At 72.7% G+C, this 96,902-nt stretch carries 81 protein-coding genes and 1 riboswitch; of the genes, 30 read left to right on the top strand and 51 right to left on the bottom strand.

What is annotated here, in order from left to right:
• The 7 genes from trpD to AB0D45_RS14225 all read right to left on the bottom strand — a co-directional run.
• On the bottom strand, window positions 1-1,057 hold a 1,057-nt coding region (gene trpD, locus AB0D45_RS14255; RefSeq protein ID WP_362458351.1), incomplete at its 3' end, for an anthranilate phosphoribosyltransferase.
• 36 nt (window positions 1,058-1,093) lie between these two features.
• Window positions 1,094-1,294 carry a hypothetical protein gene (locus AB0D45_RS14250; protein WP_361599515.1) on the bottom strand — a complete coding sequence of 67 codons (201 nt, stop codon included), beginning with the start codon at window positions 1,292-1,294 and terminating at the stop codon, window positions 1,094-1,096.
• A gap of 266 nt (window positions 1,295-1,560) precedes the next feature.
• Window positions 1,561-2,889 (bottom strand): class II 3-deoxy-7-phosphoheptulonate synthase, encoded by a 1,329-nt coding sequence (locus tag AB0D45_RS14245; protein ID WP_362458348.1) that lies wholly within the window; start codon window positions 2,887-2,889, stop codon window positions 1,561-1,563.
• A 15-nt stretch (window positions 2,890-2,904) separates the two neighbouring features.
• Entirely contained in the window at window positions 2,905-3,501 is a 597-nt protein-coding gene (locus AB0D45_RS14240) for an aminodeoxychorismate/anthranilate synthase component II (protein ID WP_362458345.1), read from the bottom strand.
• On the bottom strand, window positions 3,498-5,036 hold the full coding sequence (locus AB0D45_RS14235) for an anthranilate synthase component I family protein (protein WP_362458342.1): 1,539 nt from the start codon (window positions 5,034-5,036) through the stop codon (window positions 3,498-3,500). Before AB0D45_RS14235 ends, AB0D45_RS14240 begins: the two co-directional genes overlap by 4 nt.
• 92 nt (window positions 5,037-5,128) lie before the next feature.
• Complete coding sequence (sbnB, locus tag AB0D45_RS14230; protein WP_362458339.1) at window positions 5,129-6,163, bottom strand: 2,3-diaminopropionate biosynthesis protein SbnB; 1,035 nt, start codon at window positions 6,161-6,163, stop codon at window positions 5,129-5,131.
• Window positions 6,164-6,229: 66 nt separating this feature from the next.
• Window positions 6,230-9,208 (bottom strand): BTAD domain-containing putative transcriptional regulator, encoded by a 2,979-nt coding sequence (locus AB0D45_RS14225; RefSeq protein ID WP_362458336.1) that lies wholly within the window; start codon window positions 9,206-9,208, stop codon window positions 6,230-6,232.
• 814 nt (window positions 9,209-10,022) lie between these two features.
• Here AB0D45_RS14225 and AB0D45_RS14220 point away from each other — a divergent pair.
• The 6 genes from AB0D45_RS14220 (at window position 10,023) to AB0D45_RS14195 (ending at window position 16,131) form a co-directional block, all read left to right on the top strand.
• Window positions 10,023-10,478 carry a helix-turn-helix transcriptional regulator gene (locus tag AB0D45_RS14220; RefSeq protein WP_362458333.1) on the top strand — a complete coding sequence of 152 codons (456 nt, stop codon included), beginning with the start codon at window positions 10,023-10,025 and terminating at the stop codon, window positions 10,476-10,478.
• A gap of 269 nt (window positions 10,479-10,747) precedes the next feature.
• Entirely contained in the window at window positions 10,748-11,275 is a 528-nt protein-coding gene (locus AB0D45_RS14215; RefSeq protein WP_361599536.1) for a regulator component, read from the top strand.
• Window positions 11,272-12,462, top strand: a complete 1,191-nt coding sequence (locus tag AB0D45_RS14210) for an MAB_1171c family putative transporter (RefSeq protein WP_362458330.1) — start codon at window positions 11,272-11,274, stop codon at window positions 12,460-12,462. The genes AB0D45_RS14215 and AB0D45_RS14210 overlap by 4 nt, the downstream gene beginning before the upstream one ends.
• A complete protein-coding gene (locus AB0D45_RS14205) occupies window positions 12,459-13,628 on the top strand; it encodes a cytochrome P450 (RefSeq protein WP_362458327.1) in 1,170 nt (389 codons plus the stop codon). Before AB0D45_RS14210 ends, AB0D45_RS14205 begins: the two co-directional genes overlap by 4 nt.
• Before the next feature lie 314 nt (window positions 13,629-13,942).
• Window positions 13,943-15,805 carry a DUF2075 domain-containing protein gene (locus AB0D45_RS14200; protein ID WP_362458324.1) on the top strand — a complete coding sequence of 621 codons (1,863 nt, stop codon included), beginning with the start codon at window positions 13,943-13,945 and terminating at the stop codon, window positions 15,803-15,805.
• Between the two features lie 197 nt (window positions 15,806-16,002).
• Window positions 16,003-16,131 carry a DUF6408 family protein gene (locus AB0D45_RS14195; protein WP_361599548.1) on the top strand — a complete coding sequence of 43 codons (129 nt, stop codon included), beginning with the start codon at window positions 16,003-16,005 and terminating at the stop codon, window positions 16,129-16,131.
• A 54-nt stretch (window positions 16,132-16,185) separates the two neighbouring features.
• Here the strand turns inward: AB0D45_RS14195 and AB0D45_RS14190 are convergent, their stop codons facing one another.
• Window positions 16,186-18,330 (bottom strand): DUF2075 domain-containing protein, encoded by a 2,145-nt coding sequence (locus tag AB0D45_RS14190; RefSeq protein ID WP_362458321.1) that lies wholly within the window; start codon window positions 18,328-18,330, stop codon window positions 16,186-16,188.
• A gap of 425 nt (window positions 18,331-18,755) precedes the next feature.
• Here AB0D45_RS14190 and AB0D45_RS14185 point away from each other — a divergent pair, with 425 nt between their 5' ends.
• The gene (locus tag AB0D45_RS14185; RefSeq protein ID WP_362458318.1) at window positions 18,756-19,013 is read left to right on the top strand and encodes a hypothetical protein; all 258 of its coding nucleotides are present in this window, start codon (window positions 18,756-18,758) and stop codon (window positions 19,011-19,013) included.
• Between the two features lie 290 nt (window positions 19,014-19,303).
• Here the strand turns inward: AB0D45_RS14185 and AB0D45_RS14180 are convergent, their stop codons facing one another.
• Window positions 19,304-19,654: a MerR family transcriptional regulator gene (locus AB0D45_RS14180; protein ID WP_362458315.1), complete on the bottom strand. Its 351-nt coding sequence runs from the start codon at window positions 19,652-19,654 to the stop codon at window positions 19,304-19,306.
• Between the two features lie 860 nt (window positions 19,655-20,514).
• Between AB0D45_RS14180 and AB0D45_RS14175 the strand changes: the two genes are divergently transcribed.
• Complete coding sequence (locus AB0D45_RS14175) at window positions 20,515-20,646, top strand: hypothetical protein (protein WP_362458312.1); 132 nt, start codon at window positions 20,515-20,517, stop codon at window positions 20,644-20,646.
• 165 nt (window positions 20,647-20,811) lie between these two features.
• On the opposite strand, the gene AB0D45_RS14170 is transcribed toward AB0D45_RS14175, so the two are convergent.
• From AB0D45_RS14170 to AB0D45_RS14155, 4 genes are all read right to left on the bottom strand, one after another.
• Window positions 20,812-21,372, bottom strand: a complete 561-nt coding sequence (locus tag AB0D45_RS14170; protein ID WP_361599563.1) for a hypothetical protein — start codon at window positions 21,370-21,372, stop codon at window positions 20,812-20,814.
• Between the two features lie 773 nt (window positions 21,373-22,145).
• Complete coding sequence (locus AB0D45_RS14165) at window positions 22,146-22,349, bottom strand: cold-shock protein (protein ID WP_134068503.1); 204 nt, start codon at window positions 22,347-22,349, stop codon at window positions 22,146-22,148.
• Window positions 22,350-22,680: 331 nt separating this feature from the next.
• Complete coding sequence (locus tag AB0D45_RS14160; RefSeq protein WP_362458360.1) at window positions 22,681-23,895, bottom strand: PP2C family protein-serine/threonine phosphatase; 1,215 nt, start codon at window positions 23,893-23,895, stop codon at window positions 22,681-22,683.
• Between the two features lie 355 nt (window positions 23,896-24,250).
• The gene (locus tag AB0D45_RS14155; RefSeq protein ID WP_362458307.1) at window positions 24,251-25,390 is read right to left on the bottom strand and encodes a helix-turn-helix domain-containing protein; all 1,140 of its coding nucleotides are present in this window, start codon (window positions 25,388-25,390) and stop codon (window positions 24,251-24,253) included.
• Window positions 25,391-25,476: 86 nt separating this feature from the next.
• Between AB0D45_RS14155 and AB0D45_RS14150 the strand changes: the two genes are divergently transcribed.
• Complete coding sequence (locus AB0D45_RS14150; protein WP_362458304.1) at window positions 25,477-26,532, top strand: ferredoxin reductase; 1,056 nt, start codon at window positions 25,477-25,479, stop codon at window positions 26,530-26,532.
• Window positions 26,533-26,539: 7 nt separating this feature from the next.
• Complete coding sequence (locus tag AB0D45_RS14145; RefSeq protein WP_362458301.1) at window positions 26,540-27,658, top strand: acyl-CoA desaturase; 1,119 nt, start codon at window positions 26,540-26,542, stop codon at window positions 27,656-27,658.
• Window positions 27,659-27,698: 40 nt separating this feature from the next.
• On the opposite strand, the gene AB0D45_RS14140 is transcribed toward AB0D45_RS14145, so the two are convergent.
• Together AB0D45_RS14140 and AB0D45_RS14135 are read right to left on the bottom strand one after the other, a co-directional pair.
• A complete protein-coding gene (locus tag AB0D45_RS14140; protein WP_362458298.1) occupies window positions 27,699-29,030 on the bottom strand; it encodes a TRAM domain-containing protein in 1,332 nt (443 codons plus the stop codon).
• Between the two features lie 93 nt (window positions 29,031-29,123).
• On the bottom strand, window positions 29,124-31,178 hold the full coding sequence (locus tag AB0D45_RS14135; protein WP_361599581.1) for an APC family permease: 2,055 nt from the start codon (window positions 31,176-31,178) through the stop codon (window positions 29,124-29,126).
• A 210-nt stretch (window positions 31,179-31,388) separates the two neighbouring features.
• Here AB0D45_RS14135 and AB0D45_RS14130 point away from each other — a divergent pair, with 210 nt between their 5' ends.
• The gene (locus AB0D45_RS14130) at window positions 31,389-32,057 is read left to right on the top strand and encodes a TrkA family potassium uptake protein (RefSeq protein ID WP_361599584.1); all 669 of its coding nucleotides are present in this window, start codon (window positions 31,389-31,391) and stop codon (window positions 32,055-32,057) included.
• On the top strand, window positions 32,054-32,716 hold the full coding sequence (locus AB0D45_RS14125) for a TrkA family potassium uptake protein (protein ID WP_007267059.1): 663 nt from the start codon (window positions 32,054-32,056) through the stop codon (window positions 32,714-32,716). Before AB0D45_RS14130 ends, AB0D45_RS14125 begins: the two co-directional genes overlap by 4 nt.
• A gap of 102 nt (window positions 32,717-32,818) precedes the next feature.
• Here AB0D45_RS14125 and AB0D45_RS14120 read toward each other — a convergent pair whose 3' ends face one another.
• The 7 genes from AB0D45_RS14120 to AB0D45_RS14090 form a co-directional block, all read right to left on the bottom strand.
• Complete coding sequence (locus AB0D45_RS14120; protein ID WP_362458293.1) at window positions 32,819-33,535, bottom strand: DUF3159 domain-containing protein; 717 nt, start codon at window positions 33,533-33,535, stop codon at window positions 32,819-32,821.
• A 3-nt stretch (window positions 33,536-33,538) separates the two neighbouring features.
• Entirely contained in the window at window positions 33,539-33,958 is a 420-nt protein-coding gene (locus tag AB0D45_RS14115) for an OB-fold nucleic acid binding domain-containing protein (RefSeq protein ID WP_078950496.1), read from the bottom strand.
• Window positions 33,959-34,000: 42 nt separating this feature from the next.
• On the bottom strand, window positions 34,001-34,687 hold the full coding sequence (locus AB0D45_RS14110) for a response regulator (RefSeq protein WP_362458290.1): 687 nt from the start codon (window positions 34,685-34,687) through the stop codon (window positions 34,001-34,003).
• Window positions 34,684-37,293 carry a sensor histidine kinase KdpD gene (locus AB0D45_RS14105; RefSeq protein ID WP_362458287.1) on the bottom strand — a complete coding sequence of 870 codons (2,610 nt, stop codon included), beginning with the start codon at window positions 37,291-37,293 and terminating at the stop codon, window positions 34,684-34,686. Before AB0D45_RS14105 ends, AB0D45_RS14110 begins: the two co-directional genes overlap by 4 nt.
• 163 nt (window positions 37,294-37,456) lie before the next feature.
• Window positions 37,457-38,236, bottom strand: a complete 780-nt coding sequence (locus AB0D45_RS14100; protein ID WP_361599596.1) for a DUF3710 domain-containing protein — start codon at window positions 38,234-38,236, stop codon at window positions 37,457-37,459.
• A 1-nt stretch (window position 38,237) separates the two neighbouring features.
• Window positions 38,238-38,786: a dUTP diphosphatase gene (gene dut / locus AB0D45_RS14095; RefSeq protein WP_361599599.1), complete on the bottom strand. Its 549-nt coding sequence runs from the start codon at window positions 38,784-38,786 to the stop codon at window positions 38,238-38,240.
• On the bottom strand, window positions 38,786-39,370 hold the full coding sequence (locus AB0D45_RS14090; protein ID WP_361599602.1) for a PaaI family thioesterase: 585 nt from the start codon (window positions 39,368-39,370) through the stop codon (window positions 38,786-38,788). The genes dut and AB0D45_RS14090 overlap by 1 nt, the downstream gene beginning before the upstream one ends.
• Window positions 39,371-39,428: 58 nt before the next feature.
• Here AB0D45_RS14090 and AB0D45_RS14085 point away from each other — a divergent pair, with 58 nt between their 5' ends.
• Window positions 39,429-39,899 carry a DUF3093 domain-containing protein gene (locus tag AB0D45_RS14085; RefSeq protein ID WP_361599605.1) on the top strand — a complete coding sequence of 157 codons (471 nt, stop codon included), beginning with the start codon at window positions 39,429-39,431 and terminating at the stop codon, window positions 39,897-39,899.
• Between the two features lie 33 nt (window positions 39,900-39,932).
• On the opposite strand, the gene AB0D45_RS14080 is transcribed toward AB0D45_RS14085, so the two are convergent.
• From AB0D45_RS14080 to AB0D45_RS14065, 4 genes are all read right to left on the bottom strand, one after another.
• On the bottom strand, window positions 39,933-40,868 hold the full coding sequence (locus AB0D45_RS14080; RefSeq protein WP_362458282.1) for a hypothetical protein: 936 nt from the start codon (window positions 40,866-40,868) through the stop codon (window positions 39,933-39,935).
• Window positions 40,869-40,876: 8 nt separating this feature from the next.
• Window positions 40,877-41,173 (bottom strand): DUF4193 domain-containing protein, encoded by a 297-nt coding sequence (locus AB0D45_RS14075; protein ID WP_361599611.1) that lies wholly within the window; start codon window positions 41,171-41,173, stop codon window positions 40,877-40,879.
• A 383-nt stretch (window positions 41,174-41,556) separates the two neighbouring features.
• Window positions 41,557-42,801, bottom strand: a complete 1,245-nt coding sequence (locus AB0D45_RS14070; RefSeq protein ID WP_361599614.1) for a HAMP domain-containing sensor histidine kinase — start codon at window positions 42,799-42,801, stop codon at window positions 41,557-41,559.
• Between the two features lie 4 nt (window positions 42,802-42,805).
• On the bottom strand, window positions 42,806-43,459 hold the full coding sequence (locus tag AB0D45_RS14065; protein ID WP_361599617.1) for a response regulator transcription factor: 654 nt from the start codon (window positions 43,457-43,459) through the stop codon (window positions 42,806-42,808).
• 264 nt (window positions 43,460-43,723) lie between these two features.
• On the opposite strand from AB0D45_RS14065, the gene AB0D45_RS14060 reads away from it, so the two are divergent.
• Window positions 43,724-43,891 carry a hypothetical protein gene (locus AB0D45_RS14060; RefSeq protein ID WP_361599620.1) on the top strand — a complete coding sequence of 56 codons (168 nt, stop codon included), beginning with the start codon at window positions 43,724-43,726 and terminating at the stop codon, window positions 43,889-43,891.
• An 83-nt stretch (window positions 43,892-43,974) separates the two neighbouring features.
• Here the strand turns inward: AB0D45_RS14060 and AB0D45_RS14055 are convergent, their stop codons facing one another.
• Both AB0D45_RS14055 and AB0D45_RS14050 read right to left on the bottom strand, forming a co-directional pair.
• A complete protein-coding gene (locus AB0D45_RS14055) occupies window positions 43,975-44,775 on the bottom strand; it encodes an inositol monophosphatase family protein (RefSeq protein ID WP_362458357.1) in 801 nt (266 codons plus the stop codon).
• A 12-nt stretch (window positions 44,776-44,787) separates the two neighbouring features.
• Window positions 44,788-45,954: a ferrochelatase gene (locus tag AB0D45_RS14050; RefSeq protein WP_362458277.1), complete on the bottom strand. Its 1,167-nt coding sequence runs from the start codon at window positions 45,952-45,954 to the stop codon at window positions 44,788-44,790.
• A 167-nt stretch (window positions 45,955-46,121) separates the two neighbouring features.
• Here AB0D45_RS14050 and AB0D45_RS14045 point away from each other — a divergent pair, with 167 nt between their 5' ends.
• The 3 genes from AB0D45_RS14045 (at window position 46,122) to sepH (ending at window position 50,250) form a co-directional block, all read left to right on the top strand.
• The gene (locus AB0D45_RS14045; RefSeq protein ID WP_361609979.1) at window positions 46,122-47,381 is read left to right on the top strand and encodes an MFS transporter; all 1,260 of its coding nucleotides are present in this window, start codon (window positions 46,122-46,124) and stop codon (window positions 47,379-47,381) included.
• Complete coding sequence (locus AB0D45_RS14040) at window positions 47,329-48,660, top strand: D-arabinono-1,4-lactone oxidase (RefSeq protein ID WP_361609978.1); 1,332 nt, start codon at window positions 47,329-47,331, stop codon at window positions 48,658-48,660. Before AB0D45_RS14045 ends, AB0D45_RS14040 begins: the two co-directional genes overlap by 53 nt.
• A gap of 558 nt (window positions 48,661-49,218) precedes the next feature.
• Entirely contained in the window at window positions 49,219-50,250 is a 1,032-nt protein-coding gene (gene sepH, locus AB0D45_RS14035) for a septation protein SepH (RefSeq protein ID WP_362458274.1), read from the top strand.
• A 48-nt stretch (window positions 50,251-50,298) separates the two neighbouring features.
• Here the strand turns inward: sepH and AB0D45_RS14030 are convergent, their stop codons facing one another.
• Entirely contained in the window at window positions 50,299-51,132 is an 834-nt protein-coding gene (locus tag AB0D45_RS14030) for a sulfurtransferase (protein WP_362458271.1), read from the bottom strand.
• Window positions 51,133-51,321: 189 nt separating this feature from the next.
• Here AB0D45_RS14030 and AB0D45_RS14025 point away from each other — a divergent pair, with 189 nt between their 5' ends.
• On the top strand, window positions 51,322-52,110 hold the full coding sequence (locus tag AB0D45_RS14025) for a VOC family protein (protein WP_362458268.1): 789 nt from the start codon (window positions 51,322-51,324) through the stop codon (window positions 52,108-52,110).
• A gap of 6 nt (window positions 52,111-52,116) precedes the next feature.
• Here AB0D45_RS14025 and AB0D45_RS14020 read toward each other — a convergent pair whose 3' ends face one another.
• Both AB0D45_RS14020 and AB0D45_RS14015 read right to left on the bottom strand, forming a co-directional pair.
• Window positions 52,117-52,902, bottom strand: coding sequence for an SGNH/GDSL hydrolase family protein (locus AB0D45_RS14020; RefSeq protein WP_362458265.1), 786 nt, complete (start codon window positions 52,900-52,902; stop codon window positions 52,117-52,119).
• Window positions 52,889-53,461, bottom strand: a complete 573-nt coding sequence (locus AB0D45_RS14015; protein WP_362458262.1) for a PadR family transcriptional regulator — start codon at window positions 53,459-53,461, stop codon at window positions 52,889-52,891. Before AB0D45_RS14015 ends, AB0D45_RS14020 begins: the two co-directional genes overlap by 14 nt.
• Before the next feature lie 96 nt (window positions 53,462-53,557).
• On the opposite strand from AB0D45_RS14015, the gene AB0D45_RS14010 reads away from it, so the two are divergent.
• Together AB0D45_RS14010 and AB0D45_RS14005 are read left to right on the top strand one after the other, a co-directional pair.
• A complete protein-coding gene (locus tag AB0D45_RS14010) occupies window positions 53,558-53,980 on the top strand; it encodes a nuclear transport factor 2 family protein (RefSeq protein WP_362458259.1) in 423 nt (140 codons plus the stop codon).
• Between the two features lie 119 nt (window positions 53,981-54,099).
• Entirely contained in the window at window positions 54,100-54,846 is a 747-nt protein-coding gene (locus tag AB0D45_RS14005; protein ID WP_362458354.1) for a VOC family protein, read from the top strand.
• 23 nt (window positions 54,847-54,869) lie between these two features.
• On the opposite strand, the gene AB0D45_RS14000 is transcribed toward AB0D45_RS14005, so the two are convergent.
• From AB0D45_RS14000 to AB0D45_RS13985, 4 genes are read right to left on the bottom strand one after another with little or no spacing between them, the layout of a single operon-like run.
• Window positions 54,870-55,520 (bottom strand): thymidine kinase, encoded by a 651-nt coding sequence (locus AB0D45_RS14000; RefSeq protein WP_330298993.1) that lies wholly within the window; start codon window positions 55,518-55,520, stop codon window positions 54,870-54,872.
• Between the two features lie 59 nt (window positions 55,521-55,579).
• Window positions 55,580-56,785 carry a nucleotide pyrophosphatase/phosphodiesterase family protein gene (locus tag AB0D45_RS13995; RefSeq protein WP_361598851.1) on the bottom strand — a complete coding sequence of 402 codons (1,206 nt, stop codon included), beginning with the start codon at window positions 56,783-56,785 and terminating at the stop codon, window positions 55,580-55,582.
• The gene (locus AB0D45_RS13990; RefSeq protein ID WP_361598848.1) at window positions 56,785-57,390 is read right to left on the bottom strand and encodes a DUF5998 family protein; all 606 of its coding nucleotides are present in this window, start codon (window positions 57,388-57,390) and stop codon (window positions 56,785-56,787) included. Before AB0D45_RS13990 ends, AB0D45_RS13995 begins: the two co-directional genes overlap by 1 nt.
• A gap of 38 nt (window positions 57,391-57,428) precedes the next feature.
• On the bottom strand, window positions 57,429-60,254 hold the full coding sequence (locus AB0D45_RS13985) for a GNAT family N-acetyltransferase (RefSeq protein WP_362458254.1): 2,826 nt from the start codon (window positions 60,252-60,254) through the stop codon (window positions 57,429-57,431).
• 209 nt (window positions 60,255-60,463) lie between these two features.
• Between AB0D45_RS13985 and AB0D45_RS13980 the strand changes: the two genes are divergently transcribed.
• Window positions 60,464-60,745 (top strand): HPr family phosphocarrier protein, encoded by a 282-nt coding sequence (locus AB0D45_RS13980; RefSeq protein WP_362052369.1) that lies wholly within the window; start codon window positions 60,464-60,466, stop codon window positions 60,743-60,745.
• Between the two features lie 249 nt (window positions 60,746-60,994).
• On the opposite strand, the gene AB0D45_RS13975 is transcribed toward AB0D45_RS13980, so the two are convergent.
• The 4 genes from AB0D45_RS13975 to AB0D45_RS13960 all read right to left on the bottom strand — a co-directional run bounded on the left by AB0D45_RS13975 (window position 60,995) and on the right by AB0D45_RS13960 (window position 65,829).
• Window positions 60,995-61,660 (bottom strand): GntR family transcriptional regulator, encoded by a 666-nt coding sequence (locus tag AB0D45_RS13975; protein ID WP_362458251.1) that lies wholly within the window; start codon window positions 61,658-61,660, stop codon window positions 60,995-60,997.
• A 165-nt stretch (window positions 61,661-61,825) separates the two neighbouring features.
• Window positions 61,826-62,629 (bottom strand): M23 family metallopeptidase, encoded by an 804-nt coding sequence (locus AB0D45_RS13970; protein ID WP_361598836.1) that lies wholly within the window; start codon window positions 62,627-62,629, stop codon window positions 61,826-61,828.
• Window positions 62,630-62,641: 12 nt separating this feature from the next.
• Window positions 62,642-62,801: riboswitch (cyclic di-AMP (ydaO/yuaA leader) on the bottom strand.
• Window positions 62,802-63,088: 287 nt separating this feature from the next.
• On the bottom strand, window positions 63,089-64,456 hold the full coding sequence (locus AB0D45_RS13965) for a pitrilysin family protein (RefSeq protein ID WP_361598866.1): 1,368 nt from the start codon (window positions 64,454-64,456) through the stop codon (window positions 63,089-63,091).
• Between the two features lie 20 nt (window positions 64,457-64,476).
• Window positions 64,477-65,829 carry a pitrilysin family protein gene (locus AB0D45_RS13960; protein WP_361598833.1) on the bottom strand — a complete coding sequence of 451 codons (1,353 nt, stop codon included), beginning with the start codon at window positions 65,827-65,829 and terminating at the stop codon, window positions 64,477-64,479.
• Window positions 65,830-66,057: 228 nt separating this feature from the next.
• On the opposite strand from AB0D45_RS13960, the gene AB0D45_RS13955 reads away from it, so the two are divergent.
• Entirely contained in the window at window positions 66,058-68,514 is a 2,457-nt protein-coding gene (locus tag AB0D45_RS13955) for a DNA topoisomerase IV subunit A (protein ID WP_362458248.1), read from the top strand.
• Window positions 68,515-68,629: 115 nt separating this feature from the next.
• A complete protein-coding gene (locus AB0D45_RS13950; protein WP_362458245.1) occupies window positions 68,630-70,723 on the top strand; it encodes a restriction endonuclease in 2,094 nt (697 codons plus the stop codon).
• On the opposite strand, the gene AB0D45_RS13945 is transcribed toward AB0D45_RS13950, so the two are convergent.
• Together AB0D45_RS13945 and AB0D45_RS13940 are read right to left on the bottom strand one after the other, a co-directional pair.
• On the bottom strand, window positions 70,720-71,805 hold the full coding sequence (locus tag AB0D45_RS13945) for a GTP-binding protein (protein WP_362458242.1): 1,086 nt from the start codon (window positions 71,803-71,805) through the stop codon (window positions 70,720-70,722). The genes AB0D45_RS13950 and AB0D45_RS13945 overlap by 4 nt on opposite strands.
• A 14-nt stretch (window positions 71,806-71,819) precedes the next feature.
• Window positions 71,820-72,971, bottom strand: coding sequence for a citrate synthase/methylcitrate synthase (locus AB0D45_RS13940; protein WP_362458239.1), 1,152 nt, complete (start codon window positions 72,969-72,971; stop codon window positions 71,820-71,822).
• A 70-nt stretch (window positions 72,972-73,041) separates the two neighbouring features.
• Between AB0D45_RS13940 and AB0D45_RS13935 the strand changes: the two genes are divergently transcribed.
• The gene (locus AB0D45_RS13935; protein WP_362458236.1) at window positions 73,042-74,349 is read left to right on the top strand and encodes a citrate synthase; all 1,308 of its coding nucleotides are present in this window, start codon (window positions 73,042-73,044) and stop codon (window positions 74,347-74,349) included.
• Window positions 74,350-74,357: 8 nt separating this feature from the next.
• Here the strand turns inward: AB0D45_RS13935 and AB0D45_RS13930 are convergent, their stop codons facing one another.
• On the bottom strand, window positions 74,358-77,858 hold the full coding sequence (locus tag AB0D45_RS13930) for a BTAD domain-containing putative transcriptional regulator (RefSeq protein WP_362458234.1): 3,501 nt from the start codon (window positions 77,856-77,858) through the stop codon (window positions 74,358-74,360).
• A gap of 121 nt (window positions 77,859-77,979) precedes the next feature.
• Between AB0D45_RS13930 and AB0D45_RS13925 the strand changes: the two genes are divergently transcribed.
• The 5 genes from AB0D45_RS13925 (at window position 77,980) to AB0D45_RS13905 (ending at window position 82,042) form a co-directional block, all read left to right on the top strand.
• Entirely contained in the window at window positions 77,980-78,654 is a 675-nt protein-coding gene (locus AB0D45_RS13925; RefSeq protein WP_362458231.1) for a hemerythrin domain-containing protein, read from the top strand.
• Between the two features lie 35 nt (window positions 78,655-78,689).
• Window positions 78,690-79,121 carry a DUF4267 domain-containing protein gene (locus AB0D45_RS13920; RefSeq protein WP_362458228.1) on the top strand — a complete coding sequence of 144 codons (432 nt, stop codon included), beginning with the start codon at window positions 78,690-78,692 and terminating at the stop codon, window positions 79,119-79,121.
• A 14-nt stretch (window positions 79,122-79,135) separates the two neighbouring features.
• A complete protein-coding gene (locus AB0D45_RS13915) occupies window positions 79,136-79,645 on the top strand; it encodes a cupin domain-containing protein (RefSeq protein ID WP_362458225.1) in 510 nt (169 codons plus the stop codon).
• Window positions 79,646-79,730: 85 nt separating this feature from the next.
• The gene (locus AB0D45_RS13910) at window positions 79,731-81,347 is read left to right on the top strand and encodes an ATP-binding protein (RefSeq protein WP_362458222.1); all 1,617 of its coding nucleotides are present in this window, start codon (window positions 79,731-79,733) and stop codon (window positions 81,345-81,347) included.
• Window positions 81,344-82,042: a response regulator gene (locus tag AB0D45_RS13905; RefSeq protein WP_362458219.1), complete on the top strand. Its 699-nt coding sequence runs from the start codon at window positions 81,344-81,346 to the stop codon at window positions 82,040-82,042. Before AB0D45_RS13910 ends, AB0D45_RS13905 begins: the two co-directional genes overlap by 4 nt.
• Window positions 82,043-82,064: 22 nt before the next feature.
• Here the strand turns inward: AB0D45_RS13905 and AB0D45_RS13900 are convergent, their stop codons facing one another.
• The 3 genes from AB0D45_RS13900 to AB0D45_RS13890 form a co-directional block, all read right to left on the bottom strand.
• The gene (locus AB0D45_RS13900; protein ID WP_362458216.1) at window positions 82,065-83,657 is read right to left on the bottom strand and encodes a cation acetate symporter; all 1,593 of its coding nucleotides are present in this window, start codon (window positions 83,655-83,657) and stop codon (window positions 82,065-82,067) included.
• Window positions 83,654-84,226, bottom strand: coding sequence for a DUF485 domain-containing protein (locus AB0D45_RS13895; RefSeq protein WP_362458213.1), 573 nt, complete (start codon window positions 84,224-84,226; stop codon window positions 83,654-83,656). Before AB0D45_RS13895 ends, AB0D45_RS13900 begins: the two co-directional genes overlap by 4 nt.
• 209 nt (window positions 84,227-84,435) lie before the next feature.
• Window positions 84,436-86,556: a DNA topoisomerase IV subunit B gene (locus AB0D45_RS13890; protein WP_361598802.1), complete on the bottom strand. Its 2,121-nt coding sequence runs from the start codon at window positions 86,554-86,556 to the stop codon at window positions 84,436-84,438.
• A gap of 446 nt (window positions 86,557-87,002) precedes the next feature.
• Here AB0D45_RS13890 and AB0D45_RS13885 point away from each other — a divergent pair, with 446 nt between their 5' ends.
• Entirely contained in the window at window positions 87,003-87,236 is a 234-nt protein-coding gene (locus AB0D45_RS13885; RefSeq protein ID WP_361598799.1) for a hypothetical protein, read from the top strand.
• A 200-nt stretch (window positions 87,237-87,436) separates the two neighbouring features.
• Here the strand turns inward: AB0D45_RS13885 and AB0D45_RS13880 are convergent, their stop codons facing one another.
• From AB0D45_RS13880 to AB0D45_RS13855, 6 genes are all read right to left on the bottom strand, one after another.
• Window positions 87,437-88,291, bottom strand: coding sequence for a serine protease (locus AB0D45_RS13880; RefSeq protein WP_361598796.1), 855 nt, complete (start codon window positions 88,289-88,291; stop codon window positions 87,437-87,439).
• Between the two features lie 193 nt (window positions 88,292-88,484).
• A complete protein-coding gene (locus AB0D45_RS13875) occupies window positions 88,485-90,056 on the bottom strand; it encodes an RNA polymerase sigma factor (protein WP_361598793.1) in 1,572 nt (523 codons plus the stop codon).
• Between the two features lie 379 nt (window positions 90,057-90,435).
• Window positions 90,436-91,377, bottom strand: coding sequence for an FCD domain-containing protein (locus AB0D45_RS13870; RefSeq protein WP_362458208.1), 942 nt, complete (start codon window positions 91,375-91,377; stop codon window positions 90,436-90,438).
• A gap of 147 nt (window positions 91,378-91,524) precedes the next feature.
• Entirely contained in the window at window positions 91,525-93,543 is a 2,019-nt protein-coding gene (locus tag AB0D45_RS13865; protein WP_362458205.1) for an ABC transporter ATP-binding protein, read from the bottom strand.
• A gap of 164 nt (window positions 93,544-93,707) precedes the next feature.
• Window positions 93,708-94,454 carry an NUDIX domain-containing protein gene (locus AB0D45_RS13860; protein WP_361598784.1) on the bottom strand — a complete coding sequence of 249 codons (747 nt, stop codon included), beginning with the start codon at window positions 94,452-94,454 and terminating at the stop codon, window positions 93,708-93,710.
• Window positions 94,455-94,571: 117 nt separating this feature from the next.
• Entirely contained in the window at window positions 94,572-96,773 is a 2,202-nt protein-coding gene (locus AB0D45_RS13855) for a glycogen debranching N-terminal domain-containing protein (protein ID WP_362458202.1), read from the bottom strand.
• Window positions 96,774-96,902 lie beyond the last annotated feature (129 nt).

The raw sequence follows: 96,902 nt of genomic DNA, 5'->3' as shown, positions 1-96,902 counted from the left end.
GGCATGGAGTCCCTCTTCCCGTCGGCCGGCATCTACTCGCCGCTGGGGCAGACGTACGAGCCGCCGCGGCGGCGACGCCCTCGCGCAGCCGATCGGTGACCGGACGGCCCCCGGACGGTTGCGCCGCGGCCAGCGCGGCGCCCGCCGAGAGCAGCACCGCGTCGCGTACCGGGCCCCGCTCCCCGCCGGCGAACAGCCGCCGCGCCACCCCCGCGTTGTGCTCGGCGTCCCCGCCGCGCAGCGCGTCCACCGGAGCGGGCGCGATGCCCAGGTCGCGGGGGTCGAAGGATTCCTCCCGGACCCTTCCCCCCTCGACGCTGAGCACGGTCGAGGTGGTGGTGACGCTGAGCTCGTCGAGGCCGTCGTCACCGCGGAACACCAGGGCGCTGCCGCCACGGCGGGCCAGTACGCCCGCGATGAGCGGCAGCAGCCGCGCGTCGGCCACTCCGACCGCCTGGGCGGTGGGGCGGGCCGGGTTGGTCAGCGGTCCGAGCGCGTTGAAGACGGTGGGGACCGCGAGCTGCTTGCGGACGGCGGCGGCGTGCCGCATGGACGGGTGGAAGTCGGGGGCGAAGCAGAAGGTGATCCCCGCTTCGTCCACGAGGGCGGCCACCCGCGCCGGTTCGAGGCGCAGCCGCACGCCCAGGGCCTCCAGCACGTCCGCGGATCCGGAGGCCGAACTGGAGGCCCGGTTGCCGTGCTTGACGATCCGGGCGCCGGCGCCGGCGGCGACGATCGCGGACATGGTCGAGATGTTGACGGTACGGGCCCCGTCGCCGCCGGTGCCGACCACGTCGACGGTGGCACCGGGGACGTCGAGGGGCACCGCGTGATGGAGCATGGCCCGTACCAGGCCCTCCAGTTCGCCGACCGTCTCGCCCTTGCCGCGCAGGGCGACGAGGAAGCCGGCGAGCTGTGCGTCGGCGGCCTCGCCGCTCATCACCCGGTCCATGGCCCAGGCGGTGTCGGCGGGGGCCAGGTCACGGCCGGCGAGCAGGGTCTCCAGCAGGGCGGGCCAGCTGTGCGGCTCACGGCCGGGTTCGGGTCGGGCGGTCACGTGGGTCTCCCTCGGTGGGTCGTGGGGTGGGGCGGCTCAGCCCCACTCACGCTCGTCCGTCGAGGAGGACGGGGTGGGGGTCGGGGCCGCCGGGCTCTGCTGGGTGGTGCCGTCCGCGGTGATGCCGCTCCTGCCGGTCGCCGCGTCATCCGCTATCTGCGCACCGCCCGCGATCGCCACCGCGGCGGTGATCGCGATGGTGATGCGCTTGACCTGAGTGCGCCACGTCTGCTGCATCTCTGTTCTTCTCCCCGTTGAGTACCGCTTGAGCTTCGCTTTGTTCCGGTGAGAAGAACACTAGGAAGGAGCGGCTTCGAGCTGATATCGCTCGGTCTTCGGGGGCTGCACGATTTCGATAATGACGATATACCCGCAGGTCAGGAGGGGTCCACAAGCCGATGAAAAAAGCTTGGGACCCCTCTGGACCACCGCTCGCGGGCTGCTTGAGGGATCATCGGGGGGGGCCATCGCGGACCGCCCGCGATAACGCCGACAACCGGAATTCAGCGTTCCCGGTACATCTCGGCCACCAGGAATGCGAGATCCAGCGACTGGGTGCGGTTGAGCCGGGGGTCGCACGTGGACTCGTAGCGTTCGCTCAGTCCGTCCAGACTCACCTCCTCACCACCGCCCACGCATTCCGTGACGTCTCCCCCGGTGAATTCCAGGTGCACGCCCCCGGGATGTGTCCCGAGTTCACGGTGGACCTCGAAGAAGCCCTTCACTTCGTCGACGATGTCGTCGAAGCGGCGGGTCTTGAGGCCCGAGGGCGCCTCGAAGGTGTTGCCGTGCATGGGGTCGCTCACCCAGGCCACCGGAGCGCCCTCCGCGGCCGTCTTCTCCACCAGTACGGGCAGCCGCTCGCGGACCTGCCCGGCGCCCATCCGGACGACGAAGGTGAGCCGGCCGGGCTCGCGTTCGGGGTCGAGCCGGTCGATGAGCCGCAGCACGGTGTCCGCGTCGGTGCCGGGGCCGAGTTTGACCGCGACCGGGTTGGCGATCCGCGAGAAGAACTCCACGTGGGCGCCGTCCAGGTCGCGGGTGCGCTCCCCGATCCAGACCATGTGCCCGCTGGTCGCGTAGCGCCGGCCGGTCGCCGGGTCCTCGCGGACCAGCGGCTCCTCGTACTCCAGGAGCAGGCCCTCGTGGCTGACGTAGAACTCCACGGCGTGCTGGATGCGCTCGTCGGCGCCGCAGGCCCGCATGAAGTTGAGGGCCTGGTCGATCTGGGTGGCGAGCGCCGCGTAGCGCTCGCCGACGGGCGAGCGGGCCACGAAGTCCTGGTTCCAGGCGTGCGCCTGGCGCAGGTCCGCGTAGCCGCCGGTGGTGAAGGCCCGTACGAGGTTCAGCGTGCCGGAGGCGGCCTGGTGCATCCGCAGCAGCCGGTCCGGGTCGGGGGTGCGCTCGGCCGCCTCGAAGGGGAAGCCGTTGACGGCGTCGCCCCGGTAGGCGGGCAGGGTGACCCCGCCGCGGGTCTCGGTGGGCTTGGAGCGGGGTTTGGCGTACTGGCCCGCCATCCGGCCGATCTTGACGACCGGCACGGAGGCGGCGTACTGGAGGACGAGCGCCATCTGGAGGAGGGTCTGCACCTTGCGGCGCACCGAGTCCTCGCGGACGTCCGCGAAGGTCTCGGCGCAGTCCCCGCCCTGGAGCAGGAAGGCCTCGCCCCGGGCGACGGCGCCGAGCCGGTGCTTGAGCTGCTCGCACTCGGCGGCGACGACGAGCGGGAAGGTGTCGCGCAGTCGTGCCCGTACCTCCTCCAGGGCGGCGGGGTCGGGCCATTCGGGCTGTTGTGCCGCGGGCAGGGCCCGCCAGGAATCCACGTGCTCCACGAGTTGCTCCTTGTGTCACCCGGTGAGGGTGTTCGCGGGCTGGGTACGTGCGCTGGTGAGGAAGTTGTCCAGGAGCCGCATCCCGCCCACCGTGGTGATCGACTCGGGGTGGAACTGCACCCCTTCGACGGCCAGGGTGCGGTGGCGCAGGCCCATCACGTAGCCGTCGTCGACGGCGTGCGCGGTGGCGAGCAGCTCCTGCGGCAGGGGCCGGGAGACGATGAGCGAGTGGTAGCGGGTGGCGGTCATGGTCGCGCCGAGCCCGGCGAAGACGCCCGCGCCGTCGTGGGCGACCTCGCTGGTCTTGCCGTGCTTGAGCCGGTCGGCCACCTCGACGGTGCCTCCGTAGGCCAGGCCGATGGCCTGGTGGCCCAGGCAGATGCCCAGCAGCGGCACCCGTCCGGCGAAGCGGTGCACCAGCTCGACGTGGCCCGACGCGGCGGGGCGGCCGGGGCCGGGGCCCAGCACGACCGCGTCGGGGCGGCGCGCGGCGAGGGCGTCGGGGCTCTCGGTGCGGGAGCGGACGACCTCGGTGTCGGCGCCGAGGGTGCGCAGGTACTGGTCGATGATGTGGGTGAAGCTGTCGTAGGCGTCGACGAGCAGGACCTTCACGGGAGCAGCTCCTCACCGGTGAGCGCCCAGTAGGCCGCCCCCATCTTGTGCAGGGTCTCGCGCCACTCGGCGGCGGGCGAGGAGTCGGCGACGATGCCGGCGCAGCTCTGGGTGGAGTAGGCCTCGCCGTCGTGGGTGACCGTGCGGATGCACAGGGCGAGGCGGGACCAGCCGCGTACGTCGACCAGTCCGACGGCGCCCGCGTACATGTTCCGGGGATCGCACTCCAGTTCGGAGATGATCTCCATGGCGCGGATCTTGGGCGCGCCGGTGACCGTACCGGCGGGGAAGGTCGCGGCCAGCGAGGACCAGGTGTCCTCGCCGGGGGCGAGGCTGCCCTCGACGGTGGAGACCAGGTGGAAGACGTGGCTGAAGGCCTCGACCGCCATCAGCTGCGGGGCGTCGAGGGTGGTGGGCAGGCAGACCCGGCCGATGTCGTTGCGGCACAGGTCGACCAGCATCACGTGCTCCGCCCGTTCCTTCTCGCTCGCGAGAAGGGCCTCGACCCGGGGGCCGTCCACGGCGGGGTCGCCGCTGCGGGGGGTGGTGCCGGCGATGGGGCGCATGACGATCCGGTCGCCGTCGGTGCGGAAGAGCACCTCGGGGCTGGCGCCGATCAGGGTGGACCCGTCGCGGGGGACGAGGTACATGTACGGGGACGGGTTGCGTCCGCGCAGCCGCCGGTAGACGTCGAGCGGGGTCAGCTCGGTGTCGACCTCGATGCGGTGGCCGATCTGGATCTGGTAGATGTCGCCGACGCCGATGTGGCGCAGGCAGCGCTCGACGTTCGCACGGAACGCGCTCTCGTCGGTGCTGTCGCGCACGGCGCGCGGGGCGGGCGCCTCGGGGATGCTGCCGGCCGGCTCGGTCATCCCGGAGGTCAGGCGCTCGACGATGCCGGCCAGGTCGGTACGGGCGGCGGGGCCGCCGTCGGGGCCGAAGGCCTCGCTGCGGGCGGCCAGCCGGACGGCCGTGCCGGCGTCCAGGTCGTACCAGACGGTGTCCTGGAACAGGGTCAGGACCAGGTCGGGGTCCCCCTCGGCGGTCTGCTCCCGGACGGGCAGCTCCTCCATGTACCAGGCGGCGCCGTAGCCGATGGTGGCGAGGAAGCCGAAGGCGTACTCGGGGCGGGTGCTGTCGACGTCGAAGCGGGCCTGCACGGCCCGCAGGACGTCCCAGACCTGCCCGGGCCGTTCGAAGGTCCGGTCGCCGCCGGGTCCGACGGCGAGCCCCAGTCCGTCGGCGACCCGGGACAGCTCGGCCAGTACGGGGGCCACGCCGACGGCGGAGATCCGTCCGGCGCGTATCCGCAGCTCGGCGAGGCGGCCGAAGCCGACGACGGCGGAGTTCCCGTCGAACTCGGGGCTCTCCAGGGACTCCAGGAGGAACACGTCCTCCCCGAACCGCGCCCGCAGGGCCTCGTACAGCTCGATCGGGGGGTGCGGGTCGAGGGCGGTCTCCTCGATCCGGACGGGGAGGGGGCGCCGGCCGCGGCCGGCCGGCGCCCGAGTGGCGGTGTCGAGCAGTGTGGTCACTGAATCACTTTCCTCGGATGGCTCGGGGCCGTTCGGGGCGGCCGTGGCACGCCCGGCGGACGGCGCGTGGGGGGTGCGCGTGGGGGCCGGTGTCAGCCGTGGCGGCTCATTTCGTGGAAGAAGTCCTCGACGACCGTCAGAGCGCCCTGCGCCTGGAGGGTGTCGTAGATGTGCCGGCCGACCGCGAGGTCGAGCACGCCCAGCCCGAAGGGGGAGAAGAAGACCGGCTTGTCCCCGGGCACCGCCAGCGTGCCGGCGAGCACGTCGTAGAGGGTGCCGTCCAGGAACTCTCGGCTGCCGGTGAGCTGTTCGGCCAGGTGGGGGGAGGTGTCGGCCTTCAGGCAGTGCTCGATGTCGTCCACTACGTTGAAGCCGGAGAGGAGCACCTCGGGCGACAGGTCGCGCAGCGAGACGTGCAGGACCAGCGGGTTGTGGCCGAACCAGTCGGGCTCGGTGACGTGCGGGGTGCCGGCGACGGTCGCGAAGACGACCAGGTCGCTGCTGCGGATCAGCTTCTCGGCGCTGTCGTGGACGGTGACCGGGCCCTGCTCCCCGGAGCGGGTGAGGTAGTCGGCGAAGCCCCCGGCGTACTCGGCGGACAGGTCGTGCACGCCGATCTCGTCGAACTCCCAGCCGGTGCCCGCCAGGTACTGGTGGATGAAGCGGGCGATCAGGCCGGCCCCGAAGAAGCCGATCCTTCGGGGCCGGCGGCCCGCCGGGCTGAGCCGGTCGGCCGCCAGCGCGGCGGAGGCGGCGGTGCGGGCCGCGCTGATGATCGAGGATTCCAGGCAGGCGATCGGGTATCCGGTCTGCGGGTCGTTGAGGATCAGCACGGCGGAGGCACGCGGAATTCCGGCCGCCACGTTCTCCGGGAAGCTGGAAATCCACTTCACTCCGTCGACGGGCGCCGCTCCCCCGATCGAGGCCGGCAGCGCGATGATCCGCGAAGTGGGCCGGTCGGGAAAACGCAGGAAATACGACGGCGGATTCACCGTCCCGCCCTCTCCGTGCACCCGATAAGCGGATTCGATCAATCCGACCACTTCGGGCGCACGGCCGTCCAGGACTTCGTGCACCTGGGCGCCGGGGATCACGGCGAAAGAGGGCGCGCCGGTCGTACGTGACATCGCAGGCTCCACAGCTCGGCAGTTTTCTCGTCTGCGATGACGCTAGGGAGCCGCTTTATCGCCGGGTTATTGACCGGTTACGCCCTCCTGCGACGTCTCCCGCAGCCGTTCCAGCGCGGCGGCCGCCTTCCCCTCCCAGGGCGGGGAGCCGATGCGCTGGAAGATGGCGAGCGATTCGGCGAGGTGCGCCCGGCCCGCGTCGCCGTCACCCCGCTCGCCGTACGCCCGGCCCAGCGCGAGCCTGATCTGGCCCTCGATCATCGGGCTCCGGGTCCGCCGGGCCACGTCCAGGGCCTCCAGGAAGGTCCGCTCGGCCGCCTCCTCGGCGCCGGTCTGGAGCCGGGTCTCGGCGAGCCCCAGGAGCGAGTGGGCGAGGCCGAGCAGGTCGGACCTGGCCCTCACGATCTCCACGACCCGGGCGAACTCACCCTCGGCCGCCTCCAGCTGCCCCAGCGCGAGGTGCGCGCTGGCGAGGCGGTGCGTGGCCAGCGCGAGGCCGTGCTGGTCGCCCTTGATGGACTCGCAGACGCGGACAGCGTCCTGGCTGAGCTCCACGGCGACCTCCGGCTGCCCTTGGTCGAGGGCGAACTGGGCCATGTTCTGCAGGGCGTACGCCTCGGACGAACGGTCGCCCGCCGCCCGGAACACGGGCAGCGCCTCCCGCAGCCGTTCCATCCCCCGCTCGCGTTCTCCCCGGATCCGGTCGATGAACGCGAGGTCGCTCAGCACCAGTGCCCGCCCGAGCAGGTCCCCGGCCTCGGTGTAGAGCGCGAGGGCGGCCTCCTGCCGCATGGTCGCATCGGGCAGCCTGCGCAGCCTCAGTTCCACCAGGCCGAGCTTGCGCTCCATGGCCGCCCGGCCCCGCAGGTTCCCCGCGTTGCGCGCCGCCTCCAGCGCGTACTCACTGCAACGGCGCCAGTCCTCGAGGTAGTTGCGCGACTCGAAGAGCACCTCCATGGACACGACCAGATGCCAGGCCAAGTCGTCCAGGCCGAGCTCGGCCGCCTGCTCCACGACCGCGACCAGCGAGAGCCGCTCCGCCTCGAACCACTCCAGCGGAGCCATGAGCAGCTCTTCCAGCAGAACGGAGTCGATTTCCCGCCGCGCCGCACCGCCGTCCGCGATGCCGCCGCCACCGCCACCGCCACCGCCGCTCTCGCGCCGGAAGGCCTCCTCCGCGATGGTCAGACAGGTCCGGAACACCCGCTCGCACGCCGCCAGCCGGTCCTCCTCGCTCTCCTCCGCCCGGGCCAGCTCCTCCGCGTACAGCCGCATCAGGTTCTGGAAGCGGTACCGCAGCTGCCCGGTGGCGTCGACGCCGACGACCTCCAGGAACTGCGCGTCCACCAGGTGCTCTATCAGCCGCTCCGCGTCCATGACGTCCCCGTCCAGCAGCGCGGCACCCACCCACGTGGTGAAGTCGGGTACGGCGAGCAGCCCGAGGAGCCGGTAGAGCCGGGCCGCGTCCTTGTACAGGTAGCGGTAGCTCAGCTCGAAGCTGGCCCGGACCTGGGACTCGCCCTGGCTGAGCTCGTCCAGCCGGCGCCGCCCGTCGCTGAGCCGGGTCACCAGGTGCCGCACCGTCCAGTGCGGCTTGGACGCCAGCCGGGCGGCCGCGATGCGCAGCGCCAGGGGCAGCCGGTCGCACAGCTCGACCAGGCGGGCCGAGTCCCCGGGGGCGGCCTGTATCCGGACGTCGCCGACGATCCGGCCGAGCAGCTCGACGGCGTCGTCCTCGGGCAGCACGCCCAGGTGCACCCGGGCCCGCTGCGGCCAGGTCACCAGCTGCTCCAGCTGCTCCCGGCTGGTGACGAGCACGGTGCAGCCGCCGCTGCCCGGCAGCAGCGGCCGGATCTGCGCGAAGGTGCGTACGTTGTCCAGCACGATCAGCACCCGGCGCTCCGCGAGCACGCTGCGGTACAGCGCGATCCGGTCCTCCAGGCCGTTGGGCACGTCGTCGCTGTCCACGCCCAGGGAGCGCAGGAAGCGGCTGAGTATGTCGCCGGCCGTGGTCGGGGCGTGGTGCTCGTCGTAGCCGCGCAGGTCCGCGAAGAGCCGCCCGTCCGGGTACTGTTCGGTGACCCGGTGCGCCCAGCGGACCGCGAGGCCGGTCTTGCCGACGCCGGCGACGCCGGTGATCAGCCCGACGGTGGGTGAGGGGCTGTCCTCGCCCTGGCCCGCCACGAGGCTGTCCAGCGCGTCGAGTTCGGCGCTGCGGCCCGCGAACCCCGGTACGTCGGGCGGCAGTTCCGAGGGCATCACGCGCACCCGGGCGTCCAGGGCCTCCGCCGCCGCGTCGGCCGGGCCGGCCGCCGGCTCGAACGCCAGCGACGGGTCGTCCCGCAGGATCGCGTCGTGCAGCTCCTGGAGTTCGGGGCCCGGGTCCATGCCGAGCTCGTCGATGAACTGCCGGCGCGCCTCGCGGAAGCTCTCCATCGCCTCGGCCCGCCGCCCGGAGCGGTACTGGGCGAGGATGAGGTGGTAGCGGGTGCGCTCGCGCAGCGGGTGTTCCCTGACGGCGGCCGCCAGTTCGGGCAGCAGCAGCTGGTGGCGGCCCAGTTCCAGCTGCACGCCCGTCATCGCCTCGTAGACGTTGATGCGGACCTCTTCCCAGCGGGCCGCCTCGTCCTCGACGAACTGCCCGGTGACCCCGGCGAGGGCGGGGCCGCGCCAGAGGGCGAGCGCCTCGGCGTAGCAGCGGGCCGCGTCGGCCGGGCGGTGGGTGCGGACCGCCTCCTCCCCCTGGGCGACGAGGCCGGTGAAGGTGACGGTGTCGAGCACGTGCCCGTCGGGGCGCAGCAGGTAGCCGGGGTGCGCGGTGGCGATGACCTCCTCGGTCACGCCTTCGTTCTTGAGGGCCTTGCGCAGGGCCGCGATGACGATGGCGACCTGGGTGCGGGCGGTGGCTGGCGGGCGACCGTTCCAGACCACGTCCACGAGGGTGTCAACCGGAACGATCCGCCCCGGGCTCAGGAGCAGAAGGGCCAGAATCGTACGTTGCCGGGCACCTCCGACTTGTACCGTCCGCTCCCCCGCGGTCACCATGAGTGGTCCGAGAATTCCGAATCTGAGTGGCTCGCCCAATGTGTCTCCCCCCGTCACCGCCGGGCCCGGCAGCGTGATCACCCTACCTGTCTGCCGCTGACAGAAAAGAGGCGTGACGCAAGCTGTGCGGCTGGTGGGGCACCATGTCCGAAAGCTGATTGATCATCTCGCGATTGGCTGGAATGCATCGGAAAAGAGGCTCGGCGTGACCGAATGCGCGTGGGGCGACATCCAGCCACTCACCAGGAACAGGAAGGTCCCGTTCACGCCTCCCCGACGCCACCCGAACGCCACCCCGCGGACCCCTGCCGGCGCGCCCGCTCGTTGACGGTGCCGCTCACTGCCGCATCGGCACGACCGCGGGGAAGGGCTTCGGGTGTTCGGCCTCCTTGCCGCGCGCATCCGGCATGGGGTCCGGGGGACCCGGACGGGCACCACGCGGCAGGTCACGCGCGGTCGTACGGAGGGGCTGTGGGTGGCGGGGGCGGGAGCGACTCCCGCGTCCCCGCCGGGGTGGGGCGCACGGCGGAGTCGGACCGCCGCCTGGCGCGGACCGCGTCCGGGAGAACCCGTCCGGCAACGGCCGCGGCGCTCCGGGCCGTTCAGCCGAGCCCACCCCCGTGAAGCTCGACCCCGACCCGGCCGGCGCCGCCGCCACTCCCCCGTCGATACTCTAGTGGCGAAGAAGCATTGGTAACGTACACCAGAGTGACTGTCCGGCGTCAACCAAAGTGTTGCCGGTGCCGGCCCGAGGGGGCTTCGAGAAACACTGTGGTGGGCAAAGACTCGGCATCACGCCAAGGAGGTCGTGTACGTGGAGGATGACCAGTCACCCACCTTCGCCCAACTCCTGGACCACCTGTTCCGCGAGGTGCACCCCCCTTCCCGGGGGCCCTACACCTACGCGGAGGTCGCCGAGGGAATCCGCAGGGCCGCGACCGGAGAGGGCCGCGGGGTGACGGCGAGCGCCATCCAGCAACTGCGCACCGGCGCCAAGCGGAACCCGACGCGGCACACCATCAAGGCCCTGGCCGACTTCTTCGGCGTGCCGGCGGGCTACTTCGTCGACAGCGCGGCGGCCGAACGCACCAAGGCGGAGATCGGCCTCCTCGCCGCCATGCGCGACCAGGACGTCCGCAAGGTGGCCCTGCGCGCCAACGGCCTGAGCGTCGACAGCCTGAAGATGCTGTCCACCGTGATCGAACAGGCCCGCAAACTCGAAGGGCTCACCACCGACGACCCCGCGCAGGACCTCAACCTGGACGACTGAACCGCGCCCCGGGCGGCTGATGTTGCACGCTGTGGCGCGCGACCCCGCGGCCCCCGCCCGGCCCCGCACCCCCTGTGCTCGCATCGACAGGGGGCATCCGGCGTTTCCGGGGACAAGCCCGGCACCCGGGCCGCACGGCCCCGCCTCGGCACGACACCCCGCCCTCGGAACGACGTCGCGGACATGTCAGCATGGGGGCGCGCGTGCCGGGCTGCCAGGGAGGGTGGCCCCGGCCGGCCACCCCCGACCGGCGTCACCAGAGTGAGGACATGGACCTCGAGCAGCTTCGCGCCACCTGTGAGGCGCGCGTCGAGGCGCTTCGGCTCCCGCACCGGTTCAGCACCCGCGACCTCCGCGACGCCGTCGCCGAACAACGCGGACGCCCCATCGTCCTGCGCCCCCTGAGCACCCTCGGGGCCCTGGACGCCCCGTGCGGCATCCGCCTGGAAACCCCGGACGCCGATCTGCTGTTCTACGAGGAGGGGACCTCGGCCCTCCACCAGAACCACATCCTCGCCCACGAGATCAGCCACATCATCTGCGACCACCCCGGCAGCCTGGAGCTGGACCAGGACACCCTGCGCGCGATCGGGTTCGACCCGACCCTCGTCCAGCGCATGTCCGGCCGGACCAGCTACACCAGCGAGGACGAACGCGAGGCCGAGGTGATGGCCAGCGTGATCCGGCAACTCATGTACCGGGGACGCGAAGGCCCGTCGAGCCGGCCCGCCAGCGGCGCCGAGAGCTGGGACGCTCTGTTCGCCAAGCCACACAGGAAGATGCGCCACCGGAAATGATCAACATCCTCTTCACGGGCACGGCCGTCGTGCTGCTGTGCTTCGCCGCCTACTGGGTGCGGGGACGCGGCGGGCACCGTCCCACGGGCACCTGGGCGATGGCGGCGCTGCTGACCTCCTTCGCCCTCGCCTTCGCCTCGTACGCCCCCGCGGTCGAGGGCGCGGTCGAATCGGTGGTCCCCCACGTCGCCCGCCTCTTCAGCAACACCTTCACCCTGACGGCGGCCACCTCGGTCCTCGCCTTCCTCTTCCAGCTCAATCTGGACCGCGAACGGGCCCACCGGCAGATCCGGCTGCGCGTCATCGCCCTCGCGGTCGCCGTCGCCGGCATGGCCTCCTTCTTCGTCGCCGAGCAACTGACCGGCCGCAACCCGGTGTTGTACGCGTGCTACGTACTCATCTACATCTCCTACCTGGGGTACACGGCCAAGGACTTCCTGCTCCAGACCTGGGCCCAGTCCAAGCGCTCGACCCGGCGCAGCCAGCGCTGGGGCCTGCGCACGACCTCGGTCGGCTGTGGCTTCGCCCTCGTCTACGCCGCGTACAAGCTCTTCACCCTGGTCTCCATCGGCCTCGGCCTGGGACTCGTGCCGGACCACGCCCGGTGCGCGAGCCCGCTGTCCCCCTTCCGCTGCGCGTTCAGCGTGACCGCGCCCGCCGTCGCCGTCCTCCTCATCACCGTCGGGCTCACCCTCCCCGCCCTGCTGTGGCCGCTCAGCCAGCTGCGCCGGCGCCGCTGGGAACGGAACTCGTTCACCGCGCTCGAACCCCTGTGGCGCGAGGTCACCTCGGCGGTACCCGAGGTCGTGCTCGACCCGGGCAACACCGCGGCCGACGCCCATGACCTCGACTTCCACCTCCACCGCCGGGTCATCGAGATCAACGACTGCGTCCTGGCCCTGCGCCGGTACCGTCAGACGTCGGTACGGGACGCCGCCGCGGCCCAGGCCGCCCGCCGGGGCACGGCCGGCACCCCCGAGGGCGACGCCGAGGTGGAGGCGGCGGTCATCGCCGCGGCCGTCCACGCGAAGCGCGCCGGCCTCCCCCTCGACGGCGACGAGGCCCCGCCCGCCGCCGGCACCCGCTCCCGCAAGGGCGACCTCCCGGCGGAGACCGCGTGGCTGCTCCTCGTGGCGCAGGCGTACGCGCGCCGGCCGGCGTCCGAGCACGCGGGCGCGGCCTCGTGACCGCCCCGCGGCAGGACCCGCTGCGCGACCCGCGCTTCTTCGCCGACCCCTACCCCACCTACGACCGGCTCCGCGAGGGCTGCCCGGTCCAGCGGATCCCCACCGGCTCCGGCGGACACCACGCGTACCTGATCACCGGCCACCGCGAGGCCCGCGAGGCGTTCACCGACCCCCGCCTGTCCAAGGACACGGCCCGGTTCTTCGCCGACCGGCCCTCCCACCGCGACCTGCACCCGGCGATCTCCCGCAACATGCTGGCGAGCGACCCGCCCGCCCACACCCGCCACCGGCGGGTGGCGACCCGGCTGTTCACGACCGGCCGCGTCAGGGAACTACGCCCCTTCATCACCCGGATCGTGGACGACCTCACGGCCACGTGGCAGCCCGGCACGGACATCGACCTGGTGGCGGACCTGGCGATCCCCCTGCCGGTCACCGTCGTCTGCGAACTGCTCGGCGTACCGGCAGCCGATCGCGCCCCCCTCGCCGCCTGGTCCCACGACCTCTTCGACGCGACCGACACCGCTCGCATCGACGCCGCGTCGCACCGGATCGGCGACCACCTCACGGACATGATCGACGGCTCCCCCGACCACTGGTTCGTCCGTGACTGCGCGGCGGGCGGCCTGGACCGGGAGGAGACGGTCTCCCTGGCCGCCCTCCTCCTGGTCGCCGGGCACGAGACCACCACCCACTTCATCGGCAACGCCGTCCTGGCCCTGCTCCGCCACCCCGAGGCCTTCGACCGCCTGGTGCGGGACCCGGACCTGATCCCCGGCGCCCTCGACGAACTGCTCCGCTTCGACTCCCCGATCAGCGTGGCCACCTTCCGCCACAGCACGCAGGACCTGCGCGTCGGCGACACCGACATCCCGGCCGGCTACCCGGTCCTGATCTCCCCCGGAGCCGCGAACCGCGACCCGTCCAGGTTCCCCGACCCGAACGACCTGGACCTCGACCGCGACGCCTCCGCCCACCTCTCCTTCGGCCACGGCATCCACCGCTGCCCGGGCGCCCCCCTGGCCCGGGCCGAGGCGGAGATCACCCTCCGCACCCTGCTCACCCGCTTCCCGCACACCCGCCTGACGATCCCCCCGCACTCCCTCCCCTGGCGCCCCACCCGCCTCACCCACGGCCTCACCACCCTCCCCCTCACCCTGGCCTGACCCACCACCGAATCCCACACCCGCGCTCCGGCCCGGAGCGGATCTAGGAGACGTGCGGGCGGACCCGGAGGTACACGAACGCGCTGCGGCGGCCCTGCACGGGAACCCCCTAGGACAGGGCCGCCGGAGTGCCGTGAGCAACCCTGAGGCCTCGGTCCGGATCACGATGTACGGCCTGGCTGCTTGATCACGCACTGTCATAAGATGGCAAGGACAATCTCAGCGGCCCGCCGGGCTTCCGCTCCGCCTCACGTGGAACCGAAGGACATGCCCCCACCCGCACGAGCTACTCCGTGCTGCCTGGGGGCGATTTCTTGCTGTTCCGTGAGTCCGCGGCGTCCTTGGCCAACCGCACCCGCCTCGAAGGCCGGCTGGCAGAACTCCTCAGCGAGAACTTCCTGCACCGGCACGGCCACAAGCCGCATGCTGCGGAGGTTCGCTCTTGGGAGCGGAGCATCCCCGCGCTCACCCACGCCCTGGTCGAAGCGGGTCTCGGTGAGGTCGAGATGCTGCTGGAGTACGGGCTGCCGCTGACGAGCAAGCGCGCGGACGTGATATTGGCCGGCGTCCACCCGGTGTCCGGCGAGCCGTCGTACGTCATCGTGGAACTCAAGCAGTGGAGCGAGGCCCATCCGGTGGATGACGATCCACTGCGGTGCAGCGTGCCCTCCTACCGCGAGCCCGTACTGAACCCCATCGAGCAAGTTCGCGGTTACTGCGACTACCTCGTCTCATTCAACGGGGCTCTCGAACAGAACCCCGACTCCGTCACCGGAGTGGCCTTCCTGCACAACGCGACCGAGTTCGGGGTCGCCGGGCTGCGCGAGGTCGAGGAGGACCGCCGCGGCCGCATGTTCACCGGCGATCAGCGTGGCGCGTTCCTCGACTACCTGCGTTCGAGGCTGGCAGCAAAGCCTGGCGCTGCCGCCGCCGACGACCTCCTGCAGGCCAGGATCCGGCCGTCCAGGCAGCTGATGGCCGTGGCCGCCGACGAGGTCCGCGACCGGGAGCAGTTCGTACTGCTGGACGAGCAGCGGCTCGCCTACGAGACGGTGATGGCGGCGGTCCGCAAGGCCCGCCGCTCCAACCGCAAGCAGGTGGTCGTCGTGACCGGGGGGCCCGGATCCGGCAAGAGCGTGATCGCCCTGTCCGTGCTCGGCGACCTGTACCGGCGCGGCGTGCCCGCCCTCCACGCCACCGGATCGCAGTCGTTCACGAAGACCATGCGCAAGGTAGCGGGCGCCCGCAAGCCCGAGGTCCAGCGCCTGTTCCGCTACTTCAACAGCTTCATGGACGCCGAGCCCAACGACATGGACGTACTCGTCTGCGACGAGGCCCACCGGCTCCGCAAGACCTCCGCCAACCGCTACACCAAGGCCGCCCTGCGAACCGGACGTCCGCAGGTGGTGGAACTGATCGACGCGGCCCGTGTGCCGGTGTTCCTCCTCGACCAGCACCAGGTGGTGCGTCCCGGCGAAATGGGCACCGTCGAACAGATCAGGCAGGCCGCGGCCGACCACGAAGTGGACTTCACCTTGGTGGAGCTGGACAGCCAGTTCAGGTGCGGAGGAAGCGACGCCTACTTGCTTTGGGTGACCAGTCTCCTGGGCTTGGAGGGCGAGGGACCGATCAGGTGGGAGCCGGACGGCAAGGTGCAGTTGCTGACGGTGGACAGCCCGCAGGAATTGGAGGCCTTCCTCGATGACAAGCGTGCCCAGGGGTACGGCGCCCGGCTCTCCGCCGGATACTGCTGGAAGTGGACCACTAAGATCACTCCGGCGATGACGACGCTGCCCGCGGACGTGGTCATCGGCGACTGGTCGAAGCCGTGGAACCTGTACGGGGACCGATCCCTGCTGGGCGCACCGCCGGCTCCGCTGTGGGCCACTGATCCCGCGGGCTTCGGCCAGGTCGGCTGTGTCTACACCGCCCAGGGCTTCGAGTACGACTGGTCCGGGGTGATCATGGGCCCGGACCTGGTATGGCGGAAGAACCGCTGGGTCGCCGACCGTACCGCCTCGAAGGACCCTTCCTTCACGAAGGCGACTCCTGACGACGAGGTCGACCGTCTCATCCGCAACACGTACAAGGTGCTCCTGACCCGCGGCATGATCGGAACAATCGTCTACTCGACGGACCCGGAGACCCGCGAGAAGCTCCGCTCGCTGATTTCCTGAGCCGACGGACCCGTCGACGGCTAGGATGATCTGGCTGCGCACCTTCCCGGAGGGTACGAGGCTGCGGTTCATACGCGAGGCCGAACAGGCTGTGAATGACGGATGGTTGTGCCCGTCGTCTGGTGACGGACGACGTGAGCGTGGCTGCCCGGTAGGGTGCCCCCTGCCATTCCGAACTCACGCCCTGGAGTGGCCGTATGACCCCCGTCGAGTACAAGCCTGCGCGTCGTGAACGGATTCGCGGAATCCTGATCGACATCGCTGTCGGAATCGTCTCCAGTCTTCTGGTGACGGCGCTGACCGCAGTGGCAGACCTGCTCTTCTGAGCAGGTACGTGGCGGGCCCGGAGAGCCCGCCACTCCACCGTCCCACGCCCGGTGTCAGAAGAGTCGGAGGTCGGGGCCCGACGACTTCCGCCGCTTGCGGTTGCGTCTCCCGTTTCCCCGTGGCAGGTGCACCGTGCGAGCCTCCTTCGGAAGGTTCAGCCAGGTGGGTCGAAGCCCGTGGATCTCAACCTGACCCACCAGCTTCTTCAGATAGGTGCGGGTCTCCTCGTCCGTGGAGTAGAGCACCGTGGCACGGCTCGCGCGGGTCAACAGGACGTGGTACGCCTGCCGGACCAGCCGCGCGAAGTCGTCGTCGTCCACACTGGACGGGCTGACCTTCGGATCGAGCGAACCAGGCAGATCCACGCGCTTGACGTCCGAATCGGGGGCTTCCTTGCGTTCCTTGCCCCGCTGGAACACCCACTCGTCGCCACGGCGCACCATGTCATCACCCATGATCACCCCGCACCAGTCCCATTCCAGGCCCTGCGCCGTGTAGACACAGCCGATCTGCCCCAGGCCGTTGGGGTGGACGGACCAGATGTCCGACGGCGGGACCCCGTCCGCGCAGTAGCTCTCGCTCTTCGCGTTCCAGGGCCTGTGCCAATCTCCGATGCGGACATCGGCTTCCAGGCGCTTCTCCTCGCCCACGGGTTCCGTCCAGGGCCAGCAGTACCCCGCGACCATGCGGGCGGACGCGCCGGCCGCGGCCTCCGTCCGGATGATCCGCTCGAGCTCCTCCGGGGTCTCCGCCACCTCGACGTGCATCAGCCCGTCCGCCCTCCAGGTCTGCGGCTCGTCTTCCGACCGCCAAGGCCTCGCCTCCTCGTCCGTCACACCCAGGAGGGCACGCACCCAGCGGATGTACGAGCCGCTGCCTCCACAGCGGAACTGCTCGCGCAGGCCGTACTCGAGGACGTCGGCGCCGCGGCGCTCAGCCGCATCTTTGATCAACTCGACGGTGCCCACCTCCCTCGGCCGCACGGACTGGCCTTCGTCCAGGAAGAACACCGTCAGGCGTGACGCGTCGAGAAGCTCGTCCACCTGCGGCCCCTTCCCCCACTTCGCCCGCTCCTCCTGTGTCCAGAACCGGTTCGTCGAACGATCGCGCAGGCGATGCGCCTCGTCGCAGATCAGAACGTCCACCGGAGGAACCGAGGTGTCCACGAAGTTGCTGAAGTAGGTGAAGGTCTCCCTGAACTGCTTGTCCCCGTAGCCGACATGCTCCTGAATGGCCGCATTGAAAGCCCTGCTTCCACTGGCGTACTTCACGGTCCGCCCCTGCGCCTCGAGCTGGGCCTTGATCTGCAGACCGATTGCACTCTTGCCGGTACCAGCGCCACCTGTGACCAGGAAGATCACGCGCCTCTCGTCCGGAATCAACACGGGGTGCTCCGGGTCGGGAAGAACCTTGGAGGCCGCTTCGAGGATCTGTTCCGCAACCACCTTCTGGCGCCCGCGGAGGACGAAGACGGTGTCGTCGCCCCGGGACCAGTTCATGGCGTCGAGCAGCGGTGTATTGCGCAGGCCCATGGTCCGCAACATGGTCGCGGCCTCGGAAGCACCGCCCTCGGCGGCGAAGCTCCCCCTGAGGTCGTCGAGGAACTGGGCACGTCGGTCGGCCGTGTACACACGCGCGTAGGCGCCCGTGGGCGCATCGACACCGATCAGCGGACGTACGGAGTCGTCCGTGGCGTTGTGGAGGTAGGCGAACCCCCCGCACTCGAATTCCTCGTTCTCGAAGGGCCCCTTATCGCTCGTAAACGCCTCGTAGTACTCGCGCAACTGCAGCGCGGGATGTTTCTTGGCCCCCAGGCCTGGCACGTGCACCAGTTCAGCGGTGGCGCGCTCGATCCTGGTCACCGTGGACCAGCGCTTGAGTTCGACGAGCTGAACGGACGGCCGGTTCTCCTGCGGATGACGGCCGACCAGCACGACGTCGATGAGTCGGGGTTCCGACCGGTTGGACTCATCGACGGTGGCCGCGCACTCAACGACCATCTCCACGTTTCCGCGGTCGGCAGCGACCAGATCGTTCGCAAGGCTGATCAAGCTCTCCGCCCATGCGGAGCGCTCGGTGACCGAGGCGTCCGAGCCTCGGAAATGCTTCCAGCGGGCAGCAAGGTGCGGCACCATGTGGCGACGGGCATGCAAGGTGAGCAGATCCCGCGCCGAGAGCTTCAGCAGGAGCAAGGACACGAGGTGGTTCCCCCAGGGCACGAGTAACTCGTGCGGGTGGGGGCATGTCCTCGCGGGAAGCCCGTCGGGCCGCAATCGGTCCGGTGATCTTAGAGAAGACTGCGGCTACCTGGAAACGCCGCCACGGGGTGCGGCCGGAACCGTGTTCACAGTGGCCGGATCACACCTGACCGCACCCCGGAAGCTCCCTGCCCGGTTCGTCTCGGCTGCCCCGGATGTCACTGAAGATCCGTCGAGGATCATCACCGCGAACGCCGGACACGCAGACCACGCCCACCGGTCGCCGCGTTCCGCACGACACCGCTGCACCTGGAAAGCAAGAAGGCCAAAGAGTCTGGCCGACTGCTCGGCCAACAGCAAGCGCGTCTGGGCCGCCGAGGTCGTCTGTGTGACGGCCGAGGACGTGGGCGTACGTCTCCCCGCGTATGACGAGAACGACATGTACACGATTACCGAGCTGGTCGCTGCTGAACACGGGCAGCCTGGACCCGCCGCGCTGGAACGCAGCCTCCGGGCCGGAGCATGACAGTGCTGTCAGTCACCCGCATCACCACCCCGGCGACACCCGTGCAGAGGCACTGATCGAAGGGGTCGTCAGCGCGGTCCGCGGCGGTCAGGACCAGCGCGTCCGGGAACTGATCACCGCACTCGCCACCGCCGCGGCCGACCCGGCAGACCTGTAGACCCCGCCCACACCCGGACGACGTTCGGTCGACCGCGCTCCGCGGACGGTACGGAGTGTGCGCGGGCATCCCTACCCGGCACTCCCGGTGCCTGTCGACAGGCGGGCGGGCAGGGTGGCGAAGGTCAGGCCGGGGTGATGTTCTCCGCCTGGGTGCCCTTCTGCCCTTGCGTGCCGTCGAACGTAAATGCCACGCGCCCACAACGGCCAGTCACCAGAGGAAACGAGGACACGCCACACCTTGGACCGGGTGTTGCGGTCCTGCCGCGGGCCGGCAGGGTGCGCTGCAGCTCAGGCCGCGGTCGCCGGGTTCGCTGGCTGGGCGGCGCGGCGGTGTTCGGCGTTGAGGCGCTGGGCTTCCTCGAGCTGATCTTCAAGGATGATGATCCGGCAGGCGGCCTCGATGGGGGTGCCCTGGTCGACGAGTTCGCGGGCGCGGGCGGCGATGCGCAGCTGGTAGCGGGAGTAGCGGCGGTGTCCGCCGGGTGAGCGGAGGGGAGTGATCAGGCGGTGCTCGCCGATTGCGCGCAGGAAGCCTTGGGTGGTGCCGAGCAGCTCGGCGGCCCGGCCCATCGTGTAGGCGGGGAAGTCGTCGTCGTCCAAGTGACCACCGGGCGGGCCGGCGGGGCTGGCTGCTGTCATCTCACCTCTCTGTTGCACGCGTGGAGGGGCCCGGGAGCATGTGGCTCCCGGGCCCCGAAGGAACTGCTACACCATCTGCCGGCCCTGATACTGCGCCGGCCTTCTGTTTCCGCCGACCCGACCTGAGCTCTGTCGGGATTGCGGGGATCGCGGATGCGTGACCGGAGACCACCTCACTATCGATGTCCTGCGGTACCCGGACTCGCGTGGCGTCCGGGCGATCCTGATGGCGTCTGGTTCCTCCGTTCTTCCCTCTGGATCAATCACTTACCAACCGGAACTGCGAACTGCCTTTACTGCTTGGTGTTGCGTACTGCTGGTGACCTGTCACAGCGCCACTTCCGGCAGCCAGCCCCGTCGCCCATCCTGCATCTGCTCTGGCTTAGAACCCCACTGCCGAACTTCCCGGTGCGCGCGCCCGCAGCCGACGCCTTCACCGAGGTACCGCTTCACAACTTCACTGCTGGTACTGCCAACTGCACTACTGCTCACGGCGGCCCCTGATCACTGCGGGCCACCCGGTCCGGTCGTCAGTCCCGTCGCCGTCCTGCAACCGCTCTGGCTTCGAAACTCCACCACCGCACCGTCCTGCGCACTGCACCTACGGGTACTGCTGCCCGGCAGTTCGTCTCTGCCGGGCCCTGCGGTCTCTCTGCGTTACGAGAGAAACCATAGCCACCTCGCTGCCGAATGTCTACTCCGGCCACCACAGATTTTCACGTGTGCGATGAGGAGGTAATCGGCCTCGAACGCCGGCGGTACATAGGAGCGCTTCGGGTTGAGCGCCTCAGCGACGGACACAGGAACGGACAGGGCCGGCGTCGCGAGGCTCAGAGAGGCCAGGGTGACCTGATGGGGCGATGAGCATCGCCGCTCCGATCATCCTGACGGACGGCACGGGCCTCGCCGTGTCGGTCGGCCCACCCACGGCCTCCCTCGGCGACGCGCGGGCCCGTACGCGGGATTTCCTCGACCGCCTGGTGCAGCCGTAGTCCGATCCCCCATCCCCGGCCCGGCGGCATCCCCACCGCACCCTCTACTCGGCGAGACAGGCGCGTCACCCACGAGGTCGTCCCCCAGCCGGCGCTTCTGGGCCCCGCAGGGACGGCACCGACCGTGCGGGGAGGCGCGCATGCGTTCGGTCAAGCCGATGCCGATCAGATACTCGTCCACGCGTCGAGAAAGGCCTTTCGCCGGGCCGGATCCGCTGATTTGTGGTCCGCGTGCAGGACCCGCCAGGCGGTGAGTTCGAGGTCCCGGAGCCATAGCTCGCCGATGACCTGCGTTTTGAGGTCGGGGAGGTGGTCGGACTCGGAGAGCGCCTGGCCGATGACCTCCCCCGCTGCGATGCGCTGGGGCGAGGTCATCTCGTCGACAGCCGAGAGGATCTGTCCGGCCAGACCGGTGCCTTCGCCCGCCAGCGAACTCAGGACGTAGTCCTTGATGTTGGCAGGCAGCAGGTAGAGGGACCCCGAAGACCTCCACAGGTCCGACCAGAAGTGCTCCCCCGCCTCGGTGGGAGCGGGGAGTGCGGCCAGGAGTCCGAGGAGATGCGCGGTGGCCGCGTACCCGTCGGAGTGAGCCGATGCGACGACGGCGATGTCCGCGACGCGCTCCACGTCGATTCGGCCGGCCTCGAGGCGGGGGTCCAGTCCCAGCCGCTGTTCCAGCTGATGGGAAAGGGGGGCGGACGCGTGGGAACTGAACTCGGGAAGCATCGGCGGTCCTTGAGCGTAGGAGAGCGGAGAGGCCGGCTCATTCGGAAGCTCTGATCGTTCCCAGGGCCCGCCGAATTACACGAGTTCCACGGCCCCGCTTGGCGGAAGACAACGGCACCAACGGTTGGCGGACGCGAGAACTCCCCTGCGGTTGCCGAGGTGGTCGAACGGGCGGCCGCCCTGGCGGAGCCGATCAAGCCGAAGCTTCGAGGCTGGCTTCACGCCGGGATGGTCCCCGCATCGCCGGCTGCGGGCATCGCCCTCATCCGCCTGGCGAAGACACCGCAAGCCACCCTCGGCTGCAGCGTGTACGCCGTCACCACCCGGCAGGGTCGCGCCCTGGATCGGGAACGGGACCTTCATCCCCAGAAGCCGGCACGGGCGGGAGCCGCGGTCCATGGGGGGCCTTCCTCGATGCGGCACGCTCCGTGGAATTCCCATGACGGCATTCGAGAGAACGGGCCGAAGAAAGACGGGGCAGAACCACGCCGCGAGAAGAGCGGACACGGCTTGCGGAGATAGTGCCGCGCAGGCGTCAAGAAGGCCGGGTGAGCGGCGGACGACTTACAGGCGACAGTGGGGCCGGGCGGGCGCTGCGTGAGAACGTATAGACCGGGCCGGCCAGTGGAGTGGGTCGGCGCGAGGCGCGCTGCCCACCGGATCTCACGCTGAAACTTCGCGATGCGACGTGGAGTGTGAGGGTGTGAGGGGGGGAAAACGAGCTGGGGCCCGCACTCCAAAGTGCGGGCCCCAGCTACGTATACGCGTCAGCGTCAGGCGGGAACGATGTTCTCGGCCTGCGGGCCCTTCTGGCCCTGCGTGACGTCGAAGTTCACCTTCTGGCCTTCCTGAAGCTCGCGGAAGCCGGAGGAGGCGATGTTCGAGTAGTGAGCGAAGACGTCAGCGCCGCCACCCTCCTGCTCGATGAAGCCAAAACCCTTTTCCGCGTTGAACCACTTCACGGTGCCAGATGCCATATTGATCTCCCTTGGGGCAGTGCCCGGAATCACACTGTGCGGTTCCGGAGTCGCCGCGTTGATTGCCCCGACCGGAAAATCGGCGGAAATACAAAGCGTTTCCAGCGGGCGAGGCCAGCAGGGGAAGCGCTTGAATTTTTGCGAACCAAGACTGCAACTGGGAACGACAGTAGCACGTCGGAGCGGCCGCCGCAGGTAAGGTCATTTACTCAGCCCCCGGCGATAAAAACCCTTCGCCTTATGCGCGGCAAATTCTCACCCAACGGTCACAGATTTTGCGCACGGAACGCATGCCGCGCGGTGGGGCGGGCCACCGTCCGGGACCGGTCCCTCAGGTTGCCGGGAGCGATGCGTCGGCGAGGTTGGCGCCGGTCGCGGCGTCCCGTTCGGTCGGGGCGGTGCCGTGCCAGTCCAGGCACATGACGGTCGCGTCGTCCTCCAGATGCCCGTTTCCGGCATCGACGATCGCCCCGATGAGGGTGCGCGCGGCTTCCCGGGGATGCAGGTCGCGGGTGCGGACGATGAGCTGGGACAGGTCCACGGCGTCGGCGTTGCGTTCCAGTATGCCGTCCGTCAACATCACCAGGCGGTCGCCGGGCCGCAGGTCCAGTGACTGCACCCGATAGTCACGCGGGCTGAGGATGCCGAACGGCAAATCGACTTCCGGAACGATCCGGGTCACTTCGCCGTCGCGCATCCGCAGCGGCCAGGGGTGTCCGGCGTTGATGAACTCGGTGGCGCCGTCGAGCAGGCTGATCCGCAGCAGCTGACCGGTCACGTAGCCCTCGCGGCCGTGCTCGCGCATGGCCAGGTCGGCCTGTCGGGCCTGCTCCCGCAAGCCCTCGCCGGCCCGCCGGGCCCGGCGCAGGGCTCCCACCACCAGGGTGGCGAGCAAGGAGGCGGCGACGTCATGCCCCATGGCGTCGGTGACGGACAGCTGGACGGTGTCCCGGTCGACCACGTAGTCGAAGGTATCCCCTCCCACGTGGTCGGCCGGCTCCAGCGCCCCGGCCACCGCGAACTGCGCGGCCTCGCACGCCAGCGACGCAGGGAGCAGCCGGTGCTGGATCTCGGCGGCCAGGTTGAGCGGGCGCGTACGCCGGCCCCATTGGTAGACGTCGGTGAAGGAGCGGTTCGCGATGACGATGTAGGCCAGCGCGTGCGCCGTCTCACCGATCTGCCGCATCACGTCCTCGTCCGGCGGCGCGGGCAGGAACAGTTCCAGGAGTCCGATGGCGTCCCCGCGGTTGGTCACCGGAGCGACCACCCGTACCGGCGTCGCCGGGCCTTCGTCCTGCGTGCTCGGGCGCTGGCTGCGGATCACGTCGTCGTACAGCGTGCCCCGCAGCGTGATGCGCCGGGCGCGCTCACCCGTCTCGACGCTGCCCGCGGCGCCCAGCCGTACGACCGAGCTCCCCGTGAAGTCGGTGATCAGGAAGGACACCGACACCGCCCCGAGATGGTCCTTGAGCATGCGCGCGACCACATCAAGGGATTCCACGGGCGGCGCGGCCTCCGCCGCCTCCAGCATCCCCGCGAGCGTCATCCCCTCACGGACGGGATCACCCTCCACGCGGAAACCAGAATCAGGCGCACCGCTCCCGTCCGGCTCTCCTGCGATCACAGACCCTCCATCCGAAGCGATAGCGCGCTCACCAGTCAGCCGCCCTTGCGACACACGGCGCCCGTCCCGGCGAGCGTAGTGGGGTGACCAGGCGGTGCTCACCGATCGCGCGCAGGAAGCTTCGGGTGGTGCCGAGCAGCGCGGCGGCCCGGATCCTGCTACACCGTCTGCCGGCCCTGATGCTGCGCCGGCCTTCTGTTTCCGCCGACCCGACCTGAGCTCTTCGGGAGTGCGGGGATCGCGGACGCGTGACCGGAGTGGGCGGTCGAAGAACGCGTCAGCTGGCCCGAAGGCCGACCGCGAGCGTCAGTTCAAGGACCCGGCGCGGGGACCCGAGGTCCGGAAACAGCTCCCGCAGTTGCGACATCCGGTAGCGGACGGTCTGGGGGTGGACGAACAACGACGCCGCCATCTCGTTCCGCTTGCCCTGGTGCAGCAGCCACGCCCACAACGTCTCCTCGAGCCGTCGCGCGGTCGCGACGGGCAGGCTCCGCAACGGTGCGAGGGCTCGGGTACGCAGATCTGCGAACGCGTCCGCGTCGGCGCTCAGTACCAGCTCGGGCAGGTGTTCCTCGGTGTCGCGGATATCAGGCGAGAGGGCGCGCGCGCGTACGGCTCGTGCGTACGAGGCGGACGCACGCATCCATGGCCGGGCCGGGCCGACCACGGTGGTGTGGTCGGGCAGCTGCCTCAGGAGATGTGCTCGGTCGGCATCGGGGACGAGCAGCACGCCGGAGGCGTCCGGCAGGTCGTCGAGGACGAGGGTGCCCGGGTCGAGCGTGCGGTAGGCCGGCCGGGCCTGGGCGGCGGGCAGCAGGACCGCGGTCAGCGAAACCGGAGGCTGCCATCCGGCGCGTCCGGCAGCGGCGAGGAGCACGTCCGGGCTCGCGCCGGAGAGGAGGTCGCGGGCCAGTTGTTCCAGGTGGCGCTCGTGGGCCCGGCCCCGCGCGGCGAGTTCGTCGGCGTGGCCCGCGGCGCTCGCGGCGGAGAGCTCGTCGATGTAGGCGAAGGTCAGCTCGGCGAACTTGGCGACCTGGGCGGCGGGCAGGCCTGCGGGTACGGCACGTGCGGCCAGGCCTCTCCAGGCCACGCGGGCGCCGACGCGGTAGGCGCTGAGCAGGGCGTCCATCGAACGGCCGTCGCGGACCTCGCCGCGGCCCAGCTCGTAGGCCGCGTCGCCGGCGTCGCCGCCCGTGGCGTTCCCGCTCGCGAGGTCGAGGTAGAGGCCCAGGGCGGTGCGGACGGCTCGGCGGATGGTGGCACCCATGCGGCCCGAAAGGGCGTTGGCGTAGGGCGGGACCTCGTCGATGATCGCCTGGACGATCTCGTCGGCGGTGGTCTTCAGCGCGGCCCGAAGCGCGTTGACCGTCGTCTCATCCAGGACCAGTTCGCCGGCCCTCCGGACTGCATGCCCCACTTTTTGTTCCTTGCGAACAATTCAGCCGATCATTTTCACGTCTTGCGGACAGGACTTTACCCCCTGAAGCACATCAAGCTGGGGTCATGACGAGTGCAGCCCTCGGCAGTAGGGCGTGGAAACTGCTGGAGATGGTCACGACGCCGCTGCTGCCGTCGGACTACCTCGACCTGGTCAGCCCGCTGCGTGCGGGCGCTGACCTGCGGGGGCGCATCGAGGCCGTGCACCCCGAGACGGCCGACGCCGCCACCCTCGTGATCAGGCCGGGACGGGGCTGGCGCGGTCACACGGCCGGCCAGTACGTGCGGATCGGGGTCGATGTCGACGGGGTGCGCCTGTGGCGTGCCTACTCGCTCACCTCGCCGACGAACCGCCAGGACGGCCGCATCACGATCACCGTGAAGGCGATCCCGGACGGCAAGGTCAGCAATCACCTGGTCCGCAGCGCGAAACCGGGCACGCTGATCCAGCTCGACCAGGCGGCCGGTGACTTCGTACTGCCCCAGGCCAGGCCCGCCAAGGTGCTCTTCCTGACGGCCGGCAGCGGCATCACGCCGGTGATGGGCATGCTGCGCGACACCGAGTTCGACGACGTCGTCATGGTCCACTCCGCGCCACGGCCGCACGACGTGATCTTCCGCGAGGATCTGCACGACCTGGTCGCGGAGAAGAGGCTGCGGCTCACCGAGCTGCACACCGACACGGACGGCACGCTCGACGTCGCACGTCTCGGCGAACTCGTGCCCGACTGGGCCGAGCGCGAGACCTGGGCTTGCGGGCCCGCGGGCCTGCTCGACGCCGCCGAAGATCACTGGAGCGAGCACGGCGTCCAGGAGCGCCTGCACACCGAACGCTTCCGCCCCGGCATCGTCGTCGCCGGCGACGGTGGCCGGGTCACGTTCAGCACCACCGGCAAGACCGTCGACGCGGACGGCGCCACGCCGCTGCTGGACGTCGGCGAGGAGGCCGGTGTACTCATGCCGTCCGGGTGCCGCATGGGCATCTGCTTCGGCTGCGTCACACCGCTCAAGGCGGGCGCCGTCCGCGACCTGCGCACCGGTGAGATCACCGAAGCCGAGCCGGGCGTCCTCATCCAGACCTGCGTGTCCGCCGCGGCGGGCCCCTGCGACATCGAACGATAGGAGCACATTGACCGCCATCGACCCCACCGCCCACCTGACCGCGGAGCAGATCGAGGAACTCGGCCGCGAACTGGACGCGATCCGCGAGGAGGTGATCGCCGGCCGGGGCGAGAAGGACGCCGCCTACATCCGCAAGGTCATCGCGGCGCAGCGCAAGCTCGAGCTGGCCAGCAGGGGCGTGCTGTTGTTCTCGTTCTTCCCGCCCGCGTGGCTGATCGGCACCGCCGGTCTGTCCGTGGCGAAGATCATGGACAACATGGAGATCGGCCACAACATCCTGCACGGCCAGTGGGACTGGATGCGGGACCCGAAGATCCACTCCACCACCTGGGACTGGGACCACGTCTCGCCGGCCGAGCAGTGGAAGCACTCGCACAATGAGCTGCACCACACGTACACCAACGTGATCGGCAAGGACAACGACCTCGGCTACGGCATCATGCGCGTCGACGAGGACCAGAAGTGGCACCCGTTCCACCTCGGCCAGCCGCTGTGGAACTTCATCAACGCCTGCTTCTTCGAGTACGGCATCGCCGCCTACGACCTGGAACTCGGCAAGAACCTGCCCAAGCACCGCCGCAAGAACCCGGAGTTCCGCGCGCGGGCCAGGGCCGTGGGCCGCAAGATCCGCAAACAGGTGCTCAAGGACTACGTGATCCACCCGCTGCTGTCGGGCCCGTCGTTCCTCACCACGCTCGCCGCCACGTTCACCGCGAATCTGGTCCGCAACATCTGGACCCACTCGGTGATCATGTGCGGGCACTTCCCCGAGGGCGTGCAGGTCTTCGAGCGCCGGTCGATCAATGGCGAGACGCGCGGCCAGTGGTACCTGCGCCAGATGATGGGCTCGGCGAACATCAGCGGCAGCAAGGCCATGCACTTCATGACCGGCAACCTGTCGCACCAGATCGAGCACCACCTGTTCCCCGACCTGCCGAGCAACCGGTATGCCGAGGTCGCGGTGAAGGTGCGCGCGTTGTTCGAGAAGTACGAGCTGGAGTACGTCACCGGGCCGCTGCCCAAGCAGGTCTTCTCCGCGTGGCACAAGGTCTTCCGGCTCTCGCTGCCGAACAGGAAATCCACGGCCAAGGCGCCGGACCGCGACCAGGAACTCGTCGCAGCCTGATTCCCGCTACCGGTTCGGATCCGTCGCCCGCCCCGGCGGGTCAGAGGCCCTTTGCCACCGGCTCCAGGATCGCCACGCACTCCACGTGGTGCGTCATCGGGAAGAGGTCGAAGACGCGGAGCGTGCGGACCTTGTAGCCGTTCTCCGCGAAGTACGCCAGGTCGCGTGCCAGGGCCGCCGGGTCGCAGGCCACGTAGGCGATGCGGCGGGCCGAGAGGCTCGCGATGTGGCGGACCGTCTGCTTGCCGGCGCCCGCGCGGGGCGGGTCCAGGACGACCAGGTCGCACTCCGTGATGCCGGTGCGCGGGAGGGCGCTGTCGACCTTGCCCTGCTCGATGCGGACCCGCGGGAAGTCCGCCAGGTTGTGGCGGGCGTCCTCCACCGCGCGCTTGCCCGACTCGATGCCGAGGACGGCCCCCGTCTCCCCCAGGCGCTCCGCCAGCGCGCCCGCGAAGATGCCGACGCCGCAGTACAGGTCGAGGGCCATCTCGCCCTTGCGCGGCATCAGGCCCTGCATGACGGCCTTGATCAGCGTGTCGGCGGCCTGCGGGTGGACCTGCCAGAAGCCGCCCATGCCGACCCGGTACGTACGGCCGTCCGCCCGCTCGCGGACGAAGGGGCGGCCGTGGACGCGGTGGACGCCGCCGTCCTTCTCCTCGACCCGGAGCACCGACACCGGCTTGTCCAGCTCCACCAGGGGCAGGCGGCCGCCGGGGCGGGGGGTCAGGACGACCTGGCGGTCGCCGGAGCCGGAGGCGGCGATCGCCTCGACCGTCGCCATCTGGGGCCAGTCCTGCTTCTCGATGCCGAGCTCCGAGACGCCCTCGGCGGCGATCATGCAGTGGTCGATCGGCTCGATGTCGTGCGAGCGGTGCTTGCGCAGGCCCGCGCGGCCGGTCTCGTCGATGGCGTACTGGACGCGGGTGCGCCACTGGGGGACCTGGCCCGCCGGCAGCTTGTCGCCCTCGGCCGGCATGACGGTGCCGTCCCAGCCGGCCTCCTCCGGGGTGAGACCGGCGAGCCGCTTCAGCTGCTCGGCGACGACCTCGCCCTTGAGCCGGCGCTGGGCGCCCGGCTTGGCGTGCTGCCAGTCGCAGCCGCCGCACTTGCCGGGGCCGGCGTACGGGCAGGGGGCCTCGACGCGGTCCTTGGAGGCCGTCAGGACCGTGACCGCGTCTGCGCGCAGGAAGCGGGAGTCCGTCTCGCCCTCGGTCACGCGGGCGACGACCTTCTCGCCGGGCAGGGTGTGGCGGACGAACAGGACGCGCCCCTCGGCGGTGCGGGCGATGCAGTGGCCGCCGTGCGCGACGGGACCGACCTCGACCTCGTACTCCTCCCCGACCAGTGACTGCTTCTCGTTCTGCTCGGTCATGGTGAGGGGGCTCCAAGGATCAAGGAAAGGAAAACGGCCGGAGGACCGACCCACCAGTTTACGTGGATCTCCTCCGGCCGTTCACCACCAGGACTACTTGCCCGCCGGGTCCTTCGGACGCTGCCGCGGCGTGTCCACGGGTCCGCGGCGCACGGCGCCCGGAGCGTTCCACTCCTGGCGCTTCTTCGCCCGCCGCTTGGCGAGCTCCGAGGACTCCAGCTGGTAGGGCACCGAGGTGACCATCACGCCGGGCGTGAACAGCAGCCGGCCCTTGAGGCGCAGCGCGCTCTGGTTGTGCAGCAGGTGCTCGTACCAGCGTCCGACGACGTATTCGGGGATGTAGACGCTGACCGCGTCGCGCGGGTTCTCGCTGCGCAGCCCCTTCACGTACTCGACCACCGGCCGGGTGATCTCGCGGTACGGCGAGTCGAGGATCTTCAGCGGGACGTTGATCCCGCGCCGCTCCCACTCGGCCCGCAGCGCCTTGGTCTCGGCCGGGTCGACGCTGATGCTGAGCGCTTCCAGGGTGTCCGAGCGGGTCAGCTTGGCGAAGGCCAGGGCGCGCAGCGTCGGCTTGTGGACCTTGGAGACCAGGACGATGGAGTGGACCCGGGAGGGCCGCACGCTGTCGTCGCTGGGGCCTTCGTCGGCGGCGATCTCGGCGGCGACCCGGTCGTAGTGCTTCCGGATCGCGGTCATCGTGCCGTAGAAGATCAGCATGCCCAGCAGGGCGACCCAGGCGCCGTGCGTGAACTTGGTGGCCAGTACGACGACCAGCACCATGCCGGTGAAGAAGGCGCCGAAGGTGTTGATGGCCCGCGAGCGGATCATCCGGCGCCGGGCGGCCTGGTCGCGCTCGGCCTTCAGGTGGCGGTTCCAGTGCCGGACCATGCCGATCTGGCTGAGCGTGAAGGAGACGAACACGCCGACGATGTAGAGCTGGATCAGCTTGGTGGAGTCGGCGTCGTAGATCCACACCAGCAGTATGGCGGCGCCCGCGAGGAGCACGATGCCGTTGGAGAAGGCGAGCCGGTCGCCGCGGGTGTGCAGCTGGCGCGGCAGGTAGCGGTCCTGGGCGAGGATCGAGCCGAGCAGCGGGAAGCCGTTGTAGGCGGTGTTCGCGGCCAGGAACAGGACGAGGGCGGTGGCGGTCGCGAGGATGATGAACAGGAAGCTGCCGTTGCCGAAGACGGCCTCGGCGACCTGGGAGATCACGGGGTGCTGGACGAATCCCTCGCCGACCGGGACGCCGTCGTTCAGCAGGTTGGTGGCGGGGGCCTCGGCCATCTTCACGTCGGTGGCCATGGCCAGCCCGATGATCCCGCAGAACATGGTGACCGCCAGGCCGCCCATGAGGGCCAGCGTGGTGGCGGCGTTCTTGCTCTTGGGCTTGCGGAAGGCCGGTACGCCGTTGCTGATCGCCTCGACACCGGTCAGGGCGGCACAGCCGGAGGAGAACGCCCTCAGCAGCAGGAAGACCAGCGCGAAGCCGGCCAGCCCCTGGTGCTCGGCCTTGATCTCCAGGCCGGCGGTCGGCGCCTCCATCGAGTCGCCCATCACGAGGCCGCGCCAGGCGCCCCAGGCGATCATCACGAACACGGCGCCGACGAACACGTACGTCGGGATGGCGAAGAGCTTCCCGGATTCCTTCACACCGCGCAGATTCATCAGCGTGAGCAGCAGAATCATGACGATCGCCGAGAGCACCTTGTGCTCGATGACGAAATCGACGGCGGAGCCGAGATTCTCGACGCCGGAGGAAATGGAGACGGCGACGGTGAGGACGTAGTCGACGAGCAGGGCGCTCGCGACGGTCAGGCCGGCCTGGGGTCCGAGGTTGGTGTTGGCCACCTCGTAGTCGCCGCCGCCGCTCGGGTAGGCGTGGACGTTCTGCCGGTAGGAGGCGACCACGGTGAACATCAGCACGACGACCGCGACCGCGATCCAGGGGCTGAAGTGGTACGCCGACACACCCGCGATGGACAGGACCAGCAGCACCTCGCCGGGCGCATATGCCACCGAGGAGAGGGGGTCGGATGCGAACACGGGAAGGGCGATCCGCTTGGGGAGGAGCGTTTCCCCGAGGCGGTCGCTGCGCAGCGCCCGGCCGATCAGGATCCGTTTGGGCACGTCGGTCAGTTTGGACACGCAGAGGATCGTAAGCGTTCGAAATGTGCCTGACGAACCCCCCACCCCCGATCCGCACCAATGCGCCGCCAATGAAGCACCGGCTGGACCCCAAAGGGCCACACTGGTGACCGCCCGTGTGTAGCTTGGGCCATGGTCTGAGACCCTGATTAGCCAGAGCATGCAATGAGGCTGGAAACCAGCGAGCCGCTGTCAGCCGGAAGGACGGCCGTGCACATCGTCATTATGGGCTGCGGAAGGGTGGGCTCCGCCCTCGCGCAGACCCTGGAACAGCAGGGGCATACGGTCGCCGTGGTCGACCAGGACCCCACCGCATTCCGCCGGCTCGGGGCCTCCTTCGGCGGCCGCCGCGTCACCGGTGTCGGCTTCGACCAGGACACGCTCCGCGAGGCGGGGATCGAGGAGGCGGGGGCCTTCGCCGCCGTCAGCAGTGGTGACAATTCCAACATCATCGCCGCCCGCGTGGCCCGCGAGATGTTCGGCGTGGAGAACGTCGCCGCCCGCATCTACGACCCCAAGCGCGCCGAGGTGTACCAGCGCCTCGGGATCCCCACCGTCGCGACCGTGCGGTGGACCGCCGACCAGATGCTGCGCCGGCTGCTCCCCTCGGGCTCGGAGCCGCTGTGGCGCGACCCGAGCGGCGGGGTGCAGCTCGCGGAGGTGCACACCTCCCCGGCCTGGATCGGGCACAAGGTCAGCACGCTGCAGGAGGAGACCGGCGTCCGCGTCGCGTTCCTCACCCGCCTGGGCGAGGCGACGCTGCCGACTTCGCAGACCGTCCTCCAGGAGGGCGACCTCGTCCACGTGATGATGCGCACGGACGAGATCGACAAGGTCGAGGCGGCCTTCGCCGAGGGCCCCGAGGAGGCACACGCATGAGGGTCGCGATCGCCGGAGCCGGGGCCGTGGGCCGCTCCATCGCGGGTGAGCTGCTGGAGAACGGCCACGAGGTGCTGCTCGTGGACAAGGCGCCGACCGCCATCTCGGTGGAGCGGGTGCCGCAGGCGGAGTGGCTGCTGGCCGACGCCTGCGAGATCACCTCGCTCGACGAGGCGGCACTGCAGCGCTGCAACGTGGTCATCGCCGCGACGGGCGACGACAAGGTCAACCTGGTCGTCTCGCTGCTCGCGAAGACCGAGTACGGGGTGCCCCGGGTGGTGGCCCGGGTGAACAACCCGAAGAACGAGTGGCTCTTCAACGAGTCCTGGGGCGTCGACGTCGCGGTGTCCACGCCGCGCCTGATGTCGGCGCTGGTCGAGGAGGCCGTCAGCGTCGGCGACCTGGTGCGGCTGCTGCGCTTCAGCCACGGCGACGCCAACCTGGTCGAGCTGACCCTGTCGGCCGACTCCTCGGTCGCCGGCACCCAGATCAGCGAGATCTCCTGGCCGGAGGACACCTCCCTGGTCACGATCATCCGGGGCAACCGCGTGCTCACCCCGCACGGCGAGGAGACGCTGGAGCCGGGCGACGAGCTCCTCTTCGTGGCCGCCCAGGCCCGCGAGGAGCAGCTGGAGGACCTCCTCCAGGCCCGCCACTAGGCCGCGGGCACGCGCTCAAGGGCGGACGTGAAGGGGCGGGGTGGCCTGGTGGTCACCCCGCCCCTTCACGTCACGGACGCCGGCGCGGCCCGGTCCCGCCGCTCAGGCCTTCTTCTCCCGGGCGGCCAGCTCCTCGGCCTCGTACTCGGCGATCACGTCGATCGGCGGCGGCGCCTTCGCCAGGAAGACCCAGGTGAAGTACACGGCCAGCACCATCGGCGGCAGCTTCAGCGCGATCAGCACCCAGCCCAGCTGCGTCTCGTCACCCCACCAGTACAGCGGGAAGAGGATCGCGTACTTCGCCAGGAAGACGAGCCCCCAGGCCAGGCTCGCCTTGGTGTACGCCTTCTTGCGCCCCGGGTTGCGGGTGCGCCAGGACAGGTTCTCCTTGAACACCGGCCCCAGGATCACCCCCAGCAGCGGGAACCCCACCAGCGCCGAGACCGTGAAGGCCACGCCCAGGCCGACCCCGTAGATCATGCCGGGCAGGTAGAAGCCCTTGGCGCTGCCCGTGAAGAGGGCGAAGGCCACGCCCACGCCGACGCCGAAGACCCCGCTGAAGGCGTGCTTCACGGTGTCCTTGCGCAGCAGCCGCACGATCACCAGCAGGACCGCGACCACGCCCGCCGCGACGGCGGACATCTTCACGTCCTTGTTGATGGTGTAGATCATGACGAAGAGCAGGCCGGGGAGCATCGTCTCCAAGGTGCCCCGGATGCCGCCGAAGGCGTCGAAGAGCGCCGCCTGCGTGACCGCCTTCTGGTCGTCGGCGGGTGCGGCGCCGGGGTCCGGCGTGGTCGGTTTGTCGAGTGACGTCACCGGTCAGTGCTCCTGTCCGAGCGGTCGGAGTTCGTACTTCGGGTTGAAGAGCACCCGGCGCCCGTGGCTCATCGAGATGCGGCCCGAAGCGATCATGCGCCGCCCGGGCTCGATTCCCACGATCGAGCGACGCCCGAGCCAGACCACGTCCAGCGGGGCCGAGCCGTCGAACAGCTCGGCCTCCAGGGCGGGCACCCCGGCCCGCGGCCGCAGGGTGACGGTGCGGAGGGTTCCGGTCACCTTCACGATCTGGCGGTCGTGGCAGTCGCAGATCCGCGTGCACCCCGCGGCTTCTGCGTCCTCCTGCAGTTCCGCCGAATGCAGCTCCTCCTGGGAGGTGGACAGCCGCTCTATCATCCGGCGGAACCGGCCCGCCGGCCTGGCCGGTTTCGCGGGCTTCTCGGGACGCGGTTCAGCACTCATACAGGAAGCCTACCGGCGCCCCGGCCGCCTCTCGAAGCCCCGCTACCGCTCGAAGCGGTACCCCATGCCCGGTTCGGTGATGAAGTGCCGGGGGTGCGAGGGGTCCGCCTCCAGCTTGCGGCGCAGCTGGGCCATGTAGACGCGCAGGTAGTTGGTCTCCTTGCCGTAGGCGGGCCCCCAGACCTCCCGCAGCAGCTGCTTCTGGCTGACCAGCCTGCCGCCGCCCCGCACCAGCACCTCCAGCAGGTGCCACTCGGTGGGGGTGAGGCGTACGTCGCGCCCCTCGCGCACCGCCTTCTTGGCGGCGAGGTCCACCGTGAAGCCCTCGGTCTCCACGAGCACCTCGTCCCCGCCCGTCCCGGTGGCGGGCTCCGCCCGGCGGACCGCGGCGCGCAGCCGGGCCAGGAGCTCGTCCATGCCGAAGGGCTTGGTGACGTAGTCGTCGGCGCCGGCGTCGAGCGCCTCGACCTTCTCGTCGGAGCTGTGGCGGGCCGAGAGCACCAGGATCGGCACCCGCGTCCAGCCGCGGAGCCCCCTGATCACCTCGACGCCGTCCATGTCGGGCAGGCCGAGGTCGAGGACGACCACGTCGGGGTGGCGGGCGGCCGCGAGCTCCAGGGCGCCCGCCCCGTCGCCGGCCGCGTCGACCTCGTACGCGCGCGCCCTGAGGTTGATCACGAGGGCTCGGACGATCTGCGGCTCGTCGTCCACCACGAGCACCCGGGTCATCGGGGACCTGCTTCCTGTCGTGCGGGGAGCTCCCCGGCTTCCGTCGGTCCCCGCTCCGGGTTCCGCGTTCCCTCCGCGCCGCCGGGCTCCTCCTGCGGGCGGCCGCGGGTCGCCGCGCGCAGGCAGAGCACCATCGTCAGCCCGCCCCCGGGCGTGTCCTCGGCGGCGAGGGTGGCGTCCATGGACTCGGCGAAGCCCCGGGCCACCGCCAGCCCCAAGCCGACGCCGGCGCCGCGCGGGGCGTCGCCGTGCCGCTGGAACGGGGCGAATATCCGCTCCTTGGCCTCGTCGGGGACCCCGGGGCCGCGGTCGACGACGCGCACCTCGACCCGGTCGCCGAGGACGCTGGCGGCGACCAGGACCCGCTGCCCGGGAGGGCTGTACTTGACGGCGTTCTCCACCACGTTGGCCACGGCCCGCTCCAGCAGCCCCGGGTCCGCCGCCACCATCGGCAGGGTTTCCGGCACGTCCAGCAGCACGCTGTCCTCCGGTACGCCGCCCAGCGCCACCGGGACCACCTCGTCGAGGTCGACCTCCCGGATCAGGGGCGTCACGCTGCCGGTGCGGAGCCGGGACATGTCCAGCAGGTTGCCGACCAGGTGGTCGAGCCGGTCGGCGCCCTCCTCGATGCCGGCCAGGAGCTCGGCCCGGTCCTCCTCGGACCAGTCCACGTCGTCGGAGCGCAGGGAGCTGACAGAGGCCTTGATGGAGGCCAGGGGCGTACGCAGGTCATGGCTGACGGCAGCCAGCAGGGCGGTCCGGATCCGGTTGCCCTCGGCCAGCCGGCGGGCCTCCTCCGCCTCCCCCACGAGCCGCTGCCGGTCCAGCACCACGGCGGCCTGGGCGGCGAAGGCGCCGAGCACCCGGCGGTCCTCGGCGGGCAGCACCCGCCCGGACAGGGCCAGGGCCATGTGGTCGCCGATCGGCATGTCCACGTCGGCGTCCTCGGGCCGCGCCGCCGGGCGGGGCCCGACGCTGCCGGCCCGGGTCCACGGCTCCGCCCCGCCCGCCCGCTCCAGCAGGGCCACCGACTCCATCGCGAAGGTCTCGCGCACCCGCTCCAGCAGCGCGTCCAGGGCCGCCTCCCCGCGCAGCACGCTCCCGGCCAGGAAGGAGAGGACCTCGGACTCGGCCCGCAGCCGGGCGGCCTGGTGCGTGCGCCGGGCCGCCAGGTCCACCACCGAGGCCACCGCGACGGCGACGCCGAAGAACACGGCGATGGCCATGATGTTCCGGGGGTCGGAGACGGTGAGGCGGTGCAGCGGCGGGGCGAAGAAGTAGTTCAGCAGCAGCGACCCGGAGGCCGCCGAGGCCAGCGCCGGCCACAGCCCGCCCAGCAGCGCGGCGGCGACCGTCAGCGCCAGGAAGAGCAGCATGTCGTTGGCGAGGCCGGGATCGGTGTCGATGTGCGTCAGCAGCGCGCACAGCAGCACGGGCAGGACCACCCCGGCCACCCAGCCGGCCGCGATCCTGGTCCGGCCGAGCCGGGCCGCCGAGCGGACCCCGGGCAGCCCCCGCCCCCGGGCGACCTCCTCGTGGGTGACGATGTGCACGTCGAGGTCGGGGCCCGAGTCGCGGGCGACGGTGGCGCCCACCCCGGGCCCCAGGACGTACTGCCAGGCCTTGCGGCGGCTGGAGCCCAGGACGATCTGGGTCGCGTTGACCCCGCGGGCGAAGGCGAGGAGCGCCTCGGGGACGCGGTCGCCGATCACATGGTGAAACGTTCCGCCAAGATCCTCGACCAGGGTCCGCTGCACCGCGAGCTCCTTGGGGGTGGCCGAGGTCAGCCCGTCGCTGCGGGCGATGTACACGGCGAGGACCTCGCTGCCGGAGCCCTTGGCGGCCATCCGGGCGGCCCGGCGGATCAGGGTGCGGCCCTCGGGCCCGCCGGTCAGGCCCACGACGATCCGTTCGCGGGCCTGCCAGGTCGAGCGGATGCCGTGCTCGCCCCGGTACTGCTGGAGGTGCTCGTCGGCCCGGTCGGCGACCCACAGGAGCGCCAGCTCCCGCAGCGCGGTCAGGTTGCCGGGCCGGAAGTAGTGGGACAGGGCCGCGTCGACCTTGTCCGGCCGGTAGACGTTGCCGTGCGCCATGCGCCGGCGCAGCGCCTGCGGGGACATGTCGACCAGCTCGATCTGGTCGGCCCGCCGCACCACCTCGTCCGGCACGGTCTCGCGCGGGCGCACCCCGGTGATCGTCTCCACCACGTCCCCGAGGGACTCCAGGTGCTGGATGTTGACGGTGGACACCACGTCGATCCCGGCCCGCAGCAGCTCCTCGACGTCCTGCCAGCGCTTGGCGTTGCGCGAGCCGGGGGCGTTGGTGTGCGCGAGCTCGTCGACCAGGGCCACGGCCGGGCGCCGGGCGAGCACGCCGTCCACGTCCATCTCGGAGAAGGCGGCGCCCCGGTCGGACAGAGGCCGCCCGGGTACCCGTTCCAGGCCGTGCAGCACCGCCTCGGTACGCGGCCGCCCGTGGTGCTCGACGAAGCCGACGACGCAGTCGGTGCCCCGCTCCACCCGGCGGTGGCCCTCCGCGAGCATGGCGTACGTCTTGCCCACCCCGGGGGCCGCGCCGAGATAGATCCTTAGCCTGCCGCGTCCCATGCGCTCATTCTCGGGGACGTTCCCGCCGTTCCCGTGCGGAAAGGGCGCCTGACGGACATCCCTGACGCATCCCTGACGCGGTCCTCCGCCCGCCGGGCGCGCCGAAGCCGGCGCGCCCCGCCCGCGAACGGAACGGGGCCCACCGGCGAGCCGCCCTGCGGCGTCAGCGGACCTCGGTGATCTCCGGGCCCCGCTCGAGCTGTCCCATGCCGCCGGAGAAGCGCGAGCCCTCCTGGTCCTCGGCCGTCTGCACGCCGTCCGGCACCATCTGCGCGTCGTTCGGCAGCTTCAGGACGATCGGGTCGCGCGGGGCCATGGGGCCGTCGCCGCGGACGACGACGGTGTCCCGGAAGATCTGCTCCAGCACACCGGCCGCCTCGGGGCGCACCGCGCCCTGGCCGGAGATGACGCCGCGCAGGAACCAGCGCGGGCCGTCGACGCCGACGAAGCGCACCAGCTGGGCGCCGGTCTGTCCGTCGGGCAGCGGTACGGGGACCTGCGCGCGCAGCTCCCAGCCCAGCGCACCGTCGACCTCGTCGATGATGCCGCCCTGCTGGGTGATGCCCGAGGCGATCTCGTCGCGGACCTCGCCCCAGATGCCCTCCTTCTTGGGGGCGGCGAAGGCCTGCAGCTGCACGGCGCTGTCGCCGAGGACCACGGTGGCCGCCACGATCGCGTCACCGGCGACCTCGACGCGCAGTTCCATGCCCTCGACACCGGGTACGAGGATGCCGCCCAGGTCGACCCGGCCGTCAGCCGGGTTGCCGAGCACCTCGGAGACGTCCCACGGGCCGTCGGGCCGCGGGGCGGGGGGCAGGTTCAGCCGGCGCGGTGCGGCGGTTTCCTCGCCGCCGTCCCGCTCGTCGGCAGCCACGCCGTTCGCGACCTGCTCGGCCGCGCCGCCGTCGTTGGCGGAGTCGTTCTTCTTGCGACGTCCGAACACGTCACTGTCCTTCCCGGTCGGATACGACCGAAGCGTAGCCATTCCCACCCTGCTGCTGACCAGCCCCGGATCCGGCCACGGCCGCATGACCGCCGGTGGAGCCGAACCCCCCGTCGGCCCGGGCCGAGCCGGGAAGTTCCGCGACCTCGTGGAAGCGCACCTTCTCGACCCGCTGGACAACCAGCTGGGCAATGCGGTCGAAGCGCTCGAACCGGACGCTCTCGCGCGGGTCGAGATTGACCACGATCACCTTGATCTCCCCACGGTACCCGGCATCCACCGTCCCCGGGGCATTCACGAGCGCGAGCCCGCAGCGGGCGGCCAGGCCCGAGCGCGGGTGCACGAACGCCGCGTACCCGTCGGGCAGGGCGATGGAGACTCCGGTGGGCAGCACGGCCCGCTCCCCCGGCTCCAGCTCGGCGGCCACGGTGGTCACCAGGTCGCACCCGGCGTCGCCGGGGTGGCCGTAGGCGGGGATGGGCACGTCGGGGTCGACGCGGCGGATCAGCACGTCGACGTCATGACGGGCGGCTTGGCTGTTCTGGGACATCAGGGGTTCACCTCGAAGGCGCGTGCGCGCCTGACCTGGTCCGGGTCGGACATCGCCGCCCGGATCTCCTCGGGCCGACCGTTGTCGATGAAGTGGTCGACCTTCACCTCGATGAAGAGCGCGTCGGCGCGGACGGCGACGGGGCCGTCCGGGCCGCCTATCCGGCCCACCGCCGTGGAGTAGATCTTCCGGCCCGCGACGGCCGTGACCTCCGCCTCCAGGTACAGGACGGTGTCCACGGGGACGGGCCGCACGAAGTCGGTCTCCAGCCGGCCGGTCACCGCTATGACGCGCAGCAGCCAGTTCAGGGAACCGAGCGTCTCGTCGAGCGCGGTGGCCAGCACGCCGCCGTGGGCGAGGCCGGGTGCTCCCTGGTGGGCGGGCTTGACGGTGAACTCCGCGGTGATGCGTACGCCCTCGCCCGCGCGGGCCTCCAGGTGGAGGCCGTGCGGCTGGCCGCCGCCGCAGCCGAAACAGTGCTCGTAGTGCGCGCCGAGCAGCTCCCCGGGCGCCGGGGCGTCGGGGTGCCGGACCGGTGCCGTGGCATCGGCCGGGGGCGTCAACGCTGTGTTTCGTCCACTCACAGCCGCTGACCTTACCCGCGCGGCTACCCGCCGGTCGCCTCGTGGGAGGCTTGGTTCCATGCAGCTCTCCCCCGCGCACCACGACGAACGCCTCTCCGCCCCCCGCTCCTGGTGGGGCATCGCCGCACTGACCGGTCTGGCGTGCGCGCTGATGCTGCTGCCGCTCGGCACGCTGCCGATGCTGGCGGGGCTGGTCGGCGGCGCCGCGCTGGCGGGGCTGCTGGTGAGCTCGTACGGTTCCGCGCGCGTGCGCGTGGTGGGCGGCGCGCTGGCGGCGGGCGACGCCCGGATCCCGGTGGCGGCGCTGGGCGAGCCGGAGGTGCTGGAGGCGGAGGAGGCGCGGGCGTGGCGCACCTACAAGGCCGACCCCCGGGCCTTCATGCTGATGCGCAGCTACGTGCCCACGGCGGTGCGGGTCGAGGTCACCGACCCGGCGGACCCGACCCCTTACGTGTACGTGTCCACGCGCGAGCCCCAGGCCCTGGCGGCGGCCGTCCGGGCGGCGAAGAGCGCCCGCGCCGACGTCTGAGGCCGGCTCCGGCGCAGGCCTCGACGGCACCCTTCAGCGCCGGGCGTCCGGATCGCCGCCTTCGAGGGCGGCCCTGGTGGCCTCGGGAAGGGCCTCGGAGGGGTGCTCCAGGGGCGGCAGGGCGGGCAGGGCGTCCCACGGCACGGCACGGCTCCGCAGGTCCCCACGGACCTTCTCGGCGAGTTTCCTGGTGTCGCGGCGGTTCAGGACCGCTCCGACGGCGGCGCCCACCATGAACGGCATCAGGTTCGGCAGGTTGCGGACCATCCGCTTCATGATCTGCTGGCGCAGTTCGCGCTTCATCTGGCCGCCGAGGGCCGCGTTGAGCGTGGTCGGCTTGGTCAGGTCGATCCCGCGCTCCTCGGTCCAGGAGGACAGGTAGGCGATGCTGCGGTCCTTCAGGCCGCCCGGCGGGCGCTGCCCGTAGACCTCGTGCAGCTCGGCGATCAGCTTCAGCTCGATCGCGGCGACCGCGGTGATCTCCGCGGCCAGCTCGGCCGGCATCGCGGGAGGGACCGGCAGCATGGCCGCGGCGCCGATGCCCGCCCCCACGGTCGAGGTGCCGTTGGACGCCCCGGCGATCAGCTTGTCGGCCAGCTGGTCGGGACCGAGGCCCGGGAACTGCGCGCGCAGGGTCGCGAGGTCCCGTACCGGAACGCGCGGGGCGTTCTCGATGACCCGGTCGGTGATGTACAGGGCGGCGGCTCGCGCACTCTCGCCGCCCTTGCGCACACCGTTCTTGACGGCTTGCATCCGACGCGTCCCGGGCCTGCCCCGGGACTCCTCGTCCACCCCTGTGGCCGACGGCACCGCCGCTGCGGTGTCGGACGGCACGACGGCCTTTCCGGTGGCCTGGCCGCCGGCGGTCCCGGGGCCCGTTGCCGGGCCCGTTGCCGCCGCCCGGTCCGGTGCCGCCGGATCGCCGGATTTCCGGAAACGTCGCTTGCGGAAGGGCGTCGAGCCGGTCACGACCGACCTCAGTCGCAGTCGCGGCAGATCGGCTGGCCGTTCTTCTCGCGCGCCAGCTGGCTGCGGTGGTGCACCAGGAAGCAGCTCATGCAGGTGAACTCGTCGGCCTGCTTGGGCAGCACCCGGACGGCCAGCTCCTCGTTGGAGAGGTCGGCGCCCGGGAGCTCGAGGCTCTCGGCGCCGTCGAAGTCCTCGATGTCAACGCTGGAGGACGACTTCTCGCTGCGCCGAGCCTTGAGCTCTTCGATGCTGTCGTTGTCGACGTCGTCGTCGGTCTTGCGTGGGGTGTCGTAGTCCGTTGCCATTTTTTCGCTCTCCCCCTCTGGGATTTAGCGGTGTCTCAGCGCACGTAACGCGCGAGAGGCCGGACTTGTGCCCGACCTGAGGCGGAGATTTTGCCTCACATCAAGGTCTGTTACTCAATCGACACCCAGCCGTCGCCCGGGAGAGCTCGTGGCCGGGATGTCGAGCGGGACCGTACACGGTCCGGGGGTCGTCTTGCACAAACGCCACCCCGTGTATTTCCCGCCATACAGGGGGCCGGAAACCCGGACTTCCCGGGCTTTCCGGCCGTCTTGGGGTCACAGAACGCACATGAGCCGACACCCGCCACTGTGATCGATCACACAGGCGGTGTCCACGAACGCCGTCCGGGCGTTCCGCTCACGGCGAACGGAACCCGGGCGGCTCAAAGGGGCAGCGTGACACGCATCACGAGGCCACCGCCCTCCCGGGGCGTCGCGAGGATGCGGCCGCCGTGTGCGCGCGCCACAGAGCGCGCGATCGACAGGCCGAGCCCCACACCCTTGTCACTGCCCGTTCGCTCGGTACGCAGCCGTCTGAAGGGCTCGAAGAGGCTGTCCACCTCGTACGCGGGAACCACGGGACCCGTGTTCGATACGACGAGCACCGCCTGGCCGTGCTGCGCCTCGGTCGTGACCTCCACCCAGCCGCCCTCCGGCACGTTGTACCGGACGGCGTTCTGCACCAGGTTGAGGGCGATCCGCTCCAGCAGGACGCCGTTGCCCTGGACCACGGCCGGGGCGCGCTCGCCGCGGATCTCCACGCCCTTGGCGACGGCCTCGCCGCGGGCCTGGTCGATGGCGCGCGAGGCGACCTCCGCGAGGTCCACCGGTTTGCGTTCCACGATCTGGTTCTCGCTGCGGGCGAGCAGCAGCAGGCCCTCGACCAGCTGCTCGCTGCGCTCGTTGGTGGCCAGCAGCGTCCTGCCCAGCTGCTGGAGCTCCACCGGCGCTCCGGGGTCCGAGAGGTGGACCTCCAGCAGCGTCCGGTTGATGGCCAGCGGGGTCCGCAGCTCGTGCGAGGCGTTGGCCACGAAGCGCTGCTGTGCCGTGAAGGCCCGCTCCAGGCGGTCGAGCATCTCGTCGAAGGTGTCCGCGAGCTCCTTGAGCTCGTCGTCCGGGCCGTCCAGCTCGATCCGCCGGGTCAGGTCGGAACCCACCACCCGGCGGGCGGTCCGGGTGATCTTGCCCAGCGGCGAGAGCACCCGGCCGGCCATCGCGTAACCGAAGGCGAAGGCGATGACGCTGAGGCCCAGGAGGGCCATCAGGGACCGGCTGAGCAGGTCGTCCAGGGCGTGCTTGCGCTGGTCGAGGATGCACTGCGCGATCGCGGCGTTGAACTGGTCGATCGACTGGTCGATGCCGACCCCGGAGCAGGTGGTGCTGGAGACCTCGACCTTCTGCCCGCCGACGATCTTGAACGGGAGCGCGTTGCCCTCCCTCAGGGCCTGCGCGGCCAGCAGGTAGATGATCGACAGCAGCAGGATCCCGGCGATCAGGAACATGCCGCCGTACAGCAGCGTGAGCCTTATCCGGATGGTCGGTCTCAGCCAAGGGAAGGGACCCTCGGGGTGGCCGGGGTCCCAGGTCGGTTTCGGTGGCGCCGCGGGTGGCGCCGGAGTAGAGGCCACCGGGTCAGATCCGGTAGCCGGAGCCGGGCACGGTGACGATCACCGGGGGCTCCCCGAGTTTGCGGCGCAGCGTCATGACGGTCACCCGGACGACGTTGGTGAACGGGTCGGTGTTCTCGTCCCAGGCCTTCTCCAGCAGCTGCTCGGCGGACACCACGGTCCCCTCGCTGCGCATGAGCACCTCCAGCACCGCGAACTCCTTGGGCGCCAGCTGCACCTCGCGGCCCTCGCGGAAGACCTCGCGCCGGTTCGGGTCCAGCTTGATGCCGGCCCGCTCCAGTACGGGCGGCAGCGCGACGGTGGTGCGCCGGCCGAGGGCGCGCACGCGGGCGATCAGCTCGGTGAAGGCGAAGGGCTTGGGAAGGTAGTCGTCGGCCCCCAGCTCCAGGCCCTCGACGCGGTCGCTGACGTCCCCGGACGCCGTGAGCATGAGCACGCGCGTGGGCATGCCGAGCTCGATGATCTTCCGGCAGACGTCGTCGCCGTGCACCAGCGGAAGGTCCCGGTCGAGCACGACCACGTCGTAGTCGTTCACCCCGACGCGCTCCAGGGCCGCGGCACCGTCGTACACGACGTCCACGGCCATGGCCTCCCGGCGCAGGCCGGTGGCCACCGCATCGGCGAGCAGCTGCTCGTCCTCGACGACGAGTACGCGCACGTCGTTTCCTTCCTTCGAGCCCGGCTGGGCAGGCACACGTGTATTGCGCCTCCATCCTGCCGGTTTCGGCCGTAAACCGGCTGTAAGGCGCCCCTGGACCCCGTTCGGAAGGGGATCCGGCGCCGGAACTGAGGATTCCCTCGCCTTACGAGGTTTCTGCGCCCAGGGTGCCGGGGAGGACGACTGCACACCCCAACCACCCCGACGCGGCGGACTGCTTCGCGCTCTCCCGCCGCCGACCCACGCAGAGGGGGCGCACCCACCATGGACGCATTCACCGCGGGTCTCCTGCAGCGCATCAAGGCCACGCAGTCGGACCTGAGCAAGGCCCGTGAGACGGGCGACGACTACCTCGCGGATGTGGAACAGGCCGAACTGGAGGACCTCCAGCGGCTCGCCGCGGAACACGGCGTGCCGGTCACGGCCGCCTGACCCGACGCACCACCGGGCTCCCAGCGCACCCACCGGACCCCGGCCGCCCGATGGCGGCCGGGGTCCGGTGCCGTGCCGTGCCGTCAGTCGTGCCAGGCCCCGGCTTCCTCCAGCAGCGGCTGGAGCGAGGCGAAGACCGCCGGGGAGGCCGCCAGCACCAGCTCGCCGGAGGCCGGCCGGCCGGGCCGGCCGCCGGTGAGGGCCCCCGCCTCGCGGGCGATCAGGTCGCCCGCGGCGAGGTCCCAGGGGTTGAGCCCGCGCTCCCAGTACCCGTCGAGGCGCCCGGCCGCAACGTCGCACAGGTCGAGCGCCGCCGAGCCGGCGCGCCGGACGTCCCGGACCAGCGGGATGATCCGCGCGGCCACCTCGGCCTGGTGGGCCCGCCGCGTCTGGACGTACGCGAACCCGGTGGCGACCAGCGCCTGGTCCAGCGGCGCGGCCGCCCGGCAGGCCAGCCGGGCGGGGCCCGACCAGGCACCGCCGCCCAGCACCGCGTGGTACGTCTCCCCGCGCATCGGCGCCGCCACGACGCCCACCACCGTCTCGCCCCCGAACTCGGCCGCGATGGACACACCCCAGCCGGGCAGCCCGTAGAGGTAGTTGACGGTGCCGTCGAGCGGGTCGATCACCCAGCGCACCCCGCTCGTGCCGGGGCTGTCCGCGCCCTCCTCGCCCAGCAGCCCGTCCGCGGGCCGCCGTTCGGCGAGGATGTCGGTGATCAGCTTCTCGGCGGCGATGTCCATCTCGGTCACCACGTCGATCGGGCTGCTCTTCGTCGCGGCCACCGCCAGGTCCGCCGGCCTGCCGTCGCGCAGCAGTGCCCCGGCCCGCCGGGCGGCCTCCAGGGCGACGTCCAGCAGTTCGGCCTTCAGCTCTTCGGAGATCATGCCGTCCCCCTACGCGTACGGGCTGTCGGCGCCGGCGGCGGCCGGCCGGGGAGCGCGGGCCGGGCAGCAGCCCACCGCGCACAGGTCGTGGCTCTGGCCCAGGCTGCCCACCCAGCACTCTTGGGCCCGCTCGCCGCGTTCGCGCGCGGCGCGTTCCAGCACCAGCTCCCGTACCGCAGCGGCGAAGCGGGGGTCGGCGCCGACCGTCACGGAGCGTTGGGCGGGCAGGCCGAGTTCGGCCGCCTTGGCCGTGGCCTCGGTGTCGAGGTCGTACAGGACCTCCATGTGGTCGGAGACGAAGCCGATCGGCACCATGACGACGGCGGGCGCCCCGTCGGCGTGCAGGGCCTCGAGGTGGTCGCAGATGTCGGGCTCCAGCCACGGGACGTGCGGGGCGCCGCTGCGGGACTGGTAGACCAGCTTCCAGGGGTGCGCGCGGCCGGTCTCCACGGCCACGGCGTCCGCGATCACCCGGGCCACGTCCAGGTGCTGCCTGACGTACGCGCCGCCCTCGCCGCCCTCGGTGTGTTCCTCGACCGGGCCGGAGGCGTCGGCGGCGGCCGTCGGGATGGAGTGGGTGGTGAAGGCCAGGTGGGCGCCGTCGCGGACGTCGGCGGGCAGCGCCGCGAGGGAGGCCACCACCCCGTCGATCATGGGCTCCACGAAGCCGGGGTGGTTGAAGTAGTGCCGCAGCTTGTCCACGCGCGGCAGCTCCAGGCCCTCCTCGGCCAGGGCGGCCAGCGCGTCGGCGAGGTTCTCGCGGTACTGGCGGCAGCCCGAGTACGAGGCGTAGGCGCTGGTGGCGAGGACGGCGATGCGGCGGCGCCCGTCGCGGACCATCTCCCGCAGGACGTCGGTCAGGTACGGGGCCCAGTTGCGGTTGCCCCAGTAGACGGGCAGGTCCAGCCCGTGCTCGGCGAAGTCCTTGCGCAGGGCGTCCAGCAGCTCGCGGTTCTGCGCGTTGATCGGGCTGACCCCGCCGAAGCCGAAGTAGTGCTGCCCGACCTCCTTGAGCCGCTCGCGCGGGATGCCGCGCCCGCGCGTGACGTTCTCCAGGAACGGCACGACGTCGTCGGGTCCCTCGGGGCCGCCGAAGGAGAGCAGCAGCAGGGCGTCGTAGGGGGCGGCGGGGCCTTCGGCCGCGGGCTCGGCGGTGGAACGGAGCTGGTCTGACATGCCCCGAATCCTGCCACCCGGGGTCCGCCGGGGAGAACCGGCCGGTCCGCATCCCGGACGCGTCGCAGGTAAGGTGACCCTAAGTTCACGCGTTGATTCCTCCCCATGCGGGCGCCTTGTCGGCCGTCATAACCTGTATGGGCCGATGACGTCCCTACGGAGCGACCTTGCCCAGTCCCTACCGCGCGATCTTCGCGGCCCCCGGCACCAAGGGGTTCAGCGCAGCCGGCCTCATAGGCCGGCTGCCGATATCCATGGTGGGCGTCGGCATCCTCACGATGATCTCGGAGATGACCGGCCGCTACGCCATGGCCAGCGCCCTCACCGGCACCCTGGCCCTCGCCGTCGCGTTCATGGGCCCGCTGGTGTCCCGCCTCGTGGACCAGTACGGGCAGCGGCGGGTGCTGCGCCCCGCGACCCTGGTCTCGGTCGCCTCGGTCACCGCCCTCGTGCTGGCCGCCGCGAACGGCCTCCCCGACTGGACGCTCTTCGTGTTCGCCGCCGTCGCGGGGTGCGTGCCGAGCGTCGGCTCGATGGTCCGCGCCCGCTGGACGGAGCTGTACCGCGCCTCCCCGCGCGAGCTGCACACCGCGTACTCCTTCGAGTCCGTGGTCGACGAGGTCTGCTTCATCTTCGGCCCGATCCTCGCCATCGGCCTGTCCACCACCTGGTTCCCCGAGGCCGGGCCGGTGATCGCGGCGGGCTGCCTGCTCGTCGGCGTCTGGCTGCTCACCGCCCAGCGCTCCACCGAGCCCGCCCCGCACCCGCGCAGCCCCGACGCCGACCGCGCGTCCGCCCTGCGCTCCCCCGGCCTCCAGGTGCTGACGGCCACCTTCGTGGCGACCGGCGCGATCTTCGGGTCCATCGACGTGTCCACGCTGGCCTTCGCCGAGGAGCAGGGCAGCAAGTCGTCCGCCAGCTTCATCCTGGCGATCTGGGCGGCGGGGTCCTGTATCGCCGGAATCGTCTTCGGGGTGCTGCACCTCAAGGGCAAGGCCGAACGCCGTTGGGTACTGGGCATCTGTGCGATGGCCGTGAGTATGATCCCCCTCCTACTGGCCGGGAACCTTCCGTTTCTGGCCGTGGCGCTCTTCGTCTCGGGCCTCGCCATCGCTCCCACGATGATCACCACGATGGCCCTGATCGAAGCGCACGTGCCACGCGCGAAGCTCACCGAGGGCATGACCTGGATCAGCACCGGCCTGGCGGTCGGGGTCGCGGCCGGCTCCTCGGTGACCGGTCTGGTCATCGACGCGGCCGGAGCCCAGCGCGGGTTCGTGGTCTCGATCTCCTCGGGAGTGGCCGCGGCGGCGGTGGCGTTCGCGGGTTACCGCCGGCTGACGAGGCCGGCGCAAGGGGAGGAGCCAGCCAGCGATGGCGACGTCGGGGACAGCAGCAGCGAAGAACGGACAGGCCGCGTGGCGTAACTGGGCGGGCAACGTCCGCGCCACGCCCGCGCGCGTGGTGACTCCGGCCTCGGTCGGGGAACTCCAGGAGGCGGTGCGCCGGGCCGCCGAGGAGGGGCTGCGGGTGAAGGCGGTCGGCACCGGGCACTCCTTCACGGCGGCGGCCGCGACCGACGGGGTGCTCGTACGGCCGCAGGCGCTCAGCGGCGTCCTGTCGGTCGACCGGGCGGCCGGCACCGTCACCGTGGCGGCCGGCACCGCCCTCAAGGACCTGAACCGGGACCTGGCCCGGCAGGGCCTGTCGCTCACGAACATGGGCGACATCATGGAGCAGACGGTCTCCGGCGCCACGAGCACGGGCACCCACGGGACCGGCCGCGACTCGGCCTCCATCGCCGCCCAGATCCGCGCGCTGGAGCTGGTCACGGCGGACGGCAGGCTGATGACCTGTTCGGAGAAGGAGAACCCCGAGGTCTTCGCCGCGGCCCGGCTGGGCATCGGGGCCCTCGGCATCCTCACCTCGATCACCTTCGCGGTGGAGCCGCTCTTCCTGCTGACCGCCCGTGAGGAGCCGATGGGCTTCGAGCGGGTCACCGCCGAGTTCGACCAGCACGTCGCGGAGAACGAGCACTTCGAGTTCTACTGGTTCCCGCACACCGGCAACTGCAACACCAAGCGCAACAACCGCAGCCAGGGCCCCGCCGCCCCGCCCGGCGCGGTCAGTGCCTGGATCGAGGACGAGCTGCTCTCCAACGGCCTCTTCCAGGCCGTCAACTCCCTCGGCCGCGCCGTCCCCGCGGCCATCCCCTCGATCGCCCGCGTCGCCAGCCGCGCCCTGTCGGCCCGTACCTACACGGACATCCCGTACAAGGTCTTCACCAGCCCCCGCCGGGTCCGGTTCGTGGAGATGGAGTACGCCCTTCCGCGCGAGCGCGCGGTCGAGGCGCTGCGGGAGCTCAAGACCATGGTCGACCGCTCCGGCCTGCGGATCAGTTTCCCGGTGGAGGTGCGCACGGCCCCGGCGGACGACATCACCCTGTCCACGGCCTCGGGGCGGGAGACGGCCTACATCGCGGTGCACATGTACCGGGGCACCCCGTACCAGGCCTACTTCACGGCCGCCGAGCGCATCTTCACCGCCCACGGCGGACGGCCCCACTGGGGCAAGGTGCACACCCGGGACGCGGAGTACCTGGCGGCGGCCTACCCGCGCTTCGGCGAGTTCACCGCACTGCGGGACCGGCTGGACCCCGACCGGCTGTTCGGCAACGACTACCTGAGGCGGGTCCTCGGGGACTGACCCCCGCTCAGGAGGCTCCGGCGGCCGCCCCCGTGCGCCGCCGGCGCCCGTGCCGGGCCCGCCGCCACTCACCGGCACCCGCGCGAACGGACCATTCCGTTTCTGTGGATCCCGTGGAGCCGGACACCCCGAATCCGGCGCGTACGCAGGTGGACCCGGATGCGGACCCGATTCCGGGCAGGCCAACTCCCGCCGCCCGGGACAACTTCGGCGGCGCGGCGGTCCACCCGGGTGGCCCGAATGGAGTACTGTGGCGAGCCCTGGGACCGTCCTTCCTTGCGGATGTCCGGACCCCGGGAGAGGGGGCCGGCTGATGGAGAAGCGGCACTCAAGACCGGTGATGCCGCGGTATCGCACGGGCTCCTGCTGCGCACAGTAACCACGTGGTCACTGTGCGTGCCCAACAGGTAACCGTGCCATAACGTCGATCAAGGGCGCACGCCCGACACGCCGGTTTAACTCGGCAAGGTTGTGGCAGGCTGCACCCGGGCAGGCCACACTCGACTAGCGGAAGCAGCGACGCACGTGACGTCGGCAGGCACCACCCGGGAGGTCCCCATGCCCGAACTCCGTGTCGTGGCCGTCTCGAACGACGGAACACGACTGGTGCTCAAGGCTGCGGACAGCACGGAGTACACGCTTCCGATCGACGAGCGGCTGCGCGCTGCCGTGCGCAACGACCGCGCGCGCCTGAACCAGATCGAGATCGAGGTGGAGAGCCACCTCCGCCCCCGCGACATCCAGGCCCGCATACGGGCCGGTGCCTCCGCGGAGGAGGTCGCCCAGCTCGCCGGCATCCCGGTCGACCGGGTCCGCCGCTTCGAGGGTCCGGTGCTGGCCGAGCGCGCCTTCATGGCCGAGCGGGCCCGCAAGACCCCCGTACGCCGCCCCGGCGAGAACACCGGACCGCAGCTCGGCGAGGCCGTCCAGGAACGCCTCTCGCTGCGCGGGGCCGACAAGGACTCCGTGCTGTGGGACTCCTGGCGCCGCGACGACGGCACCTGGGAGGTCCTGCTGGTCTACCGGGTGGCGGGCGAGCCGCACTCGGCGAGCTGGACGTACGACCCGCCGCGCCGGCTGGTCGTCGCCGTGGACGACGAGGCCCGCTCCCTGATCGGCGAGGCCGACGACCTGCCGTCGACGCCGGAGCCGAGCTTCCCCTTCGTGCCGAGGATCGCCCGGCTCCCCCGGGACCGGCCGCTGGACCGCGCACTCGACCGGCAGCTGGAGCGGCCCGAGAACCGGCCCGCCCCGCCGCCCCCGCCGGAGCCCGAGGAGGAACGGGACTCGCTGACCAGCCTGCTGGAGGCGGTGCCCAGCTTCCGGGGCGACCTGGTGGTGCCCGACCGTACGGAGCCGCCCGCCGAGGAGGCCGAGGCCGAGGAGCCCCCTGCCGCGGCGGCATCGGCCGGCGCCGGCGCGGCGTACGCGGACGTGCTCATGCCGCGCACCGTGGCGGGCCACCGCGAGCGGCTGACCGGCACCACCGACCGGCAGGCCGAGGCCGACGGGGTCCGGCCGGGACGCCGGGCGGCCGTGCCCAGCTGGGACGAGATCGTCTTCGGCACCCGGCGCAAGAAGCAGGAGTAGCCCGCGCGGTGGCGCCCCCTCGGGAGGCGCCACCGGCCGGCGGGAGCGTCAGGGGTTGGGGCCGGTGGCGACGGGCCGCTCCGGGTCCGAGGACCACTGCGACCAGCTGCCCGCGTACAGGGCGGCCGGGATGCCCGCCACCTCCAGCGCGAGGACCTCGTGCGCCCCGGAGACCCCGGAACCGCAGTACACGCCCACCGCGGTGTCGCCCGCCGCGCCCAGGGCCGCGAACCGGGCGCGCAGTTCCCCGGCGGACAGGAACCGCCCGTCCGGGCCGACGTTCTCCGTGGTCGGCGCCGACACCGCGCCGGGGATGTGTCCGCCGACCCGGTCGATCGGCTCGACCTCGCCGCGGTAGCGCTCGCCCGCCCGTGCGTCCAGCAGCAGGCCCGTGCGGGCCAGCGCGGCCGCGTCGTCGGCCTCCAGCAGCCCGAACGACCCCGGGTTTGGCTTGAAATCGCCCTCGACCGGTGCCGGTGCGTCGGCGGTCAGCGCACCGCCCGCCGCCGTCCACGCGGCGAGCCCCCCGTCCAGGACCCGCACCGCAGGGTGCCCCGTCCAGCGCAGCAGCCACCAGGCGCGGGCGGCCGCCCAGCCCAGACCCCCGTCGTACACGACCACCGGCTCGTCCGCCCGCACCCCGGCCCGGCGCATCGCGGCGCCGAAGACCTCCGGGTCCGGGAGCGGATGGCGGCCGCCGTCCCCCGGCGGACCTGCCAGTTCACGGTCGAGGTCGACGTAGACGGCACCGGGGATGTGGCCCGCGTCGTAGGCGGGGCGCTGGTCGGGGCCGCCCAGCTGCCAGCGGACGTCCAGGAGCACCGGCGGCCGGGGAGCGGCCAGCTCGTTCATCAGTTCGGAGGCCGAGAGGATCGCAGTCATGGGCCCATCTTCCTCCCCGCGCTCGAACCCGTGTGACAAGCCGGACACCGACGGGCCGCAGTGATTCGGTCATCTCTGTACCGGGCGCCGTCCACGCGGCCGGTCGGGGGGCGGCGGGCGGTGCGGAGTGGAAGCATCTGCGGGGGAACTCCGCGGGGGACAGGGACACGACGGCAGGAGACGGCTGACATGACGGAGGCATCTGGGGCTTCGCGGCGCACACCCGGCACACCGTGCTGGGTGAGCCTGATGGTGCACGGCCTCGGGAGCACGGAGGACTTCTACGCCGACCTCTTCGGCTGGGAGTACGAGCCCGGCCCCACCCAGCTCGGGCCGTGCGTCCGGGCGTTCCTCGACGGGGAGGAGGTCGCGGGGATCGGCGAGATGCCCCCGGACCGCCACCTTCCGGTGGCGTGGACCCCGTACTTCGCGACCGACGACGCCGACTGCACCGCCGAGTCGATCCGGGCCTGCGGCGGCACGGTCGCGGTGGGCCCGCTCGACGCGGGGGCCGCGGGGCGGATGGCGATCTGTTCCGACCCGCTGGGTGCGATCTTCGGGATCTGGCAGACCGACGGACACCTCGCGCCCCGGCGGGCGGGGGCGGCGGGCACCCCGGTGTGGAACGAGCTGCTCACCCAGGACACCTCGACGGTGGGCAAGTTCTACGAGCACGTTTTCGGCCACGAGGCCGAACGGCACCCGGACGCCTCCGCCGACTTCGACTACCTGACCCTGCGCCTGGCGGGCCGTCCGGTCGCCGCCGTCCACGGGGTCGGCCGGTCGCTCCCGCACGACCGGGGGCCGCACTGGATGACGTACTTCGAGGTGGCGGACCCGGACGCGGCGGCCGCCCGGGTGACCGAGCTGGGCGGCCGAATCGTCACCCCGCCCCGGGAGCGGATCACGGGCCGGCTGGCCGTGGTCGCGGACCCGGAGGGGGCGGTCTTCGCCCTGCTGCGGACGGCGTCCGCTTAGGGCCGCCTAGGCCGTCCAGGCCTGGACGGGGAGCAGGTGCGGGCGTTTCGCGCTGCGGCCGTCGCCGGAGGAGGCACCGCGCAGGCGGCGGCCGAGCCAGGGGCCGAGGAACCCGGCCGCCCAGGCCAGCTCGGCGGCGACGGTCCGGGCGCCGCCGCGGGGCCGGCGGGGCGGCAGCGGGTCCTTCCAGGTCCCGTCGCTGCCGGGCAGCTCCAGGGCCTCGGCCAGGGCCGCGGCGATCCGGGCGTGGCCGAGGGAGCTGGCGTGGAGCCGGTCGGCGGCCCACATGCGCGGGTCGGTGGCGACGGCCTCCCGGCCGGTCTCGGCGACCACGACCCCGTACCGGGCCGCGGCGGCGCGGACGCGGTCGTTGAGGTCATGCACGCGGGGGCTCAGCGGCCGGGCCAAGGGGACGATCCGCGCCACGTCGGGGAAGGTCACGGTGGCCACCCGGGCGCCCGTGGCCGTGAGCGCGGCGAACATCTCCTCCAGCTCCCCGGCCACCGCGGCGGCGTCGAAGCGCGGCCGGAGCAGGTCGTTGACCCCGGCGGTGACGGTGGCGACGTCCGGCCGCAGCGCCAGGGCCGGTCCGAGCTGTCCGGCGCGGACCTGTCCGGCGAGCCGGCCCCGGACCGCGAGGTTGGCGTACGTCAGCCCGGGGGAGGCCGCCGCCAGGTGCCCGGCGAGCCGGTCGGCGAAGCCGCGCAGGCCCACCGTGTCGTCCCCGTCCCCCAGCCCCTCGGTCTGGCTGTCGCCCAGGGCGACGTAGCGCAGGTACTCACTGTTCCGCACCGGTGCTCCCCTTCCTCTTCCTCAGCACGTCCGCGGTCCGCCGGCACCAGTCGCGGTGGCCCTCTTCGAAGGCGATGCCGCGCAGGCAGGTCAGGTAGCCGCCGATCCGTTCGCCCCGGAGCAGGTACTCGTCCTCGTCCAGATCGCCGCGCATGTTCCGCAGCAGCTTGCGGAGGAGTTCGAGCTTGGCCTCGGCGGCGGCCGCCCGCTCCTCGAGCTGCGCGATGACCGGCGCGGTGCCGATGCGGTCGGCGCTCTGGACCTTCACGAGGAGGTCGTCACGGATGGAGGAGGCCTTGGCCGGGGCCGCGGCGAACCGCTCCAGCTCGGCCCGGCCGGTGTCGGTGACCCGGAACAGCCGCTTGTTGGGCCGGGATTCCTGCACCACCTCCCGGCCTGCGACCAGCCCGTCCGCCTCGAGCTTCGCCAGTTCGGCGTAGAGCTGCTGGGGCAGGGCGTGCCAGAAGTTCGCGACGCCGATGTCGAACGACTTCGCCAGCTGGTAGCCGCTGTACTCGCCGTCGAGCAGCGCCGCCAGTACCGCGTGCCGCAAGGCCATGGCCGTTCCCTCTTCCCTTTCGGTGCCCGCCCCGGCACCATACTCAAAAAACTGACTACTCGCATTCTTGAGTAGTCACCGATCAGAGGAGGGGCCATGGAGACCGCCGAACGCTTCCGCGCCGCCGTGGAGAAGCGCGACCTCGACGCGCTCGACGAGCTGTTCGCACCCGGCATCCGGCTGTACAGCCCGGTGAAGTTCGTCCCGTTCGAGGGCAAGGCCGCCGTGCTCGGCCTCTTCGGCGTCCTGATGCGCACCTTCGAGGACCTGCGCTACCTGGGGCGGCTGGAGGGCGCGGCCGAGACGACCGCCGACGGCGAGGAGGCCCCGTCGGTGATCCTGCCCTTCCGGGCCGTGGTGGCAGGCAAGCAGATCCACGGCATCGACCTGCTCCAGTTCGACGACGCGGGCCGGGTGAAGGAGTTCACGGTGATGGTCCGCCCCCAGTCCGCCGTCCACGCCCTGGGCCAGGCGGTCCTGGCCGGCCTGGTCGCCGACGGCCTCGCCCCGGAGGCCTGACGGCACCGGGAGGTGCCCGCGAGTAGGGTGGAAGGGCTCCGGGGGTGCACCGGCGGATGGGGTTGACCGTGTCCACATCGAGTCACGAGACGTTCGGCGCACCCTGCTGGGTCAGCCTCATGGCCCGCGACCTCGGCGCGGCCAAGGAGTTCTACAGCGCGGTCCTCGGATGGGAATTCGGGCCCGCGCACCTCGGCGAGGCCTTCGCCGTCGGCTTCGCCTCCGGGGTGCCGGTGGCCGGGCTCGGCGCCCTGCCGCCCGCGCTCTCCATCCCCGTCGCCTGGACCCCGTATTTCGCCGTGGACGACGCCGACGCCACGGCGGCACGGATCCTGGAGCGCAGCGGCACCGTCGCCGTCGGCCCCCTGTCCTTCGGCACGGGGCGGGCCGCGCTCGCCGCCGACCGCGACGGGGCGGTCTTCGGGATCTGGCAGGGCGAGGCCATCCCCGACTGGGGTATGGGCGGCGAGGCCGCGCCGGCCTGGCTCGAACTGCACACCCGCAACGCCTTCGACGCCGTCATCTTCTACGGCCAGGTGCTGGAGTGGGCCGGCGGCCACGCCGGCTGCTGCGAGGTGGCCTACGTGGAGGAGAACGACCGCATCCTGCTCCGCCGCGCCGGCCGGACGGTGGCCCGCCTGCACGGAGGGACGCTCGCGGAGGCCCCCGACCCGCACCTGAGACCGCGCTGGCGCATCCACTTCCGGGTGCCCGGCCTCGAAGCCGCGGTGGAGGCGGCCACCGCGCTGGGCGGCAGCCTCGTGGCCACCCCGGGCTCCGGCTCGTTCCCGCACGAGCGCACCCTGCGCGACCCCGACGGGGCGGTGTTCAGCATCGTCGGCCCGGCCGCGCCCGGCCGGTTCTGACGCCCGCCCGCGTGCCGGGGCCGTCAGGCGTGGTTGACGGGGAGGACGTCCGGCGAGAGGGCGCCGGCGTGGGCCGCGGCCGAGGTCATCCGCTTGCGGTGGTGGCGGCGGCAGAGGACCTCGTAGCCGATCTCCTCCGCCGGGCGGTTGACGTCGCCGACCACCACCTGGGCGCCCTCGACCACCATCTCCCCGCCGACGGTACGGGCGTTGTGCGTGGCGCGGGCCCCGCACCAGCACAGGGCCTCCACCTGGAGCTGCTCCAGGCGGTCCGCCAGCTCGATCAGGCGCTGCGAGCCCGGGAAGAGCTTCGTGCGGAAGTCCGTCGTGATGCCGAAGGCGAAGACGTCCAGACCGAGGTCGTCGACGATGCGGGCCAGCTGGTCGATCTGCTCGGGGGCCAGGAACTGCGCCTCGTCCACGATCACGTAGTCCGCCTTGCCACCCTTCGAGAGCTGCGCGACCAGGTACGCGTACAGGTCCATGCCCTCCGGCGCCTCGACCGCCTCCGTCACCAGCCCCAGGCGGGAGGAGAGCTTGCCCTCGCCCGCCCGGTCGTCACGGGTGAAGATGACGCCCTGGAGTCCCCGCGCGTCGCGGTTGTGGGCGATCTGGAGCGCCAGGGTGCTCTTTCCGCAGTCCATCGTTCCGGAGAAGAACACCAGCTCGGGCATGGGAAGTACGGACCTTTCAGGTCAGGGGCGGGGCAGGGGGACCGGGGCGCCGGGGGCCGTCAGGTGCGGATCTCGAGCAGCGGGACCAGCTGCTCGGCCGCGGTCATGGAGCCGTGCATGCCGGTCAGCGCCGACTCGTTGGGCTCGTTGCGGGAGGCGGTGATCGCGACGTCGGCCTGGGCGGCGGCGACCACGTCGCCGATCCGCCCGAGGACGCGCTCGTCGCACTCCCCCGGCGGACCGAACCAGCCCAGTTCCAGGGCCTCTTCGCGGCTCGCCACCCAGAAGCGGTCGCCCAGCACCTCGCGCCACACGGTCAGTACGTCGGCCTCGGCGCCCGGCACCGCGTAGACGTGCCGGGCGCGACCCTCGCCGCCCAGCAGGGCGACGCCCGCGCCGAGCTCCCAGTCCTCGTCGAAGTCGATCCGGGAGTCCTCGTCGAAGGGGACGTCGACCATGCCGTGGTCGGCGGTGACGTACAGGGCGGTCCGCGGCGGCAGCTGCTCCGCGAGGCGCTGCACGAGGCGGTCGACGTACATGAGCTGGCCGCGCCAGGCGTCGGAGTCCACGCCGTGCCGGTGGCCGGCGCCGTCGAGTTCGCTGTAGTACGTGTACACGAGCGAGCGCTCACCGCCCGCGAGCTGGATGGCGGCGAGGTCCATCCGCTCCTCGCCGGTCATCCGGCCGTGGAAGGTACCGCCGCTGAGGGCGATCTTCGTGAGCGGGGTGGTCTGGAAGTTCGGCGCGGACACCTGCGCGGTGTGCACTCCGGCCGCGTCCGCGAGCTGGAAGACGGTCGGGTACGGCTGCCAGGGCTTGGGCGGGGTCCACGGGTGCCAGCGGAGCTGGTTCATCAGCTCGCCGGAGGCCGGGTTGCGGACGGCGTAGCCGGGCAGGCCGTGCCGGGCGGGCGGCAGGCCGGTGCCGACGGAGGCCAGGGAGGTGGCGGTGGTCGCGGGGAAACCGGACGTGATCGGCAGACCGGTGCCGCCGCGCGAGCCCGCGAGGAGGGACGTCAGGAACGGCGCCTCCTGCGGGTGGGCCCTGATCTGCTCCCAGCCCATGCCGTCGACCAGGAACACGCAGTTCCGGTCGGCCGGGCTCAGCTCGGCGATCCCGGCGGTGAGGCCGGGTACGCCCTGGCCGGCCGCGAGGGTCGGCAGCAGGTCGGCGAGGGAGCCGGTGCCGTACTGCGGGACCGGGGCGCCGGCGAGGTCGAGCAGTTCCGGTTCGTCCTGCCAGTTCGGCGGCGCGGAGTACGACATCAGCGGGCGGGACCGGAGGTGGCCGCCGTCGCCTCGCTGAGCGCCTGCGCGAAGAGCAGCGCCTGGCGCACCGTCTCGGGGCCGTCGCCGGCCTCGCTGACGCGCAGGCTGAGGTCGTCGGCGGTGGAGTTGCCGGTGTAGCCGTGGTCGGCGTCGCAGTTCTGGTCGCCGCAGGCGGCGGGCTCCAGGTCGATGCGCGAGACCGCGCCCCAGCCGATGGTCAGGACGACCTCGCGGGGCAGCTGGCCGGGGGTGTACGACTCGGGGTTGGCGACGACCCTGCTGAGCACCACGGAGGAGATGCTGGCGAGCTTGACCGACTCGGTGGAGGTGGTCGCGTACGGGGACGGCGATCCGGCGTCGGCGGCCTGCTCGTCGGTGTGGCTGACGATGAACCGGTTGCCGGTCAGGACCAGCACGGTGACGTGCCGGCGCACCTCGTTGGAGTCGAAGGTGGTCTCCTGGTGGACCAGGTACGACGAGATCGGCTCGCCGCCCACCGCGGCCTCCACCGCCTCGGCCACGAGGGCCGGGTAGTAGCCGCTGCGCTCGATGGCCGTGCGCAGTCCCTGGGTCGTCGTACCGGATTTCGCCATGGGGTCCATCCTAAGGCCCGTGCGGGGTACCCCTACCTGTCCTGCGCTCAGTAGCTCGGCAGGGTGCGCGGGCCGAGGTCGGTCCGTACGGGCGGGTGTGCCACGCGGACGGTGGCGCTGAGCACGGACAGGCCCTCGGTGGCGACGACGACCGGCTCCAGCGAGACCCCGGTGACCTCGGGGTGGTCGTCCACCAGCCGGGACAGCCGCAGCAGCAGCTCCTCGAGGGCGGGGGTGTCGACGGGGTCGCTGCCGCGCCAGCCGAAGAGCAGGGGCGCGGTGCGGATGGAGCGGATCAGTGCGGCCGCGTCCCGGTCGGTGGCGGGGACCAGGCCGTGGGCGGTGTCGCCGAGCAGCTCGGAGGCGACTCCGGCGAGCCCGAAGGACAGCACGGCTCCGGCGGCGGCGTCGACGGTGGCGCGGACGACGGTGTCGACCCCGCGCGGGGCCATCGCCTGCACCACGGGCTGGAGCTCGGCCGGCTTGCCGAGGGCGTCGGTGAGCTCCTCGTACGAGCGTCTCAGCTCGGCCTCGGTGGTGAGGTCGAGGCGTACGCCGCCCAGGTCGGCGCGGTGGCGCAGGTGCGGGGCGGTGGTCTTGAGGGCGACCGGGTACCCGAGGACCCGGGCCGCGCGGACCGCGGCGTCGGGGCTGGGGGCGGGCAGGGTGGGCAGCACCCGGATCCCGTAGCGGGCGAGCAGGTCGCGGGCGGCGTCCTCGTCCAGGGTCAGGACGGCGCCGGCGTCGACGCCCGCCAGCAGGGTGGCGAGCCGGGCGGCGGCGCCCGCCTCGTCGATGTCCTCGTACTCGGGGACGTGGCCGGTCTCGGCGTTGTCCCGGCGCCAGCGCGCGTACCGCACGGCCTCGGCGACGGCCTTGACGGCCCGCTCGGCGGCCGGGTAGGCGGGGATCCGTCCGGGGCCCTCCACGCCGGGCCCGCCGTCGGCGCCGTGTCCGCCGGGCCCGCCATCGGCGCCGGCCGGGGGGCCGGCGGGCGGGAGCGGCTCGGCGGCGGGCGCCGCCGGTGACGCGCCCCGGGCGGCGGAGAGGGCCTCGACCAGCTCGCCCAGTTCCACGTGCACCACCGCCACCGGCTTGCCCGGGACCTCGGCCACGGCCTGGCGCAGGGCCTGCGCGAGGTCGTCGGCCAGCTCGCGGTCGCTCACGGACGGGATGGCGGTGACGACGACGGCGTCGCAGTCGCCGGAGGCGAGCGCGGCGCACAGGGCGGCCCGGAAGTCGGCCGGGCCGGCGGCGGTCGTCAGGTCCAGCGGGGGCAGCGGGCGCAGCCCCTCGGTCAGGCAGGCGTCGTAGGTGAGCACGCCGAGGGACTCGGAGTTGCCGAGGATCGCGACCCGGGGGCCGGCCGGCAGCGGCTGCCCGGCCAGCAGCAGGCCGACGTCGACCAGCTCGGTGACGGTGTCGACCCGGATGACGCCGGCCTGGCGCAGCAGCTCGGAGACGGTGGCCTCGGGGAGCCGGGTGCCGGGGACGACGTGCCCGGCGGGGGTGTGGCGGCCGCCGCGGGCGACGACCACGGGCTTGGCGGCGGCGGTGCGGCGGGCGAGGCGGGTGAACTTGCGGGGGTTGCCGAGGGTTTCCAGGTACATCAGGGCGACGTCGGTGGCCTCGTCCTCGTACCAGTACTGGAGGATGTCGTTGCCGGAGACGTCGGCCCGGTTCCCTGCGGAGACGAAGGACGACAGCCCCTCGCCGCGCCGCAGCAGCGCCGACAGCAGGGCGATGCCGATCGCCCCGGACTGGGTGAACAGGCCGATCCGGCCGCGGGCGGAGGCGGGCGCCGGGGCGAGCGAGGCGTTCAGCCCCACCTCGGGGGCGGTGTTGATCACCCCGAAGGCGTTGGGGCCGATGAGGCGCATCCCGTACGAGCGGACCTGGCGCACGAGTTCGCGCTGCCGGGCGAGTCCGGCCGGGCCGCTCTCGCCGTATCCCGCGGAGAGGACCACGAGGCCCTGCACCCCGTGCTCGCCGCAGGCGGCGACGGCGTCGGGGACCCGGCCGGCGGGGACGGCGATGACGGCGAGGTCGACCGGGGCGCCGATGTCGGCGAGGCCGCGGTAGGCCCGTACGCCCTCCAGGAGGTCGCCCTCCATGCCGGGGGCGCGGGCTTCGTTGACGGCGTAGAGGTGCCCGCGGAAGCCGCCGTCGCGCAGGTTGCGCAGGGCGGTGGCGCCCACGCCGGCCCCCGAGCGGCTGGCGCCGATCACGGCGACGGAGCCGGGGGCGAGGAGGCGCTGCACGGAGCGGGCCTCGGCCCGCTGTTCGCGGGCGCGCTGGACGGCGAGGGACTCGGCGGTGGGTTCCAGGTCGAGGGTGAGGTGGACGGAGCCGTCCTCGAAGCTGCGCTTCTGCTGGTAGCCCACGTCGGTGAACACCTTGATCATCTTGGTGTTGGCGGGCAGCACTTCGGCCGCGAACCGGCGGATGCCGCGCTCCCGGGCCACCGCGCCGATGTGTTCCAGGAGGGCGGAGGCGACCCCGCGGCCCTGGTGGGCGTCCTGGACGAGGAAGGCGACCTCGGCCTCGTCGGCGGGGGCGGAGGCGGGCCGCCCGTCCGGGCCGATGCGGTCGAAGCGGACGGTGCCGATGAACTCGCCGCCGATGGTGGCGGCGAGGCCGACCCGGTCCACGTAGTCGTGGTGCGTGAAGCGGCGGACGTCGCGGTCCGAGAGGCGGGGGTAGGGGGCGAAGAAGCGGTAGTACTTCGACTCGTCCGAGACCTGCTCGTAGAAGCTGACCAGCCTGCCCGCGTCCTCGGTGGTGATGGGGCGGATGCGGGCGGTGCCGCCGTCGCGCAGCACGACGTCCGCTTCCCAGTGGGCCGGGTACGAGGGGTCCGACGCGGTGGTCATGGGGTCACCTTAAGGGGCGATCCGGCCGGGTGGACGGGTGCGGCGGGCGGCCCCTCCGACCTACGCGCGGCGAATGCGGCGGGCTGGGGCAAACCAGTGCAAGCTGGGGAGGGCCGAACGGCGGTGGATGCGGGCCGAAGGCCGGTGCGAGCATTCCGGACGGCGTGAGAGACTGGTCTAGACAACCGTTGAACCTGAAGGGCATCACCATGGCAGAGCGCCGCGTCAACGTCGGCTGGGCCGAGGGCCTGCACGCTCGTCCCGCCTCGATCTTCGTCCGCGCGACGACCGCTTCCGGCGTCCCGGTGACCATCGCGAAGGCGGGCGGCGACCCCGTCAACGCCGCTTCGATGCTGGCTGTCCTGGGTCTGGGCGCCCAGGGCGGCGAGGAGATCGTCCTGGCTTCCGACGCCGAGGGCGCCGAGGTCGCGCTCGACCGCCTCGCGAAGCTGGTCGCCGAGGGTCTCGAGGAACTCCCCGAGACCGTCTGACCCTTCGGGTCCGGTAGGCCCTCGCCGCCCCGCGCGGTACGACGGAAGCCGCAGCCCCCGCCACCACGGGGACTGCGGCTTCCGCGTTTTCCGGCCGCACGGCGGCTGGAATTCCAGGGCCTTTCCCGCCCTTCCGGGTCGTTCCGGAATTGCGCGCGGCAAATTCGGGCCACGGCGGCGGTCAAGAGGGCAGGGAATTCGCCTGCGGCCCGAACCGGGCGGATATCGCTCCGTTGTATACGGAGTGTGTTAATGCAGAGCGCTCGCCGTGTTTACGGCAGGTTGCGGATTCCTCACCCTCGGGCGGTGCGCCTGCGCCGCCCGCTGCGCGTGCAGCGCGGTCAGGGCCCGGGCCCGCTCCGCGTCGCCGCGCGCGACGGCGTCCACGATCGCCCCGTGCTCGGCCCAGCACTCCACGGGCTGCACCGGCGTCCCGACCGCGAACATCCAGGCGATCTTGTGACGCGTCTGCGTCAGCAGGGCGATCAGCCCCGGGCTGCCCGAGGCCTGGGCCAGGGTCTCGTGGAACCAGCCGCCCAGGGCCCGCAAATCCTCCCCCTGCCCCCGCCTGGCCCCTTCCCGGCCCAGCCTGACCAGTCCGCGCAGCACCTTCAGGTGGCCGTCCGTGCGGCGCCGGGCGGCGCGCGAGGCGGCGAGCGGCTCCAGCAGCACGCGCAGCTCCAGGAGGTCGGCGGCCTCCTGCTCGGTCGGCTCGGCGACGCAGGCGCCCGCGTGCCGGCGGGTGGTGACGAAGCCCTCGGACTCCAGGGTGCGCAGCGCCTCGCGGACCGGGACGCGGGAGACCCCGTAGCGGCGGGCGAGCACCTCCTCGGTCAGCCGGCTGCCCGGCCCGAAGAATCCGGAGACGATATCGTCGCGGATCGCTGTGCACACCGCGTGCGCCGGAATACGCAAGGCCGGACCTCCGCTGGTTTCGTTTTTCGGTTTATCGTGGCCGTGCTGCGACTCTATTGCACCACACGGCAATTCCCGAAGAGGGCCTGCAATCCGGACGGCGGCACGACGAAGAAGGCCCCGGCTCGGTGAGCCGGGGCCTTCTTCGGTGGAGCGTGCTGCGGGTCAGATCCCGACGCCGTGGTTGCGCAGGTACGTCAGCGGGTTGATGTCCGTGCCGTACGTGGCGCCGGTGCGGGCCTCGAAGTGCAGGTGCGGGCCGCTGGAGTTGCCCGTGGAGCCCGACAGGCCGATCTGCTGGCCGGGGGTGACCGTCTCGCCGGCGGAGACGCTCAGCGAGAGCAGGTGGCCGTACTGGGTGTAGGTGCCGTCGTTGTGGCGGATCACGACGTTGTTGCCGTAGGCGCCGCCCCAGCCGGCCTCGACGACGGTGCCCGCGCCCACCGCGTGGACGATGCTGCCCTCGTCGGCGTGGAAGTCGATGCCCGTGTGGCTGCCGGAGGACCACATGCCGCCGCCCGCGCCGTACTGGGTGCTGACGTAGGAGCCGTCGACGGGGGCCACGAAGGTGTTGAGGCGCTTGCGGGCCTCCTCGCGGGCGGCCTTCTCGGCGGCCTCGCGCTCGGCCTTCTCCTTGGCCTCGGCGGCGCGCTTGGCCTCGGCGGCACGCGTCTTCGCCTCGGCCTCGGCCTGCGCCTGGGCGGCGACGGCCTCGGCGGCGCGCTGCTGGGACTCGGCCTGGACCTCGATGTCGTCCTGCAGGCCGTCGGCGACGACGACCGCGTTCTGGCCGGTGTCCTCCATGGACGGGGCGTTGTGGTGGTCCGCCGCGAAGGCCGGAGCGGCCAGGGTGCCGACCACGCCCGTGGTGGCGAGGGCGGCGATGCCGGCGTAGCCGGCGGTCTTGCGGCTCAGACGGCTGGAACCACGGTGCTTACCAGAACCGGCGGCACGACTGCCAAACGCCATGAAGGGGGTGATCCTTTCCTTCCCTCTCGCCTACCGGGTTAGCTGACGGGTTCGGAGCAGGAAGGTCTCCTACGGGCCTCCTCTTGCGAGGGGGTCCGATTCACCCCAGGGACTCATGTGGGTCCCCGGCTCCCCAGGCTCGCGCCTGACGGGGACTCGGCGATCGCTGTCCGGTGCCGCGGGGGTGCGGCGGGTTCAACTGACGAACAGCACGGCCGACGCTAGGCGGATCATCAGTCAATCGCCAAACACACGCGCGCTTTTGTTGCGTACGCCACACCGCATACGAGCAACGACGCCACTAAACGGACAAAGGGGGCTCCGGTGGATGTTCCACCGGAGCCCCCAGGAAACGGACCCGTCGCCGCTCCGTCTCGGGTCCCCCGCCGTGCAGTTGGGGACGGTCGCGCCGCCCGGCCGGGGACGGTCACACCGCCCGGCCGGGGACGGTCGCGCCGCTCAGTTGGAGACGACGGTGACCTCACCGATCCCGAGGGCCAGGACGGGCTCCTCGATCTGCGCCGCGTCGCCCACCAGGATCGTGACCAGGCGGTCCACCGGGAAGGCGTTCACGACCGCCGAAGTGGCCTCGGCGGTACCGGTTTCGGCCAGCCGCGCGTACAGCCGCGCCTGGTAGTCGTCCGGCAGCTCCTGCTCCACCTGGTCGGCGAGCGTCCCGGCGACCGAGGCGGCCGTCTCGAACTTCAGCGGAGCCACACCCACCAGGTTCTGCACCGCCACGTCCCGCTCGGCGTCGGTCAGTCCGCCCTCCGCGAGCGTCCGCAGCACCTGCCACAGGTCCTGCAGCGCCGGACCGGTGTTGGGGGTGTCCACCGAACCGCTGATGGCGAGCATCGAGGCGCCCTTGCCATCGGCGGTCGAGCGCAGCACCTGCCCGAAGGCCCGCACGCCGTAGGTGTAGCCCTTCTCCTCGCGCAGCACCTTGTCCAGGCGGGAGGTGAGGGTGCCGCCGAGGCAGTACGTGCCGAGCACCTGCGGGGCCCAGACGATGTCGTGCCGGTCCGGCCCGATCCGGCCGATGAGCAGCTGCGTCTGGACGGCGCCCGGCCGGTCCACGATGACCACGCGGCCCGTGTCGTCGGCCGTCACCGGCTGCACGGGGCGGGGTGCGGCGGTGTTGCCGGTCCAGGTGCCCAGGGTGTCCGCCAGCAGGGCGTCCAGGTCGGTGCCGGTCAGGTCGCCGACGACCACCACGGTGGCGGTGGAGGGGCGTACGTGGGCCTCGTAGAAGGCGCGTACGGCGGCGGAGTCGATCCGCGCGACCGTCTCCTCGGTGCCCTGGCGCGGGCGGGACATCCGCAGCGACGCCGGGAACAGCTCCTTGGAGAGCTCCTTGGCGGCGCGGCGCTGGGGGTTGGCCAGCTCGTGCGGGATCTCGTCGAGCCGGTTGCGCACCAGGCGGTCGACCTCGCTGTCGGCGAAGGCGGGGGCGCTCAGCGCCTCGGCGAGCAGTCCGAGCGCCTTGGGCAGGCGGGAGGCCGGGACCTCCAGGGAGACCCGCAGGCCCGGGTGGTCCGCGTGGGCGTCCAGCGTGGCGCCGCAGCGCTCCAGCTCCGCGGCGAACTCCTCGGCGGAGTGCTTGTCGGTGCCCTCCGACAGGGCGCGGGCCATGATCGTGGCGACCCCGTCGAGGCCCTCGGGCTCGGCGTCCAGCGGTGCCGCGAGGTTGACCTCGACCGCCACCACCTGCTGGCCGGGGCGGTGGCAGCGCAGCAGGGTCAGGCCGTTGGGGAGCGTGGAGCGCTCGGGGGCCGGGAAGGCCCACGGCTTCGCCTCGCCGGCCTGCGGCCGCGGGTGGAAGGTCATCGTGACGGCTGCGGTGTCGCTCACTGCTCCGCCCCCTCGTTCTCGTCGTGCTGCTCGGTCTCGTGGGCCTCGGCGCCGGCCAGCGGCTCGTAGACCAGTACCGCGCGGTTGTCGGGGCGCAGCCGGGCCGCGGCCACGGCCTGCACCTCCTCGGCGGTGACGTCCAGCACCCGCTGGACGGCGGTCAGCGCGAGCTGCGGGTCGCCGAACAGGACCGCGAAGCGGCACAGTTCGTCGGCGCGGCCGGCCACCGTGCTCAGCCGGTCCAGCCATTCGCGCTCCAGCTGTGCCTGGGCGCGCTCCATCTCCTCCGCCGTCGGGCCCTCGGCGGCGAACCGGGCGAGCTCCTCGTCGACGGCCGCCTCGATGGCGGGCACCTCGACGCCGCTGGAGGTCTTGACGTCCAGCCAGCCCAGCGAGGGCGCGCCGGCCAGGCGCAGCATGCCGAAACCGGCCGCCACGGCCGTCTGGTCGCGGCGTACCAGGCGGTTGTGCAGCCGGGAGGACTCGCCGCCGCCCAGCACGGTCAGTGCCACGTCGGCGGCGTCGCACTCGCGGGTGCCGTCGTGCGGCAGCCGGTAGGCGGCCATCAGCGCGCGGGCCGGGACCTCCTCGACGATCTCCTCGCGCAGCTGCCCGCCCATGGTGTCGGGGAGCGTGCCGTCGCGGGGCGGCTGCTTGCCGTCGTGCGCCGGGATGGTGCCGAAGTACTTCTCGATCCAGGCGAGGGTCCGCTCGGGGTCGATGTCGCCCACGACCGACAGCACGGCGTTGTTGGGCGCGTAGTACGTACGGAAGAAGTGGCGCGCGTCCTCCAGGGAGGCGGCGTCCAGGTCGGCCATCGAGCCGATCGGGGTGTGGTGGTACGGGTGGCCCTCGGGGTAGGCGAGGGCGGTCAGCCGCTCGAAGGCGGTGCCGTACGGGACGTTGTCGTACCGCTGGCGGCGCTCGTTCTTGACCACGTCGCGCTGGTTCTCCATGGACTCGTCGTCCAGGGCGGCCAGCAGCGAGCCCATGCGGTCCGCCTCCAGCCACAGGGCGAGTTCCAGCTGGTGCGCCGGCATCGTCTCGAAGTAGTTGGTGCGCTCGAAGCTGGTGGTGCCGTTCAGCGAGCCGCCGGCACCCTGGACGAGCTCGAAGTGGCCGTTGCCCGGTACGCTCGCCGAACCCTGGAACATCAGGTGCTCGAAGAGGTGAGCCAGACCGGTCCGCCCCTTGACTTCGTGGCGGGAGCCGACGTCGTACCAGAGGCAGACGGCGGCGACCGGAGTGAGGTGGTCCTCGGACAGCACCACGCGCAGGCCGTTGGCCAGCCGGTGCTCGGTCGCTGTCAGGCCGCCGGAGCCGGCCTGAGCTGTGGCCGTGTGACCCATGGGCATGTGGTCCCTTCGATCGCGATGCAGAGATTTCTGTCAGACCTGCCACTGTATGCAAGCGCGCCGACGGCCGGATAAGTTCCCGGGTCACTCCCCCGCACTCCGTACGGGGGGACCCCCGGGGTCGGAGTCGGCGTTGTCGGTGCCTCGGGCCACAATGGTCCGCGTCAACCACGCCAGATCCACCCAGCACACCCCGAACCTTGGTTAAGGAGCCGCGCAGCGATGGCCCGCCGCAGCACGAAGACCCCGCCGCCGGAGGATTTCGAGGAGAAGATCCTCGACATCGACGTCGTCGACGAAATGCAGGGCTCCTTCCTCGAGTACGCGTACTCGGTGATCTACTCCCGCGCCCTGCCCGACGCCCGCGACGGGATGAAGCCGGTGCACCGGCGCATCGTCTACCAGATGAACGAGATGGGCCTGCGGCCCGACCGGGGGTACGTCAAGTGCGCCCGCGTCGTCGGCGAGGTGATGGGCAAGCTGCACCCGCACGGCGACGCGTCGATCTACGACGCCCTCGTGCGCATGGCCCAGCCCTTCTCGATGCGGCTGCCGCTGGTCGACGGCCACGGCAACTTCGGCTCGCTCGGCAACGACGACCCGCCGGCCGCGATGCGCTACACCGAGTGCCGGATGGCCGACGCCACCTCGCTGATGACGGAGTCGATCGACGAGGACACCGTCGACTTCACCGCCAACTACGACGGCCAGGAGCGCGAGCCCGTCGCCCTGCCGGCGGCCTATCCGAACCTCCTGGTCAACGGCGCCTCCGGGATCGCCGTCGGCATGGCCACCAACATGGCCCCGCACAACCTGGGCGAGGTCATCGCGGCCGCCCGCCACCTGATCCGGTACCCGGAGGCGGACCTGGAGGCGCTGATGCGCTTCGTGCCGGGCCCCGACCTGCCGACCGGCGGGCGGATCGTGGGGCTGTCCGGCATCAAGGACGCCTACGAGAACGGCCGCGGCACCTTCAAGATCCGCGCGACGGTCTCCGTGGAGGACGTCACCGCGCGCCGCAAGGGCCTGGTCGTCACCGAACTGCCCTTCACGGTGGGCCCCGAGAAGGTCATCGCGAAGATCAAGGACCTGGTCGGCTCGAAGAAGCTCCAGGGCATCGCGGACGTCAAGGACCTCACCGACCGCTCGCACGGCCTGCGCCTGGTGATCGAGATCAAGAATGGCTTCCACCCGGAGGCCGTGCTGGAGCAGCTGTACAAGCTGACGCCGATGGAGGAGTCCTTCGGCATCAACAACGTCGCGCTGGTCGACGGGCAGCCGCTGACCCTGGGCCTCAAGGAGCTGCTGGAGGTCTACCTCGACCACCGCTTCGAGGTCGTGCGCCGGCGCAGCGAGTTCCGCCGGACCAAGCGCCGCGACCGGCTGCACCTGGTCGAGGGGCTGCTGGTGGCCCTGCTCGACATCGACGAGGTCATCCGGATCATCCGCGACAGCGACAACTCCGCGCAGGCCAAGGAGCGCCTGATGGAGCACTTCTCGCTGAGCGAGGTCCAGACCCAGTACATCCTGGACACCCCGCTGCGCCGGCTCACCCGCTTCGACCGGATCGAGCTGGAGAGCGAGCGCGACCGGCTGACCGGCGAGATCGACGAGCTGACCGGGATCCTGGACTCCGACGCGGCGCTGCGCAAGCTGGTCTCGGCGGAACTGGCCGCGGTGGCGAAGAAGTTCGGCACCGAGCGGCGCACCGTGCTGCTGGAGTCGGCGGGCACCTCGGTGGCGGCGGTCCCGCTGGAGGTCGCGGACGACCCGTGCCGGGTGCTCCTGTCCTCCACCGGCCTGCTGGCCCGCACGGCCAACGCCGATCCGCTGCCCCTGGAGGAAGGCGGGGCCCGCACGAAGCACGACGTGATCGTCTCGCAGGTCGCGGCGACCGCCCGGGCCGACGTCGGCGCGGTCACCTCGTACGGGCGCCTGCTGCGCCTCCCGGTGATCGACCTGCCGCGGCTGCCGGACACGCACGCCGCGCCGAACCTGGCCGGCGGCGCCCCGGTCGCGGAGTTCCTCTCCGGGCTGGAGGCCGACGAGACGGTGGTCTGCCTCCTCTCCCTCGACGAGTCCTCGCAGGGCCTGGCCCTGGGTACCGAGCAGGGCGTGGTCAAGCGGGTCGTGCCGGACTATCCGGCGAACAAGGACGAGCTGGAGGTCATCACCCTCAAGGAGGGCGACCGGGTCGTCGGCGCGGTCGAGCTGCGCACGGGCGAGGAGGACCTGGTCTTCATCACCGACGACGCCCAGCTGCTGCGCTACCCGGCGAGCCAGGTGCGCCCCCAGGGCCGCCCGGCGGGCGGTATGGCCGGCATCAAGCTCGCCGGGAACGCCAAGGTGATCCACTTCTCGGCGGTGGACCCGGCCCGGGACGCGCTGGTGTTCACCGTGGCGGGCTCGCACGGGACGCTGGACGACTCGATGCGCTCGGGCAAGCTGACCCCCTTCGACCAGTACCCGCGCAAGGGACGGGCCACCGGCGGCGTGCGCTGCCAGCGGTTCCTGAAGGGCGAGGACGTCCTGACGCTGGCCTGGGCGGGCAACGCCCCGGTCCGCGCCGCCGCCAAGAACGGCTCCCCGGCCGCCCTGCCGGCCCCGGACCCGCGCCGCGACGGCTCGGGGACCGCGCTGCCGGCCGTCGTGGAGACGCTGGCGGGGGCCGCGCTGTAGCGGTGTGATCCGCGGAGGCGGGCGGAGCGGGCGGACAGCGGCGTTGCCGGGTCGCCCGCCCCGTCCGCCGACTACTGTTTTCCCCGTACACGCGGGTGGGGGGAGTGCAGGGCTGATGAGTCGTCGGACCGGCGGGTTGATCGGGGTCTGGGCCGAGGCCCAGCGACAGCAGCAGCAGACGCAGCTGATCCAGACGCGCGAGGCGGAGCGCCGGCAGCGGGCGTACGCACGCGACGCGGCCCGGGACCGGCGCGAACAGCAGGCCGCCTACCGGCAGCACCGCGAGGCGGAGGCGCGCCGCCGGACCGAGCAGCTCGACGCGCAGGTGGCGGCCCTGCAGGGGCTGCTGGCCGCGGGGTGCCGGGCGCCCGCCTTCCGGATGGCCGCCCTGGTACGGGACGAGCGGCTCCAGCCCTTCGACCCCGGCGGCCTCGCCCACCCCGTGCCCATGCCCCAGCTCGCGCAGTTCCACCAGCAGGACGGCGGCTGGGCCCTGGGCTCGCGCGGCCGGGCGGAACGGGAGGCCCACGACCGGTACACCCGGGCCTGGCAGGCCGCGCACGCCGCCGAGCAGGAACGGCTGCGGCAGCTGGCGGCGTACCGGCAGCAGTACGACCAGTGGGCGGCGGAGCAGCTCGCGGGGATCCGCCGGCACAACAGCGGTCTGACCGAGCTGGCGGGCGCGCTGCGCGCGGGCGATCCCGAGGCGGTCGTGGAGTACTTCTCGGCTGCCCTGTACGCCTCCTCCGCCTGGCCGGGGGAGCTGCCCCGCCAGGTGTCGGCGGCGTACGACCCGGCGGCGCGCCAGCTCGTACTGGACTGGGAGCTGCCCCGGTTCGAGGTGGTGCCGCAGACGAAGTCCGTGCGCTACATGCCGAGTACGGACCAGGACCGGGAGACGGCGCGGCCGGCCACGCAACGCCGGGCGCTGTACCGGGACCTGCTCGCGCAGTGCCTGCTGCTGGTGCTGCGCGAGCTGTACGCGGCGGACGAGTTCGGCGCCCTGGACTCCGTGGTCGTCAACGGGTTCGTGGACGACCACGATCCGGTGACGGGCCGGGAGGCGCAGCTCGTCCTGGCCACCGTTCAGGCGGCGCGCACCGCCTTCGCCGGGCTGCGGCTGGAGCAGGTGAGCGCGGTGGACTGCCTGGTCGAGGGGCTGCGCGGGCAGTTGTCGGCGCGCCCCGACCAGCTGACGGCCGTCCGGGCCGGCCGCCGGCCGGGCGAGGTCGGCGGGGACGTCGTCAGCCACGGCGGTCACGACGGGGGCGAGGAGGACGAGCCGGACCTCTTCCAGATGGACCCGATCGCCTTCGAGAACCTGGTCGCCGAGCTCTTCCGGGCGATGGGCATGGAGGCGGTCACCACGCAGCGGTCCGGCGACGGCGGCGTGGACGTCGAGGCACTGGACCCGGCGCCGATCCGGGGCGGGCGGATCGTGGTGCAGGTCAAGCGCTACCGCAACACCGTGCCGCCGACGGCGGTACGGGACCTGTACGGCACGGTCCAGGACAAGGGGGCGAACAAGGGGGTGCTGGTCACCACCGCCTCCTTCGGGCCGGGGTCCTACACCTTTGCCAACGGCAAGCCGCTGGAGCTGGTTCCCGGCGCTGACCTGGTCGGGCTGCTGCACCAGTACGGCCTGCGCGGGCGGCTCGGCGGTGGCGTAGCTGCCGCAACCCGCGATGTTCCCGCCCAGCGGACGCCCGAAGCCGCTCCTCCGGTGGAACACAACGTACTCGGCATGTCCTGGTCAGGGTCGGTGGCACTCGACGTGTGCGCATTGGTCTGCACGGGCGGCCGGGTGCTGAGCGAGGGCCACTTCGTCTTCTACAACAACCGTCAGACCCCGGACGGTGCGGTCCGGGCCTCCGCGCCCTCGGCACCCGACAAGGCCGCGCTGGAGGTCGCCTTCGACGCCCTGCCGACCGAGGCGGACCGTCTGGTCCTGGTGGCTGCGATCGACCCGGACGTGGACCCCCACGCCGACCTGGCCCGTTTCACCGATGCACGGATCCGGCTCCTGGACGCGGGCGGCGCGGAGACCGGGCAGTTGGAGGTCTCCGACGGCCGCGCCGGTGAAACGGCCCTGGTGCTGGGCTCGTTCCGGCGGCGGGTCAGCGGCGACTGGGACTTCGTGGTCGGCGGCAAGGGCTACCGCGGCGGCCTGGAGGCCCTGCTGGGCGACTTCGGCGTCGAGGTGGCCTAGGCCGGGGTCTCGTCCTCCGCCGAGGGGGCGTCCCCGCGGTCCGCCGCCGCGACGTAGCGCAGGACCGCCCACATGCTCTCGGGCCGGGCGTCCTGCGGGGCCGGCTCGCGGCAGGCGGCCAGCTCGCGCAGCAGGGCCGGGGCGTCGATGCCGGAGCCGATCAGGACGAGCTGCGTGCGGCGGCGCTCCCCCCGCCCCCAGGGGCTGGGGCCGAAGCGCAGGAAGCGGCCGACCGCGTGGACCTCGTACCGTTCCTCGTGGCCCGGCACGCCGAACCACACGAAGCCCTTGATCCGGTAGAGGCCGGCCGGGCGGCGGTCGAGGAAGTCGATGAGCCGCCGCGGCGACAGCGCCTGGTCGGAGGTGAACTCGACGCTCTCGTAGCGGGTGTGGGCGTGCCCGGCGTGGTCGTCGTCCCCCGGACGGGCCTCGGCGAGCAGGTCCTCGAAGGACAGCTGGCCCCGCGTCTCGGTCCAGGGGCGGCGGTCGAAGAGCAGTTCCGGGTCGATCCGCCCGTGGTCGGCGCCGACCAGGGGTGTCCCCGGGGCGCAGAGCGCGGCGATCTCCGCCTCGATGCGGGCGCGTTCGGCGGAGTCCACCCGGTCGGTCTTGTTGAGCACCACCAGGTCGGCGACCGACAGGTGGCGGTCGGTCTCGGGGTGCGCGGCCCGCGTCCGGTCGAACTCGGCCGCGTCGACGACCTGTACCAGGCCGCCGTAGCGGATGGCCGGGTTCTCGTTGGCCATCAGCATCCGGACCATCTCCTGGGGCTCGGCGAGCCCGCTGGCCTCGATGACGATCACGTCGATGCGGTGGACGGGGGCGGCCAGCTTGTCCAGGTACGCGTCCAGCTCGCTGCCGTCGACCGCGCAGCACAGGCAGCCCCCGCCGAGGGAGACCATCGAGTCGCCGACCTGTCCGGCCACCGACATCGCGTCGATCTCGATCGATCCGAAGTCGTTGACGACGACCCCGATCCGGGTGCCGCCCCGGTTGCCGAGGAGGTGGTTGAGCAGGGTGGTCTTGCCGGAGCCGAGGAATCCGGCGAGGACCACGACGGGAATGGGCTGGACGCTGTTCACCCGGACGATCGTAGTCAGCCCAGGACGGGTACCGGCTGCGGCGGCGTCGGTCCGGTGTAGCGCGCGGCCGGGCGGATGATCTTGGAGTCGGCGGCCTGCTCCAGGACGTTGGCGCTCCAGCCCACCACCCGGGCCGCACAGAAGGTCGGGGTGAACATCCCGCGCGGCAGTCCGCACAGCTCCATGACCACGCCCGCGTAGAACTCCACGTTGGTGTGCAGCTCGCGGCCCGGCTTGAGCTCGGCGAGGATCTCCTCCACCTGCCGCTCGACCTCGACGGCGAAGTCCACGAGCGGCCCGCCGAACCGCCGGGCGATGTCCCGCAGCATCCGCGAGCGCGGATCCTCGGTGCGGTAGACCGGGTGCCCGAACCCCATGATCCGGTCCCCGGCCAGGACCCGCTCCCGGATCCACGGCCCGATCCGCTCCACGGTGCCGATGGCGTCGAGGGTGTCCAGGGCGCGGCTGGGGGCCCCGCCGTGCAGCGGGCCGGAGAGCGCGCCGACCGCCCCGGTGAGGCAGGCGGCCACGTCGGCACCGGTGGAGGCGATGACGCGGGCGGTGAAGGTGGAGGCGTTGAAGCCGTGGTCGACGGTGGAGATCAGGTACTGCTCGACGGCACGGGCCCGGGCGGGGTCGGGCTCGCTGCCGGTCAGCATCCACAGGTAGTTGGCGGCGTACGGGAGGTCGTCGCGCGGCTCGACCGGCTCCAGACCCTGGCCCAGCCGGTGCAGGGCGGTGAGCAGGGTGGGTACGGCGGCGCAGGCGGCGAGCGCGTCGGCGGCCCGGCGCTCGGGGGTGAGGTCGTAGACCGGGCGGAAGCCGGCACTGGCGCCGAGTAGCGACAGCGCGGTGCGCAGCCCGGCGAGCGGTCCGGAGGGGGCGGTGGCGCGGGCGAGGGCGGGCAGGGTGTCCCGCACCTCGGCCGGAAGGTGGCGCAGCGCGGCGGTCTCGGCGGTGAAGGCGGCCCGCTCGGCGCCGTCCGCGGGGAGCGTGCCGCGGAACAGCAGGTGCCACACGTCCTCGAAGGTGCGGCTGGCGGCGAGCTCGACGGCCGAGTACTGGCGGTAGTGGTAGAAGCCCTCGCGGCCCCGGACGTCACCGAGCCGGGTGTCGGTGACCACGACTCCCGCGAGACCGCGGGGTACTTCGACGGTGGTGTTCATGCAGGGACCATCCACCCTTGACCGGATCGATGTCAATGTTGATTCGATCAATATATATAGGCTGGGTGTCATGAGTGATCTGGCCGGGGAGCGGCCCTCCGACATCAGCGCCGGGATACGGCTCACCACTCGGGAAGCGGCGCAGCTCCTCGGGGTGAAGCCCGCGACCGTGTACGCGTACGTCAGCCGCGGCCAGCTCGGCAGCCGCCGCGATGCGGCCGGCCGGGGCAGCACCTTCGACGCGCGCGAGGTGGAGGCCCTGGCGCGGCGCAGCCGGCGCGAGGCCGCCGGCCCCGCCGGGGAGCTCGCCGTGCGTACCGCGCTCACCCTCATCGAGGCCGACCGGTACTTCTACCGGGGCGTCGACGCGGTGGAGCTGGCCTCCCGGTACGCCTACGAGGAGGTCGCCGAGTGGCTCTGGACGGGCAGCCTGCCGCACGGGGCCCGGTTCACCGCTCCCCCTGAGGCCCTCGCCGCCGCCCGGCGGGCGGTGGCCGCGCTGCCCGACCACGGCGGGCCCCTCGACCGGCTCCGGGTCGCGGTCGCCGCCGCGGCGGTGGTGGACCCGCTGCGCTTCGACCTGTCCGAGGAGGCGGTCCTCGGCTCCGCGCGCTGCCTGATCCCGACGCTGGTCGGCGCCCTGCCCGAGGCGGCCCCGGCCGTCGCCCCGGCTTCCGTCCCGGCTTCCGTCTCGGGCGACGGTGACGGCGACCGCGACGGCGACGGCGACGGACGCCTAGCCCGGGCGCTGTGGCCCCGCCTGACCGGGCGGGAGCCGGACCCGGCGGCCGTGGACGCCCTGGACCTGGCCCTGGCCCTGCTGGTCGACCACGACCTGGCCGCCTCCACCCTGGCGGTACGCGTCGCCGCCTCGGCGCGGGCCCATCCGTACGCGGCGGTCTCGGCCGGGCTCGGCGTGCTGGAGGGCCCCCTGCACGGTGCGGCCGGGCGGCTCGCGCACCGGATGCTGGCGGAGGTGCTGGAGCGGGGCGGCGCCGCGCCGGTGGTGGCGGAGCACCTGCGCGCGGGGCGCCGGGTCCCCGGGCTCGGCCACCGGCTGTACCGGGGGGAGGACCCGAGGGCGCGGGCGCTGTTCGGGAGGCTGGAGGCGCTCCCGCAGGCCGCCGCGGCGCTCGGCGCGGCGCGGGACGTGGCCGCGGTGACGGCCCGGCACGGGCTGCACGCCAACGTGGACCTGGCGCTGGCGGTGCTCACGGTGTCCTGCGGGATGACCGCCGAGGCCGGGGAGACGGTCTTCGCGGTGGCCCGGACGGCGGGCTGGATCGCGCACGCGCTGGAGGAGTACCGGGAGCGCCCCCTGCGCATGCGCCCGAGCGGCCACTACACGGGCCCCCGCCCTCCCCGCCCGCTGCCCTGACGGGCGGGTCAGGGCCCGGGGCCGCGCCACCGCTCCTCGATGGCCCGGGCGCGGGCGAAGTGCTCCGCGGCCTCCGCGTCGCGGCCCAGCAGGACGGCCAGTTCGCCGAGGGTGCGGGCCACCGGGCGGACGGCCACCGTGAACCCGGAGGAGGGCGGCGGGGCGTCCCGGTAGGGCAGCAGGGCCTCGTACAGCTCCCGCGCGCCCCGCCGCTCCCCCAGCAGCACCAGGGTCATCGCCCGGAAGGTCCCGAACACCTTGAACAGGTAGTCCGTGCGCAGCGGTCCCGCCAGGGCCAGCACCTCCCGGGCCTCCCGCGCCTCCCCCGCCGCGGCCAGCGCCGGCGCGAGCAGGTCGGCGGCCGCCGGCCCGAACGCCGCGTACACCTGCCGGGCCCACGGCAGCGCCTGCGCCATCCGGCCCTGGCCGGCCCGCAGCGTCGCCGTCGCGATCACCAGGTGCCCTTCCGCGTGCGGCGAGCCCTGCCGGGCCATCCGCGCCGCCGACTGCCGGTAGCGCAGCTCCGCCTCCCCGGTGCGCCCCTCTATGTGCGCGAGGGTCGCCGCCACCGTCTCCCCGACGGCCATCGGACCCGGCATGCGGTACGTCCGCGCGAACTCCGTCCACTGCTCCACGAGCCGGTGCACGCCGGCGACGTCGCCCTCGGCGGCGAGGGCGGTGGAGCGGACGAACATCCCGTACCACTGGTGGGACGGCAGGTCGTGCTCGGCACCGAGCTGTTCGAGTTCGCGCCCCAGGGCGGCCCGTTCCGGCCCTTCCAGGTCGGCGTCCAGCTCCTTGACCAGCGTCGCGAGCGCGCCCGCCCGCAGCACCGGGTCCCCCGCCTGCCGGGCCAGCACCAGCGCCTCGCGCGCGGCGGCCCGTACGGCGGGGACCTTCGCGTCGGACAGCTCGGCGGCGTACGCGCACAGCAGCCGGCAGCGTACGGCCGGTTCCAGGCCGGTCCGCGCCAGCAGCCGCTCCAGCTGCTCCACCACCGGACGGTCGACCACGCCGTAGGGCCGCGTCTGCCACGGCGTCGGCTCGCTCCAGGCGGTGAAGGCCCGGATCAGGAGCTCCTCCCGGCCGGCCGCGACCGCCCGGTCGACGGCGGTGCGCCGGGTCTCGCGGGCCGCGGTGACCGCCCCGGCCCGCACCTGCGCCCGCAGGAGCCGCCCGAGCAGCTCGGCGCGTTCGGCCTCGCGGTCGCCGCCGTGGGCCGCGGGGAGGCGCTCGGCGCAGGCCACCGCGTCGGCCAGTCGGCCCGCCGCAGCCTCGTGCGCGTACCGGGCCTCGGCGAGCGCGGCGGCCCGCAGGCAGTAGTCCACGGCCTTGGCGGCGCTCGCCGAGGAGGCCGCGCGCGCGAAGTGGTGGGCCAGCACGGACACGTCGTCCGGGGCGAACCGTTCCAGGGCGGCCCCGATCCGCGCGTGCATCCGAGAGGCCCGCAGCCGGCTGAGGTCGGCCAGCAGGGTGTCGCGGACCAGGGCGTGCGCGAAGCGGACCCGTCCGGGCCCGGGCTCGACCAGCAGCCCGGCCAGCAGCCCGGCCTCCAGGGCGGCCAGGACCGCGTCCTCGTCGGCGTCGGCCGACTCCACGAGCACCTCGACGGACGACTCCCGTCCCGCGAGGGCGGCCAGGCGCAGTACGGCGACCACCGCTTCCGGGAGTCGCCCGAACCGGCGGCGCAGCACGTCCCGTACCCCCTCGGGCACCTCGGACAGCGCCACCAGCGTCCCCTCGCCGCCGAGCAGCCGCGCGCTCTCCCGCACGTAGAAGGGGTTGCCTCCGGTGCGTTCCGCCAGCGCGGCCACCGTCTCCGGGTCGACGTCCGGCCCGCCCAGCGCCCGCACCACCTCGGCCACGGCCTCCTCGGGCAGACCGCGCAGGACGACCCGGGCCGGGGAGCGGCGCGCGAGGCCGGCGAGGGTGTCGCCGAGCCGCCCCTCCACCTCGTCGGGGCGGTACGCGGCCACGAGCAGCAGCGGCGTCCCGGGCGCGAGTTCCGTCACCCCGGACAGCAGGGAGAGGGTCTCGGAGTCGGCCCAGTGCAGGTCGTCCAGGACGACGGCGACGGGCCGCCCCCGCGCCGCGCCGGCCAGCCACTGCCAGACGGCCCGGTGCAGCCGGAACCGCCCGGCGGCGGCGTCCTCCCCGTCCGGCCGTACGCCCTCCGCCAGCAGCGGCGCGAGCACCGCGGCGGTCCCCGGGTCGGGCGGGGCCGCCGCCTCGACGGTGCGCAGCGCCTCCACCCAGGCCCAGGCGGGCGGCGCCCCTTCGGCGTCGGTGGTACGGCCCACGGCGACGAGCCAACCCTCGGCGCGCAGCCCCTCGCCGAGCCGGTGCAGCAGCGCCGACTTGCCGAGCCCCGCCTCGCCCGTGACCAGGGCGACGGCCGGTCCCGCCGCCCGGGCGCGGTGCGCGGCCCGCGTCAGCTGCCCGAGCTCGGCCTCCCGCCCGACGAACAGGCCGCCGTCGCCCGGACCGCCGACATCCGGAGCGCCGGTACCCGGGGTGCCGGCATCCAGGGTGCCGATACGCGGACCGCCGACATCCGGGCCGCTGGTACGCGGACCGCCGGTATTCGGGGGGCCGGTAAGCAGGCTGCCGGCGGCCGCGGGGCCGGTACGCGGGCCGCCCTCACCCCGGACGCCGGCCTCCTCGCCGGCGGGCACCGGGCCGTCCGCCGGAGCCACGGGGGTCCGGGCGGCGGGGGTCCCGGTCCCCGCGGCAGCCGTCGCCTCGCGCAGCGGCGTGTCGTCCTGGGCCAGGACCGCACGCTCCAGCGCGACCAGGGCCGGGCCGGGATCCAGCCCCGCTTCCTCGGCCAGTGCGGCCCGCGCCCGGCGCAGCGTCGTGAGGGCGTCGGCCTGCCGCCCGGCCGCCCAGAGCGCGAGCGCGTGCAGCCGCCAGGCCTCCTCCCGCAGCGGCTCCTCGCCGGTGAGCAGCGCCGCCTCGGAGACGGCCGCGGCCAGGTCGGGGGCCCGGAGCGCCGCGGCGACGGCGAGCTCCCGCGCCGCCAGCCGGAGTTCGCCGAGCCGCATGATCTCGGGATGGCTCCACGGCTCGTCCGCGGTGTCCGCGTAGGCCTGGCCCCGCCACAGCGCGAGCGCCTCGCGGAGCAGCCCGCGCGCGGTCCCCGGCTCGGCGGCCAGCCGCTCGCGGGCCTCACCGAGCAGCCCCTCGAACCGCCAGGCGTCGACGGCGTCCCCGGGCAGCCGCAGCGCGTAGCCGGGGGGAGCGCTCACGAGCAGCCGCGCGGGGGCGCGGGGGGCGCGGCCCGGCTCCAGCAGCCGGCGCAGGTTGGAGACGTAGGCCTGGAGGGAGGCGACGGCCCGGGCGGGGGCGGCGCCCTGCCAGAGCTCCTCGATCATCCGGTCGACCGATACGACCCGGCCGCGCGCCGATACCAGCAGCGCCAGCACGGAGCGCTGGCGGTGGCCGCCCAGGGGGACGGCTTCGCCGTCCCGCTCGGCGGTGAGGGACCCGAGTACGCGTATGTGGACCATGGCCGGTCCAATCTAAGCCGGACCGGCCAATTCCCCTCCCCGGGAAGCCAGGTGGTGTCCCCGGAGCCGGTTCCAAGAGGCTTCCAAGAACCTTCCATGAGCCAGCCGCGAGTCTCTCTCCATGAAGACGACACGGGAACGCACCGCCCCCGCCCCCGACACCCACGAGATGGTGGTCATCCACCGCGGTCTGCGCCGGGAGGCCCGCCTGCTGGTCGAGCTGATCGCCGCCGTTGAGCCCGGGGACACCGCCCGGGCCCGGGTGCTGGCCGACCACTTCCGCGACTACCGGCTCGGCCTCGACAACCACCACCACGGCGAGGACGAGCACCTGTGGCCCCCGCTGCTGGCCCGTGTCGATCTCGAAGCGGACCTGGTGCTGCGCATGGAGGCCCAGCACGAGCGGATCGCCGCGAGCCTCACGGCGGCCGAAGCGGCCCTGCCCGCCTGGGAGGGCGGGGCCGGCGAGGCCGAGCGCGACGCCCTGGTCGCCGTACTCGCCGAGCACCGCGCGGTCCTGGTCGAGCACCTGGACGACGAGGAGGCCTTCCTCCTCCCGCTCGCAGCCCGGCACCTGTCGGCGCACGAGTGGGGCGCGCTGGGCGAGCACTTCATGACGAGCACGCCCAAGCCCAAGCTGCTGTTCTTCCTCGGCATGGTCCTCGAGGACGCCGACCGTGACGAGCGCGCCGCGATGCTCACCGCCCTGCCGTCCGCCGCACGCCTGCTGTGGCACGCCGTCGGCCGTCCCGCCTACGCACGCAGGGTGCGCACCGTCCGCAGCTCCGCCCGCTGACCCGCCCCGCACGTCCCCTTCCCGGAGAGCCCGCCATGTCCCTCAAGCACCTCACCACCGCCCTGGCCGCCGTCGGCGGCGCGTTCATCCTCTTCATCGGCCTCAGCTACCTGCTCGCCCCGCAGGCCACCGCCCCCGACTTCGGCATTCCCACCTGGCCGCGGCAGGAGGGCGCCGCCTTCCTCGCCGTCAAAGGGGTACGCGACATCTCGACCGGCCTGGTCATCCTGGCGCTGCTGCTCACCGGACACCGCCGGGCGCTCGGCTGGGCCATGGCCGCGATCGTCTCCGTCCCCGCCGGCGACATGGTGATCGTGCTGACCAGTGGCGGACCGGCCGGCACGGCGTACGGGGTGCACGGCTTCACCGCCCTGGCCGTCGCGGTCACCGCCGCCCTGCTGCTGCGCGAACGCCCTGCCGCGCCCGCCCTCACCACCCCCGCCTCCGACCCCGCGCGCTCCGCCTGAAAGCGAGACCCCCGATGTCCCTGATCCCGCCCGCCCGCGAAGGCTCCTTCAACCGGTCCGTCATCGTCCGCGAGGCCGAGGCCGAGACGCTCGGCGCCGCCCCGACCACCATCCGGCTCCTCGCCGACAGCAGCTCCACCGGTGGCGCCCTCTCCACCCAGCGCGTGAGCCTGCTCGACGGGGCGAACGGCGCCGCGCCCCACCGCCACTCCCGCTCCGCGGAGCTCTTCTACCTCCTGGACGGCACCGCTCAGCTCCTCTCGGGCGACCAGGTCGTGACCGCCGGGCGCGGCGACCTGGTGATCGTCCCGCCCGGCCTCGACCACGCCTTCGCCGCCGCCCCCGGCGAGGACGCCGAGATCCTCATCGTCATCACCCCGGGCATCGAGCGCTTCGAGTACTTCCGCCACCTGGAGCGCATCGCCTACGGCAAGGTGCCGCCGGAGTCCCTCCTGGACGTCCAGGAGCTCTACGACACCCACTTCTCGCGCAGCGAGCCGTGGGACCTGGCCCGCAGGGCCTGACGGGACGCCCCGCGGGCCCTGGGGTGGGCCTTCTCATAGACCGGAGAAATTCCGCTTCGGTCCCGGCCGCCCTACGGTGCTGGACATGCGGTTCCTCCCCACGAGCGCTCGGCGCCTCGGGCTGCCCCGACGGGCCGTCTCGCAGATCCTGCTCACCCAGCTGGCCATCGCGGCGGGGGTCGCCGTGCTGGCCACCGGCCTCTTCCTGGCGCCCCTGAGCGGCCAGCTGGACGACCAGGCGATGCGGCGGGCCCTCGCGATCGCCCAGAGCGCGGCGGCGGACCCGTCCCTGGCCGCCGGCCTCCTGCGGTCGGGGCCGACGCCGGACAGCCCCGTCCAGTCGGCTGCCGAGCGGATCCGCCGGGCGACCGGGGCCGAGTACGTGGTCGTCGTCGACCTCGACGGCATACGCCGCTCCCACCCGAGCGCCGAAAGGATCGGGCGGCCGGTCTCCACCGACCCGGGTGACGCACTCGCCGGCCACGAGGTGATGGAGATCGACGAGGGCACCCTGGGCCGCTCCGCCCGCGGCAAGGTCCCCCTGGTCGCCGCCGACGGGGAAATCGTCGGCGCCGTCTCGGTCGGCATCGCCTACGACAGCGTGCGCGACCGGCTGCTCGGCGCCATCCCCGGGCTGCTCGCCTACGCGGGCGGCGCCCTCGCGGCCGGGGCGCTCGCCGCCTGGCTCCTCTCCCGCCGGATCCACCGGCAGACCCGCGACCTGGCCTTCTCCGATATCGCGGGCCTCCTCGCGGAGCGCGAGGCCATGCTCCACTCCATCCGCGAGGGCGTGATCGCCCTCGACCGGGACGACCGGGTGCGCCTCGTCAACGACGAGGCCGTCCGGCTGCTGGGCCTCGCCCCGGCCGGCGCGGGCACCCTCGCGGGGCGGCCCCTGGACGAGGTCCTCGGCGCGGGCCGCACCACCGACGTCCTCACCGGGCGCGTCACGGGGCGCGACCTGCTCACCGTCCAGGGCCCGCGGGTGCTGGTCGCCAACCGGGCCCCCACCGCGGACGGCGGAGCCGTCGCCACCCTGCGCGACCGCACCGAGGTGGAGCACCTGAGCCGCGAGCTGGACTCCACCAAGGGGCTGATCGACGCCCTGCGCGCCCAGGACCACGAGCACGCCAACCGCCTCCACACCCTCCTCGGCCTCCTCGAACTGGGCCTGCACGAGGAAGCCACGGCCTTCGTCACCGAGGTCGTCGGCGTCCACCGCACCACCGCCGAGCAGGTCACCGAGAAGGTCCACGACCCGCTGGTGGCGGCCCTCCTGGTGGGCAAGGCCACTGTCGCCGCCGAACGCGGCGTCGCGCTGCGCCTCGCCCCGCCCACCCTCCTCCCCGACCGTCTCGTGGACCCGGGCGGTCTCGTCACGATCCTCGGCAACCTCGTCGACAACGCCCTGGACGCGGCGGCCGGCTCGGCCGCGCCCCTGGTCGAGGTCGACATCCGCGCGCAGGGGCGCACCGCCGTCCTGCGGGTGCGCGACAGCGGACCCGGGATCCCCGCCGGGCGGAGCGAGGAGATCTTCACCGAGGGCTGGTCGACCAAGCAGCCCGCGGCCCACCGCGAGCGAGGGCTGGGCCTGGCCCTGGTACGCCGCCTCGCGGAGCGGCAGGGCGGCAGCGCCCGGGCCGGTGCAGCAGAGGACGGAGGGGCGGAGTTCTCCGTCGTACTCCCGGAGGCCCTGCGATGAACGAGACCCCGATGCACGTATTGGTCGTCGACGACGACATGCGTGTTGCCAGGATCAACGCGGCGTACGTGGCGAAGGTTCCCGGTTTCCAGGTCGTCGGCGAGGTCCACTCGGCGGCCGCGGCCCTGGACTTCCTCACCACCCGCCCGGTGGACCTCGTCCTCCTCGACCACTACCTCCCGGACGGCAACGGCCTGGACCTGGTCCGCCGCCTGCGCCAGCTGGGCCGGCACACCGACGTGATCATGGTCACCGCCGCCCGGGACCTGGCCACCGTCCAGGCGGCCATGCGGCTCGGCGCCCTCCAGTACCTGGTCAAACCGTTCACCTTCGCCGGTCTGCGCGCCAAGCTGGAGGCCTACGCCTCCCTGCGCCGCTCCCTCTCCGGCGGCGGCGAGGCCGAACAGGCCGAGGTCGACCGCATCTTCGGCGCCCTCGCCGCGGCCGGAACCCCGAACGAGCTGCCCAAGGGCCACTCCCCCACCACCGCCGAACTGGTCCGCCGGGTGCTGCGCGCGGCCAAAGGCCCCCTGTCCACCCAGCAGATCGCCGACCGCGCCGGTATCAGCCGCCAGACCGCCCAGCGCTACCTGAAGCTCCTGGACCGGGCGGGGCGCGTCACGCTCGCCCTGCGCTACGGGGAGACCGGCCGCCCGGAACACCGCTACGCCTGGCGCCCCCCGGACGGCGGCTGAACGGCCCGCCGTCCACCCGGGCTCACACCGCGCCGGCCCCCGTCAGGGAGCGGACCTCCGTCTCGGCGTGCTTGCGCTCGTCCGGCTCCTCGGCGGAGGTGACCGTACCCAGCCAGCCCGCCAGGAAGCCGAGCGGGATCGAGACGATCCCCGGGTTCTGCAACGGGAAGTACTGGAAGTCCACGCCGGGGAAGAGCGCTTCGGGACTCCCGGAGACCACGGGAGACAGGACGACCAGCAGCACCGCCGGGAGCAGCCCCCCGTACACGGACCAGACCGCCCCCCGTGTCGTGAAGCCCCGCCAGAACAGCGAGTACAGCAGCACCGGCAGGTTGGCCGAGGCCGCCACGGCGAAGGCGAGCCCCACCAGGAAGGCCACGTTCAGGTCCTGGGCGAGCAGCCCGAGGGCGATGGCCACCGCCCCGATGCCCACGGCCGCGGCCCGGGCCACGGCCACCTCGCTGCGCTGACGGGCGTGGCGGCGCTTGAGGGAGGCGTACAGGTCGTGCGCGACGGAGGCCGACGAGGCCAGGGTGATCCCGGCGACCACGGCGAGGATGGTGGCGAAGGCGATGGCGGCCACCACGGCGAACAGCACCGCGCCGCCGGTGGACTCGGCGCCCCCGCCGAGGAAGGCCGCAAGCAGCGGTACGGCCGTGTTCCCCGAGGCGTTCGAGGCCCGCACTTCGTCGGGCCCGACCAGCGCGGCCGCGCCGAATCCGAGGACGACGGTCATCAGGTAGAAGCCCCCGATCAGCGCGATCGCCCACACCACCGACCGGCGGGCCGCCCGTGCGGTCGGCACGGTGTAGAAGCGCGACAGGATGTGGGGCAGGCCCGCGGTGCCGAGGACCAGCGCGAGGCCGAGGCTCATGAAGTCGGCCCGGGCGGTCCAGCCCCCGCCGTACTTGAGGCCGGGGCCCAGGAACCGGGCCCCGTGCCCGCTGCGCTCGGCGGCGCCGGAGAGGAGCTGGTCGAGGTTTCCGTGGAAGCGGAGGAGGACGAGCACGGTCAGGGTGACGGCCCCGCCCATCAGCAGCACCGCTTTGACGATCTGGATCCAGGTGGTGGCCCGCATCCCGCCGAAGGTCACGTAGACCACCATCAGCGCGCCCACCCCGACCACGGTCAGGGTCCGGGCGGCGGGGCCCGAGTCCGCGAGCAGCAGCCCCACCAGGCTGCCCGCCCCGACCATCTGGGCGACCAGGTAGAGCACGGAGACGACCACCGAGGAGGTCCCGGCGGCGATCCGGACGGGCCGTTCGCTCATCCGGGCCGCCACCACGTCGGCGAGGGTGAACCTCCCGCAGTTGCGCACCAGTTCGGCGACCAGGAACAGGACCACCAGCCAGGCGACGAGGAAGCCGACCGAGTAGAGCAGGCCGTCGTAGCCGAAGAGGGCGATCAGCCCGGAGATCCCCAGGAAGGAGGCCGCGGACATGTAGTCGCCGGCGATGGCGAAACCGTTCTCCATGGGGGTAAAAAGCCGCCCGCCGGCGTAGAACTCCTCGGCCGAGCCGTGCCGGTTGCGGCTGACCCAGGTCGTGATGCCGAGGGTGACCGCGATGAAGGCGCTGAAGAGGATCAGCGCGAGCGTCTGGTGCTCGTGGGTCACGCCCCCTCCCCCCGGACCGTGCGCGGACGCTGCCGGCCGGGCTCCTGCCCGCCTTGGTGCACCCGTTCCTGCTCGCGTTCCTGCGCCCGCTCCTGCGCCCGCTCCTGCTCGCGTTCCTGCTCGAAGACCGTCCAGCGCAGGTCGAGCGCGGCACGGTCCCGGCGCAGCCGCGCGTGCCGGGCGTACGCCCAGGTCAGCAGGAAGGTGCTGAGGAACTGCCCGAGGCCCGCCAGCAGGGCCACGTTGACCGCTCCGGCCACGGGGCGGGCCATGAACCCGGGCGCCGCGGTGGCGGCGGCCACGTAGGCGACGTACCAGAGGAAGAAGCCGGCGGTCGCGGGGACGACGAACCGCCGGTAGCGCCCGCGGACCTCCTGGAAGGCGGCGCTGCGCTGCACTTCGAGGTAGATGTCGGATGCGCGGGGCGCCGGCCGGCCTCCGGGGGACGAGGGGGCCGGGACCGGGTCCGCGCCCTCCCCCTCGCCTTCGCCCCAGCCCACGGCCAGTGCGTGGTACCAGGGGTCGTCCAGCCGGATCGTTCCGGCATCACGGCCTTCGTGCTTGTCCACCGAACTCTCCTTGTCCGCTGCCGCATTGGCCGCGTGCCCACAAGGATGTGCCGGATGGTCGGTTTCCGGACTGATGTCCCGGTGCTCTTCACCCCTTCAGGTGATGGAGCGCGGGGTACCGGTGTGCCGGGGCACCGTTTCCGGGCGTCCCGCACCGGCGGGTCCGGGCGCGCGGTACCGGCCGCCCCGGCCGGTACCGCCCCCCCGGATCAGGCGTCGATGCGCGAGCGGTCCAGGGTCGCCGCGGAGCCGGTGATGAACTCCTTGCGCGGGGCCACCTCGTTGCCCATGAGCAGATCGAAGACCTGCTCGGCGGAGTCCAGGTCGCCGATGTTGATCCGCCGCAGGGTGCGGTGGCGCGGGTCCATGGTGGTCTCCGCCAGCTGGTCCGCGTCCATCTCGCCGAGGCCCTTGTAGCGCTGGATGGCGTCCTTGTACCGGATGTTCTTGCGCTGGTACTCCAGCAGGGTCTGGCGCAGCTCGTTGTCCGAATACGTGTAGACGTACTTGTCCTGGCCCTTCTTCGGCTGGACCAGCTCGATCCGGTGCAGCGGCGGCACGGCCGCGAAGACCCGGCCGGCCTCCACCATCGGGCGCATGTACCGCTGGAAGAGCGTGAGCAGCAGGCAGCGGATGTGGGCGCCGTCGACGTCGGCGTCGACGAGCAGGACGATCTTCCCGTAGCGGGCGGCGTCGATGTCGAAGGTACGGCCCGAGCCGGCTCCTATGACCTGGATGATCGCGCCGCACTCGGCGTTCTTCAGCATGTCCGAGACCGAGGACTTCTGGACGTTGAGGATCTTGCCCCGGATCGGCAGCAGCGCCTGGAACTCGGAGTTCCGCGCGAGCTTGGCCGTACCGAGCGCGGAGTCGCCCTCGACGATGAAGAGCTCGCTGCGGTCCACGTCGTCGCTGCGGCAGTCGGCCAGCTTGGCCGGCAGCGAGGAGGACTCCAGCGCGGTCTTGCGGCGCTGCGCCTCCTTGTGCTGCCGGGCCGCGATGCGGGTCCGGGCGGCCGCGACGATCTTCTCCATCACGGCGCGGGCCTGCTGCTTGTCGTCGCGCTTGGTGGAGGTCAGGAAGGCCTTGAGCTCCTTGGCGACGACGGCGGCCACGATCCGGGTGGCCGCGGAGGTGCCGAGGACCTCCTTGGTCTGGCCCTCGAACTGCGGCTCGGCGAGGCGGACGGTGACGACCGCCGTCATCCCCTCCATCGCGTCGTCCTTGACCACGTCGTCCTCGGCGACGCGCAGGAGCTTCGCCGAGCGCAGCACCTCGTTCACGGTCTTGGTGACCGAACGCTCGAAGCCGGAGACGTGGGTGCCGCCCTTGGGGGTGGCAATGATGTTCACGAAGGACTTGACGCTGCTCTCGTACCCCGTGCCCCAGCGCAGGGCGATGTCCACGCCCAGCTCGCGGGTGACCTCGGTGGGGGTCATGTGGCCGCGGTCGTCGAGGACCGGGACGGTCTCCTTGAAGGTGCCCGTGCCGGTCAGGCGCAGCACGTCGCAGACGGCCTTGTCCTGGGCGAGGTAGTCGCAGAACTCGCTGATGCCCCCGTCGAAGCGGAAGGTCTCCTCGGTCTTGCCGGCGCCGTCGATGCCCCGCTCGTCACGGACGACGATGGTCAGGCCCGGGACGAGGAAGGCGGTCTGGCGGGCGCGCTGATAGAGGTTCTCCAGGGAGAGCCGGGCGTCCTTGAGGAAGATCTGGCGGTCGGCCCAGTAGCGGATCCGGGTGCCGGTCTTGCCCTTGGCGATGCGCTTGACCTTGCGCAGCCCGCTCGACGGGTCGAAGGGGCTGTCGGGCCCCTGCTCGGTGAACATTCCGGGCACGCCGCGGCGGAAGCTGACGGCGTGCGTGGAGCTGCCGCGGTCCACCTCGACGTCCAGGCGGGCGGAGAGGGCGTTGACGACCGAGGCGCCGACGCCGTGCAGACCGCCGGAGGCGGCGTAGGAGCCCCCGCCGAACTTGCCGCCGGCGTGCAGCTTGGTCATGACGACCTCGACGCCGGACAGGCCGGTCTTGGGCTCGACGTCGACCGGGATGCCGCGGCCGTTGTCGCGGACCTCGACCGAGGCGTCCTCGTGGAGGATCACCTCGATGTGGTCGCAGTAGCCGCCCAGGGCCTCGTCGACGGAATTGTCGATGATCTCCCAGAGGCAGTGCATCAGGCCCCGGCTGTCGGTGGAGCCGATATACATGCCGGGGCGCTTGCGAACGGCCTCGAGGCCTTCGAGGACGAGCAGGTGCCGCGCGGTGTAGTTGGAACCGTCCCGGTCTGCTCCGGACAGCAGCGCGCTGGAAGGCACGGACGTGTCGGCGGTCACGCAGTTCGCTCCTCGCTGAATTTCTTTTCTGGCCCGGTAGGGCGCAGGGGTGGCTGGGTCGCCGGTCGAAGGGTACCGAGGCCTGGTAGAGCGGATGCAACGCCACCCTCGCGGCTTCCTCAGCGTAGTGCAGATCCGCACGGATGTTCGATCCCCCGTGGGGGTGAAGCAAACATCACGTTCCCTTCGACGCATGAACCATTTAGGGTTCGGGCACGTCCTCATGAACACCGGCACTCACGCCGGCGAGGACGAGAACTGCTACAAGCGAACGACTGACAACGCGAAACCGTAAAGCAACGCAATACGGCTCCTTCGCCGCCAACCGGCAGCAGCCGGCCAGCTTCGGAAGGAAGTTTCGAGGAAAAGCCGCGAGCGGGAACGTTTTCGGCCTGGTTGGATGTTGACCCTGGTACGACAGCTCGTCGAGCTAGAGAAGAGGCGACGTGACTACTGTTCTGACACCCGCGACCCCGCTGACGGCCGCTGACCGATGCGACCGTTGCGGCGCCCAGGCATATCTGCGCGTCGTCCTCCTGAGCGGTGGTGAACTGCTCTTCTGCGCCCACCACGGGCGCAAGTTCGAGCCGGAACTCAAGAAGATCGCCGCGGAGATACAGGATGAGACCGAGCGGCTCACGTCCGCTCCGGCCGCCGGCGCGGCCGACGAGGACCGCTGACACAAGGCCTGCACCTCGCATCCGACGAGCCAGGACCGGCAAGGCCGGTCGACGGGCGGCATCTCTGAGACCCAGGGACGCCGCCCGTCCTCATGTCCGAGGCACTTCCCGCTCCAGCGCCCCGCCCCTTTCCGGCCCCCGCACCCCTCGCGGGGCCGTACGGGGCACCTGGAGCCCCTCCGGGCGCCCCGCCCACCCCTTTAGACCCCTCCCGGCTCCCCGCCCGTCTCGGAGCCGCTCACGAACCCGACCAACGGGGCGATCCGGGTGTACACCCCCGGGCTGTCGGCCCGCCCGCAGCCGCGGCCCCAGGACACCACCCCGATGAGCCGCCCCTTGGCCACGAGCGGTCCGCCGCTGTCGCCCTGGCAGGCGTCCTTCCCGCCGGTGCCGTCGCCCGCGCACACCATGGATTCCTGGCGGTACTGTCCGTCGGCGTCCCCGGGGTACGCGCGGCGGCAGACGTCGTCCGCCAGCACCGTGACCTGCGCGGCCCGCAGCCCGTACGCGTAGTCGCCGAAGCCGCTGGTGTCGCCCCACCCGTAGACCGCCGCCTCGGTGCCCGCCGCGTAGGCCGTGTGGCCGGCCGCCGCCATCGGGAGGACGTGATCGGCCGGCACCGTTTCGGCCAGCTCCAGTACGGCGAGGTCCCCCGCGTTGGTCTCGGGGTCGTACGCCGGGTTCACCCGGGCCGCGCGCACCGCGATCTCGCGGCCGTCGGGCGCGCGGAGCTCCGTACGCCCGGTGATCACGCGGAAGTCGGGGACCGATTCGACCGGCCCGCCCAGGACCTGGCGGCCGAGGCAGTGGGCCGCCGTCACCACCGTGCTCGGTCCGACGACGACCCCGCCGCAGAACTGGCCGTCCCTGGTACCCCCGAACCGGTCACGGCTGGCGAGGGCCACGACCCAGGGGCTGTCGGCGACCTTGACCGGCTTCCCGCCTATGACGACGCTGTCCGCGGCTGCCGTGGGCGCCTGGGCGAGCGGCGCCGCGGCCGCTCCCGCCACCAGGGTCAGAGCGCCCGCCAGGGCTCGGGCGAAGGGACGACTCATGAGGCCTCCTGACTCTGAGTGTGCTCGATTACACCCAGAGTGGGATGACCGGGGGCCGACCGCACCTGCGCGGCCGGTCGCGGGGCCCTCGGAGTCCCGTCGAAGGTCCTTCGGCGGCCGGTGGAGGGACGGCCGGGTGCCGGGGGGAGCCCCGCCCCCCGGCCGCCCGGGCCGGCTCAGCCGGCGTGCCCGCTCAGTCGAGGTAGTCGCGCAGCACCTGGGACCGCGAGGGGTGGCGCAGCTTCGACATGGTCTTGGACTCGATCTGGCGGATGCGCTCACGGGTGACCCCGTAGACCTTGCCGATCTCGTCGAGGGTCTTGGGCTGCCCGTCGGTCAGTCCGAAGCGCATCGACACGACGCCCGCCTCGCGCTCGCTCAGGGTGTCGAGCACCGAGTGGAGCTGCTCCTGCAGGAGCGTGAAGCTCACGGCGTCGGCCGGGACGACCGCCTCGGAGTCCTCGATGAGGTCACCGAACTCGCTGTCGCCGTCCTCGCCGAGCGGGGTGTGCAGGGAGATCGGCTCGCGGCCGTACTTCTGCACCTCGATGACCTTCTCGGGGGTCATGTCGAGTTCCTTGGCGAGTTCCTCCGGGGTGGGCTCGCGGCCCAGGTCCTGGAGCATCTGACGCTGGACGCGGGCGAGCTTGTTGATCACTTCGACCATGTGCACCGGGATGCGGATCGTGCGGGCCTGGTCGGCCATGGCACGCGTGATCGCCTGCCGGATCCACCACGTCGCGTACGTGGAGAACTTGTAGCCCTTGGTGTAGTCGAACTTCTCGACCGCGCGGATCAGACCCAGGTTGCCCTCCTGGATCAGGTCGAGGAAGAGCATGCCGCGGCCGGTGTAGCGCTTGGCCAGGGAGACCACCAGGCGGAGGTTGGCCTCCAGCAGGTGGTTCTTGGCGCGGCGGCCGTCCTCGGCGATGATCTCCAGCTCGCGCTTGAGCTTGGGCGCCAGCTTGTCGGAGTTCGCCAGCTTGTCCTCGGCGAACAGGCCCGCCTCGATGCGCTTGGCGAGCTCGACCTCCTGCTCGGCGTTGAGGAGCGGCACCTTGCCGATCTGCTTGAGGTAGTCCTTGACGGGGTCGGCGGTGGCACCGGCCACGACGACCTGCTGCGCCGGGGCGTCGTCCTCGTCGTCCGAGATGACGAAGCCCTTGTTCTCGCCGCTCTCGTCCTCTTCCTCGGCCTCCGCCTTCACGGCGTCGGGGGCCTCGTCGACGGTCTCCTCGTCGCCCTCGTCGGCGGCCTTCTTGGCGGCGGTCTTCTTCGCCGCCGTCTTCTTCGCGGCGGCCTTCTTGGCGGGGGCGGCCTTCTTGGCCGCGGTCTTCTTCGCCGCCGTCTTCTTCGCGGCGGGCTCGGCTGCGGGCTCCCCGGCCAGCGCGTCGGTGGTCTCCGGGTCCGGCGTCCCCGCCTCCGCGGCGGGGTCGGCCGCTGCCGGGGCGGCCGCCGTCTTGGCCGCGACGGTCTTCGTCGCCGTCCGCTTCGCGGGAGTCTTCGCTGCGACGCTCTTGCGTGGGGTGCGCTTGGGCGACTCCGCGGCACTGACCATCAGCGTCACACCCTCTTCCTCGAGGATCTGGTTGAGGCTGCGCAGGACATTCTTCCACTGGGTCGCCGGAATCTGGTCAGCCTCGAAGGCCCGACGCACGTCATCGCCGGCGATCTGCCCCTCGGCCTTGCCCCGCTCGATGAGCGCCATCACGGACTCGGAATCGGCGATCTCCGGCGGGAGCGTACGGGATGTGCTGGCCGACACGAACAACCTCTCGGAACGATGGGAACGGCTTCCGACCCCGGCCTGGTGCTGGACCGGAGCCGACGACCACCGACTGGGGATGGGCCGGGGGCGCGGGCAGGGGCCGGGGAGCTGCACAGCACCCCCAAGGGCTGCTGTCTTCCCTCCGTCGGCCATCACCTCTTAGGTCATCGCGTGACGTCGCGGAGCGTTACGCCCAATCTTCGTGTCCGGAGCACGCCTCCTGGTGGCCTGCGTCACACCGAGTGCTCACTCGTGGTGTTTTTGTAACGGTACGTACCCGTTCGGCCTCGGGTGGGGGCCCTCACACCGCTGTCGCCGGGCCCGTGAGGGACCCGGCGACCGGTGGTGCGCTCCCACGCCCCCGCGCGCCGGAGCGTCAGTGCTCGCGCGGGGCGGGGACCACGCGCTCGACCTCCGGCTGCACCGTCAGGAGCTGGCGCATGGCGTTCTCGGCGCCCGCGGCGTCGCCGGCGGCCAGGGCCTCGGCCATCCGCGCGTGGTGTGCCACGCAGGTTTCGCTGGGGCGGTCGCAGGAGGTGATGGGGCTGCCGGAGACCTGGAGGGCGGCGGAGACGATGCCGGAGAGGTGCTCCAGCATGCGGTTGCCCGCGACCTGGATCAGGAGGGCGTGGAACTCGTTGTCGGCGCGCGCGAAGGTGATCGCGTCACCCTGGCCGAGGGCGTGGCCCATGATCTCGACCATGTCGGAGAGGCGCTGCTGGACTTCCGGGCGGCCGTGACCGGCGGCGAGGCGGGCGGCCAGCGGCTCGATCGTCCAGCGGAGCTCGTTGAGCTCCCGGCGCTGGTCGTCGCGCTGGGGGCCGAAGGCGCGCCACTCGATGATGTCGGGGTCGAGCAGGTTCCAGTCGGCGACCGGCCGGACCCTGGTGCCCACGTTGGGGCGGGCGCTGACGAGGCCCTTGGCCTCCAGGACCCGCAGCGATTCGCGGACGACGGTGCGGGAGACCTCGAAGCGCTGGCCGATCTCCTCGGGGACCAGCGGCCGGTCGGCACCGAGGTCGCCCGAGACGATCATCTGGCCGAGCTGCTGGACGAGTTGGCCGTGCAGCCCGCGGCCGCGGCTGCCGGCCGCACGGCGGCCGACGCGGCTCAACTCGACGTCGGCGCCGTCCCAGTGGGGTGGTCCGACCCGCTCGGAGCCGGAGGCCTCCGCGTAGGGGTAGCGGTCGAGGTCGCCCGGGCCGGCGAGGCCGGAGTCGGCATGGCGGGCGGCGGTCATCATGGTGCGCGCAAGGGTACTCACGAATCCTTTGTCGGTCGTGCCTCCATCACCCTTGAGGTCTTTGGTGAAAAGCACACGAAAGGGTGATCGCCGCCACCTACGCAATTGACGCCTTATCGTAAGGAACCGGGCCTTTTGCGGGGAGTTGTGGTCCGCTTCGCGTGATTTCGCGCGAAGCGGACTTCTACGGTCGCTCCGGGGTCGCGTCCCGCCTCGGAACGATCACCAACGGACGCGGGTGCGCAGTCCTGTGAACGCATAGGCGCACAACAGGACCATCAACGACAACAGCAGCGCCGCACCCACGGGTTGGGCCATCACCCGAAGCGCTCCCAGTACGAAGCGGTCCGCCTCCGGCGGCAAGGGGGCGGAGGTCAGGGCTCGCAGCCGGGAGGCGACCCCGCTCGCGGGGTGGGCCGACGGGCCCTCCAGCACCTTGCGCACCAGCGGTACGACCGCCACCGGTACGGCGAGCACTGCGGCGAGGCCCAGGACGGCGGACCGGAAGGCCCCGGAGGCGAGCACACCGGCCCAGGCGCACCCGACCAGCAGCCCGGCCCAACTCGCGGCGGGGGCCGCCCACTCCGCCGGGGCGCGCAGCAGCGCCGGCCCGAAGACGAGGTGGAGCGCGGCGGCGTCGGCGGTGACCGCGAGGGCCCCGAGGAGGAGGGCGAGGGCGGCGCACACGCCGAGCTTGGCGGTGAGCAGCCCCAGCCGTCGCGGCACGGTGCCCCGGTCGGCCGCGAGGGCGGGGTAGCGGTACTCCTCGCCGAAGGCCAGGGCGCCCAGCAATCCGGCGCCCAGCGCGGCGGGAGGCAGCGGGAACGGCTCCGGCCAGGCGGCGAGCATCCGGTTCTGCGAGGTGTGGCCGGCCCGGGCGAGGACGAGGGCGGTGGCGGCCGAGACGACGGCGACGAGGACGGCCGTCAGGTAGGGGGTGGCGGTGCCGAAGACGCGGCGCAGCTCGTAGCGCACCGGTCGCAGGGGACCGCCGATGCGGCGCACCGCCGGGGCGGGGCGCACGGTGCGGGCGTCGCGGGCGGGCCGGGCCCGCCGGGGGAAGGCACCGGCGGTTGCGGCCGGCCCCGCGGGGGGGGCGGGCGGGGTGGCCGCGGCGCTGCGGACCCCGGTGGCGGCGGGGCGCGGGTCGGTGATCGCGGGGTCGGTGGCACCGGAGCCGGGGTCGGCGCTGCCGGAGCCGGCGGCGCCGGGGCAGGGGCCGGAGGCGGCGGTGCCCGGGCGGGGGTCGGAGGCGGCGGTGCCCGGGTGCGGGCCGGTGCGGACCTGGGCCGCAGCTTCGAGGCGGGCTTCGAGCCGGACCCCGGAGCCGGCCCCGGTGCGCGCCTGCGGCACGGGCGGGACGGGCAGGGCGGTGTCGCCGGTCTCGTCCGCGAGCTGGTGGACCAATACGCCGTGCCGGAACGCGGCCTCCCCGATCTCGGCGCAGCTGCTCCCGTACACCGAGAGCCGGCTGCCGCTCTCCTCCACGATCTCCACCCCCCGGTGTGCGGCCCTGGCCTCGCGGCCCAGTACGTCGGCCAGCCGGGCGGCGTGCGGGGTGCGCACGGCGACCCGCGGACGCAGCCGGGTGCGCGCGAAGTCGGCGGCGTCCTGGTCGGCGACGAGCCGGCCCGAGGCGATGGAGACGACCCGGTCCGCGCTGCGCGCCGCCTCCTTCGCGTCGTCGGTGGTGAACAGCACGGTTCCGCCCAGCGAGGCGTGGCCCCGCAGCAGCGCGTGCAGCCAGGCGCGCTCGCGGGGGGCGAGCCCTGCCGTGGGTTCGTCGAGGAGCAGGGTGCAGGGGTCGGCGAGCATGGCCGCCGCCAGCCCGACCCGGCGGTCCATGCCGGCCGAGAGCGAGCCGAGCCGCTGGTCGCGCAGGCCGCCGATACCGACGACCTCCATCATCGTGTCGGCCCGGGCGGCGGGGACTCCGACGGCGGCGCAGAGCATCCGCAGCTGGTTGCGGACCGTCCGCGAGGGGTGCCCGGGGACGTCTCCGAGGAGGACCCCGACCTCGCGGGCGGGATGCGGGATCCGGTGCAGCGGCCGGCCGCGGAAGTATGTGACGCCGCGGCCCGGTGCGAGTTCGAGCATCAGCCGCAGTGCGGTGGTCTTGCCCGAACCCGGCTCTCCGAGCAGGGCGGTCACGCACCCCGGGCGGGCCTCGAAGGTGAGGTCGTCCACGAGGGGCGGGAGATCTCGACGGGGTGTGCTGGTGAGTCCGATGGCCTGGATCATCGCTTCTCTCGCGGGGTGTGAGACCGCTCTGCGGCAGCGTGAGTACCGCATGCAAGGTAACGCGATATGTCCGATTTTCTACGCAACCGGCCCGGGTCCGCACCGATATTGCCGCCGGCCGTGCCCCGGAAGGCGGAGGCCGCGGTCGTAGCGGTTCCCGCGGATCAGACCTCGGGCCGCAGCATCGGCGGGTTGAGCAGGGTCGCCCCGCCGGCCCTGAACAGCTGCGCGGGCCTCCCGCCCTGACGGGTGGTCGTCCCCCCGGCGGGCACCAGGAACCCCGGGGTGCCGGTGACTTTGCGGTGGAAGTTGCGCGGGTCGAGCGCCACGCCCCACACGGCCTCGTACACCCGGCGCAGCTCGCCGACGGTGAACTCGGGCGGGCAGAAGGCGGTGGCCAGGGAGGAGTACTCGATCTTCGAACGGGCCCGCTCGACACCGTCGGCGAGGATCCGCGCGTGGTCGAAGGCGAGCCCGGCAGAGTCCTGCCCGGTGCCTTCCAGGAGTTCGTCGACGGGGGCCCAGCGGGCACTGTTGGCGTCGCCGCCGGCCCGCGGAGCGGGCAGGTCCGGAGCGAGGACCAGGTGCGCCACGCTGACCACGCGCATCCGCGGGTCGCGCTGCGGGTCCCCGTACGTGGCGAGCTGTTCGAGGTGCGCGCCGTTGTCCACGCCGGGCGCGGCCGGGTCGTGCGCGCACAGCCCCGTCTCCTCGGAGAGTTCCCTGGCCGCGGCACCCGCCAGGTCCTCGTCCCCGCGGACGAAGCCGCCAGGCAACGCCCAGCGCCCCTGGAACGGCTGCTCACCCCGCCGCACGACGAGCGCGCAGAGCGCATGGCGCCGCACGGTGAGGACGACCAGGTCGACGGTGACGGCGAAGGGCGGAAAGGCCGACGGGTCGTAGGGCGACATGCAGCGATCATAGTCGTCTGCCTGACGATAAACAGTCCTTTGGTGATCCCGGAGACGGTGATCTGGACCCCAGTCAGGATCTTCCCGAGCACCTGGACCGGCCAGGTGCCCTTCACCTCAGCCTCCCAGTTGCAGCCCATCGGCCGCCTCCTCCACCATGCCCACGCCGAGGCGGCTGATCCGGACGGTGAACGGTTCCCCCGACACCCGCAGGCCGGAGAGGCGCAGCGCGCCGAGGGGCGCGCCCGCCGGGGGCGCCACGGCGACGGTGCCCGCCGGGGCGTCCGGACGGATGCCGGCGAGGGCGGTGAGCGCGTGGATCCCGGCGGCCGCGGCCACCGCGGCCGGCCGGCACGCGGCCGGATGCGGCAGGGGCGCGCTGCCCGCAGTGCGCTGCTCGGCGGCGTACATCTCCGGCAGCCGGTATCCGAAGGCCTCCGCCGCGTCGAGCAGGCCCCGCAGCAGACCGGCGGCCTCCTTCTCGAAGCCCGCCTGGGCGAGGCCGGCCACCGCGACGGCGCTCTCATGGGCCCGGACCGCTCCCGACCTGTGGCCGAAGGGGTTGTGTCCCGGCTCGCGGGCCGCCATGCTCCGCAGCCCCCACCCCGAGTCCATGGCGGGGGTTCCCAGCAGCCGGGCGAGCTGTTCGGCGCGGACCGGGTCCAGCAGGCCGGGCGCGAGCCGGCCCCCGCCCAGCAGCCCCGTGTCCAGCAGGTGCGCGGCGGCTCCGGTCAGCCGGGGCAGCGGCCGGCCGTCGGGATGCAGGGCGGCGGCGGGGCGGCCCCCGTCGGGGCCGTCGATCCAGAACCGGGCCCGGAACCTCTCCGCCAGGCCGGCCGCCCACTCCCGCCACTCCCCGGCTCCGCTGCGCCCGCACCCGTCCAGCAGGTCGGCGCCGAGCAGCGCGGCCCGGTGCGCGTGGGCCTGGGTCTCGCAGCGCCGCGGCCCCGGATCGGGGTCGGCCAGGAAACCGTCCTGCCCCAGCGCCCCGCGCAGCCAGTCCAGGCAGCGCTCGGCGGCGGGCAGCAGCCGGGCCACGTCCTCCTCGGGCAGGCCCCACCGCCGGGCCTCGGCGAGCACCGCCGGGAAGCCGAGGGTGGCCTCGGTCCCGGTGCACCCCGGCGGCAGCTGCGGTCCGGCGGCGCGCAACGGTCCCGGGATCATGCCCGCGGCGGCGCCCCGCCCCCCGGTCTGACTGCGGGCCAGGGTCCGCAGCGTGGCGGCGGCCAGTCCGGTGCCGAGCGGCAGCGCCATGCGCGCGGCCCACAGCGACTCCGCCGGTGCCAGCCCGAGCCGCCACGGCACTCCGGCCGCCGCGAAGGCGTCGCCGGGTCCGCCCGGGTCCCGCAGGAGCAGCGCCCGGAGGTCTTCGACGCTGGTGCGGAACCAGGCGTCGGCCCTCGGGTCGTCGCCCTCGGCCCGGGCTGCGGCCAGCGGGTTCGCCACCTGCCCGGCGGCGGCTCTGGCGGCGCGGTCCCGGGTGGTCCGCAGCTCGATGCTGCGGGACTCGCCCGGCTCCAGCCGCAGTTCCCAGCGGAGCAGTCCGGCCGAGGCGAGGGCGTCGTCGGGGGCCGGTTCGGCGGTGGTGACGGCCAGGGCGTCCCCGCTGCTCCAGCGCAGCCCCGCCGCGTGCACCCCGGCGGCGAGCTCCGGCCCGGCGCGGCCCGCGGCCACCGCCGCCAGGTCGGCCAGGTCGGTGCCGAGAGAGACCTCCACGGGCAGGCGCAGGGGGCGGGCGGCGAAGCTGCGCACGGTGATGCGCTCGGTGCCGTCGGCGTGCCGGACGCGTTCCACCCCGACGTCGGGGTCCGGCCCGGCCTCGACGCCGGTGCGGACGGTGGCGGTGAAGGCGGCCCGGTCCGCGCCGAGGCTGCGGCCCTGGACGGCGACCGGTTCCCGCCCGGCGACGCGCAGGACGCAGCGGGACAGCAGTCGCCGCCCCGAGCGGTAGATCCCGTCGATGCCGCGCCCGGTCAGCTGGCCGTGCTCGGGCGAGATGACCAGGCAGGGCGCGGCGACACAGATCACGGCCCCGTGCACCGGCGGCAACTCGGCCCTGCGCCCGGCCCCGGGGCCGGCCCCGGCCGCGCCACCGGTCCCACCGCCGGCGCCACCGCCACCCACGGGCCCCTGCCCAGGCACCCCTGCCCCGGGCACCCGTCCGGGCGGCTCCGCCCCGCGAGGAGGGCCGGCCGGACGGTCCGGGAGGCCTGCCGCCGGGAGGCCCTCCGCCGGGCGCCCGCGGACGGGTTCCGGCGGACCGGGCGCAGGGGCGGGAGGGGGTCCGGGCGGGCCGGTTTCGGGTACGGGGGGAGCCATGTGCCGCCTTGTCTGCGCGCCGGCCGGTTCTGCGGGGCGGCGGCGCGGCCGGGCCCCCACCGCCCCCCAGCTGAACGCCCCCACCCCCGCCCGGGTCACGCACCCCGGGGGCGGCTGCCCCCGCCCGGC

Origin of the sequence: Streptomyces sp. NPDC048352 (assembly GCF_040651895.1) — a bacterium.
Classification (GTDB): Bacteria; Actinomycetota; Actinomycetes; order Streptomycetales; family Streptomycetaceae; genus Streptomyces.
The sequence above is the reverse complement of the archived record's forward strand: the minus strand, read 5'-3'. Positions and strand labels throughout refer to the sequence as shown.

What these genes read in the sequence shown, in the direction of transcription:
- AB0D45_RS14250 (WP_361599515.1), bottom strand. Translation starts at nt 1,294, where the DNA reads ATGCAGCAGACGTGGCGCACTCAGGTCAAGCGCATCACCATCGCGATC.
- sbnB (WP_362458339.1), bottom strand. Translation starts at nt 6,163, where the DNA reads ATGTCACGTACGACCGGCGCGCCCTCTTTCGCCGTGATCCCCGGCGCC.
- AB0D45_RS14225 (WP_362458336.1), bottom strand. Translation starts at nt 9,208, where the DNA reads ATGGTGACCGCGGGGGAGCGGACGGTACAAGTCGGAGGTGCCCGGCAA.
- AB0D45_RS14215 (WP_361599536.1), top strand. Translation starts at nt 10,748, where the DNA reads ATGGACCTCGAGCAGCTTCGCGCCACCTGTGAGGCGCGCGTCGAGGCG.
- AB0D45_RS14210 (WP_362458330.1), top strand. Translation starts at nt 11,272, where the DNA reads ATGATCAACATCCTCTTCACGGGCACGGCCGTCGTGCTGCTGTGCTTC.
- AB0D45_RS14195 (WP_361599548.1), top strand. Translation starts at nt 16,003, where the DNA reads ATGACCCCCGTCGAGTACAAGCCTGCGCGTCGTGAACGGATTCGCGGA.
- AB0D45_RS14185 (WP_362458318.1), top strand. Translation starts at nt 18,756, where the DNA reads ATGACGAGAACGACATGTACACGATTACCGAGCTGGTCGCTGCTGAAC.
- AB0D45_RS14180 (WP_362458315.1), bottom strand. Translation starts at nt 19,654, where the DNA reads ATGACAGCAGCCAGCCCCGCCGGCCCGCCCGGTGGTCACTTGGACGAC.
- AB0D45_RS14175 (WP_362458312.1), top strand. Translation starts at nt 20,515, where the DNA reads ATGAGCATCGCCGCTCCGATCATCCTGACGGACGGCACGGGCCTCGCC.
- AB0D45_RS14170 (WP_361599563.1), bottom strand. Translation starts at nt 21,372, where the DNA reads ATGCTTCCCGAGTTCAGTTCCCACGCGTCCGCCCCCCTTTCCCATCAG.
- AB0D45_RS14165 (WP_134068503.1), bottom strand. Translation starts at nt 22,349, where the DNA reads ATGGCATCTGGCACCGTGAAGTGGTTCAACGCGGAAAAGGGTTTTGGC.
- AB0D45_RS14160 (WP_362458360.1), bottom strand. Translation starts at nt 23,895, where the DNA reads ATGACGCTCGCGGGGATGCTGGAGGCGGCGGAGGCCGCGCCGCCCGTG.
- AB0D45_RS14150 (WP_362458304.1), top strand. Translation starts at nt 25,477, where the DNA reads ATGACGAGTGCAGCCCTCGGCAGTAGGGCGTGGAAACTGCTGGAGATG.
- AB0D45_RS14140 (WP_362458298.1), bottom strand. Translation starts at nt 29,030, where the DNA reads ATGACCGAGCAGAACGAGAAGCAGTCACTGGTCGGGGAGGAGTACGAG.
- AB0D45_RS14125 (WP_007267059.1), top strand. Translation starts at nt 32,054, where the DNA reads ATGAGGGTCGCGATCGCCGGAGCCGGGGCCGTGGGCCGCTCCATCGCG.
- AB0D45_RS14115 (WP_078950496.1), bottom strand. Translation starts at nt 33,958, where the DNA reads ATGAGTGCTGAACCGCGTCCCGAGAAGCCCGCGAAACCGGCCAGGCCG.
- AB0D45_RS14110 (WP_362458290.1), bottom strand. Translation starts at nt 34,687, where the DNA reads ATGACCCGGGTGCTCGTGGTGGACGACGAGCCGCAGATCGTCCGAGCC.
- AB0D45_RS14105 (WP_362458287.1), bottom strand. Translation starts at nt 37,293, where the DNA reads ATGGGACGCGGCAGGCTAAGGATCTATCTCGGCGCGGCCCCCGGGGTG.
- dut (WP_361599599.1), bottom strand. Translation starts at nt 38,786, where the DNA reads ATGTCCCAGAACAGCCAAGCCGCCCGTCATGACGTCGACGTGCTGATC.
- AB0D45_RS14085 (WP_361599605.1), top strand. Translation starts at nt 39,429, where the DNA reads ATGCAGCTCTCCCCCGCGCACCACGACGAACGCCTCTCCGCCCCCCGC.
- AB0D45_RS14075 (WP_361599611.1), bottom strand. Translation starts at nt 41,173, where the DNA reads ATGGCAACGGACTACGACACCCCACGCAAGACCGACGACGACGTCGAC.
- AB0D45_RS14060 (WP_361599620.1), top strand. Translation starts at nt 43,724, where the DNA reads ATGGACGCATTCACCGCGGGTCTCCTGCAGCGCATCAAGGCCACGCAG.
- AB0D45_RS14050 (WP_362458277.1), bottom strand. Translation starts at nt 45,954, where the DNA reads ATGTCAGACCAGCTCCGTTCCACCGCCGAGCCCGCGGCCGAAGGCCCC.
- AB0D45_RS14040 (WP_361609978.1), top strand. Translation starts at nt 47,329, where the DNA reads ATGGCGACGTCGGGGACAGCAGCAGCGAAGAACGGACAGGCCGCGTGG.
- sepH (WP_362458274.1), top strand. Translation starts at nt 49,219, where the DNA reads ATGCCCGAACTCCGTGTCGTGGCCGTCTCGAACGACGGAACACGACTG.
- AB0D45_RS14030 (WP_362458271.1), bottom strand. Translation starts at nt 51,132, where the DNA reads ATGACTGCGATCCTCTCGGCCTCCGAACTGATGAACGAGCTGGCCGCT.
- AB0D45_RS14025 (WP_362458268.1), top strand. Translation starts at nt 51,322, where the DNA reads ATGACGGAGGCATCTGGGGCTTCGCGGCGCACACCCGGCACACCGTGC.
- AB0D45_RS14015 (WP_362458262.1), bottom strand. Translation starts at nt 53,461, where the DNA reads ATGGCCTTGCGGCACGCGGTACTGGCGGCGCTGCTCGACGGCGAGTAC.
- AB0D45_RS14010 (WP_362458259.1), top strand. Translation starts at nt 53,558, where the DNA reads ATGGAGACCGCCGAACGCTTCCGCGCCGCCGTGGAGAAGCGCGACCTC.
- AB0D45_RS14005 (WP_362458354.1), top strand. Translation starts at nt 54,100, where the DNA reads ATGGCCCGCGACCTCGGCGCGGCCAAGGAGTTCTACAGCGCGGTCCTC.
- AB0D45_RS14000 (WP_330298993.1), bottom strand. Translation starts at nt 55,520, where the DNA reads ATGCCCGAGCTGGTGTTCTTCTCCGGAACGATGGACTGCGGAAAGAGC.
- AB0D45_RS13995 (WP_361598851.1), bottom strand. Translation starts at nt 56,785, where the DNA reads ATGTCGTACTCCGCGCCGCCGAACTGGCAGGACGAACCGGAACTGCTC.
- AB0D45_RS13990 (WP_361598848.1), bottom strand. Translation starts at nt 57,390, where the DNA reads ATGGACCCCATGGCGAAATCCGGTACGACGACCCAGGGACTGCGCACG.
- AB0D45_RS13985 (WP_362458254.1), bottom strand. Translation starts at nt 60,254, where the DNA reads ATGACCACCGCGTCGGACCCCTCGTACCCGGCCCACTGGGAAGCGGAC.
- AB0D45_RS13980 (WP_362052369.1), top strand. Translation starts at nt 60,464, where the DNA reads ATGGCAGAGCGCCGCGTCAACGTCGGCTGGGCCGAGGGCCTGCACGCT.
- AB0D45_RS13970 (WP_361598836.1), bottom strand. Translation starts at nt 62,629, where the DNA reads ATGGCGTTTGGCAGTCGTGCCGCCGGTTCTGGTAAGCACCGTGGTTCC.
- AB0D45_RS13965 (WP_361598866.1), bottom strand. Translation starts at nt 64,456, where the DNA reads ATGACCTTCCACCCGCGGCCGCAGGCCGGCGAGGCGAAGCCGTGGGCC.
- AB0D45_RS13960 (WP_361598833.1), bottom strand. Translation starts at nt 65,829, where the DNA reads ATGGGTCACACGGCCACAGCTCAGGCCGGCTCCGGCGGCCTGACAGCG.
- AB0D45_RS13955 (WP_362458248.1), top strand. Translation starts at nt 66,058, where the DNA reads ATGGCCCGCCGCAGCACGAAGACCCCGCCGCCGGAGGATTTCGAGGAG.
- AB0D45_RS13950 (WP_362458245.1), top strand. Translation starts at nt 68,630, where the DNA reads ATGAGTCGTCGGACCGGCGGGTTGATCGGGGTCTGGGCCGAGGCCCAG.
- AB0D45_RS13940 (WP_362458239.1), bottom strand. Translation starts at nt 72,971, where the DNA reads ATGAACACCACCGTCGAAGTACCCCGCGGTCTCGCGGGAGTCGTGGTC.
- AB0D45_RS13935 (WP_362458236.1), top strand. Translation starts at nt 73,042, where the DNA reads ATGAGTGATCTGGCCGGGGAGCGGCCCTCCGACATCAGCGCCGGGATA.
- AB0D45_RS13930 (WP_362458234.1), bottom strand. Translation starts at nt 77,858, where the DNA reads ATGGTCCACATACGCGTACTCGGGTCCCTCACCGCCGAGCGGGACGGC.
- AB0D45_RS13925 (WP_362458231.1), top strand. Translation starts at nt 77,980, where the DNA reads ATGAAGACGACACGGGAACGCACCGCCCCCGCCCCCGACACCCACGAG.
- AB0D45_RS13920 (WP_362458228.1), top strand. Translation starts at nt 78,690, where the DNA reads ATGTCCCTCAAGCACCTCACCACCGCCCTGGCCGCCGTCGGCGGCGCG.
- AB0D45_RS13915 (WP_362458225.1), top strand. Translation starts at nt 79,136, where the DNA reads ATGTCCCTGATCCCGCCCGCCCGCGAAGGCTCCTTCAACCGGTCCGTC.
- AB0D45_RS13910 (WP_362458222.1), top strand. Translation starts at nt 79,731, where the DNA reads ATGCGGTTCCTCCCCACGAGCGCTCGGCGCCTCGGGCTGCCCCGACGG.
- AB0D45_RS13905 (WP_362458219.1), top strand. Translation starts at nt 81,344, where the DNA reads ATGAACGAGACCCCGATGCACGTATTGGTCGTCGACGACGACATGCGT.
- AB0D45_RS13880 (WP_361598796.1), bottom strand. Translation starts at nt 88,291, where the DNA reads ATGAGTCGTCCCTTCGCCCGAGCCCTGGCGGGCGCTCTGACCCTGGTG.
- AB0D45_RS13865 (WP_362458205.1), bottom strand. Translation starts at nt 93,543, where the DNA reads ATGATCCAGGCCATCGGACTCACCAGCACACCCCGTCGAGATCTCCCG.
- AB0D45_RS13860 (WP_361598784.1), bottom strand. Translation starts at nt 94,454, where the DNA reads ATGTCGCCCTACGACCCGTCGGCCTTTCCGCCCTTCGCCGTCACCGTC.
- AB0D45_RS13855 (WP_362458202.1), bottom strand. Translation starts at nt 96,773, where the DNA reads ATGGCTCCCCCCGTACCCGAAACCGGCCCGCCCGGACCCCCTCCCGCC.